Source organism: Lentibacillus daqui, assembly GCF_027186265.1.
In the GTDB taxonomy this organism is placed as follows: domain Bacteria; phylum Bacillota; class Bacilli; order Bacillales; family Amphibacillaceae; genus Lentibacillus_C; species Lentibacillus_C daqui.
Genome location: NZ_CP114176.1, coordinates 979,624 through 1,094,966 on the forward strand (window position 1 = coordinate 979,624; position 115,343 = coordinate 1,094,966).

Consider the following 115,343-nt stretch of genomic DNA (forward strand, 5'->3'; position numbering starts at 1 on the left):
ACCGGCAATGGATGAGGGAATCGATACATACCTCGGTCAGATTCTTGCAGAGCATACACAATTTGAAATTGACTTGGTACCATATGAGACCATCTTGGTCATGACCGGTGATGCTGCCTATAATGCGTTAGTGTACCAGTCCTATGTTCCGGAATTTGGTTATAACAATGCATTTGTCTTACCCGTTGAATCGCCTGGAAAACAGGAAGCGGAAAGAGAAGTTCCTGCATCATTGAATAGCCATTTGCTGTTTGGCGAGCATGCGCTTTTTCGGAGGTTAAATAGACAAATAAATACGAACTATTCGTTGGAAACGGTCGCTATTGATGAAAAGCACAAAGTAAATAAGGATGATATCCTGCATCTGGGAACACCATTATTTATTAAAAAGAAGGATGATACGATCGAATTTATTACATTCCGGCAAAAGTTTACGTTAGATGATGGCGATCAGCTTGTGTTGCTTGGAGAAAATCGTTAGGTACAGTTAACCAAATATGATAAATACAGTTCACTTCCATCGATTACAGGTGTGTGGATTGAAAAAAAAATATAAGTTGAGGAGCTGAAAGTAATGCGTACAACAGAAATTAAAAAACGCGCACCATTTCGGGGAGATCATGTCGGTAGTTTTCTGCGACCAGCACGACTGAAGCAGGCACGGAGTCGATTTGCAAATGGAGAAGTAACGGCAGATGAACTGCGGGCTGTTGAAGACGAAGAGATCATTAAACTGATTGAAAAACAAAAAGAAATAGGATTGAAATCTATTACAGATGGAGAATTTCGCCGCTCCTGGTGGCATTTTGACTTTTTGGAAGGTTTGACAGGTGTGGAAGGATATGATCCGGACAGTGGTTTGCATTTTGTTGGTATTGAGGCAAGGAACCGTTCTATTCGCGTCACAGATAAAGTAGATTTTAATGATGACCATCCAATGCTTGAACATTTCCGGTTTTTGAAAGAGCACGTAGGTCCCGATCATGTTGCTAAAATGACAATTCCGAGTCCCAATATGCTGTTACTCCGTGGTAGTATTGACTCGAATGCCTATACAAACATTGAAGCATTGCTACCGGATTTAACCAACGCTTATAAACAGGCCATTCAAGCATTCTATGATCTGGGGTGCAGATATTTGCAGCTTGATGATACATCATGGTCATCCTATTTGTCGGAAAAAGGACGAGCAGCTATTCGCGAACAGGGATATACACCGGAGGAAATGCAAAAGATCGCTGCCCGGGCAATTAATGAATCCATTGCAGAGCGACCGGATGATTTATTGATTACGATGCATATTTGCCGGGGAAATTATCGCTCGCATTACTTTGCGGAAGGGTCGTATGATACGGCATCCAAAACGATTTTCGGTGAATTGAATGTGGATGGTTTGTTTCTGGAATTTGATGATGAACGTTCCGGTGGATTTGAGCCATTGCAGTATGTAAATCGGGATGACTTATATGTAGTGCTTGGATTAATCACGACAAAATTTGGTGAAATCGAGGACAAGGATTTGATCAAAAAACGGATAGAAGAAGCAAGCAACTACCTGTCGCTGAATCAGCTTTGCCTGAGTCCGCAATGCGGCTTTGCGTCGACAGAAGAAGGTAATGATATTAGCGAGGAAGATCAATGGAAAAAAATCAGCCGTGTATTGGAGATAGCTGAAGAAGTATGGAAATAGGAACGAATGACTCCCATCCGGAGATGATGGGGGTCATTCGTATTTTACAGGGAGGCTATCCTTCTTGTTTATTCATCAACATACTCATTCCACCAACAATTACATTTTCACCTGTTTGTTTTTTTACTACTAATTTTGCCACAATGACCCCAGCGGTCTCCCCTTTATCGATCTTATCCGTAACCTTCATTTCCAGTGAAACGGTATCATTGATGAACGTCGGATTGGTGAACCGGATTTTGTCCATGCCATAAAATGCAACAACAATCCCCGGTTTTAGTTCCACCAGACCAGTAGCAATTGATAAAACAAGCATTCCATGTGCAATCCGCTTTTGAAATGGAGTGTCTTTTGCGTATTCGATGTCAGTATGTAATGGAAACCAATCTCCGCTTAGTGAAGCGAAATTAACAATGTCAGCCTCCGTGATCGTTCTGCCGCGTGAATTCCATGTATCGCCGATTTGATAGTCATCATAATACTTATTAAACAAATAAGTCGCCTCCTGATTTTGAAAAATAATAGTTTGATTTGATTTTACTTATATTGATTGCGCAATTTAAACTTCTGTACCTTACCAGATGGGGTTCTTGGTAATTCCTCTACAAAAACGATTTTACGTGGTTTCTTATAACTTGCTAATTTTCCTTTAATAAAGTTATGAATATCGTTTTCTTCTATTACCGTTCCGGGCTTTGACACAATTATGGCGCAAACAGATTCAATGTATTTTGGATCAGGTATCCCAATAACAGCAACGTCTTGAATGGATTCATGTCTAATCAACACATCTTCCAATTCAACGGGATAAATATTTTCCCCACCGCTACGGATCATATCTTTCTTTCTGCCGGAAATGGTTAAATACCCCGCCTCGTCAAGATACCCCAGATCACCAGTATGGCACCAACCATTGATAAAGGTTGCAGCTGTTTCCTCGGGCTTTTTCCAGTATCCCATTGAAACGGCGGGACCTTTGATACAAATTTCCCCGATTTGGCCTGATCCTAGTCTATTATCCTCGTTATCAACAATTTTAATTTCGGTAAATGGCATCGGTTTACCAGCTGTATATCCTTTTGTTTCTGCATCGACAGGATCAAGCGATACCGCAATTGGTGTCCCCTCCGTAAGTCCGTAAACCTGTGCTAATTCGATATGAGGAAATCGCGTTTTCAGTTCATCGATTGCCCAGGAAATAATCGGATCTCCGCCAGAATAGATTGTTTTTAGGCTACTTAGATGATAGGTGGAAATATTGGGCAGCTTTAGCATTTCATAAATCATAAACGGAAATAGAAAACAATCAGACACATTTTCTTGTTCGATTATGCTCAAAACCTTCTCAATATCGAAAGCTCCACTTTTGGTGATTACCAGTTTACCACCTTGCAACAACACAGCTAGAGCCACATCCTCCATTGCCCCAACATGATATAATGGCCCAGTCGTCATGCCCACTGTATCAGCATGAAAACCCCATTTCAGTGCTTGCATGCTAGCAAACCATAGTGTGTTCTCATGGGACCAAAGTGCACCCTTGGGTTTGCCGGTTGTCCCAGACGTGTACATCAGCATAACAGGATCGGATTTATCGATGTTATGTTGATAAGTAAACGCAGCTTCCCCATCGAGCAGCACCTGCCAATCATGAGCCCAGTCAGGTACATGTTTCTCATTAGACGAAAGACAAATAAATTCATGAACTGGAATGACGGATCGAATGTTAGCGAGCTTATCCGCAAGACTTGCATCAAAGCAAAGCACGGTACATCCTGAATCTTTAAGAATGTATTCCAATTCTTCCTCAGCCAGCCGGAAGTTGAGTCGAACGGCAATCGCACCTAATTTGGCAATGGCAAAATAAAGTGCAAAATATTCTAACCCATTGTACAACAGCATACCAACCCGGTCACTTTTTTTTACACCCATCTTCCGCAAAGTATTCGCATATTTGTTTGATGTTTCATTAAGTGTTCCATATGTCCATGACTTTTCTGATTCCAGTTTGATAGCTTCCTTTGCTGGGTTAATCGTCTGAATGTATTTCTCAACACGATTTACTAGATAACCGACGTCCATATGGAAGTCCTCCTTTTGATAAGGATGAAGTAACCAATGATTTTGCTTAGGGGGGATTCATACATTTACAAAAGAGAAATTGATTTTAATTCAATATACAGTTGCGACGCATAAAAGTCAAGTATATTCAGAATAGTTGGTTCTGAATGATTGGATGATGGAAAAGTAAAGATATAGAGATTTATACGAATGCGGAATTCATTCCTTAACAAAGAGTTAATAACAACTAATAATTCCATTGGGCATTCGTCACTATTTAAATGATACTACATGTATGAGCAGACAACCTATGCTATACTGAAAAGAAAACAGGGTAGAAAGGGTATATAATGCAAAAAAGACTATCTGATAGTATTGCAGATGATATCATGTCAATGATCGTTATAGAGAAAAAATTTCTTCCAGGTGATAAGCTCCCAAACGAAAATGAATTATCGGAGGAACTTAATATTAGCAGGACAACACTTCGAGAAGCAATCCGGATATTAGTTACAAATGGCGTCTTGGAGATTAGACGGGGAAAAGGTACGTATGTAAAAGAAGATATTGAAGTAAATAATATAGAGTCTTTAGGTAATCTTGCAGATGCTAAAATTAATGCGAAAGATTTATATGAAATGCGATTAATCTTTGAACCAGAAGCTGCCTACTATGCTACAATTCGAGCAAGTGATGCCGAGTTAGAGCGGATTTTGGATTATGGAACGCGCATAGAACAAAAAATCAAGTGCAATGAGGATCGGACAGCAGTCGAACAAAAATTTCATAAATCCATCGTAAAGGCTACCCATAACGAGTTCATGGAAAAGCTGATGCCGGTTATTTACGAAGCTATTGATAAAGGAGTCATCTTATCAAAGAGAAAAGAACTAGCAATCAAAGATACGATCAATGATCATAACATGATTATGGAATTTATTAGGAATCGTAATCCTGAAGGTGCAAAAAGTGCGATGAAAATTCATATTTTGCATGCGATGAGGGAATTAGGGATTGAATAATGGTTAATTTATGACATCTTGGTTTCATACCAGATGTTTTTTTGTATTACAACGTTATTGACAGTAGACAACCAACAATATAAAATACATTATAAACATTTTTCAAATAAAAAAATCAAGGATGTGTGCAGATGAGAAGAAGTGATACGATTAAAATTGGGGTGGATCGTGCTCCTCACCGTAGTCTTTTATATGCTACAGGGAAAGTAAAAGCAAAGGATTTGGGGAAACCATTTATAGGCATTTGCAATTCTTATATTGATATTATTCCTGGTCATGTACATTTGCGTGAATTTGCAGATGTCGTAAAAGAAGCAATCATTGAAGCAGGTGGTATTCCATTTGAATTCAATACGATTGGTGTTGATGATGGCATTGCGATGGGGCATATTGGAATGCGCTATTCATTACCAAGTCGTGAATTAATTGCTGACAGTGCTGAAACGGTCATTAATGCACACTGGTTTGACGGGGTATTTTACATTCCAAATTGTGACAAGATCACCCCGGGTATGCTAATGGCTGCTGCTCGTACGAATGTACCTTCTGTCTTTGTTTCAGGTGGCCCGATGGAAGCTGGTAAAAGCTCCAGTGGAAAACAACTATCATTAACATCTGTTTTTGAAGGTGTTGGTGCATATAAATCGGGCAAGATGACGGAAGTAGAATTTAACGATATTGAAAACAATGCTTGTCCAACTTGTGGATCATGTTCAGGTATGTTCACAGCAAACTCTATGAACTGTTTAATGGAAATGTTAGGTGTGGCACTACCCGGGAATGGATCAATTGTAGCCACCAGCGAGAAGCGTAGAGAATTGATTCGTGAAGCGGCAAAACATTTAGTTCGTATGATTGAAGAGGATGTTAAACCTCGCGATATTATTACAAAAGAAGCGATTGATGATGCATTCGCCCTTGATATGGCAATGGGTGGATCTACTAATACAGTTTTACATACACTGGCAATTGCCAATGAAGCTGGCATAGCGTATAACCTAGAAGATATTAATAAGGTTGCAGCACGTGTGCCATACCTTGCAAAGATTATGCCTGCATCTGATATCTCGATGGATGATATTAATCAAGCTGGCGGAGTAAGTGCAATCATAAATGAGTTGACTAAAATTCCCGATGCTATTCATCCCGAACGTTTAACGATAACGGGCAAGACAATGGGTGAACTTGTTAGTGGATATGAAATTACGAATGAACAAGTAATCCGTACAAAAGAAAATCCCTACAGCCCAGTTGGAGGATTATCCATTTTATACGGGAATCTCGCCCCAGAAGGTGCAGTTATTAAAGTAGGCGCTGTTGACCCTGCTATTAAGGTATTTGAAGGGGAAGCAATTGTCTTTGATTCTCAAGATGAAGCACAAGAAGCGATTGATAATGGGTCTGTAAAAGAAGGCCATGTTGTTGTTATTCGTTATGAAGGACCTAAAGGCGGACCCGGAATGCCTGAGATGTTAGCACCTACTTCTGCTATTATGGGTCGTGGTTTAGGCAGTACCGTGGCACTTCTAACAGATGGACGTTTCTCGGGAGCATCTCGTGGTATTTCTGTCGGACATATTTCTCCAGAAGCCGCAGAAGGTGGACCAATTGCTTTAATTGAAAATGGGGATATGATTGTCATCGACTTACCAAATAGAACACTAAATGTACAAGTATCGGATGAAGATTTGGAAGAACGTAAAAAATCTTTAAAACCATTTGAGCCTAAAATTAAACGCGGCTGGTTAAGTAGATATTCAAAACTTGTAACAAATGCATCAAACGGCGGCGTAATGAGCATATAATTGTTATAGTTTCATGGATGAGATTAATAGAATAATGTCATTCCGCACAAATTCGTCGGAACCTTTTAACTAGATATAAACGTTTGGATTTTAAATCCAAACGTTTATTTTTTTGGTTTGTTTTCATTACTTCGATGGTCTGCGTCGATTTTATGTACGCAAATGGAGAAAAATTTAAATAATAACCAAACTTCTGTTAATTATGTTATCATAATAATGTGAAATAAATATTATATTGAAAAAGTAAAGGAGGGTATTTTATGAATGTACATGATGTTTTCGGATCTCCAAAAACCATTCATTATGGTCGGGACTCATTTAAAAATGTGGGAAGGGAGGCAGTAAAACAAGGAAAGAAAGCGATTATAATCAGTGACAAGGTGATGGAAAGTCTTGATTATGTGAGCAAGTGCCGGAATTTCCTTTCTAAAGAATCAGTGGACAGTGTGGTTTATACGGGGATTGAATCGGAACCGACGGATATTTATGTTGAAGAGGCGTTAGCATTATTTCGGGAAGAGAAATGTGACCTGGTCATTTCTCTTGGTGGAGGAAGCTGTATGGATACCGCTAAATCAGTTGCTGTTCTTGCTACAAACGGTGGATACATTGGCGATTACATGGGAGGGAAGAAACCATTAACTGTTGCCCCTGTACCACATATTGCTATTCCAACTACAGCGGGAACTGGATCAGAAGCAACAGATGTGACGGTTATTGATAATACCGCAACAGATGTCAAAATGATGATCCAGCAGGCTTCATTAAGACCGGAAATTGCAATTGTTGACCCATTGCTAAGTATGTCGGCCCCGAAGCATGTCATTGCGGCAACAGGGGTTGATGCCTTAAGTCACGCAATTGAAGCCTATCTCTCCAAAAAAGCACACCCAATGACGAATATGATGGCGCTTTCAGCAATGGAACTCATTGTTAATAATCTAGTACCTTCCTACAAGGATTCGGAAAATATTGATGCCAAAGAAAATATGTCTCTAGCAGCTCTACAAGCCGGTTTGGCGTTTTCTAATGCTTCAGTGTGCCTGGTTCATGGTATGTCCAGACCCATTGGTGCATTGTTTCATGTACCACATGGTTTCTCCAATGCAATGCTATTGCCTGCTGTACTTGAGTTTAGCAGAGATCAGGCGGTAGATCGGCTGGCGGATTTGGGCAGAATTTTTAAATCATCGGAAAAAGAACTTTCTAACGAAGCAGCTGCCGATGTTGCGATTGATTCAGTGAAAGAGCTATGTGAACAATTAAATATTCCCAATTTGGAGGGATGGGGAATTAAGAAACTACAATTTGAGAACGCAATCCGTAAAATGGCTGAAGATGCCATTGATAGCGGCAGTCCGGGAAATAATCCAAGGGTTCCAAGCAAACAAGAAATTGAAGATCTTTATAAAGGATGTTATGATTATCAATTTTCATCGGAAAGTAAAGTAAACTAAAAAATTAGGAGAAATGAGGAGCATTCATGGAAATATTAGGTATGATTGGCTTGATCGTATCACTGGTCTTACTTATTTATCTCACCATGAAAGGCATCAATATTATTATAGCTGCTATTTTATGTTCTGTTTTAGTCGCGGTTACCGGTGGATTGAATTTACAAACCGCCATGATGGAAAATTACATGGATGGGTTTTCCAGCTATTTTGCCTCCTGGTTTTTGGTATTCCTGTTGGGAGCCATCTTTGGAAAGTTCATGCAGGAAACTAAATCTGCAGAAAGTATTGCACAATGGATCAAGCATACATTGGGAGAAAAACGTGCTGTATTTGCGGTAGTAGCTGCGGCAGCCATCATGACATATGGAGGAGTGAGCTTGTTTGTGGTTGGTTTTGCCGTATATCCGATCGCGGTATCATTATTTCGGGCAGCTAATTTGCCGCATCGGTTTATTCCAGGCGCTTTGGTATTTGGATCGATTTCATTTACGATGACATCGCCTGGTTCTCCGGAGATTCAGAATATCATTCCAACTGATTTTTTTGATACAAGACCAACTGCCGGAGGGTTTATTGGTGTTCTTTGTGCACTTCTCATTTTGGTTGTTGGCGCAATATGGCTAGGTAAAATGGTAAAAAAAGCAGTAAAAAACGGGGAACAATTTTCGCTACCATATCAAGCGGCAGAAGAATCAGCAGCAGCCCTGGAAGCGCAAGAACAGGACAAGGAGGCATCCCCAAAAGATTTACCACATATCATCATTGCGGTTATTCCTTTAGTGGTCGTGATTGGGTTGCTGAACATTTTGTCGTTATTCATGAACCCTACCGCTGCACTACTTTTGGCATTAGTGGCTGGAATCTTTTTGGCGTGTACAACGATGAAAAGGTTCTTGCAGGAGTTTTGGGAATCGCTTGCAACCGGAACGCAAAATGCCCTGATTGCATTAGCAAACACGTGTGGAGTTGTTGGTTTCGGTAGCGTTGTCGCACAGGTATCTGCTTTTGATCATTTGGTCAACAGCCTTGTCAATATGCCGGGACCGCCATTATTAGGTCTGGCTATTGGTGTCACATTAGTCTGCGGGATTACCGGATCCGCGTCCGGTGGTTTGGGTATTGCATTGCCAATTCTAGCACCGATTTATATAAGCCAGGGTCTTGATCCGGGTGCTATGCATCGTGTATCGGCATTGGCATCGGGTGGAATTGACTCCTTGCCCCATAATGGTTATGTGGTAACAACAGTAAGGGTTATTTGTGGGGAAACACATAAACGAGCCTATAAGCCAATTCTTTACTTAAGTGTTGTTGTACCAACGCTAGTCCTGTTGTTAGCAGTCGTACTATATTCTATTTTTTAATCCTTAATCTAGTAAACAAAACATCATACAGGAGAGGAAATCATGAAAATTAAATCAGCAGTCCTAAGGGAAATGGGGATTGATCATCCCTATGTGGAAAGCAAGCCCATTCATATCGAAACATTGGAACTGGATCAACCACAGCGGGATGAGGTATTGATTGAAATCAAAGCAGCAAGTCTTTGCCATTCCGACTTATCTGTTATTAATGGCAGCAGACCACGTCCGTTGCCAATGGCGCTGGGTCATGAAGCATCCGGCATTGTCAGGGAAGTTGGGGAAGGTGTAACTGATTTGCAGTCAGGTGATCATATTGTTTGTGTATTTGTACCAAGTTGTGGTCATTGTGTTCCCTGTCAAGAGGGACGTCCAGCCTTATGTGAGCCTGCAGCTGAAGCAAATGGTGCAGGAACATTAATGAACGGCGGCGTTCGGTTGCATCATAAAGCAGAAGAAGTAAAGCATCACATTGGTGTTTCCGCTTTTTCCGAGTATGCAGTTGTCTCCAGGAATTCCTTAATCAAAGTGGATCAGGATATTTCATTCGAGCACCTGGCATTGTTTGGCTGTGCGGTTATTACTGGAGTAGGTGCAGTCGTCAATACAGCAAACATTAAATTGGGAAATACAGTTGCTATTGTAGGATTAGGTGGTGTCGGTCTGAGTGCATTACTTGGGGGGTATCAGCTGGTGCGAGTAGAATTGTCGCTGTTGATATTAATGAGGCAAAACTAAACCAGGCGAAAGAACTTGGGGCAACGGACACGTTTAATTCCAAGGATCCCGATGTTATAGAAATGATTCGTCAAGCAACGGATGGTGGACTAGATTATGTGTTTGAAACGGCTGGTGCGGTGCCTGCGATGGAAGTTGCCTACAACATCACAAAACGCGGAGGCACGACCGTCACAACCGGATTACCACATCCAGATCACCATTTCTCCTTTCCATATGTTAGTTTAACAGCGGAAGAGAAGACATTGAAAGGTTCCTATGTCGGCAGTTGCGTTCCGAGTCGGGATATTCCGCGGTTTATCAATTTATTTAAACAAGGTCGTTTACCGGTTGACAAGTTGCATTCGGATACCATTACCCTGGATGAAATTAATGAAGGGTTTGATAAGTTGGCTAGAGGAGAGTCATCGAGAATTATTATTAAGATGTGAGTTAGTGATAAAAGCATTATAAAATTTGCCTCGTAGCTGTTCTGCGGGGTATTTTTTATTAAATTCGTAGGCGTATGAAGTAAATTTGCCAGGAAAAGTTTAATTCATACTGAAACTTTATTGACAATTACTATTAGTCGTTATATGATATTTTATGTAATCGTTTACAAAAACTTTGGCAAAGGAGATGCTAGGTTTGGCAACTATTCAAGAGGTTGCAGCAAAAGCAAATGTATCAGTAGCAACCGTATCACGATATTTAAATAATCCTGATGTTGTAGCAAAAACAACAGCAGAAAAAGTTGAAGAAGCAATCAAGGCGTTGAATTATGAACCAAGCATATTAGGGAGAAATTTACGCAAGTCAGAGAGCAAGCTATTAATTGTATTAATTCCTAGTATTTCCAATCCCTTTTATACAGAAATTATAAATGGCATTGAAGACACTGCTATTGAGAAGGGCTATAATATACTGCTGTGCCAAACAGATTCCAATCCAAATCGGGAAGCCATTTATTTTAATTTAATCCGAAACCGATTGGCTGACGGTATCATTTCCATGGATCCAACCGTAAACCGGGATAAGCTGATTGAAATTTCTAAGGAGTATCCGCTTGTTCAGTGCAGTGAGTATGATGAAAATGGGATTATTTCATTTGTCACGATTAATAATGAGTTAGCTGCTTACCAGGCCGTACAGTATCTCACAAACATCGGTCACGAACGCATTGCCTTGATTAACTCCGACGAAAAATTTCTATATGCCCGTGAACGAAAACAGGGTTATCTGCGGGCAATGAAGGAATCAGGGATAAATCCTCATCCCAATTGGATCTTTACAACCGAGAATTTGGAGTTTGATAGTGGCAGACAAGCAATGAAGAATTTGCTCGGGCAAAATGAGCGGCCCACAGCCGTGTTTGCAGTATCTGATATTTTAGCGATTGGTGCATTAAAAGAAATTCATGCCAGTGAACTGAGCGTACCGAAAGACATAGCAGTGGTTGGCTTTGATAAAATTAATTTTTCCAACATGACTCACCCTACATTGACAACAGTTGCTCAGCCAATGTACCAGATGGGAAGCATGTCGGCAAATATGATCATTAATAAAATCAAAGGAAAGAAGACGGAGAGTATTATTCTGGATCATGAATTAGTTATTCGTGAATCTACCTAAATTTACTTAAGGTATTGAAATGAAAGATAAATTATATTATAATGATTTGTAATCGATTACAGTAACCGTTTACAAACATTTGGGAGGAGTTCATGTGAGGGCGAAAAAAAGATTGTTTTGTAGTCTTGGGGTTTTTTTACTGATTTTAGTACTTGGAGCTTGTAGTGGGGATTCAAATACAGGTGGTGATACCAGTAACTCTGATGGACAGGTAACAATCGTATATGCACGTGGAGTGGATACCAGGGGTGCAACGGATAAATTAATTAAAGCATTTGAAAAAAAACATCCGAACATCCATATAAAGTATCAAGAAATGCCTTCTGAATCAGGAGAACAACATGATCAATATGTAACTGCATTCAGTGCGAAAAGCTCAGAAATCGATGTGTTCGATGCAGATAACATTTGGCCGGCAGAATTTGCACAGGCAAACTACGCTATGAATTTGGACCGATTTATTGAGAGAGATGGAATTGATATGAACGATTATTTTCCAGGACCAGTCAAGGCAGGTTACTTCAAGGGAAAACAATGGGCAATGCCAAAATACACGGATGCTGGTGTCATGTTTTACCGGAAAGATATTGTAGATGACCCTCCGGAAACTTGGGATGAGTTCATTGAGCAGGCAAGCAAATATAAAGGTGAAAAAGGTACAAAGTATGGCTATTTAATGCAAGCTTCTCAATATGAAGGACTAATCACAAATGCAATTGAGTTCATCGGTGCCTATGGTGGGTCAATTCTGGATGAAAATCAAAACGTTGTGATCGATAGCCCTGAAACCGTCAAAGCGATTAAGAAGATGAAGGAAGTTGTCAATTCAGACATTGTTCCCGGAAATATCTTTAATTTTACCGAAATCGAAACAGAGTCTTCCTTTATCGAGGGAAATGCTGTCTTTGCCAGAGATTGGGTTTATTTACAATCATCAACAGAGGATGAGGAAAAGTCAAAAATTACTGGCGACGTCGACTTTACTACTATGCCCGCAGGAGATAAGGGGTCTGTTTCAGCACTTGGTGGATGGATGACGATGATCAATCGTTATACCGAGCATCCAGAAGAGGCTTGGGAATTTGTGAAATTCATGACCGGACCCGAAGGCCAAAAGATCTCGGCTGTTGACGGTGGAAATGCCCCAACATTAGCAGATTTATATAATGATAAAGAGGTGCAAAATGCTGGTGTGCTGTTCGGTGATCCTGAATTTGTGAAAATATTGGAAAACGCTGAACCAAGACCTGTTTCACCGATATATCCGAAACTCTCGGATATTATGCAAATCGAATTATCGAAAGCGCTAACCTGTGATATTACACCTGAAAAAGCAGCAAGCAACATGCAATTAAAAATGGAATCGGCGGTAAAGGATTAGCTGGATCTAATGAGGCAGGTTAGGAAACTACCATATATTCATTTGCAATAACAGCTAGAAAAAGGAGGGTTCATTGTTGAAAAAGCAGCGATTTCAGCTAAATGAAAAACAGCTTGGATATGCGTTCGTCCTACCATCACTTGTGTTGGTCTTTGTTGTCATATTATGGCCGGTTGCCCAGTCCTTTTGGAACAGTTTGTTTGACTATAGGTTAAATGACCCTGCACGATCTGAAAAAATGTTGGGTACGAATATTGATTTGGAAACATATGTTGACAATTATTATCTTCTGCAAGTTCAACTGGATGATTTAGCGGATACTCCAGAAGGAAAGCGGAATAAACAAACCCTTGAGTCAATTCAAAACGGTATAGAGAAATATCATAAGGAATTAATTAGTGATAAACAGATCAAGGATAAGGTTGACCAAGTCGATCAACTTTTAAAACAGTACAAGCCTGTTAGAGAATCTAAACTAAAATATCAGAAGTTGGATAAGGATTTTGCGTCAACGTACCGAAAAGCTTTGATTGATTATCAACATGATTTGGCGGAAATAGCCAATTCAAGCGATAAGGAGACAATAAAAACTAGTTTTCAGCAAACAGCGGATTTACTTGGTTCTTCCAGTGAATCCATACTAAAGCCGAATTTTATTGGCTTTGACAATTATCAAAAGTACTTTAAAGATAAGCGGATGTGGCAGTCATTGGGAAATACAACATTCATTACCATCATTTCTGTATTCTTTGAACTAGTTTTTGGTATGTTAATTGCTCTTTTGATTAATCGTACTTTTAAAGGCAGAGGATTTATCAGGGCCTCTGTATTGATCCCATGGGCAGTGCCTACTGCAGTTGCAGCCATGATGTGGGGATTTTTATATGATGGGCAGTCAGGGATTGTTGCTCATTATTTGGAAGTGTTACACATTATTCCAAGTTCTTCATGGCTTTTATCATCGGGAAGCGGCGGTTTATTTTCTGTTATTTTAGCTGATGTCTGGAAAACGACTCCATATATGGCCTTGCTAATTCTGGCTGGATTACAGACAATACCGGGATCCCTGTATGAGGCATCAAATGTGGATGGCGCTAATAAGTTTCAGCAGTTTTTCAAAATAACGTTGCCATTACTGAAATCTTCTATTCTAGTAGCTTTGTTATTCAGAACCTTGGATGCTTTTCGCGTATTTGACCTTATTTATGTTTTAACTGGTGGTGGGCCGGCAAACTCGACCGAATCAATATCTGTATACGCATATAAAACATTGTTTGCGCAACAAAACTTTGGAGAAGGTTCCACGCTATCAGTTATTGTCTTTTTATGTGTGGCGATAATTAGTTTTATTTACGTAAAATTAATTGGCTCAGATCTTTTTGCAGGACGAACAAAATAAGGAGGATGCCGAAAATGAATAAACGAGCAGGGATTGGCTTTTATGTTTTTTTAGTTATCTTTGTATTCTTGGTGATGTTTCCGTTTATTTGGGTGTTCTTAACATCTTTAAAACCGGTCGGAGAAATCTTCTCTTCATTTAATTGGTTTACGAAACACCCATCACTGGATTCATATGTGGCGGCTTTAACGCATCGGCCGTTAATGCGCTATATGATGAATAGTTTTGTTGTTTCTATCATTACAACGTTGCTATCCGTTGTGTTTGCGTCATTTACGGCATATGCACTAACAAGGTTGCCTATTAAAGGAAAAGGTCTCATACTGGGAATTGTTCTTGCAGCTTCAATGTTTCCACAAGTAGCAATTTTGTCACCTATGTTTAACCTTGTGACAGGACTTGGTTTACGAAACAGTTATATGGGATTAGTTATTCCATATATTACCATTAGTTTACCATTATCCATTTGGGTGCTATCTACATTTTTTCAAAAAATCCCGTATGAGTTGGAGGAATCAGCAAAGTTGGATGGTGCCAGTCCATTTCAAACGTTTAGAAAGGTTATTTTTCCATTAGCGGCACCCGGGGTATTTACAACAGCTATTCTTGCTTTTGTAGCTGCCTGGAATGAATATTTGTTTGCCCTGACGATTAACAGTAACGATGCTTGGCGGACCGTACCAGTTGGTATATCTATGTATACAAGCGAGTTTTCGATCCCATGGGGCGATATTTCCGCCGCCACCGTTATTGTGACCATTCCAATTGTAATTCTTGTGTTAGTTTTCCAACGAAGAATTGTATCCGGTTTAACGTCCGGTTCAGTTAAAGAATAGTTACTTGGAATACTTACGGAAAGACTGGCATAAAGAAAACAGGTGGGTATGCTGCAAGTTGCAGCTTAAGATTTAAACCTATATAAAAATTAACGAAGGATGATGAAGATATGAGTTCAAATGTAAATGTAGCAATCATTGGTTGTGGGGGGATTGCAAACGGCAAACATTTACCAAGTTTAAAACGATTACAGCAAGTTAATCTCGTTGCATTCTGCGATATAGAAGTGGAAAAAGCCGAACGCGCAGCAAAGGACTATGGCGTGAAGGATGCGGCCGTATATACTGATTATAAAGCGTTATTGGCGGATGCAAGTATTGATGTGGTTCATGTTTGTACCCCGAATAATTCCCATGCGGAGATTTCTATTGCTGCGTTGGAGGCAGGAAAGCATGTCATGTGTGAAAAACCGATGGCAAAAACAAGTGCAGAGGGGCAAGCAATGCTTGAGGCAGCGGAGAGAACTGGCAAAAAACTAACGATCGGTTATCAAAATCGTTTTCGTCAGGACAGTCAATATTTACACAATGTCTGCAAGCGTGGTGATTTGGGTGAAGTATATTATGCAAAAGCGCATGCAATCCGTCGTCGTGCCGTACCAACATGGGGAGTATTTTTGGATGAAGAAAAACAAGGGGGCGGACCGTTAATTGATATTGGAACACATGCATTAGACCTGTCATTATGGATGATGAACAATTATGAACCGAAATCCGTTATGGGATCAACCTTTCACAAATTAGGAAAAAGAGCGAATGCAGCCAACGCATGGGGACCATGGGATCCGGAAAAATTCAAAGTGGAAGATTCAGCCTTTGGTTTTATAACGATGAAAAATGGTGCTACGATTGTACTAGAAGCAAGTTGGGCGCTTAATTCGCTTGATGTAGATGAAGCGAAATGTTCGCTCTCTGGTACAGAAGGTGGGGCTGATATGAAAGACGGACTAAGAATTAATGGAGAAGAATTTGGCAAGCTGTATACAACCAACGTGGAACTGGATAACAGTGGAGTAGCTTTTTATGAAGGTGATACGGAGAGCGATGCAGAATTAGAGGCACGTTTGTGGATTGAGAGTATTATCAATGATACGGAACCTATAGTTAAGCCAAAAGAAGCACTAGTGGTTACGCAAATCTTAGAGGCTATCTACCAATCTGCCAAAACAGGTGAAGCGGTTTACTTCGATTAAAGGACCATGTCAGACAAAATGAGATAGAGCAGCGGTAATACTAATGAGAAGGAGTAATAACCATGAACATAACGGTATGGAATGAATATCGGCACGAAAAAGAAAATGAAACAGTAAGAAATGTTTATCCGGATGGCATCCATCAAGTTATAGCAAACTTTTTAGAAGAGGCAGGGCACCATGTGAAAACCGCAACACTTGACGAACCGGAACATGGATTAACAGAAGCAGTCTTATCTGAAACCGATGTACTTATCTGGTGGGGACACAAAGCACATGATGAAGTACACGAAGAAATTGCGGAGCGGGTAAAGCAACGGGTTTTAGATGGTATGGGATTAATTGTCCTGCATTCCGGACATTTTTCCAAAGTTTTTAAGAAATTGATGGGTACAACGTGTGACTTGAAGTGGCGCGAAGCAGGTGATAGGGAAAGGTTATGGGTGGTGGATCCGACTCATCCTATTACAGAAGGACTTGGTTCTTACTTGGAATTGGAACAAGAAGAAATGTATGGGGAACACTTTGATATTCCGGCACCAGATGAGTTGGTGTTTATCAGTTGGTTTGAAGGTGGCGAGGTATTTCGCAGTGGGGCTACATTTAAACGTGGCAATGGAAAAATATTTTACTTCAGACCGGGCCATGAAACTTATCCGACATATCACAAACCAGAAATTCAGCAAGTCATTCAAAATGCAGTGAAATGGGCAGCTAATCGCAATACGCCTAAACATGAGTACGGTAATGCCAAACCATTAGAAGAAATTTCAAAAAAGCGTTAAGCAGAAAAGATTGTTCAGTAGTTTGGAGATGGAAGAATGACGAAATTGAAAATGGGGATCATTGGAGCAGGCGGGATTGCGCAAAATCGGCATATCCCGGCATATCAAAGTCTTAGTGATACCGTTGATGTTGTTGCTGTTCAGGATGTCAATCCCGTAAATGCACGAGAAGCCGCGGAGAAATTCCAAATTCCCGAAGTCGTTGAAGATTATCACGACATGTTTCAGATGGTTGATGCAGTAACGATCTGCACGCCGAATAAGTTCCACGCAGAAATTTCAGTTGCGGCACTTGAAGCAGGGGTACATGTTTTATGTGAAAAGCCAATGGCAATGACGGTAAATGAATGCGAGGCCATGATAGCTGCTTCCAGGAAATCCGGGAAACTATTATCGATTGCCTATCATTATCGCCATACCCAGGCAGCACGAACAGCCCAGGCAGCAATCAATGCCGGGGTTATCGGTGATCCGCTTGTGACAAGAGTTCAAGCATTACGACGGCGAAAAGTACCTGGATGGGGCGTGTTTACGAATAAGGAATTACAGGGTGGCGGCAGTTTGATAGATTATGGCTGTCATCTACTGGATCTGTCCATGTGGCTGCTTGGTGATTCGCAACCAGTTGAAGTCATAGGGAAAACCTATAATCGGCTAAGTAAAACACCAAATCAGCTCAATGATTGGGGGACATTCGATCACGAAACATTCGATGTTGATGATCACGTATCCAGCTATATTACCTTTGATGACGGGTCATCCCTTCAGTTCGAATGTTCCTGGGCCGCCAATATAAAAGAGGATACCCTACATTTGAGTATTTCTGGTGCTGATGGTGGATTGAATGTTTATCCATTTGAAATATACCAGCCCCGTTATGGAACGTTTATGACAGAACAGGCAAAGGCGGCACATGATGAGTGGGAGGCAGGACAACGGCAAGCGGCTAATTTTGTGAACAGTTGTCTGGGCTATGAATCATTAGTCGTCAAACCAGAGCAAGCGATGGAAGTTAGTAGAATCATTGAGGCTATCTATGCGAGCAGTGCAAGCGGTCACAGTGTCCGGTTGTAAAAAATTTATCATCTTTAAGAGGAGTGATTTTCATGAGGTTGGGCGTATTTACTGTCCTATTTGCGGGGAAAACATTTGAAGAAATGCTGGATCATGTAAAAGATTCCGGACTGGATGCGGTGGAAATTGGTACCGGTGGGAATCCAGGAAATGATTTTTGCCCGCTTGACGAATTACTGGAAAGTGAAGATAAGCGGAAAACATATCTGGAGAAAGTCCATGAACGGGGATTAACGATCAGTGCATTCAGTTGTCATGATAACCCGATTTCTCCAAATAAAGAACAGGCAAAAAAAGCACATGAAACATTTGAAAAAACGGTTAAACTGGCCTCACTGATGAATGTACCAGTTGTTAATACATTTTCCGGTACACCAGGGTCTGATGAGGATGCCAAATATCCAAATTGGCCGGTAACTCCTTGGCCAACGGAATATTCCGAGGTTTTAAACTGGCAATGGGAAGAAAAGCTGATTCCTTATTGGAAAAAAGCTGGAAAATTTGCCGAGGATCACGGGGTTAAAATTGGGATTGAATTACATGCCGGTTTCCTGGTACATACCCCGTATACGATGTTGAAGCTTAGGGAAGCCACCAATGATGCAGTCGGTGCAAATCTTGATCCAAGCCATTTATGGTGGCAGGGTATTGATCCGGTTGCAGCAGTCAAAATTTTAGGGAAAGCGAACGCGATTCATCATTTTCATGCTAAAGATACGTATATCGATCAAGATAATGTTAACATGTATGGGTTAACAGATATGCAGCCATATGCTTCCGTACAAAGCCGGGCCTGGACATTTCGTTCGGTTGGGTATGGACATAGCTCCAAGGTGTGGTCTGATATCATTAGTGCGCTCCGCACGTATGGCTATGATTATGTGGTTAGTATCGAACACGAAGATCCAATCATGTCGATTGATGAAGGATTCAGTCAAGCTGTGAAAAATTTAAAAGCGGTGAACATTCGTGAATCTGCTGCTGATATGTGGTGGGCTTAAAAATGAAGGCGCTATTCCTGGCGCCTTCATTTTTATATACTAATCAGCAGCTTCGGCCAAGATTAAAAGTAGGTTGATTGAAATTCAGTTACCCCACAATGATGTTTAATAAAAGTGTCATAGCCAATCCAACCAAGCCAACGATGGATTGTATGATAGTGATTGTTTTAAACGTTTCCCCCATCGTCATACCGAATGATTCTTTTACCAGCCAAAAGCCACCATGATTCGCATAGTTAAAGAATAATGATCCGGATCCGACTGCCACTGTCAATAGTGCTGTGTTAATACTTGGGTCAGCAGCTACTAGTGGGGCTAAGAGGCTTGTTGATCCAACGATTCCCACTGTAGCGGATCCGGTGGACACAGATAATAACGCCGCAACGACCCACCCCAATGCAATAGCTGAAAGGGAGAAACCGGAAGCCAAATGTACGATCGCTTCGCCAACACCTGAATCCTCCAATACCTGTCCAAATGCACCCCCGCCAGCGATAATCAACAAAATTCCAGCAATTGGCTTAAGGCTTGATCCGAGTGAATTGCGAATTTGTTTTGTATCTGTACCACGAGCGTATCCAAGCATAATAATAGCAGCCAGCACACCGATTAACATGGCAATGACAGGGCTGCCAAGGAATTCAGCGACCCGATAAAACGCATTATCCTCTGAAAGAAAAATCCCTGCAATTGCATGTAACAGCATCATGATAACCGGAATTACAATAGCGCCGAAAGCAGTTGTTATCGGTATTGGTGCTTTTGTTTGATTGGTTTCTTGGTTCGTCGTGTATTGATCAAGCAAGTCTTTGTTCGGTTTTACTGTCATGCTTGGGGTGATGAATTTACCATATACCGGCCCTGCAAGAATGACGGCAGGAATGGCACAAATAAAACCATAAATCATTGTCATACCCAAGTTAGCGTTGAAAGCCCCGATAGCAATAAGCGGGCCTGGATGAGGCGGCACCATCCCATGCATGGTAGCCAGAGCAGCAATAACTGGAACTCCAATGGAAACATAAGCTGATCCTTTCACACTGCCTTGTTGTTCCAGTTTGCTGGCAACAGTAAAGATGAGCGGCAATAACATAATTAGTCCAACCTCAAAAAACATGGGAATACCGATAATAAATGCAGCCAAGGTCATAAGCCACGGAAGACTTCGGGGATTCGAACCATTTAGAATAACAGAGGCAATTCGGTCACTTGCTCCAGAGTCTGCCAATAGTTTACCAAGCATAGCACCTAGCGCAATGGTGAGCCCCGTTTCGCCAAGTGTAGAGCCCGCCCCCTCCTCAATTGATTCAGCAACTTTATCAATCCCCAGGCCTGATGTCAGTCCAACTCCCACAGATATAATCAATAGTGCCAAGAGTGGATGCATCTGCAGTTTTGAGGTAATTAGGGCTATAAGAAGCAGTATGCCACATACTGTGATAATAAGTAGTTGTATATCATGTCCAGTCATAAAATATCCCCTTTGCAATATGAATAACAATTTTTGATAGTAGAAAAAAGGCTCTTAACCAAAATCTATGGTTGACAGATTGGATGTAATTTTGATTTATGCGATCGCTACGGAAAAACACTACGCTTTCCGTGGGCTTGTCCTCAGCCTCCTCGAAAAAGAAGATCGCTTTTTCTGCGGGGTCTTCACACTGCGCATTCCCACAGGAGTCTCCGTGTTTTCCTCCGCTAGCGAGTTTATCATCACCATTTTTATTCATTAATTTCAACCATAGATTTTTGTGCTGCCCCAGAAAAAATACTACTAATTCTCTTCCGTGTAAGGTGTAGTCTCCCACATTTATTGATTAATCTTATCATAATATGTAATAAATCCCCAAAAATTTTGTCGATATCTTGATATTTTAACAAATAATTTAATCCTTCTACATTTCATGGACGTTTGAAAACTCCCGGATTAAAAATAAAAAGCTGTCCGGAGCATTTCCGGACAGCTTGACAAAGGAAGCAAAGGACTAATACAAGTTATCCTTCCTCCAATTTGTGACCTTTAACTTTTTATTTTTGCCATACTTCTTCTTCGTCTAATAGAACACCCACCAGACCGGTTTGTAGCTGCTATTATCTGTTACTTAAGCGTCCACCGATTAAGCGGAGGATTTTGCTTTTCTTAGCGGGATAAGACTTGCTTGATTTTATCTATCGCCCAGTCAAGCTCTTCCTGGTTAATAACAAGTGGCGGTGCAAAACGGATGGTATTTTCATGCGTTTCCTTACATAATACACCGACTTCTTTTAAAGCTTCACAGAAAGAACGAACCGGCTTGTTAAATTCTACTCCGATAAATAAACCACGAGCACGAACTTCTTGTAGTTCTGGATTATTAATTTCCTTTAATGCATTGGCAAAGTATTCTCCCAGTTCAAGTGATTTTTCAGCAAGTTTTTCTTCCTCAATCACATCGATTGCTGCCAACGACACGGCACAAGCCAATGGATTTCCTCCGAATGTTGAACCATGAGACCCGGGTGTGAAGACATCCATAATAGCTTTGTTCGCTGCAATCGCGGACACTGGCATCACACCGCCACCTAGTGCTTTACCCATCACATAGATATCCGGAACGACATTTTCCCAATCACAGGCAAACATTTTCCCCGTACGTGCAAAGCCGGTTTGCACCTCGTCAGCAATGAATAGAACATTGTTTTCTGTACAGATGTCACGAACTTCTTTTAAAAATCCTTCAGGCGGAATGATGATGCCGGCTTCTCCTTGAATTGGTTCAACAATAACTGCAGCGGTATTTGGCGTAATTGCTTCCCGAATTGCATCAGCATTGCCATATGCTACCTTGTTTATTCCAGGGATAAATGGACCATAGTTTTTGGTTGCATCTGGGTCATTGGATAAAGAAATGGCATGTAATGTCCGACCATGAAAATTCCCGTTCGCCGCGATAACTTCGGCTTTATTATCCTCTACACCCTTGACCTCATATGCCCAGCGACGAGCTGCTTTGATTGCTGTTTCAACTGCTTCCACGCCTGTATTCATTGGTAAAACCTTGTCTTTTCCAGTCAATTCCGCAACCCGTTTTGTCCATGGCCCAAGCAATTCATTATGGAATGCTCGGGAGGTTAACGTCACTTTATCTGCTTGGTCTTTTAATGCTTGAATAATTTTCGGATGACGATGACCTTGGTTTACAGCGGAGTAACAACTTAACATATCCATATACTTGTTGCCCTCAGGGTCTTTTACCCAAACACCTTCAGCTTCCGAAATAACGATGGGAAGTGGATGGTAGTTGTGTGCACCATATTGCTCAGTTTGTTTGATGATATCTGCTGATTTGACAGTTGTTTGCGTCATCATTTCTCCTCCTTGAAAATCTTGTTTCCGATTTGTAGCGAAAAGGAATCACTATTATATATGCAAATCTCATGCCAAGTTTTCCGGGAGTGTTTTTTATATCATTTTACCTTCCAATTAGTATCATATCAACGTTCATTGGTTTGCTTACCGACTTTTATTCCACCCACTGCAATAATGGATGTGCAATAATATTTTGCAGTTACTGTATACGGGTGCCATTTCATTTTGCACTTTTGCTTGTATTTTATTAAACTATAGATTAGGATAATACGTTTGGGGATGACGAATCATGCGGGATAAGCAATCAATTGACATGAACAAATTGTATGAGCGGTTAATCAATGAAGTAGATGTTGGTATTCACGTGATTAATCAACAAGGTAAAACCATTGTCTATAATAAAAAAATGATGGAAATTGAATCCATGGCAAGTGATGATGTATTAAACAAAAACCTGCTGGATGTCTTTCAGTTTCACGACAAACAACGGAGTACACTCGTAAATGCGTTAAAGACTGGTAAAGTTACAAGGCAGGTAAAACAAACATATTTCAATAATAAGGGAAAAGAAATCACGACCATTAATGATACGTTTCCGATCGAGCAACATGGTGAAATAATTGCCGCAGTCGAAATCGCTAAAGACGTGACACAACTGGAAAGAATGATCAAAGAAAACGTGCTCCGTAAACAAAATAGCAAATTTACGTTTGACCAGATTATCGGAGAAAGTGAACCAATGCAGGCAATCATTGAAGAAGCAAAGCGGGCAACGAGAACATCGTCATCGGTGTTAATTATTGGCGACACTGGAACAGGAAAGGAACTATTTGCCCAAAGCATCCACAATGGCAGTCATCGTTCAAGCGGACCGTTTATTTCACAAAACTGTGCTGCGATCCCTGATAGTCTAATGGAAGGATTGTTGTTTGGTACCAAAAAGGGTGCCTTTACCGGTGCAGTCGACAGGCCAGGCTTATTTGAACAAGCGGATGGCGGAACACTGCTTTTGGATGAGATTAATTCACTGGCCCCGGCACTACAGGCAAAGTTATTACGGGTGATCCAGGAGAAAACAATTCGGCGTGTTGGTGATATGCATGATAAAAAAATTGACGTACGGATTATTGCCACAATGAATGAGGATCCGATTGATGCTGTCAATCAGAACCGTTTACGTCGGGATTTGTATTATCGATTGAGTGTCGTCACTCTATTGATTCCGCCGCTTCGCGAACGAAAAGACGACATTTGGCTGTTAATTGACCATTTTATCAATAAGTATAATGCGTTGTTTCAAATGAATATAAAAAAGGTCAGTAACGCTGCCAAAACTATGCTTTATCAACATGACTGGCCCGGTAATGTCCGGGAATTAGAACATACGATTGAAGGAACGATGAATTTGATTATGGACGAAGATGTCATTAATGTGCATAATCTGCCTGTAAGTTTTCGGAAAAGATACCCTCGTGACGAAAAGCAAGCAAAACCAATTGTCATTGGTACAGGCGATTTGGCTAACAGTGAGGAGATAAAACCATTAAGTAAAAAAATGGATGAGGTAGAAAAGGCATACGTCCAACGGGCTTTGGCCGAAAATAACGATAACGTTTCCCAAGCTGCAAAAAAACTTGGCATCAGTAGACAGAGTTTGCAATATCGGATGAGGAAGTATGGAATTTAATTGTTTGGACTAAACAGGTGGGAAAATTTCACCTGTTTTTTCTAAAAATCACCAAAAATGCGATAAACTAATAATTGACAATTCATACACCTTGTCATAATATTAACTTTAATAAATTTGCAATAATTATTCATGTTGTGGGGGATGAAGTTGTGCAAAAACAAATAAATTTTTGGTGGTCTTTGATACCGCTTACAGTTATGGTTGTCGCAATGATTTTAAGTGTTGTCATCTTTGAACAGGATCCACATATACCGTTAGCCATCGGTACTGCTGTTGCTGCCTTGGTTGCTTGGAAGTTTGGTTATAAGTGGAAACAACTAGAAGAAATGATGTACAAAGGAATCAAGCTAGCGTTACCGGCTGTTATTATCATTATGCTAGTAGGGATCACCATTGGCGCCTGGATTGGTGGCGGTATTGTTGCGACAATGGTTTATTATGGATTGGAAATTATCTCGCCATCTATCTTTCTAGTTACGATCGTGGTTATCTGTGGTATTGTTTCACTTGCCATTGGTAGCTCTTGGGCGACGATGGGGACCATTGGAGTGGCAGGGATGGGGATTGGTCTCAGTATGGGAATCCCTGCAGCAATGGTTGCCGGTGCAGTTATCTCGGGAGCCTATTTTGGTGATAAAATGTCGCCACTATCTGATACGACGAACTTGGCATCTGGATTAACGCATACAAACTTATTTGATCATATTAAGCACATGTTTTATACGACAATCCCCGCTTTGATTATTGCCCTGATCGCTTTCGGCTTTCTTGGAAAAAACTTTGGTGCGAATAAAATTAATTCCGCCGACATTCAGCAAACGCTTGTTGATTTGCAGAACAATTTTGTGATTTCGCCTTACCTGTTGATTGTTCCGCTGTTGGTTATTGTATTAGTAGCTATGAAGGTGCCTGCTGTTCCTGCCCTTGCTGTCGGGATTGTGTTCGGCTTTTTATCACAAATTGTAGTGCAAGGGGAATCGATCGCAAGTGCTTTGGGCGCATTACAAAGCGGATATGTATTGGAATCGTCAAACGAGCTGGTTAATGAATTATTTAATCGCGGGGGACTTCTCTCTATGATGGACACGGTAGCCATGACCATTGTCGCGATGACATTTGGCGGTATACTTGAATTTTCCGGTATGCTAAAATCGATTATGGATCAATTGATGAAACTGGTAAAATCAACAGGTTCTTTAATTGCTTCAACGATCGGTGCTTGTTTTCTGACCAATGCAACGTGCTCGGAACAATATATTTCTATCATTGTTCCAGCGCGAATGTTCTCCAAAACATATACTGCAAAAGGATTACATTCGAAAAACTTGTCACGTTCATTAGAAGATGGTGGAACATTAACGTCGGTATTTGTGCCTTGGAATACGTGTGGTGTTTTTATTTACGGAACTTTGGGAGTGCACGCATTTGCTTATGCACCATACGCCATTCTGAATTATACTGTACCACTTGTTGCCTTAGTGCTTGCCTATACTGGTTTTTCGATTGTTAAAATTTCCAAAGAAGAAAAGGAAAAAATGCTTGTTTTGCATGAAAATTCAAATGACGAACAAGCTGTAATTTAGATATGTGTCGATGGAAGGAAGATTGGGTGATGGATGAAATGGTAGCTGAATATAGAGACAAAGAAATAGCAAATGGTACACTAAGCGGTGGGTATGCCTATACGATTCGATATTTAACAATGGAGGACCTGCCACAGGTTAAATGGTTGCAAGATAAAGCTAAAAATAAATTTCTACAACTTTTGACTGATGAAGAATTTACGTTCATTTTAAACGGCAATGGTTTTATGATTGGAGTGTTTGTAGAGGAAAAGTTAATCGCTTTCCGCGCCATGCTGATCCCGGAATTGGATGAGGAACATCTTGGCATCGATATTGGACTGAAACAAGAGGATTTGCCTAAAGTGATGTATTCTGAGGTATCATGTGTTGATCCGGCATTTCGTGGTAATCATCTGCAAACAATGATGGGTGAATTATGTTTTGAACGGGTAGATACGGAAAAATTTCAGTATATCTGTACAACAGTTGCACCACATAATATCCCAAGTATTAAGGATAAACTTGCATTGGGAATGGAAATTGTTGGTCTCAAAGAAAAATACGGCGGTAAACTGCGGTATATTTTAATGAAACAACTTTCCGTCGCGGGTCAGAATTCGGATATTAATGAAGAAGTCGAAATAGAAATGGGCGATATTGCCGGACAGCAGAAATTGCTTGAAGAGGACTTTAGTGGGGTGGCTATAGCTCAAAAAGCAGGAGAATGGATGGTTTTGTATCGGAAAAAGAAGTGAGGTTCAAGTGCGGGATCATTGAAAAGAACGCGTTACTTTATTTTGTGAAGGTCCGGGCGCAAAGTTGATCGGGAACTCACAAAAGTTGATCGAGCAGGGCGCAAAGTTGATCGAGGACTCACAAAAGTTGATCGAACAGGGCACAAAGTTGATCGGGAACTCACAAAAGTTGATCGAGCAGGGCGCAAAGTTGATCGAGGACTCGCAAAAGCTGATCGAGAGCCCATGAAAGTTGATCGAGCTGGATCAGAATTGATGAGTGAGCCCATAAAAGTTGACTTCGTGGACATAAAATCCTATCAAATTGGTAGTATTTTTTTCGGTGATCTTTCACATATAAGGGAATTTTTACTTGTAACATTATTGCCGACCCCGCATATAACAATAGAAATACAAAAAACTCACGTGCTTCACGTGAGTTTTTCATTCGCTTGCTGGTCAGCAACTATACTTGCCCAACCATAAAATTTAAACCTCTTGCAAAACCGCAGAAATCAATGGATGGTTAGCTTCCAATCCACAAACAGATTCCAATGTTTGTTCGTAGCCTTTCTCACTGATCAATTGTTGTAACCTGACAGCTTCTTCGTCTTGGTCATTTTTATATTTCAGGACGGCGGCAATGGTTTTTGCCAAGAAATTTGGCTGCTTATCCGTGACCTCCATGTACATGGTAGCAGGGCGAACCAAGCGATCGTTTGGCCCCAATTTACGGATAGGTCCCCGGGCAACTCGGGTTACTTCATCTGAAATATAAGGGTTCATGAATCGCCCAATGATTTTGTCAATGTATGCTTGATGTTCATCTTTATCAAAGTGATAGGCTGCAACAAGTGCTTCTCCCGATTCGGACAGTGCACCCTCAATGATTTCTGTTACTTGCGGATCTTTCATTGCTTCATTGATCGTTGCATGACCCATCTGATGACCGATATACGCTGCTGTCGCATGGCCGGTATTTACGGTGAATAGCTTCCGTTCAATGTAAGGTTTTAGGTCTGAAACATACGTAATGCCCTCGATTTCCGGTTTTTCACCTTTGATTGCTGTTTCCTCAACCACCCACTCATAATAAGGCTCAACCGATACCATTAATAAATCCTCGTTTACTTGGTTCGGTACAATCCGATCTACGGCAGCATTAGGAAAACCAAACAGGGAATCAAATTTTGTATGTTTCGCCTCTGGTACATACGCCATCACCTTTTCCTTAAGCAAGGAACTGCCACCAACCATGTTCTCGCATGCAATCACATTTAACGGGGTTTGATTCGTTTCCAACCGCTTTTGCAACCCTTTGGCGATTAATTCCGCGATAATTGGCAAAATCGATGGGCCTACAGCGGTTGTTACAATATCCGCTTTCTCAATTGCTGCCACAACTTTTTCCGGATCTTTTACACTGTTGATTCCGGAAACATCTTTTACTGTCAACGTTTCTTTGTTCTCTGATGCGAGGGTAACTTGATAATGTTGTTTTTCATTAATCGCGTCAATGATTTCACTGTTTACATCAATAAACGCGGTATGGTAATTTGCTTGGTGTAAAAGAGCGCCAATAAAGCCACGCCCAATGTTTCCGGCTCCGAAATGTACAGCTAACATTTAGTTCACCTCATTAAACAGATCTAAAATTTCTTCTTTGGATTGAGCGTCCAGGATTTTTTGAATGTTTTCTTCCTCGGAACAAACAATCGCAATTTTTGACAGGATTTCCAAATGTTCGTCTCCTTTGCCGGCAATGCCGATTAATACTTTTACGATATTTCCCTTGCCAAAATCAACACCATCCGGTACCGTTACGATTGTTAACCCCGTTTCTTTCACTTCACTTTTAGCATCCTCAGTGCCATGTGGAATGGCAACATAATTTCCCATGTATGTGGAAGTTACTTCTTCGCGTTCAAACATCTTGTCAATATACGTTGGTTCAACATACCCGTTTTTCACAAGTATTTCACCTGTGTGACGGATTGCTTCTTCTTTGTCTGCCAGTTTTACATTTAATTCAATATTGTCTTTACTTAATACTTCTTTTGCCATCGTTCATACGCTCCTTATCAATACTCTGTTTACGTATTAAAAAAATCCCTTTTGCATGTATAATACAGTTCTGGAAGGAATCTACGTTTAAAGCAAATTTTTCTCCTTTAAAAATAACTCCATTTGCTTTTCCAAGAAGGCTCTAATTCGTGCTTCATTTCCCGACTGAAACAAACGAGCATTTGCCGGTCCTTGTATGAGCAAACTGCTTAAATAACTGAAAACATCCAGCGTTTCTTTTGGTGAATCATCACGGGCAAGCATTAGCAGCAAGCTATTGGCCTTCATTTGCTTGCCATCCATACCTTGAACTGAAATTGGCTGGTCCAGGCTATGGATTGTAAAACTTGGGCGTAAAACCTGGTTCGAACGGGTATGAAGCAGAACCATGGATGTGGATGGAATCCCTAGTCCACCTTTCTTTTCCCGTTCCAGCAATGTCGAAATTAACGTATCCTTGTCATGAATGAGTTGTTTGGTCGCCAAATTGGTACAAATCCATTCTAACACGGCATTCATTGATTGTTTTTCCGTCATTTGCTTTACATAAAATGAAGCGAGCAGCTCTAAGATAGTGGATGCGTATAGCTTCATGGATTCCAACCGTAGAAGAAAATCAGTATGTTTCATTTCCTCCGATTTGGTGGGTTTCTTGCTTACATTGGATACAAGATTTTTCTCACGTATGCGTCTTCGGATTCGATGCACTTCTGATTTTCTCAAGATCGGCGATGTTAGAATATAGTCGTGCTTAAATCCTTCCAACGGTATAGTTGAAACAATCAAATCGTATTGATCCGGGTCAATACTTGGTAAATCAAACATAGAAACATTTGTCACGTGCTTAATTTCCCGGAATTGCTGGGCCAGGTTTGAAGCCAGTATTTTTGCCGTGCCAATCCCGCTGGAACAAATCACTAATGCACTTAACTCTTTTGCCTCATGCATTAGCGCAGCAGCAAAATGAAGTACCAGATATCCAATTTCATCATCTGGAAAGACCATTTTCGGAAAAACCTCATTGGTCGCTTCCTGAATCAATTGAAATAAATCCAGATAATCCCGTCTAATTTCGTCCAGCAGGGGATTCGTAATATTCATTCCTTGCTTTAACCGATAGATAGTTGGTTTTAGATGAGCGGCCAAATCATTTCGCAAAGCAATATTTCCCGTTAAATCCACATCCAGCTTGTTGCCAACATACTGGATTAATTTTTCGATGTTGTACACGATATCGATATTTGTATCTTCCAGCAAAAAATGCTGATCTTCCCGTAATTTTGCTCCCATTAAATGCATGGTAATATATCCAATTTCATCGTCGGGAATGTCCATGGAAAGAGATATCGCCAAATCCTCAATCATATCTTTGGCAATCTGATATTCTTTTGTTCCTTCCATTTGTTTCAAGAATTCCTTGTCAAACTGAATTTTATCCCCTTTTTTCAAGCGTTCCATGGCTAAAGCAAGATGAACAACCAACCCAATGTAGGCACTGTCTGCCAATTCATGTGGCAATTCTTTTCTTGCCTTCTCGACCCGCTGTTCAATCAGGCTTAAAGTTCCCGGATTCACCAGTCCCAACAATCGATGGGAAATAGTATTCAGCTCCGGTTTTGCCTGTTTTTGCATGTTTTCCTTGACTAGGTTGACGAATGTAAATGGATCAACATGCTTGGAAATTAGATTACTGATGGCTACCCGTTTGTTTGCCTCACTACCCTTGAGTTCCACACCATATCCACGTTTTCGGACGATACCAAGATGGAAGTCTTTTAGCATTTGCTCCAACTGGTCGAGATCATTGCTAATCGTGGCGACTGTTACATGTAAATCAATAGCAAGCGTGATTAACTTGATTGGCTCCTTTGCACCAAGCAAGGATGCCAGAATAATCGTCCGGCGTTCTTTAGGTGTAAAATCTGTCGCGGTCATTTGCGATAGTGTTTGCACCAATTGTTCCTTATCATCCTCGTCTCCAATGATTCGAAGCCCAATGCCAGCTTTTTTAACAAGCTCCAATCGATGGCCAAATAACACTTTTTCGATACTTTTCAGGTCCCGGTGAATCGTACGTGGAGCCACATCCAACTGATCCGCGATTTCTTTGACTGTCATTCCTTCTTCCTTATTTAATAAAAGTTCGATTACCTTACGTGCACGACCGGTAATATACATGGGTTCATCCCCTTTTAAGACACGGTGGGTGGGTCCATTGTATCATCGGCAAAACTCGGGATCAGCGTATTGACTAAGAGACAATACGAACTGATCCCATATTTATTTCAGTCGTTCAACCAACTCGTCATATTTTGGGCTATTTAAGAAATTATCTACAGAAATATGCTCGGCGGTTGGCAGTTTTTCCTTCGCCCGCTCTGTCAGATCTTTATGAGTGATCACGATATCTGCATCATCCGGGATCTCATTAATTGCCTTGTTCGTAACAAACACATCAATGCCAGCTTTTTTAAACTTATTTTTCAATAGGGAAGCACCCATGGCACTTGATCCCATACCAGCATCACAGGCAAAAATAACTTTGTTAACATCATCAACTGATTTTTTATTCGTATCTTGCTGGTCGGTTGATACTGTATCTTTGGATGGCTCTTTTGCCTCATTGCTGTTTTTTAAGCGATCTACGAGTTCATCGTATTTCGGGCTATTTAAGAAATTTTCCACTGAAATATGCTCGGCAGTTGGTATTTTTTCTTTTGCCCTTTCTGTCAAATCTTTATGTGTGATCACAATATCTGCCTCATCCGGGATTTCATTGATTGCCTTATTGGTAACAAATATATCTTCAATGCCCGCTTTTTTGAATTTGTTCTTCAAAAGAGAAGCACCCATTGCGCTGGATCCCATACCAGCATCACAGGCAAAAATGATTGTGTTAACATTCGTTGCTTGTTTCGTTGCGTCAACTGCTGTGCTTTCTGCTTCTGATTCCGTTTGATTGATGGCACTTGCAACCGAGCTCTTTTTCCCTTTCATATCTTCCATTTGTTCCGTTGCTTCTGACAAGTCTTTTCCTTCCGATTTACTTGTTTTCAAAATTAGCGTAGCAACCAGGAATGAAACAATGGTTGCGATCAGAACACCAGCGATTACACCAAGGTAATTCCCATGTGGTGTCAGTGCCAAAATGGAAATAATGCTTCCTGGTGATGCAGGTGCAACAAGGCCTACATGAAAGAGTGACAAGGTGAACACGCCACTAATACCGCCAGCAATTGCCGCTACAATCATAGTTGGTTTTGATAAAACGTATGGGAAGTAAATTTCATGGATCCCACCGAGAAAGTGAATAATTGCCGCGCCAGGTGCAGAGCTTTTTGACATTCCTTTTCCAAAAACGGCAAATGCTAACAAGATCCCTAATCCAGGACCAGGGTTTGCCTCCAATAGGAAGAGAATCGATTTGCCGACATCGCCTACTTGCTCCATCCCGATTGGACTTAAAATTCCGTGGTTAATAGCGTTATTCAGGAACAAAATCTTTGCCGGTTCGATAATAATATTTGCCAGTGGAAGTAACCCGGCATTGATGATTCCCTCTACTCCAGCCGCCAATATGTGATTTAATGCCCCGACAACCGGACCGATGATTTTTACCGAAAGACAAGCTAAAATAGCACCCAATATGCCGACAGAGAAGTTGTTATAAAGCATCTCAAAGCCTTGCCTGATTTTATCCTGGAGCAATCCATCAATTTTCTTCAGTAGATATCCGGCAAGCGGACCCATAATCATGGCACCAAGAAACATTGGGATATCAGCACCTACAATGACACCCATCGTGGCAATCGCACCAATAACACCACCACGGACATCATGAATCATTCGTCCACCAGTATATCCAATTAATAATGGCAATAAATAAAATTTCATCGGGTCGACCAATGCTGCCAGCGATTCATTTGGTATCCAGCCATCACCAATAAACAAAGCGGTAATTAAACCCCAGGCAATAAATGCACCAATATTAGGCATGATCATACCGCTCAAATAGCTGCCAAAGCGCTGAATCTTCGCCTTAAAGCCTTTTTTAGCCATATTTCCTCCTCCTTCTATTTTTAAAAGTATATATTAATTCTTCTTCTAACTTTATTGTAACCCCAGACAAGTATCCCTTTTCAATCCATTTTTAATGTCATTTTGTCAGGGCCGATGTTGACATTATTTAATAACAATACCAACGAAAAAGGTGATTTGAATGTTACAAATTGAGGAGGAAAAGAATGGTAAAATAGATTTATGGCTCTCCTGTGTACATGAATGGTTCATTTTAACTTTCGATAACCAAGCTTCCGCGAAATTGTATTTCCCGTATGAACAATATTTTCCACCACATAATTGAGACGTTCTTCTTCCAATTGAAAGCTGACCAACCTAACACTTACTGCCGCTTCCACCTCTTTAAAACGGTTCAGTATCGGAGCTGCTACACTGGTAATGCCCTTCATCCGTTCATTATGGCATACAGCATACCCATCTGATTTTATTTTTTTCAGTTGCTCCAAAATAGATGTTTGATTTTCCTTTGGCACAAGCTGATGGATTCGTTCTATTTTTTCATCCTCCGGCATGTAGGCAAGCATCGTCAGGTTTGCTGCTCCGATGTTCAATGGAATTCTCAAACCAAGCTGATCATGTACGCGAATGACTTGTTGTGAACAGTCAATCCGTTCCATGATAATCGATTCATTCCCAAGTGGTTTCGTTAAATAAACACTGGCTTGCAGTATTTGCATCAGATGTTCCAACTCGGGACGGATCACACTGATATAATCCATGGTATCGTACACTTTTAAACCGTATTCCAGCCAAATTGGACCAAGTTCGTATAATTTTTGGTCAGGGTCTTGTTGGATCATTCCATGTTCAATCATGGATTTTAGTATCCGATGCATGGAACTAATAGGTAATTCACATGCTTTTGCTAGTTCAGTGATAGAAAAACGTTTTGTTGGGTCGTGCGACATAAAAACATTTACAATCTTCATTGCCCGGTCAATTGCTTGCATGATAGCCCTGCCTTTACAAAATATTTTAGTTAATATTACAAAAATATTGTTAGAAAGTATACATTTATGGAAGGGTGACTTTTGAAAATATATTGACTACTTCTTTTTTGCCTCGTATAATCATACTATAATTTTCCGATGAATAAAATAAATTTCCGTTCAACAGAAAAAGAAGCCTCAAATAAATCGTTCAATCAGTTTCTGACTTTACCTTAATGTGAATGGGGGAATAAAAGATGTTCAAAAATGTAATTGTTAAAAAACCCGGAAAAAGTTATGTGAATGGATTAACCACAAGTGATTTGGGTGAACCAAATTATGATAAATTGCTAGTTCAACACGAAGCATATATCGAAGCATTAAAGCAATGTAAAGTTACCGTTAAGGAATTGCCAGCAAGCGAGGATTTTCCGGATTCAACTTTTGTGGAAGATACAGCGGTATTAACACCGGATTTCGCGGTTATTACCAATCCCGGCGCTCCATCGAGAAATGCGGAGATTCAAGAAATGGAACCAGTATTAAAGGAATTTTACACCGACATTCGCTATATAAAAGCACCAGGCACGCTGGATGGCGGGGATGTGCTACAGATTGATGATCATTTTTATATTGGTATCTCCGCTCGTACCAATGAAACAGGCGCAACGCAATTGAAGAAGATTTTGGAATCCAGGGGTTACAAAGCAACTATTGTGCCATTAAAAGAATTCTTCCATTTGAAAACGGGTGTCGCTTATCTTGGAAATAATCTAATTGTTGCAGCCAGGGAATTCATTGATCATCCGGATTTCACCCAATATGACAAGATTATTGTCTCCGATGAGAATGAGTACTCAGCGAATTGTATCCGGGTGAATGATTATGTCATTATTCCAAAAGGGTACCCCGAGACAAAAAAGCAAATGAATGATCGTGAGTACCAAACAATTGAAGTGGAGATGACAGAATTTCAAAAACATGATGGTGGTTTGAGCTGTCTGTCTTTACGTTTTTAATAGATTGCCAACATAGAAGATAATAGGGTAAATCGTTCAACTACAGATCTCCAATAGTATATACACAGTAACGAAAGGAGTACTTACATGGATAAGTTGAAAACCACAACCTATTGTAATTCGATGGTAAACCAGTTAAAACATGTTGTTATGAAACATCCCAGGGATTCTTTCATAAGTCAAGATCATTTGAATGAACAATGGAAAACATATAATTATATAGAAGAACCCAACTATCAGGAAGCACTAAATGAATACGAGGAAGTCCGGGCTATTTTGGAAAAACATGTTGATCGAATCGATTATTTACCTGTACACAATCAAACGGGCATTGATTCAATCTATGCTCATGATCCCGTAAAATTCACCAGGGATGGTGCAATCATTTTAAAATCTGGAAAAGAACGAAGACAGCCAGAAGCGGAGGCCTATAAAGAATTTTTACAGCAGCAACAAATACCAATCATCGGGGAACTCACTGGTGATGCCGTTGCTGATGGCGGGGATATTGTTTGGCTGGATGAACGCACATTAGCGGTGGGGCATGGGTATCGTACAAACGATGAGGCGATTCGTCAATTAAGAGAAATGACTGCTGATATGGTCAATGAATTTATCGTTGTTCCTCTTCCGCATGACCAAGGGGAAGAAGCGTGTTTGCATCTGATGTCGATTATCAGTATGGTTGATCATGATTTGGCGGTTGTGTATTCGCCATTGATGCCTGTGTTTTTTAGACAACGGTTACTTGCACGTGGGATCGAGTTAATTGAGGTTCCAGCACAAGAATACGAGACTTTAGGGTGTAATGTGTTAGCGCTTGCGCCAAGAATTTGTCTGATTGTAGATGGAAATGATGCTACCAAACAAAAGCTGGAAGATGTCGGTGCCACCGTTTATGCATATAAAGGGCAGGAGATATCGTATAAAGGAACCGGTGGACCGACCTGTTTGACATGTCCAGTTGTTCGTAGTAATTAAGAAAATTTTGCTGCCGGGGATGTTACTGAAACCAACTATACAAAGGGGCACGATGCTATGAGGGAAGAGCAAACAAACGATAAGTTAAAACGTTCTATGAAAAGCCGGCATTTATTCATGCTTTCGCTTGGCGGGGTAATCGGTACAGGTTTATTTTTGAATGCTGGTTACACGATTAATCAAGCAGGGGCAGGTGGGGCGATTCTGGCATATTTATTTGGCGGGTTAATTTTATACTTGGTCATGGTATGTCTTGGTGAACTCGCTGTATATATGCCTGTTACCGGTTCTTTTCAAGCATATGCTACCAGATATATTGGACCTTCCACAGGGTTTGCCCTTGGCTGGATGTATTTCGTTGGTTCAGCAGCCACGGCAGGTGTTGAATTTACTGCGGCCGGGATTATGATGCAATTTTGGTTTCCTGGTATTCCCGTATGGATTTGGTGCGCGGTTTTCATTGCTTTGTTATTTACATTAAATGCGTTAACGACACGAGGGTTCGCTGAGGCTGAATATTGGTTTGCCGGGATAAAAGTGGTCGCTGTTATTTTTGTAATCATTGTTGGAATAGCAGCCATTTTTGGTTTGATTCCTTTGTCAGATCGTGGAACGCCTTTTTTTGAAAATCTGGCGCCATCTACACTATTTCCAGCAGGGATTTCAATTGTATTTGTCACGATGATGAATGTAATCTTTTCCTATCAGGGATCGGAATTGGTCGGGATCGCAGCAGGTGAAACGGAAAATCCGGAAAAAAATATCCCTAAGGCCATTTTTAATATTATTTTTCGAATCGTAGTTTTTTATATAGGTTCGATTTTAATATTGTCAGCTATTTTTCCGTCATCAGAGTTGGGATTACTGGAAAGTCCGTTCGTTACATTACTGGAGCTTGCTAAAATTCCATTTGCGGCACATATCATGAATTTTGTTATTCTAACAGCGATTCTATCGGTTGGCAATTCGTGTTTGTATGCTTCAACACGCTTGCTTTGGTCCATGTCACATGAAGGGATGGCACCAAAAATATTCGGTAAGTTAACCAAACGAAAAGTTCCATTGAATGCATTGTTTTTTACGATAACATTCTCGTTTCTTTCATTATTAACCAGTTTCATGGCAGCCGATACAGTATTTGTTCTACTCATGTCGATTGCCGGTATTTCTGTGACGATATCATGGATGGGAATTGCGTTATCTCAATTGATGTTTCGTAAAAAATATCTCAAGGCCGGTGGAAAGGTTGAGGATCTTCGGTACAAGGTTGCTTTCTATCCGTTTATTCCATTATTTTGCTTAGGCGCTTGTTTAGTGGTTCTTATATTTCTGTTGTTTGATCCAACGCAACGAGCTGGCGTTTTATATGGTGTTGGGTTCTTAGCTGCCTGCTTATTGTTCTATCGATTTAAATTGGCCAAGAATGAAAACACCAAGGCAGACTCGAAGACAACATCGGCAAACATAAAATAAAAAAATTGTTCGAGGTGATACATCATGACAATAACCAAATGGGCAACACCTGAGTCATTACGCGATTTGCTAACTGAACTTGTCAGCTGGAAAAGCATTACCCTGTCAGAAGGTGAACGCCATTTTCCCATGAAACTGCAAACCAAACTGCAAGGGCTTGACTATTTTCAAAAACATCCAGACTATCTTGCGCTTCATGATGCTGATTTGCGCCGAACGTTTTTGACAGCGCTTTACAAACATCCTGATGCAAAGGATACGATTTGTTTGATTAGTCATTTTGATACAGTAAGCACTGAAGAATATGGAGACTTTGAAGCGCTGGCAACCCAACCGGAAGAACTGACTGAATTTTTAGTTGAGCGGGAAACAGAACTTCCTGAAGATGTACTAACAGATTTAAAGTCTGGTGATTATTTATTTGGCCGGGGAACGATGGATATGAAAATGGGATTGGTTACGCATATACATTTGCTGGAGAAAGCGAGTTTGGAAAAATGGCCAATTAACCTTTTGCTTCTGACCGTACCTGATGAAGAAGTCAATTCGTCTGGAATGCGGTGCGCCGTTCCTAAATTGTTGGAGTTGAAAAAAAGGCATGATCTCGAATATATCTTGTTTTTAAATAGTGAGCCGGTTTTCACGCAGGATCCAAATGATCAACAGCATTATCTGTATTCGGGAACAATTGGAAAAGTGTTACCAGCAGCGCTTTTCTATGGCAAAGAAACGCATGCAGGAGAGCCGTTAAGCGGGATAACGTCACCGTATATTGCTTCCTATTTGACACGGGAAATGGAGTGGAATCGCGCATTTCAAGAAACTTCCTTTGAAGAAACAACGCCGCTTCCGGTGACACTGCAGCAGCGGGATTTGCGGATGGAATACTCGACACAAACCCCATACCGATCATGCGCCTTATATAATGTTTTTGTAATGGAACAAAGCGCGTCCGAAGTTTTTGATCGTTTTGAACAAGTAGCGAATAATGCTGCTGCGAAAATAAATCAAGACTACGCAGCGATTTGCCGATCCAATCAGGTAGATCCGATTGGAGAGGTGAGGGTAATTCGTTATGAAAAACTATTGGCATATGCAACCAAAAAGTTTGGAACAGAATTTGTGGATACGGTCAAAGCAGATGTTCAATTTCATGATGAATGGGATGAGCGAGAAAAATCATTACGGATTACCGATAAATTGATGATTCAATGTCAGGAATTGGCGCCAGCTATTGTCATTTTACTTGCCCCGCCATATTATCCAGCAGTGAATTCCAGTGGGGATGAACTAGTTGAAAAATGTGTGGATTTTGTCAGACAACGCGCCAAAGAAAAGTTTAACCTTTCGATGGAACGAATCCATTATTTCAACGGTCTTTGTGATTTGAGTTACGTTTCATACAACGATTCAACAAAGGGATGGACCGCGTTTGAAAAAAATACACCTGTATGGAATGACAGTTATACGATTCCATTTACTGAAATGAAACAATTGGATGCACCGGTATTAAATATTGGACCGTTTGGAAAGGATGCACATAAACGGACAGAGCGTTTGCATATGAAAAATGCTTTTGAAGAGGTACCGGTAATTTTGGAAGAGATGATTCACATGATGCTTAAAAAAGCTAGTATGGAATAATTGACTCCCCAATGTCTTTTATCAACGTGGTATAGTAGCTCTCTGTGCAGGTAGCAGATAGAAAATGGTAATAATGAGGTGTCTACCAATGTTTAAATCAGAGCGTGTAAACTTATTAATTAGGATAGCAGGATCGTTATTTGTATATTTTCTGGTACTCTATAAAAATATACAATTATTCAATGAATGGGGAACTACAATTTTGTTCATTCTTGCTACAATATTTGTCATTGTCATCCTCGTAATGGATATTAGAAAATTATTTGAAAAATAAGTGATTTCGTTGCTTTGTTCCACAAAAATTAGTTTGAAAACTAAATATCCATTTATTATGCGAATTTGTAGGACGCGATTTCTATCATAAATAACTTTTGAACTTTTGGAAAGGATAATGGTGTACGAAAGGGTGTTTTTATGGTAGACGATAATGGTAAAAAATATACGGTAACTGGGACAGATATTGATGACGTAAAGAGGAAAAATGCGGATTCTGGTATGTCCTATAATGAAGTTAAGGAATTCATTGCTAAAAGTGCGTGTTCAAAAAGGAGGATAAAAAGGACCGAGAAGTTCTAGGCGGCGTAGCTTTGAGCACCGGAGTGTACATAACAGGTACATGAGGAGCGGAAAAGCAAGCCAACGAGCTTCTTCAAAGGAAGGCCGACTAAAAACGGGCTTTGCGCCCAACGTCGGCATACCCCTTTTGCAGGGGCATGTCATTTTTACCGGACTTTTTGAACATCCTCTAAAACAACTGGTGGATATGGTACAGGTTCATACAGTGATACGAATGCTGAAGAAGTAAAGAAGGAGAACCAGTAATCGTTTATTCCGCTGGCCAATTAAGACCAGCGGATGTTTTTGCTTTAGTTCAGTTTTTCCGTTCCATTTGCTGCTGCGCCATTTTAACCATTTCTTTTACCATATTACCACCAATTGGACCGCCGATCTTTCCTGCCTGTTTAGAAGTAAGTTCCTCGTTTCCTTCTTCTTTAAGTGGGATTCCTTCTTCTTTGGCGATCTCATATTTGACGTCATCGGGATGCTCACTGTTTACGTTATAACCTTTAGCCCTCATAACCCGTGTTTTTAGTTGCTCCAAATCCTTTTTTGCCATGAATATCACCCCTCATGGTATAGGTTTTCCAAAAAGATAATATTCACCCTGGAGATATTTAGGACAAATGCTCGTTTTTGTGTTGTGTTTCAGTAATAATTATTTTAGATAAAAGACAGGATGATGGAAGTTATGAGTGTTTATATGCCCAAAATTTCTCCTCACCTATGCTTCGATAACAGTATTAATCGGTTAATTTTCCCATACTGGCAGCCTCTTTCACTGACTCCTCTTCCCAGCATTTACACACATCGACCCATTCCTTGGCGAAGGAGAATTCGGCTAATTCTTCACAGGTCAATTCAATTGCAGAATTAGAGCTGCCACATGCCGGATAAACGGTGTCAAAACGTTGCAAAGAGATATCCAAATAGACATCAAGGTCTTGTACTAATCCAAATGGACAAACACCGCCAATCGCATGCCCTGTTTGTTCCAATACATCTTCTGGTGAAAGCATCCGTGCCTTGATTTGAAAAACTTGACGAAACTTTTTATTATCAATCTTGGCATCACCAGCAGTAACGATTAATATTGCCCTGTCTTCATTTCCTCTGAAGGATAAAGTCTTGGCGATCTGTGCTGGACGTACCCCGATCGTTTCTGCAGCCTGATCAACTGTCGCACTTGATGATTCAAATTCCATAATATCCTTATCCCGATCCCATTTTTTAAAATGATCTTTTACACTTTCCAATGACATGATACGCATCCTTTCTCTGATAATGTTACGAAAAATGATATCATTCCTGTTTGGTTATAGCAAAGGAAGTCCTAACCAAGTCTTATCATTCAACAGCCCAATTTCGTAAAATATCATTTTGGAATCTTTACATAAACACATAAATCAGTTATAATCATGACACATATTAATCATACTAAATTGATAAGGAAAGGGAGTTTTGGAATGGAAACCGCACAAAAGCTGAATCAACAGCCGGTCTCAATGAAACAGACTGCAAAAAACCCCGCTCCTCCGTTGAATCATTGGCAAAAGCCTCACGTTATTATTGGCTCGCTTGTTATTATATTACTCGGAGCCTATATATTGATTGAAACTACTCTGACACAAGGGGTCTTATATATATTAGGAATAGCACTCGGATTTACATTATTTCATGCGCGTTTTGGTTTTACTTCGGCATTTCGTCGATTGATGTCCGTGGGAAATGTTGAGGGTATTCAGGCACATATGATTATGCTTGCAGTAGCCTCAACCATCTTTGCAATTATTTTTGCAACCGGCTTTACATTGACTGGATCAAGTCCAAGCGGAAATGTTTCTCCTGTTGGGGTTAGTTTGATTGTCGGATCATTTATCTTTGGAATTGGCATGCAATTGGGTGGTGGATGTGCTTCTGGAACACTCTACCATGTGGGAAGCGGTCAATCACCAACTGTAATTACCTTGATTGGATTTATTGCCGGATCTGTGGTGGGTGCTTATCATTGGGGATTCTGGATGAACGATATGCCCAGCTTTCAACCATTTTCATTAGCTGAGTCTACTAATCTGGGTTATTTCGGTGCTTGGGCGGTACAGATCGTCCTGTTTGCCATCATTTATTGGGTTACCGTAAAAATAGCCAAGCGAAAGAAGCCGCCTATGATAAAGACGTTACCTACTGAACACGGCTGGAAGCGGATTTTTCGCGGATCATGGCCGTTAATTACCGCAGCAGTAGTGTTAGCAGTGCTGAATGGACTTGTTCTTATTGTTAGAGGAAGTCCATGGGGTATCACTTCAGCATTTGCCTTATGGGGTTCCAAAATTGTTAGTGCCTTTGGTATTGATGTATCCAGTTGGACGTATTGGAGTGGTGATCGTAGTGCATCATTAACCTCATCCGTCTTCACTGATTCGACCAGTGTGATGAATTTCGGGATCATCCTTGGCGCATTTATTGCTTCGTCCTCAGGTGGATTATTTAAGCCAAAAAAAATCAAACCCGGTGTGGCTCTAGCTTCACTCATTGGTGGTTTAATGATGGGATATGGTGCTCGCCTCGCATTTGGCTGTAATATTGGTGCTTATTTCAGCGGGATCGCTTCTTTCAGTTTGCACGGTTGGATTTGGGCCATCATGGCATTACTCGGAACATTTGTCGCCTTATTCCTCCGTCCATTGTTTGGTATGAGAAACCCGAATAAAAATGATTCATTTTGTTAGCAAGCTTTTAAAGAGTACAACTGAATACTGAATCGTTCCTGCAGTATCATAAGCCATGGAAAACATTTTAGTGTTTTAAAGCTGACATAAAAAGTCGTCTATTCTATCAAGACGACTTTTTATTCAGTTCACGTAAGAAGCAGGACTGCTATTCTACAACCAAGCGTTAATAAATTATCCTTATAGTTGCAGGATTTAGTGGTTCTACCCCAAACCTTACCCTTTCAAATTAATTCCCTGACATAAATTCACTTGGTATGGAGGTTAAATCAATTCCCCAGACTATTGGGACAAGGAAATAAACAGCAGCAATAATAATGATGGTTCCCACGATGTTAACCCAGAAACCGGATTTAACCATTTCAATGATTTTCAGCTTACCGGTACCGAAGATAATGGCATTCGGTGGTGTTCCTACAGGCAGCATAAATGCACAGTTAGAGGCCATTGCACACGGGATCATAAGTGCAAATGGATGAATGTTTAGAGCAACTGCTAATGCTGCAACTACCGGTAGTATCATTGTGGCTGTTGCTGTATTGGAAGTAATCTCTGTTAACATCATAATCAGTAAGGTAGCGGCAGAAATAATAATAAGTAAATGTAAACCATCCAAAACCGTTAGTTGTTTACCCAGCCAATCAGATAGACCAGTCTGCGTAAAGCCTGCTGCAATTGCTAAACCACCGCCAAAAAGTAGCAGGACGCCCCAAGGAATATCACGGGAGTCCTTCCAGGACAAGATACGACTTTCCGCGCGTGCCGGGATAGAAAAGAGCAGTATGGCGGCAAGCACAGCAATCATACCATCGGAAATTCCTGGTATTTCAACAATTCCTCCTTCTGTCCATAAGAAATCACGGGAAATCCACATAAATGCCGCAAAGAGAAACACAGCACCGACCATTTTCTCTTCATAGCTTATCTTACCTAATTTACCTCTTTCGTTCTGAATTAATTCCTTACCACCAGGCAGATGCTTTATACTTGTTTTAAAAGCAATTTTGCTCAAGTAAATCCATGTAAAGAAAATCATAAAAACAACAACCGGAACGGCAAATAACATCCAGGTTCCAAATGAAAGCTTCACACCAAATAGTTGATCAAGCTGACCTGCCAGAATAATGTTTGGTGGTGTTCCAATTAATGTTCCAAGACCTCCAATTGTTCCGGCATAACCGATACCAAAAATAAGCGATTTTTCAAATTTCGGTAATTCTTTTTCCCCGGGATCCCCTTTTAATACATTTGCTACTTGAGCGATAATAGCCAGTCCCATCGGAACCATCATCATAACAGCAGCAGTATTGGAAACCCACATCGATATGAAACCCGTTGCTGCCATAAACCCCAGTAAAATGCGCTGGATGCTTGTTCCAATTACGGAAATAATAAAAAGGGCAATTCGTTTATGCAAGTCCCATTTTTCCATTGCTGTTGCAATAAAAAAACCACCTAAAAATAAAAAGATAATATCATTTCCATATGCAGAAGCAACATCAGCACCATCCATTGCACCTGTTACAGGGATTAATATCAGCGGTAACAGTGAAGTCGCCGGAATAGGTATTGCTTCAGTAATCCACCATGTTGCAGTCCATAATGTTGCAGCAAGCACTGCCTTTCCTTCTGGTGATAATCCTTCTGGCTGGAAAAATAGCATTGTTAATATAAATAATGCCGGCCCTAAAATCAACCCAACCATTTGCGCTCTTGAATAAGGCTTTGGCGGCTGTTCACCTGATTTCCTGGAATGCGGCTGAGTTGTATCTTCCTCCGCAGCAACTTTAGTATTTCTATCTTCATCTTTCTCTTTTTTAGTAACACTTTTATGCAAGGAAAAAATATTCAATAATTTCTTTGTGCGCTTATGCTGCCTCCAAAGCTCCTGCCAAGTGCCTGCCATGTAATTCATCACTTGTATCCCCCCTTGTTGTAATTGCAAACGATTACCTTGAATTCATTCCTATTTTCTGTTATTTTGTTTTCCTTGTCAACTTTTATCGGATTAACAAGAGATTAAAAGAAAAAGAGGACGTATTATAATCGACATTTACAAAACGTGGGGTTTTATCTCATTTTTTTAACACAACTTTAATAGGAAAATAAATATTTGTTACAAAAACAGACTTTTTACCCAGAAAAAGTCTGTTTTTGTTGTGAAATTGATTCTATTGTCACTGGTATATTCATTAAAAATCCGATAAATTAGACATGACAGAAAATTATGTCGCATGACGAAATAGAAAGGGGAGGATTTAACAACTTTTTGTAAAGCAAATTTTAAAGTAAGGGGGAGGCAGATGTTCAAAAGAATTTCAGTCGTTTTATTAACTGCATTGTTAGTATTCAGCAACTTTTTCTATGTAAACGCTGCAGAAATAGGCGAAAAAACATTAAAACAGAATACGGAAAAAAAGGTCGATCCCGATGCGAAAAAGCTAAAGGAAACGACGGACCCGGCTGAAAAGGTCAGGGTTATTGTCGAATTGAAACAGGATGCGCCGATTGAAAGGGCAACGAAAAAAGGTACGATGTTTAAGCGTTTACAACCCACTGAAAAAAAGCAATTGCAAGAAACAGCAAAACAAGAACAAAATACAATAAAAGACAAAATGAAGTCGAAAAAGATTGACGCTGATTTTTTACAGGAGTTTACAACGGTTGTCAATGGCTTTAGTGCTGAAGTGAAACAGGGGGATATCAACGCAATTAAGAAGATTTCCAATGTAGACACGGTACATATTGTCAAGGAATATAAGCGGCCGGAAGTAAAACCAGAGATGAAGTACAGTAAGGAATTAGTTGAGGCACAAAAAGCTTGGCGTGATTATGGTTATAAAGGGGAAGGGATGACGGTTGGCATTATTGATACTGGTATTGATCCATCCCACCGCGACATGATACTTTCCGATGATACGGATCCAGCTCTGACGGAAAAATCGGTCAAGCAAACAGTAAAAGATGACGGACTTCCAGGCAAGTACTATACCGAAAAAGTTCCATACGGCTATAACTATATGGATGAAAATGATGAAATTCTCGATAGTGCTGCAGGCGCCTCCATGCATGGCATGCACGTTGCCGGAACAGTTGGCGCGAATGGCGATGAGGATGACGGAGGTATCAAAGGAATCGCCCCGGAATCCCAATTGTTAGCGCTTAAGGTTTTCGGAAATGATCCGGAAATGCAGTCGACGTATGGTGATGTTTACGTAAAAGCTATGGATGATGCGATTAAACTGGGTGCTGATGCATTGAACTTAAGCCTTGGTTCTCCAGCGGGTTATGTCGACTCGGAATCACCGGAACAACAAGCAGTAAAACGTGCAACTAATAACGGTGTGCTCGTTTCTATTTCAGCAGGTAATTCCAATAAGTTCGCTGAAGGATTCTATTACCCATTAGCCTCAAATCCGGATTACGGGGTAAGTGGTTCACCAGGGGTGGCTGAGGATTCATTACAAGTAGCTTCCTATGAAAATTCGTACATGGATGTCGATGCAGTCGATTATACGATCGACGGAAAAGCAGACAGCGCACCATACCTTTCAGCTGGTAATACGGACCCGCCCGAAAAAACATCATTTGAACTGATAGAGGCTGGTCTTGGGACACCGGAGGATTTTGCCGACAAGGATGTCAAAGGTAAATATGCCTTGGTTCAACGTGGTGGGGATATTGGCTTTACGGATAAGGCGCTTAATGCTCAAGAAGCAGGAGCGGAAGGGGTCATTATCTATAATAACACCGATGGCATCGTTAACATGGCAACCGATAATGCCATTACTATTCCGCAATTGTTCATGTTGAAAAATGATGGAGACAAGCTTGCTGCTGCATTAAAGGACGGTAAGTCGGTGACGTTGGAATTTGGTGGCGGGAAGGAAAAGATCGACAACCCGGATGCAGGAAAAATGAGCGCATTCTCATCTTGGGGACTGACCCCCGATTTGGACTTTAAACCGGAAATTACGACACCGGGTGGCCAAATCTTATCGACGCTAAATGATAATCAATATGGAATGATGAGTGGCACATCGATGGCAGCACCACATGCGAGCGGTGGTGGAGCACTTGTCCTGCAGCGAATTGACGATAAATTTGGGTTGGATAATAAAGATCGGGTTACCATGGCTAAAAACTTGATGATGAATACGACTAAATTGGTTGAATTGGATGGAGCCTTTGTCTCGCCACGACGCCAAGGTGCTGGATTGATGCAGCTTCATGCCGCTATGTCGACACCAATAATGGTTACCGAGGCAAAAACCGGTGAAGCAAAAGTGGCATTAAAACAAATCACGAAAAACAAAGTAACGTTCGAATTAACGGCAGAAAACATGACCGATAAAGCGGTTACGTATGATGTGAAAGCCAATGCGCAAACGGATCAGCCGGTTGCCAATGGAGACGATACGTTGGTTGCACCGAATGAATTTGGCGCATTGGAACTGGATGACGTGGCAACCGTTAATGGAGAAGACACCAGTCAGGTGGAAGTACCGGCAAATGGTGAAAAGACGGTGACTGTTTCCATCGATGTCAGTTCGGTGGACAAAGAATTATCGGGCGTTTTTACCAATGGTTACTGGCTGGAAGGATTTGTGACACTAACAGATCCATCTGACAATAATCCGAAGATCAACGTTCCATATGTCGGTTTCAAAGGGGATTGGGATCAAGCACCAATTATGGACAAGCCAATGTGGGATAACGATACGTATTACGGCATGACCGGTGTTGTCACATCCAGCGGAAAAGATGAAGATGGAAACGAAGCATTTGATTTTCTGGGAGAGAATTTACAAACCGGAGAGATGGATCCAGGCAAAATTGCATTTTCACCGAATGGGGATAAGGTTCAGGATGACGCGCTCATGATCTTGTCATTCTTAAGAAATGCTAAAGAAGTTAAATTTAATGTATTGGATGAAAACAAGAAAAAAGTCCGCACCATTCGAACGGAATCCGATGTTGCCAAGAACTACTATGATGGTGGGCAAGGGCCAATGTACGACTTATCCTCCTCAAGAAAATGGGACGGAAAAATCGATGGAAAAATGGCACCTGAAGGAAAATACTATTTGCAGGTAGAATCGGTCATTGATTATGATGACGCAAATTGGCAATCCCTTGAAGTTCCTGTCGTGTTGGACACCACTGCGCCTGAATTAACGGCAGATTTTGATAAAGATACTCAAACGATAACCGTTGATGCAAAAGATAATGCAGGTGGAAGTGGACTTGCCTATTGGGATGTGCTGGTAGATGGCGAATCTGTTTTGGACAAGCCGTATGTAAACGGCGAAACAAAGCATAAGCTAACGAAAAAGTTGGGTTCGGAGCAATCTTTAACTGTTAAGGCAGTTGATTATGCTGGAAATGAAACCACAAAAGAAGTAGCTAAGTCAACTGACACAACGATACCGGATTTACATTTAAAAACACCAGAATTCCTTGGAGTGGAAGCAACCGGTGAAGTAGAATTTTCCGGATATGTAACTGATAAATCAGGCATTAAAGAAGTGACTGTTGATGGCGAAAAGGCCAAACTCACGTATAACAAAGATAAAGACCGCTATGATTTCTCGATAACGGTCAAACATGATAAAGACGGATATTTCTTCAAATCTATTAAGGCAGTTGACAATGCCGGTAATGAAGCAGAAATTGGCCGGAGATATTTTGTCGATACTCAGAAAGCCAAGCTTGATGTAAAAGCAGATCAAAAAACAGATGCCGATAAAATAAAAGTCGATGCAACTGTTACTGATAATTTTGATGATATTCGGCTATATGTGAATGGAAATGAAGTGTATAAGCATGATCTATCTGAACCATACGGCATGAATGGTTTTGATAAGACGATCAAAGACATTGCGTTAAACTTGGAAGACGGCAAGAACGAATTTGAATTTAAGGTCGTTGATCTAGGTGGGCATGTGACGAAAAAGACCATCGTGATCGAGAAAGAAAAGGATGATTCAGGTGATACCGAATCAACTATTGCTGTGATGAAAGATCTTGTTGATCAATATGAGGAAAATGGTGATATCAAAAGTCACGATACTGCTAAACTACTAAACATGCAGTTAACAACGATCGGTTATTTTGAGAATAGTGGAGCAATGAATAAAGCAATCAATCATATGAACACGTTTAAACAATTGCTCGCATTTTATCAGAATAATAGTCAACTAACTGATGATGCGGCTGAAACGTTAATGAAGCATGCAGATAATTTGATTAAAGAATGGCAATAGAGACTATTGGTAAATGGTGTTCCACGAAATGGGTAAAGTGGAACACGCTATAAGCCATTTCGTGTATTAGGAGTGGGATGATGAATGTTAAACGAATCTTTAAGGTGATCAATCATCTGATAACGTTTCTATTATTTGCTGCGCTGTTAATAATGTTGCTAACAGTCATTTCAATGAAGGCTTCAGGCGGAGAAGCAAGTCTGTTTGGCTACCAAGTAAAAACCGTTTTGTCCGGATCGATGGAACCAGATATTCGGACAGGTTCGATTATTGCAGTCAAGGAAACGGATAGTCAGCATCCATTTCATAAGGGTGATGTGATCACATTTAAAACAAATGATGGCATGATTGTGACCCACCGCGTTATGCAAGTTCAGAAGAAAGATCAGACCTATATTACAAAAGGTGATGCCAATGATGCACCTGACCTGGAACCAGTAGCACAAGAAAATATTATCGGGACGTACAGCGGTTTTACCATTCCTTATCTTGGATATGTTATGAGCTTTACCAATTCTAAGGAAGGTGCGGCATTACTGATGGTGCTACCGGGGGTTTGCCTTGTTATCTATTCGATAATTACGATATACCGAGCACTTCGACAGATTGAACAGCCTAAAAAGGAAATAGAAACAGAATCCAAGTAAAAATCTTATGGGCGGAAAAATAAAAGGAGGAATAATCAATGGGTATTAAAAAACAATTGGGTATGGGAGTTATGTCAGCAGCATTGGGGATCGCATTAATTGGTGGAGGCACATATGCATATTTTAGTTCAAGTGAGACAACCAATAATACATTTGCTGCAGGGAAATTGGACTTATCTGTTCAACCTACAACGGTGATTGATGTAGATGAATTACAGCCAGGAGATTCCGTGATCCGGGACTTTGAATTACAAAATAATGGAACGCTGGATATGAATAAAGTTTTACTGGAGACCGATTACAGTGTGATTGATGATAAAGGGGATAACACGGATGACTTCGGTAAATATATTCAGGTTGAATTCCTATATAATGCCGATCAACTAAATGAGGTTATTTACGAAACAACATTAGCTGAACTAAAAGATATGGATCCGGAAGTAGTACATGATGAAGTATTCAGTCCTTTACTAGGGAAGAAAGGATTGGAAGCAGGGGATGAACATGATTTGGTTGTCAAGTTTAAATTTATTGATGACGGAAAAGATCAAAACCAATTCCAAGGCGACTCCTTAAACCTGGAATGGACATTTAATGCACAACAGACTGCTGGCGATGAAAAATAAGATGAATACAATATCCCACTAAAATCACCAGGACTGCCCGTTAGCAATGGCAGTCCTGGCGATTGCTTGTATGCAAAATCATGATACTTCTTTATTCAACGCCTTAAACAAGGCAAATAACATCAAAATCATTACAAAGGAAAATGGTAATGCCGCGATAATAATCGTATTCTGAATTGCCGTTAATCCACCGACATAGAGCAGAATCAATGCTACAGCTGATTGGGAAACTCCCCAGATAATCTTGACATTATTCGGCGGGGTTAACGAACCATGTGTTGACTGCATCCCCAAAACAAACGTTGCTGAGTCTGCTGAAGTAATAAAAAACGAGCCAATTAGCAAAATAGCAAAAATGGAAAGGATGAATGATAATGGTAATTGATCGAACATATTAAACAATACAAGCTCTGTCGTGTATTGGGTCAAATCTACTCCGCTATTTTGTACATCACCTGCCGTTGTCCCAAATGCTGCAAACCATATTGAAGTAAATAATGTTGGAATCACCATGACGCCTAACAAAAATTGCCGAATGGTGCGCCCACGAGAGACACGGGCAATGAACATTCCAACAAAAGGCGCCCATGCAATCCACCATGCCCAAAAGAAAATGGTCCAGTTATTATGCCATTCCCGATTGTCCCCTGTAAGTGGAGCTGTGCGAAAGCTCATTTCCACAATATGTTGCATATACTTTCCAAACGTATCAGTAAACATATCCAGTATGAGCAATGTAGGGCCGACGATGATGACGATAACAAGTAAAAGAGCGGCAAGCACCATATTGGTATTGGATAAATATTTAATCCCTTTGCTCAAACCTGACCACGCTGAAGCAATAAAGAGAACCGTTACCACAGCAATGATGACAAACTGTGCGGTAAAACCAACATTTATACCAAATAAATGCGAAAGCCCTCCATTAATTTGCGCTGCCCCAAAACCAAGCGAGGTTGCTACACCGAATACAGTTGCAAATACGGATAGTACATCGATCAGCACACCAAGCGGACCGTTCATTTTTTCTCCAAATAACGGCTTTAATGTTGCTGAAATCAATCCTGGTTCTTCCTTACGAAATTGAAAAAAAGCCAATGACAGTGCCACAATACCATACATAGCCCAAATATGTACGCCCCAGTGGAAATAGCTATAGGCAAGCCCTTCCTTAAATGCTGCATCAGTACCTGGTTTCTCTGTGGCAGCATCAAGTGCATAGTTAAATAATGGCTCCGCTGCCCCGTAGAAAACAAGACCAATCCCCATACCAGCTGAAAACAACATAGCAATCCATGTTGGTGTTGAGAAATCGGGTCGTTCATGATCCTTGCCAAGGCGAATTTTGCCGTATGGACTAATGGCAATGATGATTGCAACGATGAGCATGACCGCCATCAACAGCATGTAATACCAACCGAATGTAGTAGCTACAAAATCCTTTATGTTGCCAGTTATTCGTTCAAATTGTGAAGGAAATGCCACACCAAATATCACGGCTAAGACGACTATTACCAATGTTATGTAAAAAACCCTTGTAACTTTCTTCATGAATCCCCCTGATAAAGTTTTGACATAGGATTAACAATAACAAAGACCAGCAAGCAATGCAATGGGACATGTGGAGGGTACATGAATCCTCAACAAATAAAAGGTCAGCACCAAAATCTATTATTGAAATTAATGAATAAAAAGAGTGCATGATTGACCGGCATGTGCTATGATGAGATTAAATAAAATGATAACGCAACCACAAGGGGAGCTTTAAAGCTGAGAGAGAACGTTATTGTTCGGACCCTTTGAACCTGTTAGTTAGCACTAGCGTAGGGATGTGGTGAGTAAATGCGGATGGTTCGCTGGATTTATGGCTGCCCGATAAAAATCCGTATATTTCACCAATGTCTCCCTTTTGGTTCGTTCTGAAGGAGGCATTTTTATATGCGAAAATTAAGTTTGCAAACACTGATAGAAGTGGCCATACTTGCGGCATTTGCGATGGTGCTGGATCTATTGCCATCATTGCGTTTTGGACCGTCGATTTCCATTTCTTTTGCGATGATCCCAATATTTATCGTTGCCTTTCGCTGGGGATTCGTAGCGGCCAGCCTATCTGGTTTTCTTTGGGGACTTCTACAAATTGCGCTTGGTCAGGCATGGATACTTACCCCTACCCAAGCATTTATTGAATATTTTATTGCTTTTGCTTGTATTGGATTTGCAGGGCTGTTTTATCACCAAGTCAAAGGGAACCTACAAAAGGGACACAAAGGACATGCTTTGTTATGGATGACGATTGCCATATTTGTTGGCGGGGCGACACGTTATTTTTGGCATTTTGTCGCTGGGGTTATCTTCTTTAAGAAGTATGCCATTGAGGCGGGGAAATCACCATTTATTTATTCGCTGGTTACCAATGGCATCACCTATATCGCTGTCTCAATCGCCTGTGCGGTTATTTTGGGATTGATCGTTTCAAAGGCAGGACAAATCATCACCTCGGCGAAACAAATAGGTCAGCAGCGAAGGGCAGGTTAATAAAAGGACAGTCCTCTACCATTTTAGGGGACTGTCCTTTATTCAATCCGGATTGTATTTTTCTATTTTGGATGGTATTGACGCCCTGTTCACGGTAGATTCCTCACGCTTTTTCTTTCCCATCGCCCGTGACCGCTCTTCTCTCGATAGATTCCTCCTATTTTTACTCTCCTATCTGCCGTGAGAATCTGTAGCTAATTATGATTTTGTATTTTGTTTATCTATATTGTATGTCATTTTTCATCATTTACCTGTTCGATTTGACATGGATGTTGTATACTGGAAGAGGAAATAAAATATTCGTGTAACAGACTCGGGTGTCTAGCGCAACTGTTCAAGAGGTTCGAATGAATTCTGGCTGATGTGCCTCTTTTTGAACACGGAATAATAGACTTAAAATGGAAGTTCGGTGTAAATCCGACGCGGTCCCGCCACTGTAAATGGTTGTTGCCTTTTAATCCACTGTACATAGGTTTGTATGGGAAGGGAAGGGCAACGGTAACCATGAGCCAGGACACTGCCTGATTCTGAAACACCATGAACCTACGCGGATAGGGAGGTGTGCAACTTGGCTGGATGGTACTGCTTTGTCAAAAATAAGTATCCATCTACTGTTAATGAGTAGCACCCCTTTTTAATAGGAGGTGTTTTTTTATTGCTTATCCATGGTTATGAGAGAAGACTGCTTTGTAGCGCTATTTTGTAAACACTAGGGGGGACAATACGATCATGAAAAAGATTTATTTGGTTTTATTCACTGCTATCTTATTTTTAGGAATTTTAGCCGGTTGTGGAAATTCAGATGATAACGCTGAAAAAGGAAAGGATAATGCAGACAATACTAAAACAGAACAGACGGAGGAACAGGCTTTTCCGGTAACAGTGACCGATGGGAATGGATATAAATTAACCATTGATGAAAAACCGGAACGAATTGTCTCGGTTTTACCAAGTAATACGGAAATTGCTTTTGACCTGGGACTTGGCGATCAAATTGTTGGTGTATCTGACCATGATGATTTTCCGAAAGAGGCATCCGAAAAGGAAAAAATCGGTGGGCTGGAATTAAATGTGGAAAAAATTCTTTCACTTGATCCGCAATTGGTGCTTGCAGATCAAACCAATGACGAGAAAGCACTTAAACAAATTGAAGAAGCGGGCATTCCGGTATTGGTTGTTGCCAGTGCAAATAACTTTGATGAGGTTTACGATTCAATTCATTTGATTGGACAAGCCACAGGAACACTATATAAGGCTGACCAGATTATTGATGATATGAAGGAAAAATTAACTGCACTTAAGGATAAGGCAAATGCCATTGATAAAGATGACCAAAAAAAGGTTTACATGGAAATTTCCCCATCACCTGATATTTATACCGCTGGAAAAAATACGTTTATGGACGAGCTATTAACAATTATCCATGCGGAAAATGCTGCTGGTGATCAGGAAGGCTGGCCAAAAATAAATGAGGAACAGGCTATTGCAAGCAATCCGGATGTGATTATTACAACATACGGTTCATATGTGGACGATCCCGTTGCCGAAATAACCCAAAGAGATGGCTGGGAGGATGTATCAGCAGTTAAAAACGAACAAATTTATGATGTGGACGAAGATCTGGTTAACCGTCCAGGTCCACGATTGGTTGATGGTGTTGAGGAACTTGGAAAAGTGATTTATCCAGATGTATTCGATGACTAAGCGGATTACAGCGTACGGGATACTGTTTGTGATACTGGTTGTTTCCATGTTAATGGGCATTTCAATTGGAACAGTTCAGGTACCTGTTACAACTATTCTGAAGACTATTTTTGCTGCTATCTCACATACATCTATCTCCGATTCGGTGGATCCGATGTATGAAAATATTGTGATGAATGTACGCTTGCCACGAGTTATGTTATCGGGAATTATCGGAGCCTCGTTAGCGATTGCGGGTGCAGCCTTTCAGGGATTATTAAGAAATCCATTGGCAGACCCGTATACGCTGGGGGTTTCCTCCGGTGCTAGTGTTGGGGCAGTGTTGACAATTTTTTTGCATTTATCATTACCGTTTTTAGGGCTGTATACATTGCCGGTATTAAGTGTGGTGGCCTCGTTTTTGACGATTTTTTTGGTGCTCTTCTTTACCAAACGGGTCGACCGTAGTATGCGGGTGGAAACGATTATTTTGACCGGTGTCATCTTTAGTTCGTTCCTTGGTGCCCTTATCTCATTAATGATTGCATTAACCGGTGATGAGTTACGACAGATCATCGGCTGGTTACTTGGAAGTGTGTCCATGCGGGGATGGGATTACGTATGGATTATCCTGCCATTCTTTATTGTGGGAGCTGGTATTCTAATGCTGCATGCTACCGAATTAAATGCCATGTCATTCGGTGAACAACAAGCGAAACATTTAGGTGTTAACGTGGAACGAAAAAAGATGAATGTGTTGATTGCAGGATCGATACTAACCGGTGCAGCCGTGGCGGTTTCCGGGACGATTGGATTTGTCGGACTTGTCATTCCACATTTTATTCGTATTATTTGGGGACCGGATCATAAGCATTTACTTCCATTATCCATTTTAGCTGGTGCGGGCTTCCTGATCTTAGCTGATCTGGTGTCCCGAACGATAATTGCCCCGTCTGAATTACCGATTGGTGTTATTACTGCTTTGATCGGAGCACCTATATTTGCGGTTATTCTGATCAGGAGGAGAAATTGAATTTTTCGGGATTCTCCGCAGTAAGGTCGAAGAAGAACAACATGAGGCGGGAAGAGTTACCGGAAAACGGGAAAGATCAACTAGGGCTGGTAACTTGCCTTTAGTTAAACAGAAAGGAAGTAGCAATAACATGATTAATGTCCAAAATGTCTCAGGCGGTTATGCAAATAAGATCATCTTGCACAATATTTCCTTTCAAGTGGAAGAGGGAGAGTTTTTTGGAATTATTGGGCCTAATGGGAGTGGAAAAACTACACTATTAAATATGATTAATGGCATTCTGTCTGCTTATCAGGGTGAAATTACACTGAATGAAAAGCCGGTTACTGCTTATTCGGCCAAGGATTTTGCTCGTTGGGTTGCTGTCTTGCCACAGCATACGTCGCAAACATTCAACTACACGGTCAAAGAAACGGTTGCACTTGGCCGGTATGCCCATCAGAAAGGACACTTCCAATCATTTTCTGAAGCGGATGAACAGGTTGTCCGGGATGTGATGGACAAGACCGGTGTCATTACGTATCAGGATGCATTACTGGATCAATTATCTGGCGGAGAACGGCAGCGTGCTTATTTGGCACAGGCCCTTGCACAGCAGCCAAAAATTCTGTTACTTGATGAGCCGACCAATCATCTGGATTTAGCTTATCAAAAGGAATTACTTGATTTACTCAAACAATGGACTGCAAGCAAGACATTAACCGTTATTTCCATCTTCCATGATTTAAATCTTGCCAGTATCTATTGTGATCGTTTATTATTGCTGCACCGTGGGCAGACGAAAATTTGTGATCATCCCGATGTGGTATTAAAGACTAAAACGGTTCAGGAAGTTTATCAAACAAAGGTGGAAAAGCATCCACACCCACGAATTCCTAAGCCACAAATGATGATCGTTCCGGAAAAACTGCCTGCGGAAAAAAATCTACCCGTTGTGAATGAAAAACTGTTGCAAGTAAACGATCAGATGATTTATCTTAAGGCGCCGCTTCCATTAAAAGTGATGTCATCTGGTGTAACCGGTTCAGGGATGGGCTGGTATCGAACATTTGTGAATCGCCATGTGGATAAAGATTATGCTGAACTGGATTATCAGCAGGAAATGATGAATTATTTAACGTCTTACGATTTCGACCCGAATGAAACGGTGGGGATGATGACGGCGGTCAACGTAACCGATGTAGCTTATCAATTTTTGTCAACCCCTGATTGTTCGGTGTTTATTGTTGTGACTGCGGGTAGCGGCAATGCAGTTGATGTGGCATATGGAGGGGAACACGGCTTTTGTCAGAACTTGTCACCTGGTACGATTAATACGTGGGTGTTTGTAAACGGAACACTAACCGACACTGCATTTATCCAATCCATGATGACTGCGACAGAAGCAAAGGTAAAGGCATTGTATGATAACGGTGTATTGGATGAGATGACGGGGACACTGGCTACAGGAACCTCTACCGATAGTATCTTGATTGCAGCTACCCAACTTGGTTCGGAATTGTCTTTTGGCGGTTCAATTACACCGCTGGGAAGCCTCATTGGCAAAGGTGTTTATATGTGTACAAAGCAAGCACTTCTTAATGCCAAGGGGAACCAATCATGATTTATCATATATCGGCGATGGTTCTTGCCAGTATCATCGATTGGCTTATTGGTGATCCAAAAGGCTGGCCACATCCGGTAAAGGGATTTGGCAAGTTGATCACTTGGCTGGATAACCATTTGAATCGAGGTAACCGTCGTAAAATAAACGGTATGTTCATGGTTGGAATTGTTGCGAGTATTGTATTGTTTAGCAGTTTGTTCCTTGTATTGCTTAGTTACTATCTACACCCGATTTTTGGAATGATAGCAGAAGGATGTTTGATTGCGACAACAATTTCAGCCAACAGTTTACGAAAGGCAGCACTTGAAGTTTACTCGCCATTAAATCAACAAGATATACCGATGGCAAGAAAAAAGCTGTCATGTATCGTGGGACGTGATACGGATCAGTTGCAAGAAACAGACATTATCCGCGGAGCGGTTGAAACGGTAGCAGAAAATACAAATGATGGAATTACGGCGCCTTTATTCTGGGGTTTGCTTGGCGGTGCGCCGTTCGCACTGGTTTATCGGGCTGTCAACACGTGTGATTCAATGGTGGGCTATCAAAATGACCGCTACCAGGAGTTTGGGTATGCATCGGCAAAGCTTGATGATATCCTTAATTGGATTCCCGCCCGTTTAACCGCCCTGACAATGCTGCTGGTGGTACAACCTGTCTATGAAACACGCCGAACCGCTTTAACTATGTTATTAAGGGATGCCCATAAGCATAAAAGCCCGAACAGTGGGTGGGGCGAGGCGGCGGTCGCTTCCTTGTTGGGCATTCAGCTTGGCGGGGTAAATACATATCAAGGGGAATTATCCATTGCCGAACGAATGGGAAATGCTCGTCAACCATTAAAACAGACGCATATTTTACAAACAATTACGATTATGCAGCGAACGGCTAGCCTATTTCTTCTTATTTTATTGATTGGAGGCGTTACGATTGGCCTGGCCATTACATGGATCGAACCCATATTACGTGTATGAACATATGTGTTTAACGATGCCTGATACAGTAGTAGATTTTAGCGTGAACCTCAATCCGTTTGGTCCACCTGAATCATTGAAACAGCATTGGGACGGTTGGTTTGATAAGATAACTGATTACCCGGATCCTGATGGAAGACAATTGAAAAAGCAGATTGCCGAAACAGCGCAAATTTCAGAATCAGCCATTTTATTGGGAAACGGTGGAGCGGAACTTATTTCATTATTGGCGCAGTTTTTTCAAAGGAAACGAATTTTGATTATCGATCCATCATTTTCCGAATATGAACGTATGTGTCAAACGTACAACTGTCAGATTTCCCACTTTACTTTGAGGGAAAATGATTGGAAATTGCCGTTAGATGAAATGAATAAACAGATCAAGGAAAATGATGTATTGTTTCTCTGTCATCCCAATAATCCTACGGGTATCAGTTATACCATCGAAGAACTTCTAAAAATAGCAACGTTATGCAAAAAAAACGATTGTTATCTGGTAATTGATGAAGCGTTTTATGATTTTCTCCTAGATCCCAAAACAATTGTCGGTTTCCTTCGAGATTTTTCCAATGTCATTATTCTCCGGTCATTGACAAAAATGTACGCGATTGCCGGACTTCGATTGGGCTATATGCTGGCCGCACCATCTTTGATTGAACGTTTTCGTCGTTATCAAGTACATTGGAATGTTAATGCCCTTGCAATAGCGGCCGGAATAAAATGTTTGCAGACAACCGATTATGTACAGCGGACGCAGGAATTTATTGGCGAGGAACGTGGACGCCTATTTTCAGTATTACGGAAGAATGGCTATCAAATGTCCAACAGTGACGTCAATTTTTATTTGTTGCGTGATCCGCAATTGGATGAGCAATTACCTTTGTTTCGCTTTTTGTTGGAACGTGGTCTTGTACCCCGGCATACGGCCAATTATCGTGGGTTAAACGGCCGCTGGTTACGATTTTCGATTAAACAGGCTGAGCAAAATGATCGGTTGATGGAGGAGCTAATCAAATGGAAAAGCACGGACTGATTTTTATTACGGGTGGCGCCAGAAGCGGAAAAAGCACATTTGCCGAGCAATATGCGGTTTGTTATGCGCAGGACGCCGACGGATATCTGTGTTATCTTGCTACTTCGGAACCTGAAGATACGGAGATGCAACAGCGGATTACCCTCCATCAGCGGCAACGGGAAAAACAGAACTGGAAAACCATTGAGTGTCCTATTTATATTGCTTCTATTGTGGATCGTGTAAGTGAGCAGGATATTGTATTGTTGGATTGCCTCACCATTTTGTTGACAAATGAATTATTCTCCAGCAATCTGTCGGAAAATGATTGGGCAAGTACGGATTATCAGCAAGCTGTAAGCAAACATATTTTAACTGATATTTTACGGATCCAGTTTAAAGCCCAGGCACTGATCATTGTCTCAAATGAGGTATTAAATGAACCTTTAAGCAATAACGCCATGGTCAACGTATATAGCAAAATACTTGGGCAATTACATCAATATCTGGTGAAAAATGCCAATGAAGCATATGTAATCGAATCAGGTATACCAATCATGATGAAGGGAGAGAGGACCAAATGAACGGCATCATGATTCAGGGGACCGCTTCTAATGTTGGGAAAAGTCTCATTGTTACAGCCTTGTGTCGTATCATTACCAACCTGGGCTATTCCGTTGCTCCATTTAAATCACAAAATATGTCCAACTTTACACAAAAGCTTGCAGACGGTTTGGAAATTTCCCGTGCACAAGTGATTCAAGCCGAGGCAGCAAAACAGGCACCAACTGTATGGATGAATCCGATTGTACTAAAGCCGACATCCGAAAAATCTGCGGAGACAATCATTTTGGGAAAATCACTGGGAACGGTAGGTGGACATAACTACAGAGGGGATTATTATGAAATGGGCATGGCAGCAATTAAACAATCATTGATGGCGCTGGATAAGCACGATGTCATCATTATGGAAGGGGCAGGGAGTCCGGTTGAAATGAATTTGCGTGACAAGGAATTGGTGAACATGTCGATCGCAACGCTTGCTGATGTCCCGGTTATACTTGTTGCTGATATTGAACGAGGAGGCGTGTTTGCCAGTATTGTTGGCACATTGGCGCTCCTTACTGCTCCAGAACGTGAACGGGTACAAGGCATTATCATCAATAAATTTACGGGTGAACCGGGTACTTTTATGGATGGTATTCAATGGATCGAAAAGTATACCGGATTACCGGTTTTAGGTGTTATCCCCCGTGTGCAGCATGCGATTGCAGCTGAGGATGCACTATCCGGACAAATACAGCCAGATGTGACCAGAGTACCTGAAACAGGGGATCGTTATGAGGATTTAGCAGCAAAACTGGGTAACTATTTGGATGGAAACCGGATCCTGGATATCATCAAGCGGCGAGATGTAAGATGAAAGCATACATATCTGGACTTATTATTGTTATCCAATTTTTTAGTATACTACCAATTACAAAAGAAATCCCAATGACACCAAAAAATCTGGATCGTGCAGTTCGTATGTTTCCAGTGTTTGGTATGTTTTTAGGGCTGGCTTATTCCGGTGTATTGTACGGGCTGCTGCAAGGCACACCATTTTCTCCACTGGCTGTTGCTTTTTGTCTTTGGCTCCTGCCGATTGTATTGACTGGTGGCATTCATCTGGATGGCTGGATGGACAGTTGTGATGCCTACTTTTCCTATCGTGATGTTCATAAGCGTTTGGAAATACTTAAGGATCCACGAGTTGGCGCCTTTGGTGTATTAAGTGTGATCGTCCCGCTTGGTGCCAGGTTTTTGTTTATCTATGAAATTATTTTATTACATACACCGTTAACCTATCTTTTAGTGGGAGTTATTCCGGTATTGAGCCGCATGGCAATGGGGATGATGCTAAGGCTCGTTCCCGTGGCAAAGCAATCCGGGCTTGGTTACACGTTTCAACAAGCATGTACGTCAACAACACTATGGAATTATTGGATTATATTGGTGCCGGTTCTGATCGTATTATTTGCTTTTTCGTCCAAGGGTGGACTGCTTGTGATGCTGATGTTTGCAGGAACGCTCATCTTATTTTTAGGCTTGCGGAAAAAAGCTGTCAAGTGGTTTGGTGGCATAACCGGTGATATTGTCGGTGCATCGGTGGAAGGAGTGGAAGTCTATTTATGGATGATGGTGTGGCTATTTCATTACTTCGCCATGGGATGACCGAGGAAAACCAGCGGGGTGCGTATATTGGCTGGACGGACGTATCGTTAAGTACAGAAGGAAAAGGAATCCTTAAACGAAACAAACCATGCATGAAGACAGTTGATCAATTGTTTTCGAGTGATTTGCGGCGTTGTTTGGAAACGGCGGCGATTCTATTTCCCAATCTTCCTATTCAAAAACGTACAGCCTTCAGAGAAATGAATTTTGGCTTATGGGAGGGGAGAACCTATGAGGAATTAAAGCAGCTTACGTCCTATCGTCAATGGCTGGATGATCCGTTTCATTGTCATCCGGATGGTGGAGAAACATTTACGGTCTTTGAAAAACGGGTTGTGGCAGGATTTGCATTAGTCAAAGACAAAATGATGGATACGAATGCAAAAGAGAGTGTAATCGTAACACATGGCGGGGTTATTCGCCTATTATTATCTACTATATGCAATCGGTCATTTTTTAACTGGAAGATTCCCTATGGTGGGGGGTATCGGTTAATCTGGACAAAAGACGATTTTAGGAGGGGTGACAAATGCATGTCATTACAGGAGGTTCCTATAACGGAAAATCAGCGTGGGTGAAAACGCACTACCAATTGGATAAACAGCGATCATTTCGCTGGATTTCCGCTTACCGTGGCAACAAATGTCCTCAAGTCATGGATGTCAATGATGATATACTTATTCTTTCCGGGGTCGAGCTATGGGTTCAGCAGTTGTTAAAAACAAGTGATTTTGCTGCCATCCGCGAAGTAGGAACCAACATGATTGAGGAATGGCTGAAATGGGAACAGCAATCACTCATTCGTCATCTTGTCGTGATTGGCTCAGATATTTCCAAAGGGATTGTGCCACTGGAGAGAGAAATGCGCGAATACCGGGATGCGGCAGGCTGGTTTTTTCAAGATCTGGTTGTCAATTGTTCCAGATTTGATTTACTCTGGTATGGAATTGCTCGGCGAATGAAATAGAAAGGAGATCGTTATGAAGAGAGATGTATTAATCGAGCCATTTGATCAACATATCGACATCGTGATTGCCTGTGATAATAGTGGTGCTATCGGGGAAAAGCCAGACGATGTCGTATCTGTTTCCTATGATCTTGCTGCTTACTTTGCCTTTCGAGTTGCCTTTATGGAATGTGTCGCTTCCGGAGGAGTTCCTTTCGCTGTTATCCTGCAAAATTTCAATGGTGATGCGGCATGGATGTCACTTGTAAAAGGCATTCAGCGTGGCATGAAGGAATCAGAACAAAAACTGCGGATTACTGGTAGTACGGAATCAAATTTTTCACTTAACCAATCAGCTCAAGGTGTAACGGTTTTAGGCAAGAAACCGCGACAGCCGGGGCAAGCGATTCCTGAAGAAGATCAGGAGCTTGGGGTTGCAGTTATCGGAAGTCCACTTGTTGGCGAAGAAGTTATCACGGAACAAAATAAAATCGCCCCATTACATATGTTTCGGTGGTATTGTGAACATAAAGCGGTGTTAGCGGTAGTGCCAGTTGGATCAAAAGGTATCATCCACGAGTTAAACCAACTGTTTCCAGAGAAAAGCTATCATTTTTCAGCTAATGTTGATTTACATAAATCAGCAGGCCCTGCAACTTGTTTTATCATTGTTTATGAACCATTGGTTACTGTAGAAGAACTTAAAGGAGATGCTGAGGATTTATTCCATAAAGTATGTTTAACTAAAATCCAAAAATAGAATAACAATATATTTTATTCGCCGGGAAATGACCCGGTTTTTTAATGCGATAAATTCCCCTCTATTTAAACGTAATTTGAAATAAATCCATGCATGTTGAATTTATATGCATGACAGTATCTTTCAGTCCAGTTTATACAGTGATATGACATTAAAAAGTGTAATTTTTTTAAAAGCGAATCTTTCGTACAAACAGTGAATACGTATTAGTTAATACAAGTTAAGGGGGACTTTTGTAATGCCAAAGGATTTAAAAAAATGGATAGGCATGATTTTAATGATATCTCTCATTGTTATTGGACTTGCTGCCTGTGGATCTAAATCAAGTGGTGAAGGTGAATTAAAGGATGAATATACTGTTGCCACTGACACCTCGTTTGTACCGTTTGAATTTAAAGAGGATGGTGAATACGTTGGCTTTGATATCGATCTGATTAACGCGATTGCTGATGAAGTCGGTTTTAAAATCAACTTGGAAACGACCAATTTTGATGGGATTATTCCTGGATTACAAACCGGAAAATTTGATATTGCATTGGCGGGGATTGGTATTACAGATGAACGAGCCAAAAAAATTGACTATAGTGATCCATACTATGAATCTGGTTTACGGATTGGGGTTGCTGCTGATAATGATGAGATTAAGGAAATGGATGATTTGGAAGGAAAAACAATTGCAACAAGATTAGGGTCAACCAGTTCGGCATACATTGATGAAACTATCGATGGGGCTACGGCGAACCAGTATGAGCAGCTGGATCAAGCATATTTGGCAGTAGAAAACGGCAGTGCGGATGCGATTCTCTACGATGCACCAAATGTTCAGTATTACATTAATACAAAAGGTGATGGCAGCCTGAAAGTGGTCGGTGATTTGTATGAGGCAGAAAATTATGGAATTGCATTTGCCAAGGGTCAGGATGATTTAGTTAAAGCGGTAAATGAGGCATTATCTACTTTGAAAGAAAATGGGACGTACGATGAAATTTATGAAAAGTGGTTTGGTGAAAAACCTGAGTCATAAAAGCAAATTGATAGAAAGGGTATAACTTGTTCGTTATACCCTTTACGTACCAAGGCATAGAGAGGTGAAAAGATGATAGGACGATTTAATTGGGCAGGTGTTATTGATTTTCTCCCGCAAATTGTACAAGGTTTATATTATACGCTTCTCATTTCCGTACTGGGACTTTTTATTGGTTTTATTTTGGGAGCTATTTTCGGACTCGGACGCATTGCCAGGAACAAAGTAATTTATTGGATTGCGAGTATCTACATTGAGGTCATCCGTGGAACGCCGGTACTTGTACAAGCTATCTGGATATTTTATGCCTTACCATTAATTATTGGACATACATTCGAATCAGTTACAGCCGGTGTCATCGTCATTGCCTTAAATTCGGGTGCCTATATTGCTGAGATTGTCCGCGGTGCAGTACAGTCGATTGAAAAAGGACAGATGGAGGCAGGGCGTTCACTCGGTTTGGATCACGGAAAAACGATGCGTTATGTGATCTGGCCTCAAGCATTTAAACGGATGATTCCGCCACTTGGCAATCAGTTTATTATTAGTATTAAAGATACCTCACTTTTATCCGTTATTCTTGTTCCAGAGCTGATTTTTCAGGGACGATTGATTGCAGCCAATCACTTTAATGCAGTAGAAATTTACACAACCGTTGCCATGTTTTATTTGGTGATTACTTTAATTCTATCCTTTATTTTACGGTTTGTGGAAAGAAGGTTGGATATTCAATGATTGAGGTGAAAAATTTATACAAAAAGTTTGGGGATTTGGAAGTATTAAAAGGAATTAACTGTCAAATTGCCGAACAAGAAGTTGTTTGTGTCATTGGCCCAAGTGGTTCCGGCAAAAGTACCTTCTTACGCTGTTTGAATATGCTGGAGGAAATGACCAGTGGTGATATTGTCGTCAATGGTCATCATTTAAATGATCCCAAAACAAATATTAATATAGTGCGTACCGAGGTAGGTATGGTTTTTCAACAGTTTAATTTATTCCCACATCGTTCAGTTATGGAAAATATTATGCTGGCACCCAGGAAAGTTCTAAAACTGAGTAATCAAGAAACAAGAGATCGTGCTGTTAAATTATTGGGAAAAGTTGGCTTAAGTGATAAAGCAGACATGTATCCCAGCCAATTATCAGGCGGCCAGCAACAGCGCGTGGCGATTGCCCGGGCACTTGCCATGGAGCCGAAAGTCATGCTATTTGATGAACCGACATCCGCGCTCGATCCGGAATTGGTTGGCGAGGTGCTTGAAGTCATGAAACAACTGGCTATTGAGGGAATGACCATGGTTGTGGTCACACATGAAATGGGCTTTGCCAGAGAGGTAGGGGACAGGGTGTTGTTTATGGACGAGGGGGTCATTATGGAAGAAGGGGATCCGCAGAAGATATTTACCAATCCCGAGTCTGAACGAACACAAGGATTTTTGAATAAAATTTTATAACATATGGGGACAGTTCCCTGCCAAATTAACATATAAACGGCAGGAGACTGTCCTTTGTTTAATAGTTGGACTTTTCGGGTAATCATCATCCAAAAGTCATTTTTAACCGAGGAGGAGTTTGATGGATCATGAAAAAGAGGAGAAGAGGCGATTCAAACGACAAAATAAAAAGAAGAAACACAAACTGCATAGAGATGACATTACTGTTGTAGATAAAGATGTCGCAAAAAAAGCGGTGGTAGCAACCGCGATGGGCAATGCTATGGAATGGTTTGACTTTGGGATTTACTCATATCTTGCAGCAACCATTGGAAAGGTGTTTTTCTCAGAAGCTGCAAGTGGAACACAGTTGATTTTTAGTTTTGCCACGTTTGCTGTTGCCTTTCTTGTTCGCCCGATTGGAGGCATGTTTTTTGGAATGCTAGGGGATCGATTGGGTAGAAAAAAGATTTTGGCTATCACACTGATCATGATGGCGCTTGCAACACTTGGCATTGGTATTATACCCAGTTATGCATCGATTGGTATTACTGCACCGATTTTGCTTTTGATCGCCCGGCTGGTACAGGGATTTTCAACTGGTGGCGAATACTCCGGCGCCATGACATTTATTGCTGAGTCTGCTCCAGATAAAAAACGTGGCATCATGGCTAGTGGATTGGAAGTTGGCACACTTGTCGGCTATATTGGCGGCTCAGGTATTGTGACACTATTAACTTTTATCTTAGGGTCAGAGACAATGCTTGCCTGGGGATGGCGAATTCCATTCTTAATTGCTGCACCAATTGGTTTTATTGGGTTATATTTGCGAACCCATTTAGAAGAATCACCAGCTTTTGAGAAGATGGAGCAAGAAAAGGAAAAGGCAGAAGAAGCAGATTCTGCACATCATGTTTCAATGAAAGATATTCTTATTCATCATCGCAGGCCATTGTTGATCGGACTAATTATCGTGTTTTTCTATAATGTGATTGACTATACCGTATTGACCTATATGCCTTCCCATTTAACAGCTGTACTCGGTTATGGTGAGACAAAAGGGTTGTTGTTGATATTGATCGTTATGTTTATTATGGTTCCATTGGTCATTCTGATGGGACACTTTGGTGACCGGATAGGGAATAAACGGATTATTCAGGGGAGCTTAATCGGGGTGATTATCCTTGCAATTCCTGCCTTTATGTTAATTGACAGCGGTAATAATTGGCTGGTATTTGCCGGATTACTCGTCTTGGCTTTTTTGCTTGCTGCTCTACAAGGAACCATGCCATCTCAATTACCTTCATTGTTTTTTACGAATGTAAGATATGGCGGTCTGGCGATTACGTACAATATTTCCACCTCCCTGTTTGGTGGTACAGCACCACTCTTGATAGCCTGGCTTGTTGATATTACCGCGAGCAATTTGGCACCGGCCTATTACGTTGTATTTGCCTCTTTAGTAGGTATTGTGGTTGTTAGCTTTTTCCTTCAAAACACCTCTGGTAAACCATTACGCGGCTCCCCACCGGCAGTTGAGGAAAAACAGGAGATTCAGGAAGTACTGCAGGATGCTGAAGAAGATGGCTTATGGTGGCATGAAGAAAAACAGAAAATTGATGAACATATTAGTGAATTTGAAAACGGTCAGAAAGGCTAGAAAAAAGGAGGTACAATCCCATGTTGGATTTGTACCTCTTTTTTGGATCTGGATGTAAATCTAAGAGGAATTTGAAGAGATTAACGTTGTTTCAATATACGGATATCACTTTCATGTTCGTTGGAGCGCAAAGAAAGTGTTTCGATTATTTTTTCATGACGATGATTGCTTTGGACCAATGCATCAAGGGTTTCTGAATTAAGGGCTATTTGCTCATAGTTACGATTAACGGTTCTTTTTAGCTCATCCAAATCATCTTTTATCGGAACAAGGTCATCTTTGGTAGCCATATGATCGAGATCGGATTTTGAAGCCATGGAAGCCAGGTCATCTTTGGTAGCCATATGATTGAGATCGGATTTTGAAGCCATGGAAGCCAAATCCTCTTTAGTAACCATGTTATTGAGATCCTCTTTGGTAGCCACAGAAGCCAGATCTTCCTTAGTTGCCATATTACCGAGACTGGATTTAATATCTTTGATTTCTTCAGCCAATTGCTCAAGAATTTGCTCGCTCATCCTAACACCTCCTTCTTCCAAAAATTAAATCTGCCTATAATATATCATGGTCGCGTATGTTACACAATTCGCCAAAAATCCTCAGAGATGTATTAAAATTTGATAATACAAGCCACATTAACAAGGAAAATCTAAAAATCAATGTCAATAACGTAAATTTAAGTTTCATAGCGATACAGAAACATAAAAGTATGTAATTGGCAAATCATTTCAAGCACCCATAAAAACGCGTTCGAAACTTCTTTATCAGTGTTTAAACTCATTCCGTCGTAAATGTATATGCCGTTTGCTGGTGGTAGGTTTCTCCGGGGTTCAGCATTATTCCGGGAATACCATGATGATGCAATGACGCGGGGGATGCTTGGGTTTCAAAACAGACCCCAAGATGTTTCCGTGATGACCCACCTTTTAAAGCAATCCCGTCACCCAACCCATTGCCTGTATACATAACCATACCAGGCTGACTGGTTTCAATCGTTAAGAACCGCCCTGCATTTGGTTCATGGACAACCACTTTTTTGGGCTGATTATCCCAGATAAAATAATGATCATACCCTCCACCAGCAATCCGATTTTGCTCAATCGAATCCGTAAAACCATCGCACAATTTTCGACCACCACTAAAATCAAAATTGGTTCCGGCTGCAGTAAATGTTTTCCCGGTTGGTATTAATGCGCCATCAAGTTCCAGAACGCGTGGGGCAGTAAAGGTAACATGATGGTTATCCACTGTTGACTGTAAATCTCCGGATAAATTGAAATAGGAATGGTTGGTTAACGTCAATGGTGTTATTTGGTCGGTTGTTCCCTGATAATCGAGTTCAAGTTTATTTTCCGTGGCATAGAGCGTATAGGTCATGTTAACAAGCACACGACCGGGATACCCGCCATCTTTATCAGGACTTGTGTAAGAAAGTTTTACCCCAACAGCCTGATCATTCCGGAATGGTTTGGCATCCCAGGTAACGGAATGAAACCCATGGGATCCTCCATGTAAATGATGAGGGGCCTCGTTTTTTTCCAATTGATAAGTCTGCCCGCCTAATGAAAACGACGCATGTTCAATTCTGCCAGCTACCCGGCCAATAATTGCTCCGAAAAAATTCGGGTTATCTTTATAATTGGCAACATCCTTGTAGCCCAATACCACGTTTTCCGGCTTATCATCCTTATCGGGAACCTTCATTTCGGTAATGATTCCGCCATAATTCAGGATTTTGACCGACATTCCATGATCATTGGCAAGGGTGTATTCCATCCAGTTATTGTATATGTTCTGTTGCGAAATATTCATCCCGTTACACCTCTTTATTCAATGTGTTAATAAATCGTTCGAATGCTGATTTGTTTTTGAAGACACCGGCATCTTCCAGCACTCGGGAAAATTTCTTGGCCAGTTCGGTTTGTAAAATGGTATCAGCTTGAACAGAGCTCTTAATCGTACCATAAGTGTGTTTCAATTTCTGGGCCCAATCCTGATGGTATGCTGCAACATGAATGATGTCCCCGCCAAGTAAATATTGTCTAATGCCCCGTAGTTCATCCTTGAGCCGGGCAGGGAGAACCGCCAGACCCATCACTTCAATCAGCCCGATGTTTTCCTTTTTAATATGTTGCACGTCGGCATGGGGGTGAAAAATACCCAATGGATGTTCATCAGATATCCGGTTATTCCGTAACACTAAATCTAATTCATGTTTTCCATCACGCATGCGGGCAATTGGTGTGATGGTATTATGCGGTGTGTCACCCGAATAAGCTTCAATATTTGCCCGCGAATCAGTATAAGTGCGCCAAGTCTGCAACACATGATCAGCCGCTTCCAGTAACGGTTCAGCATCGACACTTGTCAGGCGAATGACTGATAATGGCCAGTTCAACACCGAGGCGGTAACTTGATCAAATGATTGTAGTTGGAAACGAAATGCCTCTGTAGCCTTGGTCATCGCAAATTCATACCGGCCACCTTGATAATGGTCATGGCTTAAAATTGACCCACCAACGATTGGTAAATCCGCGTTAGAACCAAGAAAATAGTGCGGAAACTTAGTTGTAAATTGTATGAGCCGTTGAAACGCATTTTTATCAATTTTCATTGGGCGATGTTTTTCAGCAAGAACAATGCAATGTTCGTTGTAATAGACATATGGCGAATACTGCAAATACCAATTTTCCCCCAACAGGTCGACCGGAATCACCCGATGGTTGGACCTTGCTGGATGTCCCGTTCGTCCGGCGTATCCCTCATTTTCCACACATAAGGGACACTTTGGATACGCAACTGTTTGTTTTAATTCCCGTTCACGCTTGATTTGTTCGGGATCTTTTTCCGGTTTGGACAGGTTAATGGTAATATCCATTTCGCCGTATTTTGTATCAGCCTTGAAGTGGATATTTTTCCGAATCCGATTCATTTGAATGTAATTACTGTTTTGGCTAAGTTGGTAAAAATAATCAGTTGCTGCATCCGGTGAATTCCGGACCTTGTTATGAAATATTGATCGGATAACGGATGGACGGGCAACGAAACAGTTCATGATATCCGCTGCCAGCATTTCCTTTTCGTCAAATATATCGTGAATTATTTGTTGGTGAATGGCGTAATCAACCAATTTTCCCAATAAATCGGGTATCTCACCGGTTGTGATTTCTGCTAACCGTTCAGGAAATGCATCCAATTTTAGTAAATGCATTACCTGATTACGAGAATAAATATGGTCAGCAGGTTCGATTAATTGTCGATCGATTGCGGCTTGAACAAGTCCTTCCAAATCTTGATAAATCATAAAAGTTACTCCTCCCCATAGCCATGTGGATGGGACTTATGCCAGTTCCATGCATCTTGCATAATCGTGGTAATCGATGTCCTGGTTGGATTCCAGCCGAGCGTGCGTTTAACCTTGTCAGAACTTGCAATTAATGTGCTTGGGTCACCAGGGCGTCGTTTGCCAATCTCGGCGGGAATAGCTTTGTCAGTAACGGTACGTGCGGTTTGAATCATTTCCTTAACGGAGAATCCCTGGCTGCTTCCAAGATTGAAAATGTCACTTTTACCTCCATTTTGTAAATAATCCAGTGCCTTTACGTGAGCTTGAATCAGGTCCTCGACATGGACATAGTCACGGATGCAAGTTCCATCGGGAGTATGATAGTCATCTCCGAAAATAGTGATGGACTGCCTTTGTCCGAGAGCGGCTTGTAAAATAATGGGGACCAGATGTGTCTCTGGACGGTGATCTTCGCCGATTTCACCTGAGCTCCGGGCACCGGCTACATTAAAATAGCGCAATGAAACATAGCGAATATCATGGGCTTTTTCGGTCCATTTCATGATCTTTTCCATAGTTAATTTAGTTTCACCATAGGCGTTTTCAGGATTTGTGGGCGTTGTTTCAGAAATTGGCACTGTTTCAGGTTCGCCATACGTTGCTGCGGTGGAAGAGAATACAATATGCTTCACATGGTATTCAGCCATCACCCGTAATAAGACCTGTGTACCATAAACATTATTATCAAAATATTTTAGTGGATCCTCCATCGATTCTCCAACTAGTGAATTGGCCGCAAAATGGATCACCGCATCAATCGACTCGTTGTCAAATACCTGACGTAAGAAACTAATGTCACGGATATCTCCCTGATAAAAAGTAGCCTTTGGATGGATCGCTTTCTTATGTCCGGTTTCCAAACTGTCAACAACGACAACCTGTTTTCCTTGATCAATGAGCTGATACACTGCATGCGAACCAATATAGCCGGCACCACCTGGAACTAATATACTCATTTTACTATACTCCCTTGTAGAGGATGTTCAAAAAGTCCGGTAAAAATGACGTGCCCCTGCAAAAGGGGTATGCCGACGCCTGAGCGCAAGCCCGTTTTTAGTCGGCCTTCCTTTGAAAAAGCTCGTTGGCTTGCTTTTCCGCTCCTCATGTACCTTTTATGTACACTCCGGTGCTCAAAGCTACGCCACCTTGAACTTCTCGGTCCTTTTTATCCTCCTTTTTGAACACTCACTTATATTTGTTTTGCACCATCATGGATGGAAGCTATATAGAATGTTGCATCATATCCGACGGTTTCACGATAGGTTTTGTTTACCTGCTGTTTGAAAGCAGCTATTTTATCTTTTTCTACAATGGCGATGGCACATCCACCAAACCCGGCCCCGGTCATCCGTGCCCCAATAACGCCATCTTGTTTCCAGGCCGTATGGACAATGGTATCAAGTTCTATGCCGGTTACTTCATAATTATGCTGCAGTGAATGGTGAGATTCATTCATTAGTTTGCCAAAGCCAATTAAATCGCCAGCCTGTAATTTTCTTAATGCTTGTTTCGTCCGTTCATTTTCAGTCACAGCGTGTTTTGCCCGCAAACGGTTTGTTTTATCACGAATTAGGTGTTGATGCGCTTGGAATTTTTCCGTTGATAATTCTCCAAGACTTTGAATATCAAGCGTTGTTTGTAAATCGTTTAGCGCCTGATTACATTGTTCCCTGCGTTCATTATATTTCGAACCGGCAAGTGTCCGCTGTTTGTTGGAATTAATAATCATAATGCTGTAGTTTTCCAATTTGATTGGTGCATATTGGTAATTCAATGTTTGGCAATCCAGCAGCATGGCATGATCCTGCTTTCCCATCCCAACCGCAAACTGATCCATGATGCCACTATTTACGCCAATATATTTGTTTTCCACCTTTTGTCCCAACTGGATCATCTGGATACGATCGATATTAAAGTTAAATAGATTTTCCAATAGTACCCCGGTTACCATTTCAATTGATGCTGACGAGGACAAGCCAGCGCTGTTAGGGATTTCCCCATAGAATAGAATGTCCGCGCCGCTGGTAATCGGGTGACCCATGTCTATCATGTATTTTATCATACCTTTTGGATAATTGGCCCAATCATCTTGTTCATGATAATCCAATTTATTGAGATCACATTCAATAATTCCGCTTGATGGAAAGTTTAAAGAGTAGAAGCGAAAACGTCGATCGGTTCTTTTGCTGCCTAACGCATACGTACCAAAGGAAATAGCAGCCGGAAATACGTGACCACCATTATAATCGGTATGTTCCCCGATTAAATTAATCCTGCCAGGTGCAAAAAACAAAGCAGGTTGTTTGTCTGTCCGGAATATGTCCTGATATGTTGCAAATAAATCCTCCATCCCGATGCCCCCTTGTAAAGGATCATTTTTTATTCGAAAATAAAAGCAATACCTTTATTCTACTATGAAAGCGATTTTACATCAATAAAAAATCGTAATTTATTAGTGAAAAAACAATATAATTTTACTCAAATATGGCGATGATTTAAATATTTTACAAGCATTAAGTGAAAGCGTATACTCAAAACTACAAAATATATGAGAAGGGAATGACCAAAATGGGTAGTAAAATAATCAGTAAAAAACTGATCTTTTTCCTTGGAGCTTTAGGTGGGCTTCTTTATGGATATGATATGGGAGTCATTTCTGGAGCGTTGTTGTTTATTAAAAATGATATTCCTTTAACCAGTTTTACTGAAGGGCTAGTCGTCAGTTCGATGCTTCTTGGCGCGATAGTTGGTTCTGGTTTCAGTGGCCCGCTTTCCGATCGGTTCGGCCGACGCAGGCTTGTATTCATGATTTCCATTGTGTTTATTATTGGTGCACTAATACTTGCAGCGGCGCAAAATATGTCAGTACTTGTTACCGGAAGATTGATTATTGGTTTAGCCGTTGGTGGGTCGACCGCTATTGTACCAGTTTATTTGTCTGAAATGGCATCAACCGAACAGCGGGGATCATTAAGTTCATTAAACCAATTAATGATTACGATCGGTATCCTTGCTTCTTATTTGGTAAACTATGCCTTTGCACCGATAGAGGGCTGGCGCTGGATGGTTGGATTGGCAGTTGTTCCTTCGTTCATTCTTATGATCGGGGTTCTGTTTATGCCGGAAAGTCCAAGATGGCTCCTGGAACATCGGAGCGAAGAAGCTGCCAGAAGTGTGATGAAACTAACTAGAAAACCAGAACAAATTGACCCGGAAATTCATGAAATGCGTGAGATTAACCGAATTTCTGACAGTACATGGAAGGTTTTAACATCTGCCTGGTTACGGCCGACCTTGATCATTGGGTGTTGTTTTGCATTATTTCAGCAGATCATCGGGATTAATGCGATTATTTATTATGCACCGACGATTTTTAGTGAGGCTGGCTTAGGAAATATAACGTCTATTCTTGGCACAGTTGGGATTGGTTCGGTCAATGTGATTATGACCATATTCGCAATGATGATCATTGACAAGATTGACCGTAAAAAACTACTTGTCATTGGCAATATTGGTATGGTAGCGTCGTTAATTATTATGGCGATTTTAATATGGACAATTGGTCTTGAGTCCAGCTTTGGAGCATGGATTATTGTCGTATGTCTGACTTTATTTATTATTTTCTTTGCCTTTACCTGGGGTCCGATTCTTTGGGTTATGCTGCCGGAACTGTTTCCAATGCGTGCCCGCGGTGCTGCTACAGGAATTTCGGCACTTGTTTTATCGATCGGCAGTTTACTTGTCGCACAGTTTTTCCCGATAATGTCGGATGCAATGGGAATTGGCCAGGTATTTCTTGTATTTGCCGTGATTGGCGTCGCAGCATTAATATTTGTAGTCAAATTTTTACCGGAAACGCGTGGTCGCAGTCTAGAAGAAATTGAAGCAGCGTTGCGTCGTCGAACATCCGTAAAAAAATAAATTCTTGGATAACGAAAGATTTGGAATAAAAAACCGTTTCATGAAATGGAGCTGAGAATATGGCAACCATCAAAGATATAGCTGAAAAAGTGAATCTATCTATTGCTACGGTCTCACGTGTGCTTAACGATGATGCAACACTGTCTGTTGGGGAAGAGACCAAACGACGTATTTTCCAGGCTGCTGAACAACTCAATTATCAAAAACATTTACGGAAGAAACAAACACGACCGTTGCGAATTGCCATTGTTCAGTGGTACACCGAAGAAGAAGAGCTAAACGATATGTATTATTATACTATTCGTGCGGGGGCGGAAAAAGAAATAGAAAAAAAGCAATATGAGTTCATTCGATTATTTCCGCATATGGATAAAAAATATAATAAACAGATTGACGGTATTATTGCAATTGGTAAATTTTCCAAGGCAGAGATGAGAGAATTGCAGGCATGGAGTTCAGCCATTTGTTTTGTTGATTATCCTTATTCATTTCCCTTGTTTGATGCTGTCGTTGTTGATTTTGCACAGGCTGCAATGGATGTATTAACCCATTTTAGAGAAAACGGGCATACGAAAATCGGTATATTGGCAGGTAAAGAAACATTCTCGGATGGAACCGAAATGCCAGTTGATCTGCGAATGGCAAGTTATGAACGTTACATGAAGGAGCACCATTTATACCATCAGAAGTATTGCTTCACCGGTTCGTTTACCGTTGAATCAGGCTATGAAATGATGAATACTGCCATTCAGTCACTTAAAGATGATTTGCCAACAGCTTTTTTCTGTGCCAATGATTCGATTGCTGTTGGTGCACTGAATGCTTTGCGTGATCATGGTATTGAAGTGCCTGACAGCGTGGAGATTATTGGTTTTAATGATGCGAGTGTGGCCAAATATGTTTCTCCAGCGCTAAGCACTGTTCGTGTACCAACAGCATTAATGGGAGCAACAGCTGTTTCTGCACTTGAAGAATGCATTTTCAACAAACGGACTATCGCTAAACAGGTAACACTGGCAACTGAATTGGTTATCCGAGAAAGCAGCCTGTAATAAAGAATAATAGTGAACACACCACCAGACATCAGAACACGATTCTGATGTCTGATTTATTTAATTTTGACATTGAAGCGTGCCGAATAATCTACTAAAATAAAAGAAAATGAAACTTTTTCCATGGTTTGCTCGTCTATTGAGTGACAAATATTATAAAATCGGCGACTTTTTACATATCTATGCCTCCCTGGGCTACCCTGCTGTATTTTTTTGTGACCCTTTATATCCTTTGCGAAATACTTCCTGTACCCCGTGTACAGTTACGTAAGCATCGGGATCAATATCTTCAATGATTTTTTTCAGATGAACAATTTCTTGTTTATTGATGACGAGATATAATACTTCTTTTTCTGCTCCGGTATAGCCACCCTTACCGTCCAAAACAGTGATTCCGCGAGCCATATTATTGGTCACCTGATTGAGCACTTCATCAGGTTGCCTGGAGATAATTAAAACGGCTGTACGTTCGTTCGCCCCTTCAACAACAAGATCAATGACTTTAGCCCCGACATAGACAGAGACAAAGGTATACATGGCTTTCTCCTGTCCAATAATAAACGCTGAACCGACAATGACGAGAATGTCAATTACCAGCATTCCTTTACCAATGCTCCAACCCAGCAATTCATTAGCTAAACGGGCAAGAATAGCTGAACCACCCGATGTACCGCCAGAGCGAAAGATTAAGCCCAGACCCAGTCCGATTGTTAATCCGGCAAATAGGGCGGCCAGTAATGTATCATGGCTAATCTCTTTTCCAAAATCATCGGTTACATATAAAAATACGGAGGATAAAATAATCCCCAGAATGGTATACCAGATGATCCGTTTGCTAAAGAAACGATAGCCCACGGCGACTAAAGCAATATTGAGGATGAAGTTAACAATTCCGGGAGACCAGTCGAACAAATAGTGTGTCACGATGGTAACCCCGATTACACCGCCTTCTGATAAATGATTGGGAATAGCAAAATAGTTTACTCCCAGCGCAAAAATAAGAGAGCCAACAATGATCAGCAGGATATCTTTTGTTGTTCGGTTTAGATTCATGGATATATTCCCCTCGTGAAGCAAACTATTCGTACATTTCCGGAACTCTGCTGGCAAATACCGGGACTTCTTCTCTTATTTTTGGAACAATGGACAGATCCAAAGTTGCTGTCAGCGTTTCTGATTTATTTTGGCCGCCTATTTTGATTGTTGTTCCCCATGGATCAATGATCATTGACTCACCTGCATATTCAGTACCGTTATATGACCCAACCGCATTGCTTGAGACAACAAAAAATTGGTTCTCGATGGCTCTTGCAGTTTGCAGTGTTTTCCAGTGATTCCGCCGTGCTGATGGCCATTCGGCAACTACATGCAGAACTTGTGCACCTGATAGCGCCAGTTGTCGGGCGAGTTCAGGGAAACGCAGATCATAGCAAATAATGAGTCCCATTTTTATTTTATCTAGTTCAAAGGTGTGTACTTTTTGCCGGCCCCCGGTTAAATAGCTTGGTTCATCCAGCATTGGCACAAGATGGATTTTATCATATTGATAGACAAGCTTACCTTTTCGATCAAATACAAGACTTGTATTATAAAATTTTCCCTGTTTTTGATTCCCGATTGAACCACCAACAATGTTAATATGGTGTGTTTGTGCTAAATTGCTTAAAAAAGATGTTGATGGTTCAGCTTCATGATCCGCGATGTTAGTTAAATCGGATAGTGCATAGCCGGTATTCCACATCTCCGGCAGTACGATAGTATCAGGCTGCTCTTGTTTCGTAACTTCCTCCACCCACTGTTTGATGTTTTCCCGGTTTGCTGCCGGATCACCAGCAACAATTTCTGTTTGGTAAACGGCATATTTCATAGATTATCCCTTCTTTCGAGTATAGTGATGTTGCCCCTTTCTTTATATATCAATAATAGAGTTTTAATGGAGAGCCATCAAGTCCAAAAAGTAAGTATATGTACTTCAGGTGAAAGGTAGCAACTGAGGGGAATCGCACAAGGCTTGAATTAAAAAGTGATATGTTAAAATATTCACTTTACACATAAAGTAATTATGCTATCATTAAATGAAAACTTAAACATGGGAGAGTGAGGATCGTTGCATAATTTTGAACCATCGGCAATGTTGCAGCGGCTGCCGGAACAGTTTTTTGCCAAGCTGGTTAAAAAAGCCCAACAAATGAGCGAGCAAGGTTATGATATTATTAATTTGGGTCAGGGGAATCCGGATCTCCCGACGCCACCATCCATTATTCAAGCATTGCAAACAGCGGCGGAGGATCCAGAAAATCATAAATATTCGCCATTCCAGGGGTTTGATTACTTGAAAGAAGCGGTGGCAACGTTTTATAAACGGGAATATGATGTCACGCTCGACCCAAAGCGTGAAGTTGCTATTTTGTTTGGAGCAAAAGCAGGACTTGTTGAATTGAGTCAATGCCTGTTAAATCAAGGGGATGTGGCTTTGCTACCTGACCCGGGTTACCCGGATTATCTATCGGGGATTGCGATGGCTGATGCGGAACCTGTATTTATTCCACTTGCAATTGAAAATAATTTTCTTCCCGATTATAGCAAGCTTTCAGCGGAACAACTTGGACAAGCTAAATTGCTTTTCTTAAATTATCCAAATAACCCGACAGCAGCAACCGCAACGAAAACATTTTTTGATGAAACAGTTAAACTTGCCAAAGACCATCAATTCTGTGTAGTACAAGATTTTGCTTATGGTGCATTGGGCTTTGAAGAAAAACCAGTCAGCTTCTTACAGTCTGCAGGAGCCAAGGATATGGGGATTGAGATTTACACGTTATCAAAAACATATAATATGGCCGGATGGCGGGTAGCATTCGCAGTTGGAAATCGGTCAGTGATCAGGCATATAAATTTATTACAGGATCATTTGTATGTCAGTCTGTTCGGTGCCGTTCAAGCAGCAGCAGCGGAAGCATTGACAGGTGATCAAAGCGCGGTGGAACAATTACGTTATACATATGTACAACGACGGGATCGGTTTATTACTGGATTGCAAAAGATTGGCTGGCAGGTGGAGATGCCTAAAGGAACGTTTTTTGCATGGTTGCCTGTTCCGGAGGGTTATACATCGGAAACATTTGCCGATCTGTTGTTGGAAAAAGCACATGTCGTTATGGCACCAGGGAACGGGTTTGGCACACAAGGGGAAGGTTATGTGCGTGTCGGGTTGCTTGATACAGTGGAACGGTTGGAGGAAGCGGTACAGCGAATCGATCAACTTGGGATATTCTAATATGTTTTTACAACTTGGGGATAGTGCAATTCGACGGCTATCCTCATTTGTTGTCCGACAGGGTTTGATAAACATTTCCCGGGTAATATTTGTCGTCCATTAAACGCAAAAGGTTTTTCCGTGATTTGTAATTTATATGATGTGACGTACATCGAATCGTTTACTTTAATGCAAAAAAAGAGCTTGTATAATGATGTCATCTTTGCGTTTTCAAGTGAAAAAGATATATGATAGATTTAGAATATCCATAGGTTTTTGCCTTCATTACATAAGAAAAAAGAAAAGAGGAATACAGTTTCATGATTATTGGGCTTATTATTATCCTGCTGCTAGTATTGTTTTTACCATTCACGAACATTGTCGAACGTAATTTGGAAGTGTTTCTATTTATCATGGGGATTGCATCTACGATTGTTAGTCAGGTGCTGGACTGGCAGTTAATCAAAAAAGCACTTGAAGATCCAATTAATATAACCCTTGCTGTCCTGATTGCCGGCCTTTTGTTCCGCTGGTTTCAGACACCCATTCAAAAAGGTGTGATTGCTATTAGCCGGGCGATGCCGTATCGTTTGTTTATTGCTTTGTTTGTCATTGTACTTGGCTTATTATCCAGCATCATTACCGCAATCGTTTCTGCCATTATTTTGGCAACAATCGTTAGCTTCTTAAACCTGGATAAAAAATCAGAAATTCGTCTGGTTGTTCTGGCCTGCTTTGCGATCGGATTGGGTGCTGCGCTTACGCCGATTGGTGAACCATTATCAACTATTGTAACTAGTAAATTGAATGAAGGATTCTTTTATTTACTAAGCCTAATTGGTACATCGGTAATTCCTGCAGTTGTCATTTTTGGTATCCTTGCAGCAATTGTTATCACGCCAAAAGATCCGGAAAAAGCAGCGAAGGAAGCAAAGGTTGCCAGCAAAAGTCAAAGTTCATCAACCAGTCAGGTAGAATCGTATCCAGAGATTATCATCAGAAGTTTAAAGATCTTTTTATTTGTGATGGCTCTTACCTTTCTGGGAGCTGGATTTGAACCGTTTATTGAAAAATATGTTATCGGATTAAGCCCGTTGATTATGTATTGGATTAACATGATTTCCGCCGTTTTGGATAATGCAACACTTGCCGCAGCCGAAATTAGCCCGGCAATGGATGCGACGACAATCAAGGCTATTTTAATGGGATTAATGATTAGCGGCGGGATCCTGATTCCGGGAAATATTCCGAACATCATTGCGGCTGGAAAGCTGAAAATTACCAGTGTACAGTGGGCAAAGTTTGGTGTCCCTGTTGGTTTGATTGCTATGGCTGTTTATTTTATTTTTATTTTGTTTTTGTAATTAGTTAGAGATGCTGTTGGGGCAGACAGTCCAACCGGATTTGGTGAAACAGCTACTTGGGGGAGCGAAAACATTAACCTGGGCGACACAGGACGTTAATCAAAAAGAGAAAACATGACTCCAGAGTATGTACAAGCACTTTGTCATTTGATAGCGAAAGTATACACGCCAATTGCTTGTTGTTTGGCGTGTATATTTGATTTTCTTTATAAAATTCCAGTGTTTAATGACGGCTAAAAAATAAAGGTTTTCGTTCAATGCCGGCCTTTATTCGTTAAATGTAAGAAACGCGGCTCTCCAAAGGTCCTATTGCCCCCAATTGCATGATCTGCTATCAATAGAGAAATTAACTTCCAGACCTATTGGAAAACCCCACGCAGTAAGCTTCGTAATCCCTGTTTGTTGAAATTGTATCATAAATGTGATAGATGAAATTCTATTCGTTTAAGCTTAATTTACAACCTTCATGTTCTGTATTTAATTTGACCTCTGAAAGAATTAAAGAGTTTAATAAGTTGCAACATTGTATCGGTTTAGTTTATAATAATAAATAAGATTCTGAACATACCATCCAGTAGGTATCATAAGGAGGCATGCAAGATGGATTTTTCATATTCACCGAAAGTAATGGAACTACGGAAAAAGCTGGTTGATTTTATGGAGACACATGTCTACCCAAATGAATCAACATACAAAGAACAACTAAATCGACAAGCGAGCCGGTGGGAAGCAATTCCGCCGATTATGGAAGAGCTGAAACAAAAAGCGAAGGATGCTGGCTTATGGAATTTATTTTTGCCTGAAAGTGAGTATGGTGCCGGACTTACGAATGAAGAATATGCACCACTTTGTGAAATCATGGGGCGATCATTAATTGGACCTGAGGTGTTTAATTGTAGTGCACCAGACACCGGAAATATGGAAGTACTTGCCCGATATGGAACAGAGGAACAAAAGAAACAATGGCTGGAGCCGCTGTTGGCTGGGGAAATCCGATCTTGTTTTTCCATGACCGAGCCTGATGTTGCATCCAGTGACGCGACGAATATTCAAGCCAGTATCGTCAGAGACGGTGATGAATATGTGATTAATGGAACAAAGTGGTGGTCATCCGGTGCTGGGGATCCCCGCTGTAAAATCGCGATTGTCATGGGGAAAAACGATCCCGATGCAGCCAAACATGAACAACAGTCAATGATTCTTGTTCCACTGGATACACCAGGCGTAACAATCAAACGGATGCTTCCGGTATTTGGCTATGATGATGCGCCACATGGTCATGCTGAAATCATTTATGACAACGTACGTGTTCCTGCAGAAAATATGATTTGGGATGAGGGAAAAGGGTTTGCAATTGCCCAAGGACGACTTGGCCCTGGACGTATTCATCATTGCATGCGCTTAATTGGTGCAGCTGAGCGTGCTCTTGAAGATTTATGTAAGCGTGTACAGGATCGCGTGGCCTTTGGGAAAAAAATTGCTGATCAGGGTGTTGTACAGGAATGGATCGCGGAATCACGAATTGATATTGAACAAGCCCGCCTTCTAACTTTAAAGGCAGCATATATGATGGATACAGTTGGTAATAAAGAGGCAAAAACGGAAATTGCGATGATTAAAGTAGTGGCACCAAACATGGCATTGCGGGTAATCGATCGGGCAATTCAGGCACATGGTGGTGGCGGTGTCAGTGATGATTTTAATCTGGCAAATCAGTGGGCAAATGCGCGGACGTTAAGACTTGCCGATGGTCCGGATGAAGTGCATCGCCGCCAGATTGCCAGACTCGAACTACGAAAATACCAATAAAAGGGGATGAATACCAGATGAGTATATTTGACTTATTTAAATTGGATGGAAAAACAGCGCTTATCACAGGTGGCGGCCGGGGATTAGGTGCTGAAATTGCCAAAAGCTTTGCTGAAGCTGGTGCCAATGTTGTTGTTTGCTCCAGAAAATTGGAACCTTGTGAAGAGATGCGTGATCACCTGAAAGAAACGTATCATGTTGATTCATTAGCTTTTAAGTGTAATGTAGCCGACCGGGATGACGTTAAACATGTGGTACAAGAAACGGTTAATCACTTTGGCGGAATCGACATTCTTGTTAACAACAGTGGGGCAACATGGGGCGCAAGTGTGCTCGATATGCCGTTTGAAGCCTGGGAAAAGGTTATTAATGTTAATATCACCGGAACTTTTTTAATGAGTCAGGAAGTTGGCAGAATTATGGTCAACCAGCGACAAGGAAAAATCATTAATCTTGCCTCCGTAGCGGGATTCGGTGGAACAGATCCAAGATACATGGATACGATTGGTTACAATACGAGTAAAGGGGCGATTATGACCTTTACCAAGGACTTGGCTGTCAAATGGGGTCAGTACAATATTAATGTGAATGCGATTGCTCCAGGATTCTTCCCGACAAAAATGTCAAGGGGCCTGTTAGAAACTGGAAAAGATAAGATCCTTGAAGGTACACCATTAAATCGACTTGGTAAAGATGAGGATATCAAAGGTGTAGCATTGTTTCTTGCTTCCAAAGCATCCGATTTTGTGAGTGGCGATATTTTAACCGTTGATGGTGGGTCACATGCATACTAATATTAGTGACTTGAACGATGAATTGACTTTGAACTAGCGAGGTTTTGTAATGAAAGATAAAATCGTAGAACAAAGTGTGTTACTGTTCGAAAAAGAAGGGTTTAGCCATACATCGATCCAGGATATCGTCGATGAATTGGGGGTAACAAAAGGGACATTCTATTACTATTTTTCCAGTAAGGAACAGCTGTTAATGGAAATCCAGGATGATTATATTACCAATTTATTAAGGCGTCAGGAACAAATTATTCAGAGTGACCAGATGACGCCAAAAGATAAATTAATTGGCATCATCCGCTTGCTGGTTACAGATATAACAGAAAATGGACCAAGTGCCCGCGTCTATTTTCGTGAGCTAAGGCACCTGGCTGATGAAAACATCGAAAAAATTAAACAAAAACGAGCCCAATTCCGTTTGAATCTGGAAGATGTTATTCGTAAAGGCAAGGATATTGGCGAGTTTAGAAAGGATCTTCGTGTTGATATGGTTACATTCGGGATTTTGGGAATGACGAATTGGAGCTATAACTGGTATCAGCCAGCAGGAGAGGTGCCACCCGAAGAGTTGATAACGACTTATGCCAATGTGATTCTGACAGGCATTGAGGGTTAAGTAAAGCAATCAATGTCTGTAAAGGCTAGTTATACAAATTACGGCTTCGGAATAGGTTGGATATAGCGAATATCTTTGTAAACAAGACATATGATTTGGCCGGGTGTATGAAGGGGTTGAGAATATGAAAGATACAATCAAGGTGCGCAAAGGTGAGGAACTGGATAAAGCGGTATTGGAAGCGTTTGTGCGCAGACATATACCGGATGTACCAGACCAGCCAATGGAAATGGAGCAGTTTAGTGCCGGACGTTCCAATTTGACCTATTTATTACGGTTTGGTTCGTGGGAAGCGGTACTAAGACGCCCACCGTTCGGACCGGTTGCACCAAAAGCTCATGACATGAAACGGGAATATACCATTTTAAATACGCTTCATCCGTTATACCAAACTGCACCAAAGCCATATGTGTTCTCTGATGATGAACGAATTATCGGACGCCCATTTTTTATCATGGAACGGCGAAAAGGAATTGTTATCGATACCAAGTTTCCAGAAGGTGTAACGTATGAACCGGAATTAGGCAAAAGAATCTCCAATATTATGGTTGATCAATTAGTTGAATTGCATCAGGTAGATTACCGGCAAACAGAACTGGTCGGCATGTCAAAGCCCCAAGGATTCATGGAACGTCAGGTAGGTGGATGGATTAAACGGTATGAACGGTCAAAAACAGAAGAGATTACCGGTGTTGGCGCATTAACTAACTGGCTCCAGAACAATATTCCGACATCACCGGCGCCAACAGTAATCCACTACGATTACAAGTTAAATAATGCTATGTTTTCTAGCGACTTCAGTAAGATGGCTGGATTATTTGACTGGGAGATGACGACGATAGGTGATCCATTGGCAGATCTGGGGGTTGCTCTTGCCTATTGGATGGAAGCAGATGACTCAGAACAGTTAAAAACGGGTCTTGGAGAACCACCGGTTACCGTAATGGATGGTTTCTTTACCCGTAGAGAGTTTTTGGAAGCGTATGCAAGGAGAAGTGGGCGTGATGTAACGAACATCCATTTTTATTTAACTTTTGCCTATTTTAAACTGGCCGTTATTTTGCAGCAAATCTATTTCCGCTATGTGAATGGACAGACAGATGATGCCAGGTTTGCTCATTTTGATCAATCGGTTAAAAATTTGATGGAGTATGCCTTGCAAACAACAAAAGGTGTGTGAATGATGAAGATCCATGTTCTATTAAAAAAGGAAGAAATCGATAGCATCAAAATGGATGATAGTAAAATTGCTGTGGTGTTTGATGTTTTATTAGCAACGTCAACCATTACTGCATGTCTGGACTATGGTGCAAAACAGGTTATTCCAGTGATGGACGGTGCAGAAGCATTAAGAGAGGCAAAAAAGTTTCCCGCAGACGAGGTGGCTCTTGTTGGAGAATATAATGGGATAACGATTGATGGTTTTTTGGATCCCACACCGTTGGGACTAAAAGGTGAAGTAATGGATAAAACAGTTGTATTATCAACGACAAATGGTACGGTGGCGATAAAAAAAGCAGCTTCCGCTAAAAAAGTATATATTGCATCTATTTTAAACGGTAAAGCGGTAAGTAAGCAAATTGTCAATCAGGATCAAGATGAAACGATTATGGTGGTTTGTTCTGGTTCAAAGGATCGGTTTTGTATAGAGGATTTTTATGGGGCGGGATATTTTATTAACCAATTAATTTATGAGAATGATAGTCCAGTAGATTTAACGGATAGCGCACTCGCAGCCAAATTATTTTATGAAAATACAAAATCACTAAATGTACTTCATGATTCACGAGTCGGGAGGGCGCTTGAAGCATACGATTGTCTTGAGGATATTACCTTTGTTAATCAAGAAGGAATACTGCCTGTGATTCCTCATTTGTTGGATGGCCGGATTGTTGATAAGAATAAGCATCTTGTAGGTGAACGTAAAATCGATTCGTGAATTCAAGTAATATTCAGGCTCTAAACATTAAAGAGAGGGAAAGGATGGCGTGTCATGCAAACCAGACATTTTAAATTTTGGCCACCCCGAGTGGCGAAAACACTAACTGTACCCGAAACCACTTTATATGATAATCTGACAATCACAGCCAAGAAGTACCCAAATAAGGCGGCAATCCGGTATTATGGCAAAACGTTGACATATGCTCAGCTTATGGATCAAGTGGAGCGGTTAGCTGGTTATCTGGAAACAGACTTGGATGTGCAAAAAGATGAAAAAGTACTCTTATTTATGCAAAACTCGCCACAATTTGTTATCAGCTTTTTTGCGATTTTACGTGTGCAGGCAGTTGTGGTACCAATTAACCCAATGAGTACGACGGATGATTTATCCTTTTATGTGAGGGACTGCTCCATCAAGAATGCCTTGGTTGGTCAGGAATTGCTTGACAAAGTAATACCGTTAAAGCAGGAAACATCGCTGGAAACGATAATTGTTGCTGCATATGCTGATTATATTTCTGCAAGCGATGCACTTGGTGAGCTACCCCCGGAAGTTACTACCAATGCTGAGACAGTGCCGGATGGTATAAATTGGCATGATGCGTTATCTGTCAGTCAATTACCGTCACCCTATCAGGGGAAAGCTGACGATGTTGCCGTTATACCGTATACATCTGGTACAACTGGGCTGCCTAAAGGCTGTATGCATACGAATCGGACCATTCAGGCTAATACGACTGGAGCTTTTCACTGGATGACGATTATGCCTGATGCGGTTGTATTGTCCACGTTACCTTTTTTCCATGTTACGGGATTGGTGCATAGTGTACTGGCACCAATTTTGGCAGGAAGCACGATCATCATGATGACCCGATGGGATCGGGATTATGCTGCTAAAGTAGTAGAAACATACAGCTGCACTCACTGGACGAATATTAGTACGATGTTAATCGATTTTTTAGCCAATCCAAATCTGGAAGACTATGATATTTCCTCGTTAACACTGATTGGTGGCGGGGGAGCGCCATTACCTGAAGCGGTTGGTGAACAATTATATCAACGTACCGGGTTGCGTTATGTAGAGGGATATGGGTTGTCAGAGACAATTTCCCACACACATTTTAATCCGCCAAACCGTCCCAAATTGCAGTGTTTAGGTATTCCGTCATTTGATGTAGATGCGCGGATTATTGATCTGGCAACCGGGAAGGAACTTGGTGTGGGTGAAGAAGGTGAATTGGTTGTCAACGGTCCACAGGTTTTTAAGGGATATTATAACCGGGATGAAGATAACAAAGAAGCTTTTATGGAAATCGACGGGAAATCGTTTTTTCGGACTGGTGATATTGTGAAGATGGATGAGGAAGGATACTTTTTCATCGTTGACCGGTTGAAGCGGATGATTAATGCAGCGGGTTTTAAGGTCTGGCCTACAGAAGTGGAATCCATTTTATATAAACACCCAGCTATCCAACAGGCATGTGTAGTCAGAGCGCCGGATCCGAAGCGCGGTGAAACGGTTAAAGCATTTGTCATACTGAATGATGATGCAGTTGGAAAGGTAACAGAACAGGAAATTATCGAATGGTCTAAAGGGCAGATGGCGGCGTATAAATATCCAAGGATTGTCGAGTTTACCGATCGTTTTCCGACTACATCGAGCGGCAAGATTTTATGGCGGGAATTACAGGAAAACGGTGTATCCAGTAAGTCATAGGGAGTTTAGAAAATTGAGGAGCTGATAATATGGGCGAATGGATAGAGACGGTTACTGGTAAAGTTCCTGTTGCAGATATGGGTAAAACACTGATTCATGAACACTTCCAATTTGGTTATCCAGGTTACAGCGGGGACATTACCTTGGGGCCATATAACCGGGAAGATGCAGTACGTGCCGGGATTGAAGCGGCCAAAACAGTCATGAAATATGGAGTGAAAACGGTTGTCGACCCAACTCCGAATGAATGTGGACGTGATCCGGAAGTTTTAAAGGATATATCGGAGGCTACCGGTTTACAGATTGTTTGTGCCACTGGATATTATTATGAAGGTGAAGGTGGTACTACTTATTTTAAATTCCGTAAGTCGCTCGGAACAGCGGAGAAAGATATTTATAACATGTTTATGGAGGAAATAAATCATGGTATCGCTGGAACGGGAATTCGACCGGGGATTATTAAACTAGCATCAAGCAAGGACGAAATTACGTCATATGAGCGAATGTTTTTTGATATCGCAGCAGAAGTCCATAAGGAAACAGGTATTATGCTACTTACTCATACCCAAGAGGGAACAATGGGACCTGAACAGGCAAGGCTTCTGACTGGTGCAGGAGTTGATCCAGTGAAGATTGTAATTGGCCATATGTGCGGAAATACTGATGTGGACTATCATAAGCAAGCACTGGAAACCGGCGTATATATTGGCTTTGACCGTTTTGGGATTCAAAAATTGGTTGGGGCACCAATGGATGAGGCACGAATTGAAACATTGGTACAGCTGTTGGATGAAGGATACGAAAAACAAATTATGATCTCCCATGATTCCATCAATTACTGGTTGGGACGGGATCCTGAAATGAGTGAGGATGTGGCTCATCTGGTTCGAAACTGGCATCCTGCACATGTGTTTGAAAATGTAATTCCTGCATTAAAACATCGGGGCATACCAGAAGCGACAATTGAAAGTCTGTTCCATTTGTAAGCGTTATCCTATAAAAGTATATGAAGGAGGATGGAGATGGATAAAGTCTGGTTAAAGCATTATCCAGAACATATCGCAAAAGAATTGGAAATCCCGAATCAATCATTGCCGGAAATGCTAAAGGAAACGATTGCAAATTATGGAGATCATCAGGCCATTCATTTTTATGGAAAAGAAATCACTTATCAGCGACTTGGTGAACTGGTTGATGCCTTTACCGCTGCATTGCAGGAAGAGAGGGTTAACAAGGGGGACCGGGTGGCCATCATGCTGCCCAATTGCCCGCAATATGTAATCAGTTATTATGGAATTTTACAAGCTGGAGGAATTGTTACACAGCTAAATCCGATGCTTGTTGGGAAAGAATTAGAATATATTTTAACTGACTCGGATGCTGAGACTATTGTGATTTATGAGCCATTACTGCCGGCATTAAACGAAGTCATGGATAAGACAGCTGTTAAACGAGTGATTAAGGTTAATTTGAAAGGAGGAGAAAATGAAGACGTTATTGCCACAGGATTTGAGGCATTTATAAAACGCGCATCTACACCACCTGTACCTGCCGAGATTGATGCATATGAAGATATAGCAATTTTGCAGTATACAGGTGGAACAACCGGACGTTCCAAGGGGGCCATGCTTACCCATAGCAATTTATTGGCCAACGTGATGCAGTCCCATGAGTTTTTTAAAGACACATTTAATCTGGGAAGTGACCGGGTGCTAACGGTTATTCCGCTATTCCATGTTTATGGCATGACTTCCTGCATGAATCTGGCTATTTATACAGGAGCAATGAGTATCATGCTTCCACGATTTAAAGTGGATGAAGTATGGCAAACGATCAAAGATTTACAACCGACCAAGTTTCCTGGCGTACCAACGATGTATATTGCTTTACTGAATCATCCGGATGTCAGTGAAAATGATTTGGTAAGTTTGAAGGTTTGTAACAGTGGCAGTGCGCCGATGCCAGGTGAAGTTCTCCGTTCATTCGAAGGTAAGACAGGTGCAATGATTCTCGAAGGCTATGGATTATCAGAAACGTCCCCATCAACACATTGTAATCCCAGTTTTGGTCCTCGAAAAACTGGTAGTGTCGGGATCGGTTTTCCATCAACCGATTATAAAATAGTAGACTTGGCCGATGGAACAAAGGAACTTCCACCAGGAGAGATCGGTGAAATCATTATCAAGGGACCACAGGTGATGAAGGGGTACTGGCATATGCCGGAGGAGACTGCACACGCACTTCGGGACGGATGGCTGTATACGGGAGATATCGCCTATATGGATGAAGATGGATTTCTTTTCATTGTTGATCGTAAAAAAGATCTAATTATTGCGAGCGGTTACAATATTTATCCACGAGATGTGGAAGAAATCCTCTATGAATATCCAGCTATTCAGGAAGCTGTCGTTGTCGGTGTTCCCGATCCATATCGCGGAGAAACGGTCAAGGCGGTTGTTGTATTAAAAGATGGTTATGCATGTACACAAGATGAAATAATCGCGTATTGCCGCAAAAATATGGCTGCTTATAAGGTACCGAGAGTGGTGGAGTTTAGAAAAGAATTACCGAAAACAAATGTTGGTAAAATTCTACGTCGAAAAATCAGAGAGGAATCAGTGAAAGCGGAGTAGTTTTTCACAGAAGGAAGGGGAAAATGTGAAAACGATTTCACGAAAAAGCTGGCCGAAAGATGTCCCCATGACATTGCATTATCGCCTTGGGGAAAAGCCGTTACACGAATATCTCATACAAAATGCAATCGAACAACCAAAGCAGACTGCATACGTTTTTTACGGAAATTCGATTACCTGGGAGCAGCTAAGTGACAAAACCCAACGTCTGGCTCAGTTTCTAGCAAACCGGGGAATTAAAAAAAGCTCCCGGGTCGCCCTGTTTATGCAAAATTGTCCACAATATATCATTGGCCATTTTGCAATCCAAATGCTTGGCGGGATTGTCGTGCCACTAAATCCAATGTACAAGGAAGCAGAACTTGAATATTACATGAATGAAGTGGAGGTTCAAGCTGTAATTGCCGGTCAGGAACTATATCAACAAATAGAAAATATAAACGATAGACTTCCTGCATTGGAATTTTCATTGACCACCAACTATGTCGATTTTCTTGGCAATGAGGTAACACTGCCATTACCAGATGAACTGCAAATGGAGAAAAAGAAAGTAACTGGCACATATGACATGCTGGAAGTAATTGCACAATCCGATCCAATCGGGGAACCGGAAGAAATAAATATTTGGAAAGATGTTGGATTAATGGTGTTTACATCGGGAACAACAGGAAGATCAAAAGCAGCCATGTTAACTTATGGAAATGCCTTGTTTAAAACAGCGGCATCAGCTAATGGATATTTGATCAATAAACAGGATCAAACATTGGCAGCTGCCCCGCTCTGTCACATTGCTGGCATGGTCATGGGGGTGAATACACCGATTTATAGTGCTGTTTCGTGTGTATTGCTCAACCGTTTTGACCCGGAGGCAGCGATCAAGGCGATTGAACGGTACAGGGTAACTAAATTGTATACGGTAGCGCCAATGAATAATGCGATCATTCATTATCCAGAGGTGGAAAAGTACGACCTGACATCATTAAAGCTTAACTTTGCTACTAGTTTTGGCATGCCTGTGGACGAAAAACTGGCTGAAACATGGAAGAACCTTACTGACGGCTGCCTCATGTACGAAGCATCGTATGGATTAAGTGAAACACATACTTGTGATACATTCATGCCAATCAATCAGATTAAGTATGGCACGTGTGGAATCGCCACCTATGATACGGAATTTCGGATTGTTGATCTGGAGACTGGTGAAGATTTACCGCCTGGTCAGCAAGGCGAAATTGCTGTGAAAAATCCGGGTGTTTTTAAAGGATATTTGAACCGGCCAGAGGCAACAGAAGCAACATTACGTGATGGCTGGGTGTTTACCGGAGATATTGGAATGGTGGATGAGGATGGGTATCTTTATTTTAATGGCAGGGTCAAAGAAATGATCAAATCATCCGGGTTCAGTGTTTTTCCGGAGGATGTGGAAGCGTTACTAAGTGATCATGAAGCTGTATCCCAGGTGGCTGTTGTTGGTGTCCCGGATAAAAACCGCGGCGAAAGTGTGAAAGCATTCATTGTCTTAAAGCCGGAATATAAAAACAACGTAACGGAAGATGAAATCGTGGATTGGGCAAGGGATCATATGGCTGCGTATAAATATCCGCGTAACGTGGAGTTCCTTGAACAATTGCCGGCAACATCCTCCGGTAAGATACTGCGGCGGCTTTTACGGGAATAGTAGAATCTTCCTGCAACATACGCAATTTTTTGTAATGGGGGACAATCATGGAAAAAATCAAAGAAGCAAACATGGAGAAAGCAATTGATGAATTAATCGAAAAAAAAGATAAGGCAAAACTTGGTGGCGGTTCAGATAAGCTAAAGCATCAGCATGAGCTGGGGAAATACACTGCCCGAGAGCGAATCGACAAACTTGTTGACCCTGGATCATTTTTGGAATTGGGGTTGCTTGCTCATTCCGATCAGCCCGGTGCTGAGGGAAAAAGTGCCGGAGATGGTGTTATTACAGGTCTGGCAAAAGTCAATGGTCGACCGATCGTATTACAGGCAGCAGACAAAACTGTCTTTGCCGGAACCGAGGGGATGGTGTATTTCCGTAAAACCCATGCCGCTCATACATTTGCCGTTAAGCGGGGTTTTCCGCTGGTTTGTTTAATGGAAGGCAGAGGACTTCGGATGCCAGATGGAATGGGAGCGGATGGAATCAGTCAGATGCTTTTTCCCAATGAGCTGTTGTTGCATCGAAGAGAAGTTCCGATGATTACCGCTATTTTGGGTGACAGTTTTGGCGGACCAACATGGACTGCTGTTTCCTCCGATTTTGTGACTCAGGTAAAAGGTACTTCAATGGCTGTAGCCGGTCCGCGGATGCTGGAAATTGCTACAGGTGAAAAGGTCACCAATGAAGAACTTGGCGGCTGGAACATTCATGCCGATCATACCGGACAAGTGGAACGGTTTGCGGAAGATGAAGACGAAGCAATTGCGGAAATAAAACAATTCCTGGACTATATCCCACTAAATAAAGGTGAAGAACCACCATATCAGGAGACGAGTGATGATCCCTATCGAAGTGTTGATGAATTAATAAATATTGTGCCGACTCGACAAAAACGAGCGTACGATATGAAAAAGGTTGTTAAACGGCTTGTAGATGACGGGGTGTACTTTGAACTTAAATCTTCATATGGAACCGCACTCATAACGGCATTAGCCAGAATCAATGGCAGGACGGTCGGGATTATTGCCAATCAGCCAATGAAATTCGCTGGTGCTGCCGGAGCTAAAGAATGTGATAAGGCGACCGATTTCATTTGTTTGTGTGACTCGTATCATATTCCATTAATCTTTTTACATGACATTCCTGGCTTTCGTGTTTCCAGTGAAGCGGAAAAGTTGAAAATGCCAACAAAGATTATGGTCTGGAATCAAGCACTTGCCCAATCAACTGTGCCAAAGATCTCCGTCGTTATTCGCAAAAGTATTGGTGCAGCCTATGGTAATATGTGCGGTCCGACAATGGGAGCCGATTTCGTTGTTGCCTGGCCCACGGCAGAGATCAATTTTACCGGACCTGAGGTTGGCGTCAATGTGGTTTATGGGCGGGAACTTCAAACTGCTGAAAATGCTAAAGAAAAACGCCAGGAATTATTGAAAACATGGGGGTTTGACAGTTCTCCATATCAGGCGGCTGGCAAGTATTTAATTGATGATATCATTGATCCGCGGGATACTAGGAAATTCTTGTCACAGACGTTGGAATATGCCTGTCATAAAAATGGTTCAAAAAGTGAGCGCCATTTAGCTAATTGGCCGACTGGATTTTAGATAACGATTAAATGGAGGAGATACGCCATATGCGTAGTTGGAAAGTAACCAAACTAGGTGAACCGAAAGATGTGTTGGCATTGCAGGATGAGCCATGTCCTGCAGTGGAAACCGGAAAACTGTTAATTGAGGTAGAAGCCACATCCCTTAATTTTTTCGACATTTTACTTTGTCAGGGAAAATATCAGGAAAAGCCGCCAATCCCGTTTACGCCAGGGGCTGAGATTTGCGGGACTATCCGGGAAGCTGGAGAGGGTTGTCAGTTGACGGCGGGACAGCGGGTAATCGCTACACCAGAATTGCCAGCTGGCGGATTATCGGAATGGGTATGTGTTTCGGAATCATCTGTTTACGCCATCCCGGAAGTAATGCCTGCCAATGAAGCAGCCGGAATGTTCATTACGTATCAAACCGCCTATTATTCATTGTTTTACCGGGCGAATCTACAAGCTGGTGAAGTCTTACTTGTTCATGCGGGAGCGGGTGGTGTAGGTTCTGCCGCCATTCAGCTTGGAAAAGCCAAAGGGGTAAAAGTGATTGCTACTGCTGGTGGTCCGGAGAAAGTAGAGATATGTAAAGAACTCGGTGCAGATGTGACTATTGATTACAAAGCAACTGATTTTGTGAAACGTGTCAAAGAAGAAACGAATGGACAGGGTGCCAATGTAATTTTTGACCCTGTTGGTGGTGATGTATTCGATCGTTCCCGGAAATGCATTGCTTTTGATGGCCGTATCTTAGTGATCGGTTTTGCGGGCGGCCGTATTTCCGATGCCCCTGTAAACCATGCATTGGTCAAAAACTATTCGATTGTAGGCGTTCATTGGGGACTGTTTCGTAAATTAAATCCAAGTGAAGTCCTAAACATTCACAACCAGCTTATGAAACTTTATGAGCAAAGAGCTATTCGTCCACTAGTTTATCAGGAATATAACCTTGCAGATGTTCCCAACGCATTGGAAGTGCTGGCTGATCGAAAAACATATGGGAAATTAATTGCAAGACCATAACATGACGAAAGGGTGAGAAAATGCGATTAGCAAACAAAGTCGCCATTGTAACAGGGGGTGGCGGGGATATTGGCAGGGCCACGGCATTAAGATTTGCACAAGAAGGGGCCAAAGTAATGGTCGCTGATGTCAGTGAAGAAAATGGACTTAAAACTGTACGTGCGATCAAACAACAGGATAGAGAAGCTGCATTTATCCGTACAGATATGACTAATCCCGCTGATGTTGTACAAATGGTGGAAAAAGCAGCAGATATATTCGGTCAGATTAATATTCTATATAATAATGCCGGGATAAATGCGGATGAGAAAAAGATTCCCGATGTTTCGCTTGAGGAATGGCAACGGGTGATGGATATCAATATTACCGGTGTATTTCTTGGTTTAAAGTATGTTTTGCCACATATGGAATCCGGTAGTTCGATCATTAATACAGCCAGCATTGCCGGAATGAAAGGGCAAAAACTTGTTGCTGCTTATTCAGCCTCAAAGAGCAGTGTAATGGCTCTTACCAAAACAGCCGCAACGGAATTTGGCCGAAAAAATATTCGGGTGAATGCGGTTGCCCCAGGGATCATTGATACAAAAATGGTAGATGATTGGAAGAAAACGGACAAGTGGCCGATTTTGTCGACTGCCAATGCATTACGCAGAATCGGTAAGCCAGAAGAAGTGGCTAATGCGGTGCTGTTCCTGGCATCTGATGAGGCATCTTTTATTACCGGTGAAACTTTGGTAATCGATGGTGGTACATTGAATATATAGCCGGTCGTTTTGGAATTCTTCTTTGACATACCAACCATTTAGTATATAAAAATTGGAGGAGTGAAACGAATGCATTTACGTTTAACCGATGAGCAAAAAATGGTGCAGCAAACCATCAGAAAATTTGTTGAAAAAGAATTAAAACCACTGGAAAATGATGTGCTAAGAAATGAACGAGAGGGCAAGCCAAGCCTATCAGCAGAAAAGTTGGATGAATTACAATTAAAAGCAAAAGAAGCGGGTTTTTGGGGGATCAATACACCGGCAGAATATGGTGGTGCTGATCTTGGGCAAATGATGATGGCCATCGTGTTGATGGAGGTTGGCAAAACGTTTGTACCATTTCAATTCGGTGGCTCTGCCGATAACATTCTTTATTACGGGAATGAACAACAAAAACAAAAATACTTAATTCCAACCATTAATGGCGAGAAAAAGTCGTGTTTTGCTATGACCGAACCTGGCGCAGGATCAGATACAAGAAATATTAAAACAACTGCGGTTAAGGACGGCAATGAATGGGTCATTAATGGTGAGAAAACATTTATCACCGGTGGAAATGAAGCCGATTTTGTCATGGTGATTGCAATCACTGATAAGGAACGTCATCAGCGAACCGGAAGAGAAGGGGTTACCTGTTTCATTGTTGACCGGAATATGGGATGGAAATCGGAATATATTCATACAATGGGAGAATGGGGACCAGCCGGCCTTGTTTTTGACAATGTACGTGTACCGGAAGAAAACGTTTTGGGCGAAGTGCATGAAGGCTATAAGCTTGGCCTGGAATGGATTGGTTTTGCCAGATGGGTTGTTGGCGCGACCGCTGTCGGTGCTGCAGAACGCCTGTTGCAAATGGCAATTGATTATGCCAAAGAACGGGAAACATTTGGCAAACCAATTGCGGATCGGCAGGCCATCCAGTGGCAAATTGCTGATTCTGCAGTTGAGATCGAGGCTGCCAGATGGATTGTGCTAAATGCCGCGTTTACACTTGATATCGGGGAAGATAACCGCCATCTGGCATCGATGGCTAAACTTTACGGATCCAATATGGGTAACCGGGTTGTCGACCGTGTCCTGCAGATTCATGGCGGGATGGGTTATACCAAGGAATTACCGATTGAACGCTGGTATCGTGAAGCAAGACTTTGGCGCATTTACGATGGTACAGATGAGATTCAACGGTTAATTATCGCTAGAAATCTATTAAAAGGTAATGTAAAATTAGGACAATTCATGTAATATTTTACAAGGAGGAATTCATAATGACAAACAGGTTTGCAGGAAAAGTAGCTTTCGTAACAGGTGGCAGCCGTGGAATCGGTAAAGGTGTCGCACAAAAGTTTGCCGAAGAAGGTGCCAAAGTAGCAATTATTGATATTAATGAAGAAGCATTAAGCGCAGCAGCACAAGAGTTCACCAATAAGGGTTATGAGGTCTTGACCAAAACAGCTGACGTTACCAATGCGGACGAGGTGGAAGCAGTCGTAGAGGAGGTGGTCAATACATTTGGTTCGCTCGATATTTTGGTCAACAATGCCGGAGTTATCCGGGATAATCTATTATTTAAAATGACGGACAGTGACTGGCAGCAGGTCATGGATGTCCATTTGAAAGGATCGTTCAATGCCGCCCGGGCAGCGCAAAAATACATGGTGAAGAATAAATATGGCCGGATTATTAATACATCATCAACATCAGCATTGGGTAATCGTGGACAAGCGAACTATTCTACCGCAAAAGCCGGATTACAGGGGTTAACCAAAACCCTGGCGATTGAACTTGGTAAATTCGGCATTACCGTAAATGCAGTTGCACCAGGATTCATTGAAACTGATATGACAAAAGCAACTGCTGAACGAATAGGTATTTCATTTGATGAATTAGTGGAAGCAAGTGTCAGTCAGATACCGGTTGGCAGAAGTGGAAAACCGGAAGACATTGCTAATGCGGTGGCATTTTTCGCTGATGAAGCATCGTCATTCGTAAATGGTCAAGTGATCTATGTTGCCGGAGGGCCAAAGGACTAATTATCTCAAGAAGAAGAGGTGGATAAACATGTTTGCCGATGCAATTGGAAAACGGTCGGAAAAAATTAAAAATGTGGTAGAACGAGGAATGGTCAAAAAATTTGCGGAGGCCATCAAGGATCCTCATCCGATATTTATTGATGAAGCATATGGGAAAAAGTCACGATATGGCGGGAATATTGCCCCGCCAACATTTCCCCGGGTTTTCGAATTTGGGGAGATCAATGATTTAACCTTGCCAAATAAAGGCTTAATTCACGGAGAAGAAACCTATCATTATGAACGACCATTACTTGTAGGAGAAACGATTTATTGTTATTCCGAAGTCGCCGATTACTATGAAAAAAAAGGAAATAATGGACTGATGGGATTTATTGTTTTAAAAAGATATGGAGAAGACCTTGAAGGTAAAACCATCTTCACGGAGGAACAGGTAGTTATCATTACCGAAGCGGTGAGAAAGGAACTGGTACGATGAAACAATTACTCGATTTACAACAAGGGGAATCACTTCCGGAAGTAACACTTGACCCTGTGTCACGAATCGATCTAATTAAATATGCTGGGGCCTCTGGGGATTATAATCCAATTCATACGATTGACGATGAGGCCAAAAAAGCTGGGTTGCCTGGTATTATTGCTCATGGCATGTGGACAATGGGAAATCTCGCTAAATTATTCACTCCTTATTTGGAAGATGGATTTATCCAAGATTACCAGATACGCTTTTCCGGAATGGTTTTCTTACAGGATCTGATTACCTTAAAGGCAAGATTAAAAGAAGTGAACGAAAAGCAATTGAATTTTCAAGTAATGGCAGTAAACCAAGATGGGAAAGAAGTTATTAAAGGGACAGTGAATTTTCTATTGTATGCATAAGCAAACCGTGAATCAAAGGCGGACGAGAATGGAGGGATTTGATGGCATCAGCACATGATATTGAGGTCTACGTCCGTTTTTGCGAAACCGATGCAGCTGGCCATGTGAATAATGTCAGTTATTTTCTATATTTGGAGGAAGCACGGACAAAGCTATTCAAAACATTGGGAATGCGTACTAACCATGGAAATTCTACATTAAATTTTATTTTAGCCTCAACTTCCTGTGATTATGTTTCCCAAGCATTTGCAGGGGAACATCTAAGGGTGGCGACGACTGTTGACCGGATTGGGACGAAAAGTTTTCGCCTTCATCATATAATCACAAATATGGAGTCAGACGTTGTTATTGCGGAAGGTTCAGCAACAGTTGTTTGTTACAATTATGTTGAGCAAAAAACAGTACCAATTCCAGACTTTTTACGAAAGAATTTGGAAAGCCGGTTGGAAAATCATGCTGTGAGATAAATATGTGGTTGAAACAACAAGAAGAGGCTGGGACATAACTAGCCAAAAATAGTAAATAAAAAGGTTCCAAGCAAATCAAAAGTTTGCTTGGAACCTTTTTTGTGGAGTTGTTTCTATCTTCCGGTACTAATTTACTGTTCGTGGCGGTGTACTTTCTCAAGTTCACCGCCATCAATGCGAAGGCTAATTCATTTTTCACTTTCTGTTTTCCTCTGACAGAAAAACGAGTGAAACCCAAATTAGCCTTCAAGAAACCGAACGCTTGTTCTACATCAATTTTACGTTTTCCGTAAATTTCACCAGTTTTCTCGTCTGAAAGCTTCGTACGTACATATTCTTTTTGGGACTCCCACTTTTCATTCATGTAGACTTTTCGGTTGTTTCCTTCTTTTGCTTTCGTACATAAATCGCGGAGTGGACAGCCCGAACAGTCCTCACATTCGTACACTTTAAATTCACGGGTGAATCCGTACCTGTCTGTTCGTTTGGAATGATGACTAAATCGTACTTTCCGTCCATTTGGGCACAGGAAAGTATCTTCCTCCTCATTATAATCCCAATTATCTACATGAAAAGCGTTGTTCTTATGCTTCTTTTTCTTCTCCTTTCGATATTGATTGTATGTAATAAGTGGCGTTCGATTTCGATTCTCGATGATATCTTCATAATTCTGTTCACTGCCATATCCGGCATCCGCGACAATGTGTTCCGGCAGTTCGAAAAAGTTTTCTTCAATCGAGTCGAGAAAAGGAATTAAAGTGCGTGTATCCGTCGGGTTTGGGAAAACATCGTAAGCTAGCGCGTATTGACCTTCCGTTGCAATCTGGACATTGTAACCAGCTTTCAATTGACCGTTCTTCATGTAGTCGTCCTTCATGCGCATAAACGTCGCATCCGGATCTGTCTTTGAATAACTGTTACGGTCCCCGAATTTCTCCATATCGTTTTGATACTTTTGCTTACGAGTGATGAAATCGTTAAACTGCTTGCGAGCTTGTTTTGGAAATTTACGTTCGGAACGGATTTTCTTTCGTTCGCTACCAACTTCACAAGCTTCGATTTTTTTATCGTATTCCTCAACCTTTTCATCTAACTTTTCGACTACTTCTTCCATTTCTTTAACGGAAAGTTTCTCTTCTGTTTCTCGCTCTATTGCCGGGATGATCTCCTTCTCCAACAGCTCATCATACAGTTGATTGGACTTTTCGATTAGCTTATCACTATATTTTTCAACGGATTTCCGCCACACAAAGGTGAACTTATTGGCGTTCGCTTCAATTTTTGTACCATCAATAAAAATGGCTTCCTCTTCAATCAATTCCTTTTCCACAAGCTGATTCCGGAACTGGACAAAGCATTCACGTAGTATGTTTTCGATGAGTGGATGAGAACGGAAACGATTGATGGTGCGATAGCTGGGTTCGTGTCCTTGAGCCAACCACATCATGCGGATACTATCCTGTAATAAAGCTTCTATTTTACGACCAGAAAACACGGATTGCGTATACCCACACAAAATGATTTTCAACATCATGCGAGGATGGTACGCAGGACGGCCGGTTTGTCGTATTAAGTCATCGAAAACCTCTTCGGGAATACTCTCGACAAGATCATTGATCGCAAAAGCAATATCATTCTCTTTCAATTTAATTTCTAAATCTAGCGGCAAAACTACCTGATTCATGGTATAATGTTTAAACATAAGGACACCTCCAAAATTATTGTCAGGTAACTTTAATTTTATCAAAAGGTGTCCTTTTTGTTTACTAAAATAATGTCAAAAAAGGCGTGGGGCCTACACTTTTTTTAGTGTAAGCTCCTACGCCTTAATTTTTATTTACTGGAGTTTTGTCCCAGCCTCTTTTTCTTAAAGTGCCAAAGCTGGATAATTAAACAGCTGACACTGCTTCCCGACTCATGATCTCTTTTGCTATTGCTTCTGTTAACTCTCTGGTGGTTTTTGGCACGAATGATTTTAAAACAGGATTAATGACAGGTCCCATCATGCCCTTAGCGGAAACATCGAGATGGCTGGTGATTTTTGTCTTGTCCCTGGTTATTGCCATTGCTTCGAAATAACCACTGCCTTTCAAATTTTCTGACAGCCCGGTGAGGTCAAATGTTACTTTTTTTGGCGCTTGCCAGCTGGTAATATCGATTTGTAAATGGACGGTCTTTTGAACAGGACCGACTTCTCCTTTGAATTTCCATGTAGATTGGCGTTCGTGGAGTATTTGATGTTCCAGGTATCCGGGTACTAGTGGTGCCCATTTATTCATATCGCTGACAAACGCCCAGACATGTTCGATTGGAATATCCAATTCAGTTTGATGTTTTCCACTTGGCATTCTGTTGATCCTCCTTGTTTAACATACCTTCATATTTAGTCAGTTTTTATTAGCCTGCCTGATGATTATATGTGCCTGAAGTAAGCATTAGAACAATCCTTTATGACTATTCTTAAAACGAGTCTGCGAGAAGCGGCGCCTAGTTTACCTTTTTAACCATCCAGAATAATGCCGTTTTGGTTGGTGAGTATGTTGCCAGGGGTGCTCTTTTTTGTACATCGCTTGATAGAAATGAAGGTAACATCGGTTTTTCCACGTTTACCTGTGCCTGCTTCATTTTCCATGGCAGATGATGGATCCCTGCCTGGTAAAGTTTTCGATGTTTTTGCGTCCAAAGAAAATAACGTTCGGCAAGCCAATAATTCAAGCTGTCTTTTTGCGGGTAAAAAGCTTCACCTGTTGGCTGATAGCTACCTTTAAATACAGCATCTGAACCGATTCGGTGACTTTCATAGAAAAAGGTATGATGACGTTTTTTCATATTCATCTTAGCATAAAAATACGGCAGTGTTACCATTCTTGCTCCAAATACAGCATGGGCTTTGCTGGCGTCCAAACTAAAAAAGTATACACCGCTTATGCCACGATACTTTACATAGGTGCGGACATTTAGTTCCAGGAATGTATGAAAGTAGGGAACTCGGGGAGTATTGCGTAATCGCATGCGCCGGACACGAAATGGGATAATCGAAATCCAGGCGTTTCCATCATACGTATCCAAATCCAACCCGGATGGAATATGATCCTGCAATTCCTTTTTTGCTACCGGCCAGTGTAGAAATAGCACATTTTCCCAAGTCTGTGTCATCATCCAAGGGCCATTGGGTAATGGATATTCACGGTGGTCAGTGCTTTTTATGATGTTATTATTCATGACAATGGAGCCCTCCAAATGATTATTCGAATAAAACGAACCAAATATTTAACTGCTTTGCTTTTCTTAGTTTGGCAAAAACGGTTTTAATCATACAATTCACCATCGAAATTTTATCATCTTTAAAATTTAGTCATGGTTGGCACTAAATCGCTATCATTAAAGCAATTTCCAGAAAAAAATCTACTCAAAATATTACTATACTATTGAAATATTTTGATAGTAAATTATAATAGAAAGAATTAGGAGGGATAAAAGTGAAGACGATGGAAAAGATCAGTTCGTTTGCTGGGAACACATTTGCCTTATGGGTTATCCTGTTTGCTTTGTTAAGTTTCTTCTTCCCAAGTGGGTTTACTTGGCTTGCACCATATGTCTCCCTGCTTCTTGGGGTGATTATGTTTGGAATGGGATTAACTTTAACACCTGGCGATTTTAAGGCAGTGTTTCAGGTACCAAAAAGTGTGATTATCGGTGTATTGGCCCAATACATTATTATGCCGTCACTAGCATATGGACTTGCGACTGTGTTCCAATTGCCCCCGGAAGTTGCTGTTGGGGTCATTCTAGTAGGGTGTTGCCCAGGTGGAACAGCCTCAAACGTTATGACTTTTCTGGCAAAAGGAAATACCGCATTATCGGTCACGGTTACATCGATTTCAACATTGCTGGCACCGATTTTAACACCAACATTGACATTGCTTTTGGCAAGTAAATGGTTGCCGGTATCAGCCGGAAGCATGTTTATGTCGATTGTCGAGATTGTCTTGCTTCCAATTGTACTTGGAATTGTCATTAGACTATTATTCCAGAAGCAGGTAGAAAAAAGTGTTGCGGCCTTGCCGTTAGTTTCCGTTGTCGGAATTGTTGCTGTAGCTGCTGCAGTTGTCTCGGTCAATACGGAAAACATTGTGAAGGAAGGACTGCTGATTTTTGTGGTTGTCGTTTTACATAATGTGTTAGGTCTGGCAATTGGTTACCTGCTGGCAAAGGCATTACGATTGAAGTTCCCGGATCAAAAAGCCATTTCGATTGAAGTTGGCATGCAAAATTCTGGTCTCGGATCAAGTTTGGCACTCACCCATTTCGCACCAGTTGCAGCCGTACCCAGTGCCATATTCAGCGTCTGGCACAATATTTCAGGTCCACTCCTGGCAACCTGGTGGGGGAAAAAGGCCAGGGACAAGAATATACCCACCAATACGAATAAAACTGCTTAGATGAAAGAAAGGATGGTACTATGTCGAAAGATTTGCGAATTAATAGTCATGTGTTCAGTGAAGGATCCAAACGAGCTCCAAACCGGGCGATGCTGCGTGCAGTAGGTGTTACGGATGAAGACTTCAATCGTCCAATGCTGGGTATTGCCAGTACTTGGAGTGAAGTAACCCCGTGTAATATTCATCTGGATGTTTTAGCCAGAAATGCCAAGCAAGGTGCAAAGGATGCGGGTGGCGTTCCATTCATTTTCAACTCGATTACGGTTTCGGACGGTATTCCGAATGGTACGCAGGGAATGCGCTATTCACTGCCAAGCCGGGATATCATTGCCGATTCGATTGAAACAGTCGTAGGAGCGGAAAATTTGGATGCACTAGTTGCAATTGGAGGCTGTGATAAAAATATCCCGGGTTGTATGCTTGCCATTGCAAACGCAGAAGTGCCGGCAGTGTTCGTTTACGGTGGTACGATTGCTCCAGGGTCCTATAAAGGAAAAGATATTGATTTTGTTTCTGTTTATGAAGGTGTTGGAAAGCACAATAATGGAGACATCAGTGATGAAGAATTAAAAGGAATTGAATGCAATGCCTGCCCTAGCGCTGGGTCGTGCGGCGGGATGTATACAGCTAATACGATGGCCTCTGCTATGGAAGCAATGGGCATGAGTTTACCGGGAAGCTCTTCCAACCCGGCGGAATCAAAAGCGAAGGCAGCAGACTGTGTCGCCGCGGGAGAAGCCGTTTACCATTTACTGGAACAAGGGATTTATCCAAAAGACATTATGACGAAAAAAGCGTTCGAAAATGCGATGACAATCGTGATGGCGCTTGGCGGATCGACCAATGCCATTTTGCACCTGCTCGCGATTGCGCATGCGATTGACGTGGACTTAACGATTGATGATTTTAATCGTATGCAGAAAAAGGTACCACATCTGGCAGACTTAAAGCCGAGCGGAAAATATGTGATGCAGGATTTGCATAAGATTGGCGGCACACAGGCGGTAATGAAGATGCTGTATGAAGCTGGTTATTTACATGGTGACTGTCTTACAGTAACCGGAAAAACGATTGCGGAAAATCTGGCCGAAGCACCTTCCTTGGCCGAGGATCAAAAGATCATTATGCCGCTTGACCAGCCGTTACGGGAAGATGGCCCATTAATTGTTTTGAAAGGGAATCTCTCTCCAACAGGAGCCGTTGCCAAGGTTTCCGGAGTTAAGGTGAAGCGTCATTCCGGTCCAGCCCGCGTTTTTAATACAGAAGCAAAAGCAATCGACGCTATCATGAATGACGAGATTAACGATGGGGATGTTGTTATTATTCGTTACGTCGGTCCAAAAGGGGCACCTGGAATGCCGGAGATGCTGACCGCCTCCAGCCTCATTGTTGGAAAGGGAATGGATGATAAAGTTGCCTTGTTAACGGATGGCCGTTTTTCAGGTGGATCACATGGCCTTGTGGTAGGACATATTTCACCGGAGGCCCAAGATGGCGGCCCGATTGCTTTTGTGGAAGAGGGCGACATTATAACCATCGATTCCGGGAAAAAAGAAATCACGATGGATATTTCTGATGAAGAAATGGAGCGTCGCAAACAGGCTTGGGTCGCACCGCCATTGTACAAAAAAGGTATTCTGGGTAAATACGCGCATAATGTTTCCTGTGCGTCCAAGGGTGCGGTCACTGATTATAAGAATAGGTAAATAAAAGGTAACGACAAAAAAAGCTGCTAGTTATTAGCGGCTTTTTTTGCTTGAGGCATGAACAAGTAGAGTTATGTTCACTTCAAACCTAAAAAAGACACCCTGATAACGATTCAAGGTGTCCTGTTTAGGTTTGCTTATTTAACCAATTGCTTGGCATCTTTTACTTCCACAATCCAATCAAATGGATCCGGTTCTTTTCCATATTGGATTCCCGTCAATGTATCATATAGTCGTTTAGAGATTTCACCGGTTTTGCCTTGATTGATAACAAAATCTTCGTCTTTCCATGAAAGCTGACCAATTGGAGAAATTACTGCCGCTGTCCCTGCACCAAATGCCTCCTCCAATGTACCATTCTTGTTTGCTTCATAAAGCTCATCCATCGAAACGCGACGTTCTACTACTGGAATGTTCCAGTATTTTAATAATTGAATGACGGAATTTCTGGTGACTCCTTCCAGAATACTTCCATTTAAAGCAGGGGTTACAACTTCACCATTGATTTTAAAGAATACATTCATACTGCCAACTTCTTCAATATATTTCTTTTCGACCCCATCCAGCCATAATACTTGTGCGAATCCTTCACCCTCAACCATTTCCTGTGCCTTTAAACTGGCAGCATAGTTTCCACCGGTTTTTGCTTCCCCGGTACCGCCTCGAACCGTGCGTACGTATTGACTTTCAACGGCAATTTTGACAGGATTAATCCCTTCTTTGTAATAGGCACCAACCGGGGAAAGGATAACAATAAGTTTATAATGGCCTGACGGTGCTACACCCAAATATGGCTCAGTTGAGATGATAAAAGGACGAATATAAAGGGATGTTCCTTCTGCACCTGGTACCCAGTCTTTTTCAATTGCTACAAGTTGTTTAATGGCATGAAGGACAAATTCTTCATCGATTGCCGGAATACACAGACGATTATTGGATCGATTTAATCGCTGCATATTTTTCTCGGGACGGAACAATTGAATTTTTCCTTCAGCTGTTTGATACGCTTTGAGTCCTTCAAAAACGGATTGACCATAATGAAAAATCATCGCAGAAGGATCTAAAGTTAGTGGTTGATATGGAATAATCCGTGCATCATGCCAACCTTTTTCCTCAGCGTAATCCATCACAAACATATGATCCGTAAAAATTTTACCGAATTCCAGTTGATCCGAATTTGGCTTTTCCTTTTTCGTTTGACACAGGTTTATTTGAATTGACTGTTCTTCCATGGCACTATCTCCTTGTTGTAAAATTTATTCAACTTTGTTTCATGCTAATCAACAAATGATTAAATATATTGTATTACTTATACGAATAGAATTACAACCCTTTGAAATGAAAAGATTTTTACTTTTGTCATTACGCTCCAGGTTTTTACAATTAAACGCCAATGTTATAAACAATATCAATTAAATCAGGGTATGCTTGGATGAACTTATATAAAATTAAATTTAAAAATGCCTTGATTTTTCAAACTACTCAGTTTAAAATACTTTTTATACCAAGTGAATTTGTTCGACAAAGTTCAGGAACAGGAGAGGGGAGTACGGATCAACCATGGTAACAAATAACTAGTCAGCAGCTATCTATGAAAATATTACTAGATAAAAGGATTTTTTTACAAGAACAAATAATGGGGGTATTACGATGAAAGTAATTTTCAGAATGTTCACTGCAGTTATAAGTGTAATAGTATTACTTGCATTAGCTGCATGTGGTGGGGGCGATAGTAATGCATCAGGTTCCTCGGAAGATTCAGGAAAGGTTTCGGCTAAAATTGGTGTTGTCACATTTGGAAGTGGTTCCGGGGCCGCTTATGGTGAGGCAATCACAAATGGATTGAAACTTGCCCAATCGGAGATCAATGGACAGGGTGATGTAAATATTGATTTGGCCATTGAAGATTCCGCAGGCGAACCAGATCAGGCCCTTTCTGCCGCCCAGAAGTTAATGAATTCCGAGAATGTAACAGGGATTATTGGGCCAACCTTAAGTACAGAGTTTGAAGTTGTTGCACCTGTAGCTGATCAAAACGGGGTACCGATTTTAGGAACATCAACAACTGCCCAGGGAATCCCGCAAATCGGGGAATACGTATTTCGGGACTCAATCCCTGAATCATTGGCGATTCCAGCCTCAGTAGAAAAAGCGGTAGAAGAGTATGATGCCAAAAAAGTAGCCATCATGTATGGAAATGACGATGTATTTACAAAAGCCGGGTATGATTCGATGAAAGAGGCAGCTGAAGATTTGGACCTGGATATTGTTACAACACAAACATTCCAAAAGGGACAATCGGATTACAAGGCACAATTAACAAAAATAAAACAGCTAAAACCAGATATCATTCTTTGCTCTGCTCTCTATAATGAAGGTGCAGTCATTATGAAACAAGCCCGTTCCCAAGGTATAGATGTTCCATTTGTTGGCGGGAATGGATTTAATTCTCCTGAAGTAATTGACATTGCCGGGGATGCAGGTAACGGTCTGATTGTTGCAACACCATGGTTTACTGGGAAAGATGATGAGAAGGTTCAAGATTTTGTAAAGGCATATAAAGACGAATACGGTGATGAACCAGACCAATTTGCTGCACAAGCGTATGATGGTCTCTATATCATCGCTGATGCATTAAAAAATGCCGGAGATGATGACAGAGATAAACTTCGAGATGCACTTGCCGAGACAAAAGATATTAATGGGGTGCTCGGGAATATCTCGTTTGATGAAGACGGCGATGTTGTGATGGATCCTGTTGTTCTAACTATTAAAGACGGAAAGTTCCAGGAAATGAAATAAAAAAATTGTAAAAAGATAGAACTCCTGCGACTCATCAAACCAATTCATTTGCAAGGTTGCAGGTAAAGGATGTGATGTCGTGTTATGGGAACAGTTGATTAATGGAATAACAACAGGAAGTATTTATGCAATCGTTGCACTGGGATATACACTTGTTTTCGGTGTGCTTGGAATCATTAACATGGCCCACGGTGAAATTTTTATGTTTGGTGCGTTTATGGGGGTTGTGACTACTAGTACACTAGGTTTGCCAATCTGGCTGGCATTTGTTATAGCAACAGTTGTGACAGCAATCATGGGGTATTTACTTGAGCGTTTGGCATTACGCCCATTACGCGGTAAACCAGAAAGTTCCCACCTTGCCCCGCTAATCGCTACCATTGGCGTGTCGACATTTCTGGAAAATCTGGCAGACAAACTATTTGGATCGGGTAACCACCCGGTTCAAAATAGTTTGTCAGAAATTCGTTTTTCGGTTGGAACGGTGAATATTTACCTTGTACAAATCGTTATCTTCTGTATCTCGGTTGCCTTGATGATTGCCTTATCTTATTGGTTATTGAAAACAAAAGGTGGGAAGGCACTGCGGGCGACTGCAGAAAATCTGGAAACGGCAAGCTTGTTGGGGGTAAATACAAAACGAATCATCATGATTACCGTTGTGCTTGCCTCGGCTATTGGGGGGATTGCCGGTATTTTGGTGGGAATGGCTTTTAGCTCGGTTAACCCGCAAATGGGATTATCAATTGGTTTAAAGGGGCTTGCCATTATAATTTTGGGTGGCATGGGCAATGTCAAAGGTGCCATGGCTGGAGGAATGATTCTTGGCCTTTCCGAAACACTGATTGTTGCTTTGGGTTTATCAGGTTACCGCGATGCTATCGCTTTTATCATTATTATTGTTATTTTACTTGTCAGGCCGCAGGGTATATTTGGCAGAAAAGAAGCAGCATGATGGGTATAAAGGAGGTAAGTCCATGCTGGGAGAACTGATTAATCCATATTATTTACAAGTTGCCTCATTTATTTTAATCAATATCATACTGGGACTCAGTATTTACGTGACCCTTGCTTCTGGCCAGTTATCACTGGGAAACGCCGGGTTTATGGCTGTTGGAGCATATACAACGGCACTCCTGACGACAAATTATGATGTGCCATTGATCATTGGTATACTGACGGGATCACTATTGGCGGGGATTTTTGGGATTATTGTTGGAATACCGTCATTGCGATTACGCGGGGTGTTTCTGGCGATTGCGACCTTAGGTTTTGGGGAAATTGTCCGGGTGTTCCTGGTTAATACCGAATCTGTGACAAATGGAGCGATCGGAATTTCCGGGATTCCACAGATGGGACAGGAGATTCTTTCCATGATGAAAAACGTTGGGTTTGATCCGGAAGTAATTGGCCTGCAGTCAAATCAGTTCGTATTTTTGTCTATTTTCATCATACTCCTGGTAATCGATATTTTCCTGATTTGGTTTTTTATCAGACAAAAACATTCCCGGGTCGGCCGGGCTTTTTCCGCGATTAAAATGGATGAACAAGCAGCGGCATCGATGGGAATCAATGTAACCTATTATAAGGTTTTGTCGTTTACACAAGGGGCGATTTTTGCCGGATTTGCCGGTGCAATGTATGCCCATGTTTTATCATATATTAGCCCAGCAGATTTTTCTTATCATCGCGCAGTAGAAATATTGGTGTTTTCTGTTTTTGGTGGTAGTGAAGTTGTCGGCGGTGCTATTTTTGGTGCATCATTTTTAACATTACTACCAGAGATATTGCGGGTGATTAGTGATTACCGCTATATGATTTATGGGGTACTTCTGGTGATCATGATGGCGTACCGGCCACAAGGAATTATCGATGAACAGATGATTCGCTGGATGAAAGTTCGAAAAGGAAGGAGGCGTCAGTATGGTACTGGAAGTAAATAAAATCAGTAAACAATTCGGTGGTATCCAGGCATTATCAGATGTATCCTTTTCCATTTTGGAAGGGGAGATACTCGGATTAATTGGACCAAATGGCGCCGGGAAAACAACGATGTTTAATATGATCACATCGGTGCTTTCACCAACTTCCGGAAATATTTTTCTAAACGGAGAAAAAATTAACGGATTAAAATCACATCAAATTGCGACCAAAGGCATATGCCGGACATTTCAAAACATCCGTCTGTTTCCGGAAATGACGGTGATTGATAACGTGATGACCGGAAGCCATAGCCGGACCAAATCAGGGGTTTGGAAAAGTGTTTTTCGAACAAGGTCACAAAAACGAGAAGAAAAAGAAATCTACCAACAAGCCCAAAATCTATTGGAAACGGTAAATTTGCTTAAAGAGCAGGAAACAATCGCAAAAAATCTGGCATATGGTCAGCAACGTAGGCTGGAAATCGCCAGGGCATTAGCAAGTGAACCGACATTGTTACTCCTTGATGAACCAGCAGCGGGAATGAACGAACGGGAGACAGAAGAACTTCATCAATTGATTATCAAGATTCGCCAAATGGGGATAACCATTTTATTAATTGAACATGATATGCCCCTTGTGATGAAAACCTGTGATCGCATTATCGTATTAAACTTTGGCAAGAAAATCGCCGAGGGTGAACCAAATACCATTCAGACAAATCCGGAGGTCATCAAGGCATATCTTGGTACGGAAGGGAGCGATGATATTGCTTAAAGTTTCGGGCGTGGAAACATTTTATGGGAATATCCAAGCGTTGAAAGGAATAGACCTGCAAGTAAAAGAAGGTACGATTGTTACGATTCTTGGGGCAAATGGGGCAGGAAAAACAACGATGATGAAAACAATCGCCGGGCTTATCAGGCCAAAGAAAGGAACAGTTGAATTTCTTGGTGAGCATGTAACAGGCTTCCGACCCGATCAATTAATTCGCAAAGGAGTTGCGCTCGTACCTGAAGGAAGGGCAATGCTATCCGAAATGACGGTAAGGGAAAATTTGGAAATGGGTGCGTATCATCGTAATGATAGTGAGGTAGAGCATGATATCGAACAAGTGATGGAGCGTTTTTCCATTTTAAAGGAGCGTCAGGATCAACTTGCGGGAACAATGTCAGGCGGACAGCAACAAATGCTGGCAATTGCCCGAGCGCTGCTAGCCCGTCCCAAGTTATTATTACTCGATGAACCCTCCATGGGACTTGCACCAATTATCGTAGCGGATATCTTTACAATGATCAAAGAAATTAATGATGCAGGTACTACCATTTTACTTGTCGAGCAAAATGCTAAACAAGCATTAAAAATTGCTGATTATGGTTATGTCTTGGAGACCGGGAATTTGACATTGGAAGGCAGCGCTAAGGATTTGCTGGCGGATACAAGCATCGCTGAAGCTTATTTGGGCGGGAAAAAGGAAACATCAAATTCCACTAGATAAAAATTATGTTGAAGAGGGCTGAAAACTATGAAAGTATCTTTATTCCTTACCTGTATAGGTGAGGTGTTTTATCCAAACGTTGGCAAAGACGTTGTCAAGGTGCTCGAACGATTGGGCTGTGAGGTTGATTTTCCAGAAGGACAGACCTGTTGCGGACAGCCGGCATACAATAGTGGCTATCGAAAGGACGCAATCAAAGGGGCAAAACAAATGATTAACGCTTTTGCCGGAGCAGCGTACGTTGTTGCCCCATCCGGGTCTTGTGTTGCAATGGTTCACGAATATCCGGCATTATTACAGGATGATGCTTATTGGCTGGACAAGGCAAGAGAATTATCTAATAAAACGTACGAGTTCACACAATTTTTAGTTGACGTTTTACAGGTTACAGATGTTGGCGCTGTTTATCCGGCTAAAGCAACCTATCATTCATCCTGTCATATGAATCGGTTATTGGGGGTTAAGGAAGCCCCAAAACAATTGTTGCAACACGTGGAGGGATTGGAATTGGAACCGTTGAGCAATGGTTACGATTGCTGTGGATTTGGCGGAACGTTTGCCGTTAAGATGTCTGCTATTTCCGAGCAGATGGTAGACGAGAAAGTCCGACATATTGAAGAAACAAATGCCGATACATTAATTGGTGCAGACTGTAGCTGTCTTATGAATATCAAAGGACGATTGGAGCGATTGGATAAACCGATTGAGGTAAAACATATTGCCGAGGTTCTTAACCATCATAAATAATTATCGGACTGGAGGGAAGTAGCATGTCGATCAAGATTGATGATAAAAATTTCTATGACCATGTTGATCAGGAGCTAAAAGATACCTTTATGCGTAATGCTATTAGCAACGCCCAGGACAACCTACGTGGAAAGAAGATTGCGGCAACAACTGAGGATGAACCGTTTGGCAATTGGGAAGAATGGCGGAATGCCGGAGAAGAGATTCGCCGGCACACACTGGAAAACCTTGATTACTATTTACAACAATTAAGTGAAAATATAGCTGAACGGGGTGGCCATGTATTTTTTGCGGCCACAGCTGAGGAAGCCAATCAGTACATAAAGGAAGTTGTCGAACAAAAGAATGCAAGAAATGTTGTGAAAACAAAATCAATGGTTACCGAGGAAATCAGCCTGAATGAAATGTTGGAAGATATGGGCTGTGATATATTGGAAACCGACCTTGGTGAATATATTTTGCAAATCGACGATGATAGACCATCGCATTTCGTGGCACCATCGCTGCATAAAAACAAAGAACAGATACGCGATACATACCGGGAAAAAATAGCCTACGATGGTACCGAGAAACCTGAGGAATTGACGGTCTATACGAGAAAAGTATTACGGGAAAAGTTTTTACAGGCAGATGTAGGAATTACCGGATGCAATTTTGCCGTTGCTGATTCAGGTACAGTGACCCTTGTTACCAATGAAGGCAATGCAAACATGGTGACAACACTGCCAGATACACAGATTAGTGTGATGGGGATGGAGCGGGTGGTTCCATCATGGGAAGATTTGGATGTGCTTGTTAGTTTGTTGTGCCGCAGTGCGGTTGGCCAACATCTATCCACGTATGTAACCGCAGTCTCTCCGGATGTAGAATCAGATACGGTTGACGCGCCAAGCGATTTTCATCTGGTTATTTTGGACGGAGGGCGTTCCCGTGCTTTGGGGACTGAATTTCAGGAGGCATTGCATTGTATTCGCTGTGCAGCATGTGTCAATGTCTGTCCAGTTTATCGTCATATTGGCGGTCATGCCTATGGCTCTATTTATCAGGGGCCGATTGGGGCGGTACTATCACCAATTCTGGCAGGGTATGAAGAATATCAGGAATTGCCGTTTGCTTCCAGTCTATGCGGGGCCTGTACCGAGGCGTGCCCTGTAAAAATTCCGCTTCATGAACTGCTTATCAGACACCGTGAACGCATTGTTGCCGGGGAGGGGAAAACAAAAGCAAGCGAGAAATTGATGATGAAGGGTTTTGGAAACATGACGTCATCAGCATCAGTTTTTCAAACGGCAGTAAAAGCTGCACCAACATTAACCCGTCCATTTGCAAAAGACGGTTCCATTTCTAAAGGTCCCGGCCCATTAAAAGCCTGGACAAACAAACGCGATTTCCCGGCGCCAAGCAAAGACAACTTCCGCCAATGGTTTGCCGATCACAAACGTGGGGGCGATATAAATGAGTAAGGGGAATATCTATCATCGGGAGGAATTTTTACAAACGATTGCTAAAAATCTCAGGCGCAAACCACGACTACGTGAGATGGAGCGCCCCAAAAGAAAATATAGGCCGGAGCCAAAGGTATATGCGACACTTTCAGCAACGGAATTGCTACAAGTAATGAGAGATGAATGCGATAAGATCCATACCGAACTGCTGGAAACGGATCAAGCATCTCTTCCCAAGGTATTAGCTAAACAAATCGGAGTTCATGGGAATGGGTCAATTGTAATACCGGAAGATCCACGGTTTATCGACTATGGATTGGATGGTGTGTTATCACAAGAAGATGTTCATACATGGGATCCTTCCCGTGGAGATGAAAACATTACTCATGCGGAGCAGGCCAATATCGGTATTATGTTTAGTGACATCACCTTGGCTGAATCGGCAACAACAGTCATTTTTAATGATAAGAACAAGGCAAGGGCGATCAGTTTATTGCCAACAACTTTCATTGCGATTATTCCCAAGCATTCGATTGTACCCAGAATGACCCAGGCCGCACAAATAATTGAGCAACAAATTAAGGCCGGAGAAACGATTCCCTCCTGTGTTAATCTTATCTCCGGTCCAAGTAACAGTGCAGACATTGAGTATAATCTTGTAGTTGGCGTACATGGACCGATTAAGGCATCATACATTGTTGTTGATTAACTGTGAAAATGTAGCAGGAATTGGTTTTCCTGTTACATTTCATTCATTCCGCTTCCCGGTTACCACATTCAAACCTCGTAGGCCCATTGCGTTCCATGAATTTTCCAAAATAAGAATATCAAAAGCTATCAAACTATGGTAAAATAGATAGGAGTTTCTTCCTAAGTATGTTAGCATGGCGAAAAAATGAAACATATGAGGATACGAGGAGTTTTAAAGATGACCAGAACAGAGAAAAACCGAAATAAAAAATCTAAAAAAAGATGGCTGAGAATTCCGCTTGCTATCATTTTGTTAATAGTGCTTGGGGCAGGTGCGTATGCCTTTTCGATCTACCACAATGCCAAAGTGACGGTCAATAACAAGATGCATGAACAGGTGAATTCCATTGATCACAACATAACGAAGAAAAAATTGAAAGCGACCAAACCTTTGAATATCTTATTGCTTGGTGTTGATGAGCGTGAAAATGACAAAGGACGTTCAGATGCTTTAATGGTGCTGTCGCTTGATCCAGTGCATGCGAAAATGCAATTGATAAGTATCCCCCGGGACACCAGAACAACAATTGTTGGAAAAGGTTTTGAGGACAAGATTAACCATGCCTATGCTTATGGCGGATCAGATATGTCAGTAGCAACGGTTGAAAACTTCCTTGATATTGACCTGGATTATTACGTACAAATGAATATGGAAGGGTTGCAGGAACTGGTTGATCAACTGGGAACGATTAGTGTAGACAACGATATTGCCTGGAATGATGGGAAGTACGAATTTGATAAAGGTCCGGTCGAAATGGATGGTGACAAAACCATGCACTTTGTCAGGATGCGTAAACAAGATCCAGATGGCGACTTTGGCCGGACAAAACGACAGCGGCAAGTGATTGAAGGTATTGTCAATAGAGGGGCAAGTGTTGGATCTGTCAGTAAAATTAATGGTCTGATCGATATTATGGGAAACAATATGACAACCAATCTTGATTTTGATGATATGAAAAAACTTCTTAAAGGCTACAAAGATACAAGAAAAAACATCATTAGCTATCAAATGGAGGGGAACGGATCAAATATCAAAAATGATCAAGGCCAAGACGTTTATTATTTAATTGTTCCGGATGAAGAAGTGTCTAAAGTCCATGGAATGATTACTGATATAAAATAGGATATAAAAAACCTAGAACCTGTGCATCGTATGGATAAATGTGCAGGTTTTCCTTTCAGTTATTGTTCAGAAAAGTGGGATATCTAAAGACTCAACCATCCTGTGGTACTTTTTCACAAATACAATGAAACAATGCAAATAGGAGCCCGGAAAATGAAAACCAATTCCAAACTATTCATTTATACTTGCTGTGGGGTTATTTTCTTCATTAGTTTTATTGGTATGCTGATGTACGGATATAAAACATTTTATATTGAAACCAAAAGTGAACCGCATAAAACGTACAAGTATCATTTTGCCTTAATCGCGGAGGAATCTGATAACGATTATTGGCAGTTGATTAAACGGGGTGCAAAAGAGGCGGCAAAGCAGAATGATATTTATATAGAATATGTTGCACCGGAAAAAGCCGATAATGAAAAAATGCTGAAACTGCTGGATCGCATGATATCTGCCAATGTCGATGGCATTGTGGTACAGGGAATCAAGGGCGAACGGTTTGTCAATTTGGTACATAAGGCAACTGAAAAGGGCATACCCATTATAACAATTGATACCGATGTGAAGAGCAGCGAACGGAAGGTATATGTGGGAACCGATAATTTTCTCGCGGGAAAATTGGCTGGCCAGGCGTTACTGAAAAATACCACTGGTGAACAATATGTAGGGATTGTTACAGGCAGATTCGATGCGCTTAACCAGCGGGAACGGATTGCCGGCTTTAAACAGACAATTGCCGGAAACGACCGGATTCATATTGTTGATACAAAAGAATCGAATATTACTGTTGTTGGTGCATCACAAGCAACTTATTCATTGCTAAAACAATATCCAAAAATCACCGCGCTGTTTGGCACTAGTTCACTTGACGGTGTCGGCATCATTGATGGACTTGAGGAGATTGCTCCAAATAAAAATCTATATATTGTTGCGTTTGATCTTTTGCCAGAAACGCTGAATTTAATCAAAGAAGGCAAAGTCGATGTAACTATCGCTCAATATCCAGAAGAAATGGGTTCAAAAGCTGTTAGTATTATGATTAAATTGCAAGATAATGACATTCTGGAAAATCGGCAATATACCGGAACAAAAATAATCGAAAAAAAAGATTTGCTTCCCGATCAGGCTGGTGATGCCAAATGAAGACAATCAGGGGGAAACTATTGGTCTATTTTTTGGTATTTGTGATTCTTTTTTACGTCACGGCAATTTCGATTTTTGTCAGTTCCAACAAATTGACACATATATATGATGATAGCTTTCAACAATTTCTGTTGCTTAACTCAATCTCACAACATTCGAACGAACTTTATGCGAATACACGAACGCTTGTAGTGGAAGCGGATTCAGATAAGTCGAATAAATATTACAACGT

The 115,343-nt window shown here is 41.3% G+C and carries 100 protein-coding genes, 2 pseudogenes and 2 riboswitches (2 of these 104 only partly in view); of the genes and pseudogenes, 77 read left to right on the forward strand and 25 right to left on the reverse strand.

Going from position 1 to position 115,343, the window contains the following annotated elements; genetic code table 11:
• On the forward strand, positions 1-481 hold the 3' portion of the coding sequence (locus tag O2S85_RS05075; protein WP_269411615.1) for a cation:proton antiporter. It extends 1,316 nt beyond the left edge of the window; 481 of the gene's 1,797 nt are visible here — the last part of the coding sequence; its start codon lies off the left edge, out of view; the stop codon is at positions 479-481.
• Between the two features lie 93 nt (positions 482-574).
• Positions 575-1,690 (forward strand): 5-methyltetrahydropteroyltriglutamate--homocysteine S-methyltransferase, encoded by a 1,116-nt coding sequence (locus O2S85_RS05080; protein WP_269411616.1) that lies wholly within the window; start codon positions 575-577, stop codon positions 1,688-1,690.
• Positions 1,691-1,745: 55 nt separating this feature from the next.
• Here O2S85_RS05080 and O2S85_RS05085 read toward each other — a convergent pair whose 3' ends face one another.
• Both O2S85_RS05085 and O2S85_RS05090 read right to left on the reverse strand, forming a co-directional pair.
• Positions 1,746-2,183 (reverse strand): MaoC/PaaZ C-terminal domain-containing protein, encoded by a 438-nt coding sequence (locus O2S85_RS05085; protein WP_269411617.1) that lies wholly within the window; start codon positions 2,181-2,183, stop codon positions 1,746-1,748.
• A 44-nt stretch (positions 2,184-2,227) separates the two neighbouring features.
• Positions 2,228-3,772, reverse strand: a complete 1,545-nt coding sequence (locus tag O2S85_RS05090) for a class I adenylate-forming enzyme family protein (protein ID WP_269411618.1) — start codon at positions 3,770-3,772, stop codon at positions 2,228-2,230.
• A 329-nt stretch (positions 3,773-4,101) separates the two neighbouring features.
• Here O2S85_RS05090 and O2S85_RS05095 point away from each other — a divergent pair, with 329 nt between their 5' ends.
• The 13 genes and pseudogenes from O2S85_RS05095 (at position 4,102) to O2S85_RS05155 (ending at position 19,414) form a co-directional block, all read left to right on the forward strand.
• Positions 4,102-4,773, forward strand: coding sequence for a FadR/GntR family transcriptional regulator (locus O2S85_RS05095; protein ID WP_269411619.1), 672 nt, complete (start codon positions 4,102-4,104; stop codon positions 4,771-4,773).
• 131 nt (positions 4,774-4,904) lie between these two features.
• Positions 4,905-6,578: a dihydroxy-acid dehydratase gene (ilvD, locus tag O2S85_RS05100; RefSeq protein ID WP_269411620.1), complete on the forward strand. Its 1,674-nt coding sequence runs from the start codon at positions 4,905-4,907 to the stop codon at positions 6,576-6,578.
• Between the two features lie 260 nt (positions 6,579-6,838).
• Entirely contained in the window at positions 6,839-8,035 is a 1,197-nt protein-coding gene (locus O2S85_RS05105; RefSeq protein WP_269411621.1) for an iron-containing alcohol dehydrogenase, read from the forward strand.
• A gap of 26 nt (positions 8,036-8,061) precedes the next feature.
• Positions 8,062-9,399: a GntP family permease gene (locus O2S85_RS05110; protein WP_269411622.1), complete on the forward strand. Its 1,338-nt coding sequence runs from the start codon at positions 8,062-8,064 to the stop codon at positions 9,397-9,399.
• A gap of 42 nt (positions 9,400-9,441) precedes the next feature.
• Positions 9,442-10,565: pseudogene (locus O2S85_RS05115) on the forward strand (zinc-dependent alcohol dehydrogenase family protein).
• A 196-nt stretch (positions 10,566-10,761) separates the two neighbouring features.
• The gene (locus O2S85_RS05120; protein ID WP_269411623.1) at positions 10,762-11,745 is read left to right on the forward strand and encodes a LacI family DNA-binding transcriptional regulator; all 984 of its coding nucleotides are present in this window, start codon (positions 10,762-10,764) and stop codon (positions 11,743-11,745) included.
• A gap of 94 nt (positions 11,746-11,839) precedes the next feature.
• Complete coding sequence (locus O2S85_RS05125) at positions 11,840-13,126, forward strand: ABC transporter substrate-binding protein (RefSeq protein WP_269411624.1); 1,287 nt, start codon at positions 11,840-11,842, stop codon at positions 13,124-13,126.
• Positions 13,127-13,202: 76 nt separating this feature from the next.
• Positions 13,203-14,525, forward strand: coding sequence for a carbohydrate ABC transporter permease (locus O2S85_RS05130; protein ID WP_269411625.1), 1,323 nt, complete (start codon positions 13,203-13,205; stop codon positions 14,523-14,525).
• 14 nt (positions 14,526-14,539) lie between these two features.
• Positions 14,540-15,361 carry a carbohydrate ABC transporter permease gene (locus O2S85_RS05135; protein ID WP_269411626.1) on the forward strand — a complete coding sequence of 274 codons (822 nt, stop codon included), beginning with the start codon at positions 14,540-14,542 and terminating at the stop codon, positions 15,359-15,361.
• A 110-nt stretch (positions 15,362-15,471) separates the two neighbouring features.
• Complete coding sequence (locus O2S85_RS05140; RefSeq protein WP_269411627.1) at positions 15,472-16,554, forward strand: Gfo/Idh/MocA family protein; 1,083 nt, start codon at positions 15,472-15,474, stop codon at positions 16,552-16,554.
• A 62-nt stretch (positions 16,555-16,616) separates the two neighbouring features.
• Positions 16,617-17,339 carry a ThuA domain-containing protein gene (locus O2S85_RS05145; protein WP_269411628.1) on the forward strand — a complete coding sequence of 241 codons (723 nt, stop codon included), beginning with the start codon at positions 16,617-16,619 and terminating at the stop codon, positions 17,337-17,339.
• Between the two features lie 36 nt (positions 17,340-17,375).
• Positions 17,376-18,413: a Gfo/Idh/MocA family protein gene (locus O2S85_RS05150; protein WP_269411629.1), complete on the forward strand. Its 1,038-nt coding sequence runs from the start codon at positions 17,376-17,378 to the stop codon at positions 18,411-18,413.
• 32 nt (positions 18,414-18,445) lie between these two features.
• Complete coding sequence (locus O2S85_RS05155) at positions 18,446-19,414, forward strand: sugar phosphate isomerase/epimerase family protein (RefSeq protein WP_269411630.1); 969 nt, start codon at positions 18,446-18,448, stop codon at positions 19,412-19,414.
• Positions 19,415-19,502: 88 nt separating this feature from the next.
• Here O2S85_RS05155 and O2S85_RS05160 read toward each other — a convergent pair whose 3' ends face one another.
• The 3 genes from O2S85_RS05160 to O2S85_RS05170 all read right to left on the reverse strand — a co-directional run bounded on the left by O2S85_RS05160 (position 19,503) and on the right by O2S85_RS05170 (position 22,760).
• Positions 19,503-20,885, reverse strand: coding sequence for a GntT/GntP/DsdX family permease (locus O2S85_RS05160; RefSeq protein ID WP_269411631.1), 1,383 nt, complete (start codon positions 20,883-20,885; stop codon positions 19,503-19,505).
• Entirely contained in the window at positions 20,872-21,153 is a 282-nt protein-coding gene (locus tag O2S85_RS05165) for a hypothetical protein (protein WP_269411632.1), read from the reverse strand. Before O2S85_RS05165 ends, O2S85_RS05160 begins: the two co-directional genes overlap by 14 nt.
• 401 nt (positions 21,154-21,554) lie before the next feature.
• Positions 21,555-22,760, reverse strand: coding sequence for an ornithine--oxo-acid transaminase (locus tag O2S85_RS05170; protein ID WP_269412479.1), 1,206 nt, complete (start codon positions 22,758-22,760; stop codon positions 21,555-21,557).
• Positions 22,761-23,052: 292 nt separating this feature from the next.
• On the opposite strand from O2S85_RS05170, the gene O2S85_RS05175 reads away from it, so the two are divergent.
• From O2S85_RS05175 to O2S85_RS05185, 3 genes are all read left to right on the forward strand, one after another.
• The gene (locus O2S85_RS05175) at positions 23,053-24,450 is read left to right on the forward strand and encodes a sigma-54 interaction domain-containing protein (protein ID WP_269411633.1); all 1,398 of its coding nucleotides are present in this window, start codon (positions 23,053-23,055) and stop codon (positions 24,448-24,450) included.
• A gap of 152 nt (positions 24,451-24,602) precedes the next feature.
• A complete protein-coding gene (nhaC, locus tag O2S85_RS05180; RefSeq protein ID WP_269411634.1) occupies positions 24,603-26,036 on the forward strand; it encodes a Na+/H+ antiporter NhaC in 1,434 nt (477 codons plus the stop codon).
• Positions 26,037-26,065: 29 nt separating this feature from the next.
• The gene (locus O2S85_RS05185) at positions 26,066-26,773 is read left to right on the forward strand and encodes an N-acetyltransferase (RefSeq protein ID WP_269411635.1); all 708 of its coding nucleotides are present in this window, start codon (positions 26,066-26,068) and stop codon (positions 26,771-26,773) included.
• Positions 26,774-27,241: 468 nt separating this feature from the next.
• Here O2S85_RS05185 and O2S85_RS05190 read toward each other — a convergent pair whose 3' ends face one another.
• The 5 genes from O2S85_RS05190 to O2S85_RS05210 form a co-directional block, all read right to left on the reverse strand.
• The gene (locus tag O2S85_RS05190; protein ID WP_269411636.1) at positions 27,242-28,378 is read right to left on the reverse strand and encodes a mannitol-1-phosphate 5-dehydrogenase; all 1,137 of its coding nucleotides are present in this window, start codon (positions 28,376-28,378) and stop codon (positions 27,242-27,244) included.
• A complete protein-coding gene (locus tag O2S85_RS05195) occupies positions 28,379-28,816 on the reverse strand; it encodes a PTS mannitol transporter subunit IIA (protein ID WP_269411637.1) in 438 nt (145 codons plus the stop codon).
• A gap of 87 nt (positions 28,817-28,903) precedes the next feature.
• Positions 28,904-30,994 carry a BglG family transcription antiterminator gene (locus tag O2S85_RS05200; RefSeq protein ID WP_269411638.1) on the reverse strand — a complete coding sequence of 697 codons (2,091 nt, stop codon included), beginning with the start codon at positions 30,992-30,994 and terminating at the stop codon, positions 28,904-28,906.
• Between the two features lie 102 nt (positions 30,995-31,096).
• Positions 31,097-32,875: a PTS mannitol transporter subunit IIBC gene (locus tag O2S85_RS05205; protein ID WP_269411639.1), complete on the reverse strand. Its 1,779-nt coding sequence runs from the start codon at positions 32,873-32,875 to the stop codon at positions 31,097-31,099.
• Between the two features lie 227 nt (positions 32,876-33,102).
• Positions 33,103-33,846 (reverse strand): IclR family transcriptional regulator, encoded by a 744-nt coding sequence (locus tag O2S85_RS05210; protein WP_269411640.1) that lies wholly within the window; start codon positions 33,844-33,846, stop codon positions 33,103-33,105.
• Between the two features lie 236 nt (positions 33,847-34,082).
• On the opposite strand from O2S85_RS05210, the gene O2S85_RS05215 reads away from it, so the two are divergent.
• The 5 genes from O2S85_RS05215 (at position 34,083) to O2S85_RS05235 (ending at position 39,518) form a co-directional block, all read left to right on the forward strand.
• A complete protein-coding gene (locus O2S85_RS05215; protein WP_269411641.1) occupies positions 34,083-34,844 on the forward strand; it encodes a dimethylarginine dimethylaminohydrolase family protein in 762 nt (253 codons plus the stop codon).
• An 87-nt stretch (positions 34,845-34,931) separates the two neighbouring features.
• Positions 34,932-35,825, forward strand: coding sequence for a dimethylarginine dimethylaminohydrolase family protein (locus tag O2S85_RS05220; RefSeq protein WP_269411642.1), 894 nt, complete (start codon positions 34,932-34,934; stop codon positions 35,823-35,825).
• A 57-nt stretch (positions 35,826-35,882) separates the two neighbouring features.
• On the forward strand, positions 35,883-37,298 hold the full coding sequence (locus O2S85_RS05225; RefSeq protein WP_269411643.1) for an amino acid permease: 1,416 nt from the start codon (positions 35,883-35,885) through the stop codon (positions 37,296-37,298).
• A gap of 24 nt (positions 37,299-37,322) precedes the next feature.
• Positions 37,323-38,942, forward strand: coding sequence for a M20/M25/M40 family metallo-hydrolase (locus O2S85_RS05230; protein ID WP_269411644.1), 1,620 nt, complete (start codon positions 37,323-37,325; stop codon positions 38,940-38,942).
• Between the two features lie 414 nt (positions 38,943-39,356).
• On the forward strand, positions 39,357-39,518 hold the full coding sequence (locus O2S85_RS05235; RefSeq protein ID WP_269411645.1) for a hypothetical protein: 162 nt from the start codon (positions 39,357-39,359) through the stop codon (positions 39,516-39,518).
• A 295-nt stretch (positions 39,519-39,813) separates the two neighbouring features.
• Here O2S85_RS05235 and O2S85_RS05240 read toward each other — a convergent pair whose 3' ends face one another.
• Positions 39,814-40,059 (reverse strand): alpha/beta-type small acid-soluble spore protein, encoded by a 246-nt coding sequence (locus tag O2S85_RS05240; protein WP_269411646.1) that lies wholly within the window; start codon positions 40,057-40,059, stop codon positions 39,814-39,816.
• Between the two features lie 184 nt (positions 40,060-40,243).
• Positions 40,244-40,762 (reverse strand): YbaK/EbsC family protein, encoded by a 519-nt coding sequence (locus tag O2S85_RS05245; RefSeq protein ID WP_269411647.1) that lies wholly within the window; start codon positions 40,760-40,762, stop codon positions 40,244-40,246.
• 204 nt (positions 40,763-40,966) lie between these two features.
• On the opposite strand from O2S85_RS05245, the gene O2S85_RS05250 reads away from it, so the two are divergent.
• Complete coding sequence (locus tag O2S85_RS05250) at positions 40,967-42,229, forward strand: YeeE/YedE family protein (RefSeq protein WP_439649435.1); 1,263 nt, start codon at positions 40,967-40,969, stop codon at positions 42,227-42,229.
• 229 nt (positions 42,230-42,458) lie between these two features.
• Here O2S85_RS05250 and O2S85_RS05255 read toward each other — a convergent pair whose 3' ends face one another.
• Positions 42,459-44,144 (reverse strand): SLC13 family permease, encoded by a 1,686-nt coding sequence (locus tag O2S85_RS05255; RefSeq protein ID WP_269412481.1) that lies wholly within the window; start codon positions 44,142-44,144, stop codon positions 42,459-42,461.
• A 388-nt stretch (positions 44,145-44,532) separates the two neighbouring features.
• On the opposite strand from O2S85_RS05255, the gene O2S85_RS05260 reads away from it, so the two are divergent.
• The 3 genes from O2S85_RS05260 to O2S85_RS05270 all read left to right on the forward strand — a co-directional run bounded on the left by O2S85_RS05260 (position 44,533) and on the right by O2S85_RS05270 (position 49,768).
• Positions 44,533-48,495, forward strand: a complete 3,963-nt coding sequence (locus tag O2S85_RS05260; RefSeq protein ID WP_269411648.1) for a S8 family serine peptidase — start codon at positions 44,533-44,535, stop codon at positions 48,493-48,495.
• An 80-nt stretch (positions 48,496-48,575) separates the two neighbouring features.
• Positions 48,576-49,142, forward strand: coding sequence for a signal peptidase I SipW (sipW, locus tag O2S85_RS05265; RefSeq protein ID WP_269412482.1), 567 nt, complete (start codon positions 48,576-48,578; stop codon positions 49,140-49,142).
• Between the two features lie 38 nt (positions 49,143-49,180).
• On the forward strand, positions 49,181-49,768 hold the full coding sequence (locus O2S85_RS05270) for a CalY family protein (RefSeq protein WP_269411649.1): 588 nt from the start codon (positions 49,181-49,183) through the stop codon (positions 49,766-49,768).
• A 78-nt stretch (positions 49,769-49,846) separates the two neighbouring features.
• Here O2S85_RS05270 and O2S85_RS05275 read toward each other — a convergent pair whose 3' ends face one another.
• Entirely contained in the window at positions 49,847-51,319 is a 1,473-nt protein-coding gene (locus O2S85_RS05275) for a BCCT family transporter (RefSeq protein WP_269411650.1), read from the reverse strand.
• A 194-nt stretch (positions 51,320-51,513) separates the two neighbouring features.
• Positions 51,514-51,615, forward strand: a riboswitch (TPP riboswitch).
• Positions 51,616-51,706: 91 nt separating this feature from the next.
• Here O2S85_RS05275 and thiT point away from each other — a divergent pair.
• The 16 genes from thiT to O2S85_RS05355 all read left to right on the forward strand — a co-directional run bounded on the left by thiT (position 51,707) and on the right by O2S85_RS05355 (position 66,648).
• Positions 51,707-52,303 (forward strand): energy-coupled thiamine transporter ThiT, encoded by a 597-nt coding sequence (gene thiT, locus O2S85_RS05280; RefSeq protein ID WP_269411651.1) that lies wholly within the window; start codon positions 51,707-51,709, stop codon positions 52,301-52,303.
• A gap of 344 nt (positions 52,304-52,647) precedes the next feature.
• Positions 52,648-52,842, forward strand: a riboswitch (cobalamin riboswitch).
• A 190-nt stretch (positions 52,843-53,032) separates the two neighbouring features.
• A complete protein-coding gene (locus O2S85_RS05285) occupies positions 53,033-54,007 on the forward strand; it encodes an ABC transporter substrate-binding protein (RefSeq protein ID WP_269411652.1) in 975 nt (324 codons plus the stop codon).
• Entirely contained in the window at positions 53,991-55,019 is a 1,029-nt protein-coding gene (locus O2S85_RS05290) for a FecCD family ABC transporter permease (RefSeq protein ID WP_269411653.1), read from the forward strand. The genes O2S85_RS05285 and O2S85_RS05290 overlap by 17 nt, the downstream gene beginning before the upstream one ends.
• 130 nt (positions 55,020-55,149) lie before the next feature.
• A complete protein-coding gene (locus O2S85_RS05295; RefSeq protein WP_269411654.1) occupies positions 55,150-56,622 on the forward strand; it encodes an adenosylcobinamide amidohydrolase in 1,473 nt (490 codons plus the stop codon).
• On the forward strand, positions 56,619-57,599 hold the full coding sequence (gene cbiB, locus O2S85_RS05300; protein WP_367746101.1) for an adenosylcobinamide-phosphate synthase CbiB: 981 nt from the start codon (positions 56,619-56,621) through the stop codon (positions 57,597-57,599). Before O2S85_RS05295 ends, cbiB begins: the two co-directional genes overlap by 4 nt.
• Positions 57,556-58,632 carry a threonine-phosphate decarboxylase CobD gene (cobD, locus tag O2S85_RS05305; protein WP_269411655.1) on the forward strand — a complete coding sequence of 359 codons (1,077 nt, stop codon included), beginning with the start codon at positions 57,556-57,558 and terminating at the stop codon, positions 58,630-58,632. The genes cbiB and cobD overlap by 44 nt, the downstream gene beginning before the upstream one ends.
• Positions 58,614-59,195 carry a bifunctional adenosylcobinamide kinase/adenosylcobinamide-phosphate guanylyltransferase gene (locus O2S85_RS05310; RefSeq protein WP_269411656.1) on the forward strand — a complete coding sequence of 194 codons (582 nt, stop codon included), beginning with the start codon at positions 58,614-58,616 and terminating at the stop codon, positions 59,193-59,195. Before cobD ends, O2S85_RS05310 begins: the two co-directional genes overlap by 19 nt.
• The gene (locus tag O2S85_RS05315; protein WP_269411657.1) at positions 59,192-60,034 is read left to right on the forward strand and encodes a cobyric acid synthase; all 843 of its coding nucleotides are present in this window, start codon (positions 59,192-59,194) and stop codon (positions 60,032-60,034) included. Before O2S85_RS05310 ends, O2S85_RS05315 begins: the two co-directional genes overlap by 4 nt.
• Positions 60,031-60,825 carry an adenosylcobinamide-GDP ribazoletransferase gene (locus O2S85_RS05320; protein WP_269411658.1) on the forward strand — a complete coding sequence of 265 codons (795 nt, stop codon included), beginning with the start codon at positions 60,031-60,033 and terminating at the stop codon, positions 60,823-60,825. Before O2S85_RS05315 ends, O2S85_RS05320 begins: the two co-directional genes overlap by 4 nt.
• Positions 60,783-61,403, forward strand: coding sequence for a histidine phosphatase family protein (locus tag O2S85_RS05325; protein ID WP_269411659.1), 621 nt, complete (start codon positions 60,783-60,785; stop codon positions 61,401-61,403). The genes O2S85_RS05320 and O2S85_RS05325 overlap by 43 nt, the downstream gene beginning before the upstream one ends.
• Positions 61,355-61,792, forward strand: a complete 438-nt coding sequence (locus O2S85_RS05330) for a bifunctional adenosylcobinamide kinase/adenosylcobinamide-phosphate guanylyltransferase (protein ID WP_269411660.1) — start codon at positions 61,355-61,357, stop codon at positions 61,790-61,792. The genes O2S85_RS05325 and O2S85_RS05330 overlap by 49 nt, the downstream gene beginning before the upstream one ends.
• A gap of 13 nt (positions 61,793-61,805) precedes the next feature.
• Positions 61,806-62,531: an ATP-binding protein gene (locus O2S85_RS05335; RefSeq protein WP_269411661.1), complete on the forward strand. Its 726-nt coding sequence runs from the start codon at positions 61,806-61,808 to the stop codon at positions 62,529-62,531.
• Between the two features lie 238 nt (positions 62,532-62,769).
• Positions 62,770-63,555, forward strand: coding sequence for a transporter substrate-binding domain-containing protein (locus O2S85_RS05340; RefSeq protein WP_269411662.1), 786 nt, complete (start codon positions 62,770-62,772; stop codon positions 63,553-63,555).
• Positions 63,556-63,627: 72 nt separating this feature from the next.
• Positions 63,628-64,290 carry an amino acid ABC transporter permease gene (locus O2S85_RS05345; RefSeq protein WP_269411663.1) on the forward strand — a complete coding sequence of 221 codons (663 nt, stop codon included), beginning with the start codon at positions 63,628-63,630 and terminating at the stop codon, positions 64,288-64,290.
• Positions 64,287-65,009 (forward strand): amino acid ABC transporter ATP-binding protein, encoded by a 723-nt coding sequence (locus O2S85_RS05350; protein ID WP_269411664.1) that lies wholly within the window; start codon positions 64,287-64,289, stop codon positions 65,007-65,009. Before O2S85_RS05345 ends, O2S85_RS05350 begins: the two co-directional genes overlap by 4 nt.
• Positions 65,010-65,130: 121 nt before the next feature.
• A complete protein-coding gene (locus O2S85_RS05355) occupies positions 65,131-66,648 on the forward strand; it encodes an MFS transporter (protein WP_269411665.1) in 1,518 nt (505 codons plus the stop codon).
• Between the two features lie 80 nt (positions 66,649-66,728).
• On the opposite strand, the gene O2S85_RS05360 is transcribed toward O2S85_RS05355, so the two are convergent.
• The 5 genes from O2S85_RS05360 to O2S85_RS05380 all read right to left on the reverse strand — a co-directional run bounded on the left by O2S85_RS05360 (position 66,729) and on the right by O2S85_RS05380 (position 72,344).
• Positions 66,729-67,166: a hypothetical protein gene (locus O2S85_RS05360; protein WP_269411666.1), complete on the reverse strand. Its 438-nt coding sequence runs from the start codon at positions 67,164-67,166 to the stop codon at positions 66,729-66,731.
• Positions 67,167-67,425: 259 nt separating this feature from the next.
• A complete protein-coding gene (locus O2S85_RS05365) occupies positions 67,426-68,460 on the reverse strand; it encodes an aldose epimerase family protein (protein WP_269411667.1) in 1,035 nt (344 codons plus the stop codon).
• Between the two features lie 4 nt (positions 68,461-68,464).
• Positions 68,465-69,952, reverse strand: a complete 1,488-nt coding sequence (galT, locus tag O2S85_RS05370; RefSeq protein ID WP_269411668.1) for a UDP-glucose--hexose-1-phosphate uridylyltransferase — start codon at positions 69,950-69,952, stop codon at positions 68,465-68,467.
• Between the two features lie 5 nt (positions 69,953-69,957).
• Positions 69,958-70,950 (reverse strand): UDP-glucose 4-epimerase GalE, encoded by a 993-nt coding sequence (gene galE / locus O2S85_RS05375; protein ID WP_269411669.1) that lies wholly within the window; start codon positions 70,948-70,950, stop codon positions 69,958-69,960.
• A 233-nt stretch (positions 70,951-71,183) separates the two neighbouring features.
• Complete coding sequence (locus O2S85_RS05380) at positions 71,184-72,344, reverse strand: galactokinase (RefSeq protein ID WP_269411670.1); 1,161 nt, start codon at positions 72,342-72,344, stop codon at positions 71,184-71,186.
• Between the two features lie 218 nt (positions 72,345-72,562).
• Between O2S85_RS05380 and glcP the strand changes: the two genes are divergently transcribed.
• Positions 72,563-73,915, forward strand: coding sequence for a glucose transporter GlcP (gene glcP, locus O2S85_RS05385; protein WP_269411671.1), 1,353 nt, complete (start codon positions 72,563-72,565; stop codon positions 73,913-73,915).
• Between the two features lie 59 nt (positions 73,916-73,974).
• Positions 73,975-74,967 (forward strand): LacI family DNA-binding transcriptional regulator, encoded by a 993-nt coding sequence (locus O2S85_RS05390; RefSeq protein ID WP_269411672.1) that lies wholly within the window; start codon positions 73,975-73,977, stop codon positions 74,965-74,967.
• A 195-nt stretch (positions 74,968-75,162) separates the two neighbouring features.
• On the opposite strand, the gene O2S85_RS05395 is transcribed toward O2S85_RS05390, so the two are convergent.
• On the reverse strand, positions 75,163-76,020 hold the full coding sequence (locus tag O2S85_RS05395; RefSeq protein ID WP_269411673.1) for a YitT family protein: 858 nt from the start codon (positions 76,018-76,020) through the stop codon (positions 75,163-75,165).
• A gap of 25 nt (positions 76,021-76,045) precedes the next feature.
• Positions 76,046-76,834, reverse strand: a complete 789-nt coding sequence (locus O2S85_RS05400) for a carbon-nitrogen family hydrolase (RefSeq protein WP_269411674.1) — start codon at positions 76,832-76,834, stop codon at positions 76,046-76,048.
• Positions 76,835-77,074: 240 nt separating this feature from the next.
• On the opposite strand from O2S85_RS05400, the gene O2S85_RS05405 reads away from it, so the two are divergent.
• From O2S85_RS05405 to O2S85_RS05495, 19 genes and pseudogenes are all read left to right on the forward strand, one after another.
• Complete coding sequence (locus O2S85_RS05405; RefSeq protein WP_269411675.1) at positions 77,075-78,244, forward strand: pyridoxal phosphate-dependent aminotransferase; 1,170 nt, start codon at positions 77,075-77,077, stop codon at positions 78,242-78,244.
• A 299-nt stretch (positions 78,245-78,543) separates the two neighbouring features.
• Complete coding sequence (locus O2S85_RS05410; protein ID WP_269411676.1) at positions 78,544-79,587, forward strand: DUF1646 family protein; 1,044 nt, start codon at positions 78,544-78,546, stop codon at positions 79,585-79,587.
• A gap of 600 nt (positions 79,588-80,187) precedes the next feature.
• The gene (locus O2S85_RS05415) at positions 80,188-81,396 is read left to right on the forward strand and encodes an acyl-CoA dehydrogenase (RefSeq protein ID WP_269411677.1); all 1,209 of its coding nucleotides are present in this window, start codon (positions 80,188-80,190) and stop codon (positions 81,394-81,396) included.
• 17 nt (positions 81,397-81,413) lie between these two features.
• A complete protein-coding gene (locus O2S85_RS05420) occupies positions 81,414-82,190 on the forward strand; it encodes an SDR family oxidoreductase (RefSeq protein WP_269411678.1) in 777 nt (258 codons plus the stop codon).
• A gap of 49 nt (positions 82,191-82,239) precedes the next feature.
• Positions 82,240-82,803 carry a TetR/AcrR family transcriptional regulator gene (locus O2S85_RS05425; protein ID WP_269411679.1) on the forward strand — a complete coding sequence of 188 codons (564 nt, stop codon included), beginning with the start codon at positions 82,240-82,242 and terminating at the stop codon, positions 82,801-82,803.
• A gap of 124 nt (positions 82,804-82,927) precedes the next feature.
• Entirely contained in the window at positions 82,928-83,983 is a 1,056-nt protein-coding gene (locus tag O2S85_RS05430) for a phosphotransferase family protein (protein ID WP_269411680.1), read from the forward strand.
• Positions 83,984-84,742 (forward strand): 2-phosphosulfolactate phosphatase, encoded by a 759-nt coding sequence (locus O2S85_RS05435; RefSeq protein WP_269411681.1) that lies wholly within the window; start codon positions 83,984-83,986, stop codon positions 84,740-84,742.
• A 54-nt stretch (positions 84,743-84,796) separates the two neighbouring features.
• Entirely contained in the window at positions 84,797-86,461 is a 1,665-nt protein-coding gene (locus O2S85_RS05440; protein ID WP_269411682.1) for a long-chain fatty acid--CoA ligase, read from the forward strand.
• Positions 86,462-86,490: 29 nt separating this feature from the next.
• Entirely contained in the window at positions 86,491-87,447 is a 957-nt protein-coding gene (locus O2S85_RS05445; protein WP_269411683.1) for a phosphotriesterase family protein, read from the forward strand.
• A gap of 30 nt (positions 87,448-87,477) precedes the next feature.
• Positions 87,478-89,094: a long-chain-fatty-acid--CoA ligase gene (locus O2S85_RS05450; protein ID WP_269411684.1), complete on the forward strand. Its 1,617-nt coding sequence runs from the start codon at positions 87,478-87,480 to the stop codon at positions 89,092-89,094.
• 67 nt (positions 89,095-89,161) lie between these two features.
• Entirely contained in the window at positions 89,162-90,772 is a 1,611-nt protein-coding gene (locus O2S85_RS05455) for a class I adenylate-forming enzyme family protein (RefSeq protein ID WP_269412484.1), read from the forward strand.
• Positions 90,773-90,819: 47 nt separating this feature from the next.
• Positions 90,820-92,382 (forward strand): acyl-CoA carboxylase subunit beta, encoded by a 1,563-nt coding sequence (locus tag O2S85_RS05460; RefSeq protein WP_269411685.1) that lies wholly within the window; start codon positions 90,820-90,822, stop codon positions 92,380-92,382.
• A 29-nt stretch (positions 92,383-92,411) separates the two neighbouring features.
• Complete coding sequence (locus tag O2S85_RS05465; protein ID WP_269411686.1) at positions 92,412-93,392, forward strand: NADPH:quinone oxidoreductase family protein; 981 nt, start codon at positions 92,412-92,414, stop codon at positions 93,390-93,392.
• A gap of 20 nt (positions 93,393-93,412) precedes the next feature.
• Positions 93,413-94,156, forward strand: coding sequence for an SDR family NAD(P)-dependent oxidoreductase (locus tag O2S85_RS05470; RefSeq protein ID WP_269411687.1), 744 nt, complete (start codon positions 93,413-93,415; stop codon positions 94,154-94,156).
• Between the two features lie 69 nt (positions 94,157-94,225).
• Positions 94,226-95,401 (forward strand): acyl-CoA dehydrogenase family protein, encoded by a 1,176-nt coding sequence (locus O2S85_RS05475; RefSeq protein ID WP_269411688.1) that lies wholly within the window; start codon positions 94,226-94,228, stop codon positions 95,399-95,401.
• 23 nt (positions 95,402-95,424) lie between these two features.
• Positions 95,425-96,189, forward strand: a complete 765-nt coding sequence (gene fabG / locus O2S85_RS05480; protein WP_269411689.1) for a 3-oxoacyl-ACP reductase FabG — start codon at positions 95,425-95,427, stop codon at positions 96,187-96,189.
• A 28-nt stretch (positions 96,190-96,217) separates the two neighbouring features.
• Positions 96,218-96,667, forward strand: a complete 450-nt coding sequence (locus tag O2S85_RS05485) for a MaoC family dehydratase N-terminal domain-containing protein (RefSeq protein ID WP_269411690.1) — start codon at positions 96,218-96,220, stop codon at positions 96,665-96,667.
• Positions 96,664-97,068 (forward strand): MaoC/PaaZ C-terminal domain-containing protein, encoded by a 405-nt coding sequence (locus tag O2S85_RS05490; RefSeq protein WP_269411691.1) that lies wholly within the window; start codon positions 96,664-96,666, stop codon positions 97,066-97,068. The genes O2S85_RS05485 and O2S85_RS05490 overlap by 4 nt, the downstream gene beginning before the upstream one ends.
• A 41-nt stretch (positions 97,069-97,109) precedes the next feature.
• Positions 97,110-97,442 (forward strand): annotated as a pseudogene (locus tag O2S85_RS05495) (acyl-CoA thioesterase); the annotation flags it as partial.
• Here the strand turns inward: O2S85_RS05495 and O2S85_RS05500 are convergent.
• The 3 genes from O2S85_RS05500 to O2S85_RS05510 form a co-directional block, all read right to left on the reverse strand.
• The gene (locus tag O2S85_RS05500; protein ID WP_269411692.1) at positions 97,414-99,237 is read right to left on the reverse strand and encodes an IS1182 family transposase; all 1,824 of its coding nucleotides are present in this window, start codon (positions 99,235-99,237) and stop codon (positions 97,414-97,416) included. The pseudogene O2S85_RS05495 and the gene O2S85_RS05500 overlap by 29 nt on opposite strands.
• 187 nt (positions 99,238-99,424) lie before the next feature.
• Positions 99,425-99,883, reverse strand: a complete 459-nt coding sequence (locus O2S85_RS05505) for an SRPBCC family protein (protein ID WP_269411693.1) — start codon at positions 99,881-99,883, stop codon at positions 99,425-99,427.
• 139 nt (positions 99,884-100,022) lie between these two features.
• A complete protein-coding gene (locus tag O2S85_RS05510; RefSeq protein WP_269411694.1) occupies positions 100,023-100,757 on the reverse strand; it encodes a YqjF family protein in 735 nt (244 codons plus the stop codon).
• Between the two features lie 257 nt (positions 100,758-101,014).
• Between O2S85_RS05510 and O2S85_RS05515 the strand changes: the two genes are divergently transcribed.
• Both O2S85_RS05515 and ilvD (O2S85_RS05520) read left to right on the forward strand, forming a co-directional pair.
• Positions 101,015-101,977 carry a bile acid:sodium symporter family protein gene (locus O2S85_RS05515; RefSeq protein ID WP_269411695.1) on the forward strand — a complete coding sequence of 321 codons (963 nt, stop codon included), beginning with the start codon at positions 101,015-101,017 and terminating at the stop codon, positions 101,975-101,977.
• A 20-nt stretch (positions 101,978-101,997) separates the two neighbouring features.
• Positions 101,998-103,683, forward strand: a complete 1,686-nt coding sequence (gene ilvD, locus O2S85_RS05520) for a dihydroxy-acid dehydratase (protein ID WP_269411696.1) — start codon at positions 101,998-102,000, stop codon at positions 103,681-103,683.
• Between the two features lie 137 nt (positions 103,684-103,820).
• On the opposite strand, the gene O2S85_RS05525 is transcribed toward ilvD (O2S85_RS05520), so the two are convergent.
• The gene (locus O2S85_RS05525; RefSeq protein WP_269411697.1) at positions 103,821-104,915 is read right to left on the reverse strand and encodes a branched-chain amino acid aminotransferase; all 1,095 of its coding nucleotides are present in this window, start codon (positions 104,913-104,915) and stop codon (positions 103,821-103,823) included.
• A gap of 418 nt (positions 104,916-105,333) precedes the next feature.
• On the opposite strand from O2S85_RS05525, the gene O2S85_RS05530 reads away from it, so the two are divergent.
• The 11 genes from O2S85_RS05530 to O2S85_RS05580 all read left to right on the forward strand — a co-directional run.
• The gene (locus tag O2S85_RS05530) at positions 105,334-106,485 is read left to right on the forward strand and encodes an ABC transporter substrate-binding protein (RefSeq protein ID WP_269411698.1); all 1,152 of its coding nucleotides are present in this window, start codon (positions 105,334-105,336) and stop codon (positions 106,483-106,485) included.
• A 79-nt stretch (positions 106,486-106,564) separates the two neighbouring features.
• Positions 106,565-107,440, forward strand: a complete 876-nt coding sequence (locus tag O2S85_RS05535; protein ID WP_269411699.1) for a branched-chain amino acid ABC transporter permease — start codon at positions 106,565-106,567, stop codon at positions 107,438-107,440.
• 22 nt (positions 107,441-107,462) lie between these two features.
• Entirely contained in the window at positions 107,463-108,428 is a 966-nt protein-coding gene (locus tag O2S85_RS05540; protein ID WP_269411700.1) for a branched-chain amino acid ABC transporter permease, read from the forward strand.
• On the forward strand, positions 108,409-109,182 hold the full coding sequence (locus tag O2S85_RS05545; RefSeq protein ID WP_269411701.1) for an ABC transporter ATP-binding protein: 774 nt from the start codon (positions 108,409-108,411) through the stop codon (positions 109,180-109,182). Before O2S85_RS05540 ends, O2S85_RS05545 begins: the two co-directional genes overlap by 20 nt.
• A complete protein-coding gene (locus O2S85_RS05550) occupies positions 109,175-109,903 on the forward strand; it encodes an ABC transporter ATP-binding protein (RefSeq protein ID WP_269411702.1) in 729 nt (242 codons plus the stop codon). The genes O2S85_RS05545 and O2S85_RS05550 overlap by 8 nt, the downstream gene beginning before the upstream one ends.
• A 27-nt stretch (positions 109,904-109,930) precedes the next feature.
• Positions 109,931-110,650, forward strand: coding sequence for a (Fe-S)-binding protein (locus tag O2S85_RS05555; RefSeq protein ID WP_269411703.1), 720 nt, complete (start codon positions 109,931-109,933; stop codon positions 110,648-110,650).
• A gap of 23 nt (positions 110,651-110,673) precedes the next feature.
• The gene (locus tag O2S85_RS05560; protein ID WP_269411704.1) at positions 110,674-112,113 is read left to right on the forward strand and encodes a LutB/LldF family L-lactate oxidation iron-sulfur protein; all 1,440 of its coding nucleotides are present in this window, start codon (positions 110,674-110,676) and stop codon (positions 112,111-112,113) included.
• Positions 112,106-112,804, forward strand: a complete 699-nt coding sequence (locus tag O2S85_RS05565) for a LutC/YkgG family protein (RefSeq protein ID WP_269411705.1) — start codon at positions 112,106-112,108, stop codon at positions 112,802-112,804. The genes O2S85_RS05560 and O2S85_RS05565 overlap by 8 nt, the downstream gene beginning before the upstream one ends.
• A 219-nt stretch (positions 112,805-113,023) precedes the next feature.
• On the forward strand, positions 113,024-113,968 hold the full coding sequence (locus O2S85_RS05570) for an LCP family glycopolymer transferase (protein ID WP_269411706.1): 945 nt from the start codon (positions 113,024-113,026) through the stop codon (positions 113,966-113,968).
• A 153-nt stretch (positions 113,969-114,121) separates the two neighbouring features.
• Positions 114,122-115,111: a sugar-binding protein gene (locus O2S85_RS05575; RefSeq protein ID WP_269411707.1), complete on the forward strand. Its 990-nt coding sequence runs from the start codon at positions 114,122-114,124 to the stop codon at positions 115,109-115,111.
• 20 nt (positions 115,112-115,131) lie between these two features.
• Positions 115,132-115,343: the 5' end (the start) of a sensor histidine kinase gene (locus O2S85_RS05580; protein WP_269411708.1), read on the forward strand. It continues 1,192 nt past the right edge of the window; the window shows 212 of its 1,404 coding nt (coding positions 1-212); its start codon is at positions 115,132-115,134; the stop codon falls past the right edge of the window.

Excerpts from the sequence above, each read along its gene's own strand:
- O2S85_RS05080 (WP_269411616.1), top strand. The coding sequence starts at position 575 with ATGCGTACAACAGAAATTAAAAAACGCGCACCATTTCGGGGAGATCAT.
- O2S85_RS05090 (WP_269411618.1), bottom strand. The coding sequence starts at position 3,772 with ATGGACGTCGGTTATCTAGTAAATCGTGTTGAGAAATACATTCAGACG.
- O2S85_RS05095 (WP_269411619.1), top strand. The coding sequence starts at position 4,102 with ATGCAAAAAAGACTATCTGATAGTATTGCAGATGATATCATGTCAATG.
- ilvD (WP_269411620.1), top strand. The coding sequence starts at position 4,905 with ATGAGAAGAAGTGATACGATTAAAATTGGGGTGGATCGTGCTCCTCAC.
- O2S85_RS05105 (WP_269411621.1), top strand. The coding sequence starts at position 6,839 with ATGAATGTACATGATGTTTTCGGATCTCCAAAAACCATTCATTATGGT.
- O2S85_RS05110 (WP_269411622.1), top strand. The coding sequence starts at position 8,062 with ATGGAAATATTAGGTATGATTGGCTTGATCGTATCACTGGTCTTACTT.
- O2S85_RS05135 (WP_269411626.1), top strand. The coding sequence starts at position 14,540 with ATGAATAAACGAGCAGGGATTGGCTTTTATGTTTTTTTAGTTATCTTT.
- O2S85_RS05140 (WP_269411627.1), top strand. The coding sequence starts at position 15,472 with ATGAGTTCAAATGTAAATGTAGCAATCATTGGTTGTGGGGGGATTGCA.
- O2S85_RS05145 (WP_269411628.1), top strand. The coding sequence starts at position 16,617 with ATGAACATAACGGTATGGAATGAATATCGGCACGAAAAAGAAAATGAA.
- O2S85_RS05150 (WP_269411629.1), top strand. The coding sequence starts at position 17,376 with ATGACGAAATTGAAAATGGGGATCATTGGAGCAGGCGGGATTGCGCAA.
- O2S85_RS05155 (WP_269411630.1), top strand. The coding sequence starts at position 18,446 with ATGAGGTTGGGCGTATTTACTGTCCTATTTGCGGGGAAAACATTTGAA.
- O2S85_RS05160 (WP_269411631.1), bottom strand. The coding sequence starts at position 20,885 with ATGACTGGACATGATATACAACTACTTATTATCACAGTATGTGGCATA.
- O2S85_RS05170 (WP_269412479.1), bottom strand. The coding sequence starts at position 22,760 with ATGACGCAAACAACTGTCAAATCAGCAGATATCATCAAACAAACTGAG.
- O2S85_RS05175 (WP_269411633.1), top strand. The coding sequence starts at position 23,053 with ATGCGGGATAAGCAATCAATTGACATGAACAAATTGTATGAGCGGTTA.
- O2S85_RS05185 (WP_269411635.1), top strand. The coding sequence starts at position 26,066 with ATGGATGAAATGGTAGCTGAATATAGAGACAAAGAAATAGCAAATGGT.
- O2S85_RS05190 (WP_269411636.1), bottom strand. The coding sequence starts at position 28,378 with ATGTTAGCTGTACATTTCGGAGCCGGAAACATTGGGCGTGGCTTTATT.
- O2S85_RS05195 (WP_269411637.1), bottom strand. The coding sequence starts at position 28,816 with ATGGCAAAAGAAGTATTAAGTAAAGACAATATTGAATTAAATGTAAAA.
- O2S85_RS05200 (WP_269411638.1), bottom strand. The coding sequence starts at position 30,994 with ATGTATATTACCGGTCGTGCACGTAAGGTAATCGAACTTTTATTAAAT.
- O2S85_RS05205 (WP_269411639.1), bottom strand. The coding sequence starts at position 32,875 with ATGGCTAAAAAAGGCTTTAAGGCGAAGATTCAGCGCTTTGGCAGCTAT.
- O2S85_RS05210 (WP_269411640.1), bottom strand. The coding sequence starts at position 33,846 with ATGCAAGCAATTGACCGGGCAATGAAGATTGTAAATGTTTTTATGTCG.
- O2S85_RS05215 (WP_269411641.1), top strand. The coding sequence starts at position 34,083 with ATGTTCAAAAATGTAATTGTTAAAAAACCCGGAAAAAGTTATGTGAAT.
- O2S85_RS05220 (WP_269411642.1), top strand. The coding sequence starts at position 34,932 with ATGGATAAGTTGAAAACCACAACCTATTGTAATTCGATGGTAAACCAG.
- O2S85_RS05225 (WP_269411643.1), top strand. The coding sequence starts at position 35,883 with ATGAGGGAAGAGCAAACAAACGATAAGTTAAAACGTTCTATGAAAAGC.
- O2S85_RS05230 (WP_269411644.1), top strand. The coding sequence starts at position 37,323 with ATGACAATAACCAAATGGGCAACACCTGAGTCATTACGCGATTTGCTA.
- O2S85_RS05235 (WP_269411645.1), top strand. The coding sequence starts at position 39,357 with ATGGTAGACGATAATGGTAAAAAATATACGGTAACTGGGACAGATATT.
- O2S85_RS05240 (WP_269411646.1), bottom strand. The coding sequence starts at position 40,059 with ATGGCAAAAAAGGATTTGGAGCAACTAAAAACACGGGTTATGAGGGCT.
- O2S85_RS05245 (WP_269411647.1), bottom strand. The coding sequence starts at position 40,762 with ATGTCATTGGAAAGTGTAAAAGATCATTTTAAAAAATGGGATCGGGAT.
- O2S85_RS05250 (WP_439649435.1), top strand. The coding sequence starts at position 40,967 with ATGGAAACCGCACAAAAGCTGAATCAACAGCCGGTCTCAATGAAACAG.
- O2S85_RS05255 (WP_269412481.1), bottom strand. The coding sequence starts at position 44,144 with ATGAATTACATGGCAGGCACTTGGCAGGAGCTTTGGAGGCAGCATAAG.
- O2S85_RS05260 (WP_269411648.1), top strand. The coding sequence starts at position 44,533 with ATGTTCAAAAGAATTTCAGTCGTTTTATTAACTGCATTGTTAGTATTC.
- sipW (WP_269412482.1), top strand. The coding sequence starts at position 48,576 with ATGAATGTTAAACGAATCTTTAAGGTGATCAATCATCTGATAACGTTT.
- O2S85_RS05270 (WP_269411649.1), top strand. The coding sequence starts at position 49,181 with ATGGGTATTAAAAAACAATTGGGTATGGGAGTTATGTCAGCAGCATTG.
- O2S85_RS05275 (WP_269411650.1), bottom strand. The coding sequence starts at position 51,319 with ATGAAGAAAGTTACAAGGGTTTTTTACATAACATTGGTAATAGTCGTC.
- thiT (WP_269411651.1), top strand. The coding sequence starts at position 51,707 with ATGCGAAAATTAAGTTTGCAAACACTGATAGAAGTGGCCATACTTGCG.
- O2S85_RS05285 (WP_269411652.1), top strand. The coding sequence starts at position 53,033 with ATGAAAAAGATTTATTTGGTTTTATTCACTGCTATCTTATTTTTAGGA.
- O2S85_RS05290 (WP_269411653.1), top strand. The coding sequence starts at position 53,991 with ATGTATTCGATGACTAAGCGGATTACAGCGTACGGGATACTGTTTGTG.
- O2S85_RS05295 (WP_269411654.1), top strand. The coding sequence starts at position 55,150 with ATGATTAATGTCCAAAATGTCTCAGGCGGTTATGCAAATAAGATCATC.
- cbiB (WP_367746101.1), top strand. The coding sequence starts at position 56,619 with ATGATTTATCATATATCGGCGATGGTTCTTGCCAGTATCATCGATTGG.
- O2S85_RS05310 (WP_269411656.1), top strand. The coding sequence starts at position 58,614 with ATGGAAAAGCACGGACTGATTTTTATTACGGGTGGCGCCAGAAGCGGA.
- O2S85_RS05315 (WP_269411657.1), top strand. The coding sequence starts at position 59,192 with ATGAACGGCATCATGATTCAGGGGACCGCTTCTAATGTTGGGAAAAGT.
- O2S85_RS05320 (WP_269411658.1), top strand. The coding sequence starts at position 60,031 with ATGAAAGCATACATATCTGGACTTATTATTGTTATCCAATTTTTTAGT.
- O2S85_RS05325 (WP_269411659.1), top strand. The coding sequence starts at position 60,783 with ATGGATGATGGTGTGGCTATTTCATTACTTCGCCATGGGATGACCGAG.
- O2S85_RS05330 (WP_269411660.1), top strand. The coding sequence starts at position 61,355 with ATGCATGTCATTACAGGAGGTTCCTATAACGGAAAATCAGCGTGGGTG.
- O2S85_RS05335 (WP_269411661.1), top strand. The coding sequence starts at position 61,806 with ATGAAGAGAGATGTATTAATCGAGCCATTTGATCAACATATCGACATC.
- O2S85_RS05340 (WP_269411662.1), top strand. The coding sequence starts at position 62,770 with ATGCCAAAGGATTTAAAAAAATGGATAGGCATGATTTTAATGATATCT.
- O2S85_RS05345 (WP_269411663.1), top strand. The coding sequence starts at position 63,628 with ATGATAGGACGATTTAATTGGGCAGGTGTTATTGATTTTCTCCCGCAA.
- O2S85_RS05350 (WP_269411664.1), top strand. The coding sequence starts at position 64,287 with ATGATTGAGGTGAAAAATTTATACAAAAAGTTTGGGGATTTGGAAGTA.
- O2S85_RS05355 (WP_269411665.1), top strand. The coding sequence starts at position 65,131 with ATGGATCATGAAAAAGAGGAGAAGAGGCGATTCAAACGACAAAATAAA.
- O2S85_RS05360 (WP_269411666.1), bottom strand. The coding sequence starts at position 67,166 with ATGAGCGAGCAAATTCTTGAGCAATTGGCTGAAGAAATCAAAGATATT.
- O2S85_RS05365 (WP_269411667.1), bottom strand. The coding sequence starts at position 68,460 with ATGAATATTTCGCAACAGAACATATACAATAACTGGATGGAATACACC.
- galT (WP_269411668.1), bottom strand. The coding sequence starts at position 69,952 with ATGATTTATCAAGATTTGGAAGGACTTGTTCAAGCCGCAATCGATCGA.
- galE (WP_269411669.1), bottom strand. The coding sequence starts at position 70,950 with ATGAGTATATTAGTTCCAGGTGGTGCCGGCTATATTGGTTCGCATGCA.
- O2S85_RS05380 (WP_269411670.1), bottom strand. The coding sequence starts at position 72,344 with ATGGAGGATTTATTTGCAACATATCAGGACATATTCCGGACAGACAAA.
- glcP (WP_269411671.1), top strand. The coding sequence starts at position 72,563 with ATGGGTAGTAAAATAATCAGTAAAAAACTGATCTTTTTCCTTGGAGCT.
- O2S85_RS05390 (WP_269411672.1), top strand. The coding sequence starts at position 73,975 with ATGGCAACCATCAAAGATATAGCTGAAAAAGTGAATCTATCTATTGCT.
- O2S85_RS05395 (WP_269411673.1), bottom strand. The coding sequence starts at position 76,020 with ATGAATCTAAACCGAACAACAAAAGATATCCTGCTGATCATTGTTGGC.
- O2S85_RS05400 (WP_269411674.1), bottom strand. The coding sequence starts at position 76,834 with ATGAAATATGCCGTTTACCAAACAGAAATTGTTGCTGGTGATCCGGCA.
- O2S85_RS05410 (WP_269411676.1), top strand. The coding sequence starts at position 78,544 with ATGATTATTGGGCTTATTATTATCCTGCTGCTAGTATTGTTTTTACCA.
- O2S85_RS05415 (WP_269411677.1), top strand. The coding sequence starts at position 80,188 with ATGGATTTTTCATATTCACCGAAAGTAATGGAACTACGGAAAAAGCTG.
- O2S85_RS05420 (WP_269411678.1), top strand. The coding sequence starts at position 81,414 with ATGAGTATATTTGACTTATTTAAATTGGATGGAAAAACAGCGCTTATC.
- O2S85_RS05425 (WP_269411679.1), top strand. The coding sequence starts at position 82,240 with ATGAAAGATAAAATCGTAGAACAAAGTGTGTTACTGTTCGAAAAAGAA.
- O2S85_RS05430 (WP_269411680.1), top strand. The coding sequence starts at position 82,928 with ATGAAAGATACAATCAAGGTGCGCAAAGGTGAGGAACTGGATAAAGCG.
- O2S85_RS05435 (WP_269411681.1), top strand. The coding sequence starts at position 83,984 with ATGATGAAGATCCATGTTCTATTAAAAAAGGAAGAAATCGATAGCATC.
- O2S85_RS05440 (WP_269411682.1), top strand. The coding sequence starts at position 84,797 with ATGCAAACCAGACATTTTAAATTTTGGCCACCCCGAGTGGCGAAAACA.
- O2S85_RS05445 (WP_269411683.1), top strand. The coding sequence starts at position 86,491 with ATGGGCGAATGGATAGAGACGGTTACTGGTAAAGTTCCTGTTGCAGAT.
- O2S85_RS05450 (WP_269411684.1), top strand. The coding sequence starts at position 87,478 with ATGGAGATGGATAAAGTCTGGTTAAAGCATTATCCAGAACATATCGCA.
- O2S85_RS05455 (WP_269412484.1), top strand. The coding sequence starts at position 89,162 with ATGACATTGCATTATCGCCTTGGGGAAAAGCCGTTACACGAATATCTC.
- O2S85_RS05460 (WP_269411685.1), top strand. The coding sequence starts at position 90,820 with ATGGAAAAAATCAAAGAAGCAAACATGGAGAAAGCAATTGATGAATTA.
- O2S85_RS05465 (WP_269411686.1), top strand. The coding sequence starts at position 92,412 with ATGCGTAGTTGGAAAGTAACCAAACTAGGTGAACCGAAAGATGTGTTG.
- O2S85_RS05470 (WP_269411687.1), top strand. The coding sequence starts at position 93,413 with ATGCGATTAGCAAACAAAGTCGCCATTGTAACAGGGGGTGGCGGGGAT.
- O2S85_RS05475 (WP_269411688.1), top strand. The coding sequence starts at position 94,226 with ATGCATTTACGTTTAACCGATGAGCAAAAAATGGTGCAGCAAACCATC.
- fabG (WP_269411689.1), top strand. The coding sequence starts at position 95,425 with ATGACAAACAGGTTTGCAGGAAAAGTAGCTTTCGTAACAGGTGGCAGC.
- O2S85_RS05485 (WP_269411690.1), top strand. The coding sequence starts at position 96,218 with ATGTTTGCCGATGCAATTGGAAAACGGTCGGAAAAAATTAAAAATGTG.
- O2S85_RS05490 (WP_269411691.1), top strand. The coding sequence starts at position 96,664 with ATGAAACAATTACTCGATTTACAACAAGGGGAATCACTTCCGGAAGTA.
- O2S85_RS05500 (WP_269411692.1), bottom strand. The coding sequence starts at position 99,237 with ATGTTTAAACATTATACCATGAATCAGGTAGTTTTGCCGCTAGATTTA.
- O2S85_RS05505 (WP_269411693.1), bottom strand. The coding sequence starts at position 99,883 with ATGCCAAGTGGAAAACATCAAACTGAATTGGATATTCCAATCGAACAT.
- O2S85_RS05510 (WP_269411694.1), bottom strand. The coding sequence starts at position 100,757 with ATGAATAATAACATCATAAAAAGCACTGACCACCGTGAATATCCATTA.
- ilvD (WP_269411696.1), top strand. The coding sequence starts at position 101,998 with ATGTCGAAAGATTTGCGAATTAATAGTCATGTGTTCAGTGAAGGATCC.
- O2S85_RS05525 (WP_269411697.1), bottom strand. The coding sequence starts at position 104,915 with ATGGAAGAACAGTCAATTCAAATAAACCTGTGTCAAACGAAAAAGGAA.
- O2S85_RS05530 (WP_269411698.1), top strand. The coding sequence starts at position 105,334 with ATGAAAGTAATTTTCAGAATGTTCACTGCAGTTATAAGTGTAATAGTA.
- O2S85_RS05540 (WP_269411700.1), top strand. The coding sequence starts at position 107,463 with ATGCTGGGAGAACTGATTAATCCATATTATTTACAAGTTGCCTCATTT.
- O2S85_RS05545 (WP_269411701.1), top strand. The coding sequence starts at position 108,409 with ATGGTACTGGAAGTAAATAAAATCAGTAAACAATTCGGTGGTATCCAG.
- O2S85_RS05555 (WP_269411703.1), top strand. The coding sequence starts at position 109,931 with ATGAAAGTATCTTTATTCCTTACCTGTATAGGTGAGGTGTTTTATCCA.
- O2S85_RS05560 (WP_269411704.1), top strand. The coding sequence starts at position 110,674 with ATGTCGATCAAGATTGATGATAAAAATTTCTATGACCATGTTGATCAG.
- O2S85_RS05565 (WP_269411705.1), top strand. The coding sequence starts at position 112,106 with ATGAGTAAGGGGAATATCTATCATCGGGAGGAATTTTTACAAACGATT.
- O2S85_RS05570 (WP_269411706.1), top strand. The coding sequence starts at position 113,024 with ATGACCAGAACAGAGAAAAACCGAAATAAAAAATCTAAAAAAAGATGG.
- O2S85_RS05575 (WP_269411707.1), top strand. The coding sequence starts at position 114,122 with ATGAAAACCAATTCCAAACTATTCATTTATACTTGCTGTGGGGTTATT.